The sequence below is a fragment of the Cobetia sp. 5-11-6-3 genome, from assembly GCF_013374055.1.
Lineage (GTDB): Bacteria > Pseudomonadota > Gammaproteobacteria > Pseudomonadales > Halomonadaceae > Cobetia > Cobetia marina.
This window is the reverse complement of record NZ_BLWJ01000003.1, coordinates 115,343-229,314: the sequence shown is the minus strand read 5'-3', so window position 1 is coordinate 229,314 and position 113,972 is coordinate 115,343. Positions and strand designations below refer to the sequence as shown.

99 protein-coding genes and 5 tRNA genes (1 of these 104 cut by a window edge) are annotated in these 113,972 nt (G+C 63.1%); 64 read left to right on the top strand and 40 right to left on the bottom strand.

What is annotated here, in order from left to right:
- Positions 1–441 carry the start of a lysophospholipid acyltransferase family protein gene (locus HXS66_RS06870; protein WP_255303137.1) on the bottom strand. It extends 594 nt beyond the left edge of the window, so the window shows 441 of its 1,035 coding nt (coding positions 1–441); it begins with the start codon at positions 439–441; its stop codon lies beyond the left edge, outside the window.
- Positions 442–855: 414 nt separating this feature from the next.
- Here HXS66_RS06870 and HXS66_RS06865 point away from each other — a divergent pair, with 414 nt between their 5' ends.
- Both HXS66_RS06865 and HXS66_RS06860 read left to right on the top strand, forming a co-directional pair.
- A complete protein-coding gene (locus HXS66_RS06865; protein WP_176503145.1) occupies positions 856–1,602 on the top strand; it encodes a class I SAM-dependent methyltransferase in 747 nt (248 codons plus the stop codon).
- Between the two features lie 286 nt (positions 1,603–1,888).
- Positions 1,889–3,319, top strand: a complete 1,431-nt coding sequence (locus tag HXS66_RS06860) for an MFS transporter (protein WP_176503144.1) — start codon at positions 1,889–1,891, stop codon at positions 3,317–3,319.
- Positions 3,320–3,388: 69 nt separating this feature from the next.
- Here HXS66_RS06860 and HXS66_RS06855 read toward each other — a convergent pair whose 3' ends face one another.
- Positions 3,389–4,048, bottom strand: coding sequence for a 2OG-Fe(II) oxygenase (locus HXS66_RS06855; RefSeq protein ID WP_255303136.1), 660 nt, complete (start codon positions 4,046–4,048; stop codon positions 3,389–3,391).
- Between the two features lie 132 nt (positions 4,049–4,180).
- On the bottom strand, positions 4,181–4,810 hold the full coding sequence (locus tag HXS66_RS06850; protein ID WP_176503142.1) for a CoA pyrophosphatase: 630 nt from the start codon (positions 4,808–4,810) through the stop codon (positions 4,181–4,183).
- 140 nt (positions 4,811–4,950) lie between these two features.
- Between HXS66_RS06850 and HXS66_RS06845 the strand changes: the two genes are divergently transcribed.
- Entirely contained in the window at positions 4,951–5,535 is a 585-nt protein-coding gene (locus tag HXS66_RS06845) for an NUDIX hydrolase (RefSeq protein WP_084208042.1), read from the top strand.
- Positions 5,536–5,607: 72 nt separating this feature from the next.
- Here the strand turns inward: HXS66_RS06845 and HXS66_RS06840 are convergent, their stop codons facing one another.
- Positions 5,608–5,919: an NGG1p interacting factor NIF3 gene (locus tag HXS66_RS06840; RefSeq protein WP_077375094.1), complete on the bottom strand. Its 312-nt coding sequence runs from the start codon at positions 5,917–5,919 to the stop codon at positions 5,608–5,610.
- 160 nt (positions 5,920–6,079) lie between these two features.
- Between HXS66_RS06840 and ftsB the strand changes: the two genes are divergently transcribed.
- From ftsB to HXS66_RS06770, 14 genes are all read left to right on the top strand, one after another.
- The gene (ftsB, locus tag HXS66_RS06835; protein ID WP_077375092.1) at positions 6,080–6,454 is read left to right on the top strand and encodes a cell division protein FtsB; all 375 of its coding nucleotides are present in this window, start codon (positions 6,080–6,082) and stop codon (positions 6,452–6,454) included.
- A complete protein-coding gene (gene ispD, locus HXS66_RS06830; RefSeq protein WP_176503141.1) occupies positions 6,451–7,233 on the top strand; it encodes a 2-C-methyl-D-erythritol 4-phosphate cytidylyltransferase in 783 nt (260 codons plus the stop codon). Before ftsB ends, ispD begins: the two co-directional genes overlap by 4 nt.
- Positions 7,234–7,306: 73 nt before the next feature.
- Positions 7,307–7,813 carry a 2-C-methyl-D-erythritol 2,4-cyclodiphosphate synthase gene (ispF, locus tag HXS66_RS06825; protein ID WP_169477230.1) on the top strand — a complete coding sequence of 169 codons (507 nt, stop codon included), beginning with the start codon at positions 7,307–7,309 and terminating at the stop codon, positions 7,811–7,813.
- Positions 7,806–8,981: a tRNA pseudouridine(13) synthase TruD gene (gene truD / locus HXS66_RS06820; RefSeq protein WP_308457330.1), complete on the top strand. Its 1,176-nt coding sequence runs from the start codon at positions 7,806–7,808 to the stop codon at positions 8,979–8,981. Before ispF ends, truD begins: the two co-directional genes overlap by 8 nt.
- 58 nt (positions 8,982–9,039) lie before the next feature.
- Complete coding sequence (gene surE, locus HXS66_RS06815; RefSeq protein ID WP_136938778.1) at positions 9,040–9,786, top strand: 5'/3'-nucleotidase SurE; 747 nt, start codon at positions 9,040–9,042, stop codon at positions 9,784–9,786.
- 194 nt (positions 9,787–9,980) lie between these two features.
- Positions 9,981–10,715, top strand: a complete 735-nt coding sequence (locus HXS66_RS06810) for a protein-L-isoaspartate(D-aspartate) O-methyltransferase (protein WP_136938952.1) — start codon at positions 9,981–9,983, stop codon at positions 10,713–10,715.
- Positions 10,712–11,665, top strand: a complete 954-nt coding sequence (locus HXS66_RS06805) for a DUF368 domain-containing protein (RefSeq protein WP_240499669.1) — start codon at positions 10,712–10,714, stop codon at positions 11,663–11,665. Before HXS66_RS06810 ends, HXS66_RS06805 begins: the two co-directional genes overlap by 4 nt.
- Positions 11,658–12,905 (top strand): peptidoglycan DD-metalloendopeptidase family protein, encoded by a 1,248-nt coding sequence (locus HXS66_RS06800; protein ID WP_255303134.1) that lies wholly within the window; start codon positions 11,658–11,660, stop codon positions 12,903–12,905. The genes HXS66_RS06805 and HXS66_RS06800 overlap by 8 nt, the downstream gene beginning before the upstream one ends.
- Positions 12,906–12,966: 61 nt before the next feature.
- On the top strand, positions 12,967–13,941 hold the full coding sequence (gene rpoS / locus HXS66_RS06795; RefSeq protein WP_176503140.1) for an RNA polymerase sigma factor RpoS: 975 nt from the start codon (positions 12,967–12,969) through the stop codon (positions 13,939–13,941).
- Between the two features lie 434 nt (positions 13,942–14,375).
- Positions 14,376–15,746, top strand: coding sequence for a TolC family outer membrane protein (locus HXS66_RS06790; RefSeq protein ID WP_077375077.1), 1,371 nt, complete (start codon positions 14,376–14,378; stop codon positions 15,744–15,746).
- A gap of 376 nt (positions 15,747–16,122) precedes the next feature.
- On the top strand, positions 16,123–17,256 hold the full coding sequence (alr, locus tag HXS66_RS06785; RefSeq protein ID WP_176503139.1) for an alanine racemase: 1,134 nt from the start codon (positions 16,123–16,125) through the stop codon (positions 17,254–17,256).
- A 60-nt stretch (positions 17,257–17,316) separates the two neighbouring features.
- Complete coding sequence (gene lpxL, locus HXS66_RS06780) at positions 17,317–18,234, top strand: LpxL/LpxP family Kdo(2)-lipid IV(A) lauroyl/palmitoleoyl acyltransferase (RefSeq protein WP_077375072.1); 918 nt, start codon at positions 17,317–17,319, stop codon at positions 18,232–18,234.
- Between the two features lie 8 nt (positions 18,235–18,242).
- On the top strand, positions 18,243–18,626 hold the full coding sequence (locus HXS66_RS06775) for a hypothetical protein (RefSeq protein ID WP_136938776.1): 384 nt from the start codon (positions 18,243–18,245) through the stop codon (positions 18,624–18,626).
- Positions 18,627–19,098: 472 nt separating this feature from the next.
- Positions 19,099–19,260 carry a DUF1328 domain-containing protein gene (locus HXS66_RS06770; protein WP_084208047.1) on the top strand — a complete coding sequence of 54 codons (162 nt, stop codon included), beginning with the start codon at positions 19,099–19,101 and terminating at the stop codon, positions 19,258–19,260.
- A gap of 131 nt (positions 19,261–19,391) precedes the next feature.
- On the opposite strand, the gene HXS66_RS06765 is transcribed toward HXS66_RS06770, so the two are convergent.
- The 5 genes from HXS66_RS06765 to HXS66_RS06745 all read right to left on the bottom strand — a co-directional run bounded on the left by HXS66_RS06765 (position 19,392) and on the right by HXS66_RS06745 (position 25,336).
- On the bottom strand, positions 19,392–20,768 hold the full coding sequence (locus HXS66_RS06765; protein ID WP_127734649.1) for a DUF2254 domain-containing protein: 1,377 nt from the start codon (positions 20,766–20,768) through the stop codon (positions 19,392–19,394).
- 217 nt (positions 20,769–20,985) lie between these two features.
- The gene (ettA, locus tag HXS66_RS06760; protein WP_077375059.1) at positions 20,986–22,647 is read right to left on the bottom strand and encodes an energy-dependent translational throttle protein EttA; all 1,662 of its coding nucleotides are present in this window, start codon (positions 22,645–22,647) and stop codon (positions 20,986–20,988) included.
- 213 nt (positions 22,648–22,860) lie between these two features.
- Entirely contained in the window at positions 22,861–23,106 is a 246-nt protein-coding gene (locus HXS66_RS06755; protein ID WP_077375056.1) for a PA3496 family putative envelope integrity protein, read from the bottom strand.
- A 244-nt stretch (positions 23,107–23,350) separates the two neighbouring features.
- Positions 23,351–23,791, bottom strand: coding sequence for a PAS domain-containing protein (locus tag HXS66_RS06750; RefSeq protein ID WP_077375053.1), 441 nt, complete (start codon positions 23,789–23,791; stop codon positions 23,351–23,353).
- Positions 23,792–24,010: 219 nt separating this feature from the next.
- Complete coding sequence (locus tag HXS66_RS06745; protein WP_176503251.1) at positions 24,011–25,336, bottom strand: MFS transporter; 1,326 nt, start codon at positions 25,334–25,336, stop codon at positions 24,011–24,013.
- Positions 25,337–25,708: 372 nt separating this feature from the next.
- Here HXS66_RS06745 and HXS66_RS06740 point away from each other — a divergent pair, with 372 nt between their 5' ends.
- On the top strand, positions 25,709–26,041 hold the full coding sequence (locus HXS66_RS06740; RefSeq protein ID WP_176503138.1) for a SelT/SelW/SelH family protein: 333 nt from the start codon (positions 25,709–25,711) through the stop codon (positions 26,039–26,041).
- An 18-nt stretch (positions 26,042–26,059) separates the two neighbouring features.
- Here the strand turns inward: HXS66_RS06740 and HXS66_RS06735 are convergent, their stop codons facing one another.
- Positions 26,060–27,079, bottom strand: coding sequence for a zinc transporter ZntB (locus HXS66_RS06735; RefSeq protein ID WP_176503137.1), 1,020 nt, complete (start codon positions 27,077–27,079; stop codon positions 26,060–26,062).
- 139 nt (positions 27,080–27,218) lie between these two features.
- Between HXS66_RS06735 and HXS66_RS06730 the strand changes: the two genes are divergently transcribed.
- Positions 27,219–28,139 (top strand): DMT family transporter, encoded by a 921-nt coding sequence (locus tag HXS66_RS06730; protein WP_176503136.1) that lies wholly within the window; start codon positions 27,219–27,221, stop codon positions 28,137–28,139.
- Positions 28,140–28,175: 36 nt separating this feature from the next.
- Here HXS66_RS06730 and ppk2 read toward each other — a convergent pair whose 3' ends face one another.
- Positions 28,176–29,075, bottom strand: coding sequence for a polyphosphate kinase 2 (gene ppk2 / locus HXS66_RS06725; RefSeq protein ID WP_176493463.1), 900 nt, complete (start codon positions 29,073–29,075; stop codon positions 28,176–28,178).
- 232 nt (positions 29,076–29,307) lie between these two features.
- On the bottom strand, positions 29,308–30,051 hold the full coding sequence (locus HXS66_RS06720; protein ID WP_176503135.1) for an arylesterase: 744 nt from the start codon (positions 30,049–30,051) through the stop codon (positions 29,308–29,310).
- A 92-nt stretch (positions 30,052–30,143) separates the two neighbouring features.
- Here HXS66_RS06720 and HXS66_RS06715 point away from each other — a divergent pair, with 92 nt between their 5' ends.
- From HXS66_RS06715 to HXS66_RS06670, 10 genes are all read left to right on the top strand, one after another.
- Positions 30,144–30,956 (top strand): ABC transporter ATP-binding protein, encoded by an 813-nt coding sequence (locus HXS66_RS06715; protein ID WP_176503134.1) that lies wholly within the window; start codon positions 30,144–30,146, stop codon positions 30,954–30,956.
- 43 nt (positions 30,957–30,999) lie between these two features.
- On the top strand, positions 31,000–33,723 hold the full coding sequence (locus HXS66_RS06710) for an ABC transporter permease (protein WP_176503250.1): 2,724 nt from the start codon (positions 31,000–31,002) through the stop codon (positions 33,721–33,723).
- A gap of 219 nt (positions 33,724–33,942) precedes the next feature.
- A complete protein-coding gene (gene glyA, locus HXS66_RS06705) occupies positions 33,943–35,205 on the top strand; it encodes a serine hydroxymethyltransferase (protein WP_077375029.1) in 1,263 nt (420 codons plus the stop codon).
- Positions 35,206–35,457: 252 nt separating this feature from the next.
- Positions 35,458–35,751 (top strand): DUF6506 family protein, encoded by a 294-nt coding sequence (locus HXS66_RS06700; protein ID WP_084208052.1) that lies wholly within the window; start codon positions 35,458–35,460, stop codon positions 35,749–35,751.
- 221 nt (positions 35,752–35,972) lie between these two features.
- Positions 35,973–36,860 carry a FadR/GntR family transcriptional regulator gene (locus HXS66_RS06695; RefSeq protein ID WP_141392136.1) on the top strand — a complete coding sequence of 296 codons (888 nt, stop codon included), beginning with the start codon at positions 35,973–35,975 and terminating at the stop codon, positions 36,858–36,860.
- Between the two features lie 109 nt (positions 36,861–36,969).
- A complete protein-coding gene (locus HXS66_RS06690; protein WP_176503133.1) occupies positions 36,970–38,034 on the top strand; it encodes a TRAP transporter substrate-binding protein in 1,065 nt (354 codons plus the stop codon).
- A 155-nt stretch (positions 38,035–38,189) separates the two neighbouring features.
- Positions 38,190–38,831, top strand: a complete 642-nt coding sequence (locus HXS66_RS06685; protein ID WP_176503132.1) for a TRAP transporter small permease subunit — start codon at positions 38,190–38,192, stop codon at positions 38,829–38,831.
- Positions 38,831–40,132: a TRAP transporter large permease subunit gene (locus HXS66_RS06680; RefSeq protein ID WP_176503131.1), complete on the top strand. Its 1,302-nt coding sequence runs from the start codon at positions 38,831–38,833 to the stop codon at positions 40,130–40,132. The genes HXS66_RS06685 and HXS66_RS06680 overlap by 1 nt, the downstream gene beginning before the upstream one ends.
- A 303-nt stretch (positions 40,133–40,435) precedes the next feature.
- Complete coding sequence (locus tag HXS66_RS06675; RefSeq protein WP_176503130.1) at positions 40,436–41,332, top strand: mannosyl-3-phosphoglycerate phosphatase; 897 nt, start codon at positions 40,436–40,438, stop codon at positions 41,330–41,332.
- A 41-nt stretch (positions 41,333–41,373) separates the two neighbouring features.
- Complete coding sequence (locus HXS66_RS06670) at positions 41,374–42,585, top strand: glycosyl transferase (RefSeq protein ID WP_077375009.1); 1,212 nt, start codon at positions 41,374–41,376, stop codon at positions 42,583–42,585.
- A 118-nt stretch (positions 42,586–42,703) separates the two neighbouring features.
- On the opposite strand, the gene HXS66_RS06665 is transcribed toward HXS66_RS06670, so the two are convergent.
- Positions 42,704–44,578 (bottom strand): sugar phosphorylase, encoded by a 1,875-nt coding sequence (locus tag HXS66_RS06665; protein WP_254696543.1) that lies wholly within the window; start codon positions 44,576–44,578, stop codon positions 42,704–42,706.
- Between the two features lie 207 nt (positions 44,579–44,785).
- Positions 44,786–45,034 carry a GlsB/YeaQ/YmgE family stress response membrane protein gene (locus tag HXS66_RS06660; RefSeq protein WP_077375006.1) on the bottom strand — a complete coding sequence of 83 codons (249 nt, stop codon included), beginning with the start codon at positions 45,032–45,034 and terminating at the stop codon, positions 44,786–44,788.
- Between the two features lie 306 nt (positions 45,035–45,340).
- On the opposite strand from HXS66_RS06660, the gene nrdR reads away from it, so the two are divergent.
- From nrdR to lon, 9 genes are all read left to right on the top strand, one after another.
- A complete protein-coding gene (gene nrdR, locus HXS66_RS06655; protein ID WP_077375003.1) occupies positions 45,341–45,829 on the top strand; it encodes a transcriptional regulator NrdR in 489 nt (162 codons plus the stop codon).
- Positions 45,830–45,906: 77 nt separating this feature from the next.
- Entirely contained in the window at positions 45,907–47,109 is a 1,203-nt protein-coding gene (gene ribD / locus HXS66_RS06650; RefSeq protein WP_176493460.1) for a bifunctional diaminohydroxyphosphoribosylaminopyrimidine deaminase/5-amino-6-(5-phosphoribosylamino)uracil reductase RibD, read from the top strand.
- A 169-nt stretch (positions 47,110–47,278) separates the two neighbouring features.
- A complete protein-coding gene (gene ribBA / locus HXS66_RS06645; RefSeq protein ID WP_077374998.1) occupies positions 47,279–48,427 on the top strand; it encodes a bifunctional 3,4-dihydroxy-2-butanone-4-phosphate synthase/GTP cyclohydrolase II in 1,149 nt (382 codons plus the stop codon).
- Between the two features lie 111 nt (positions 48,428–48,538).
- Positions 48,539–49,021, top strand: coding sequence for a 6,7-dimethyl-8-ribityllumazine synthase (gene ribE, locus HXS66_RS06640; RefSeq protein WP_043331374.1), 483 nt, complete (start codon positions 48,539–48,541; stop codon positions 49,019–49,021).
- A complete protein-coding gene (gene nusB, locus HXS66_RS06635; RefSeq protein WP_084208057.1) occupies positions 49,018–49,533 on the top strand; it encodes a transcription antitermination factor NusB in 516 nt (171 codons plus the stop codon). Before ribE ends, nusB begins: the two co-directional genes overlap by 4 nt.
- Position 49,534: 1 nt before the next feature.
- Entirely contained in the window at positions 49,535–50,563 is a 1,029-nt protein-coding gene (thiL, locus tag HXS66_RS06630) for a thiamine-phosphate kinase (RefSeq protein ID WP_176503129.1), read from the top strand.
- Positions 50,560–51,033 (top strand): phosphatidylglycerophosphatase A, encoded by a 474-nt coding sequence (locus HXS66_RS06625; RefSeq protein ID WP_077374989.1) that lies wholly within the window; start codon positions 50,560–50,562, stop codon positions 51,031–51,033. Before thiL ends, HXS66_RS06625 begins: the two co-directional genes overlap by 4 nt.
- A 65-nt stretch (positions 51,034–51,098) precedes the next feature.
- Positions 51,099–52,379: a DUF945 family protein gene (locus tag HXS66_RS06620; protein ID WP_077374986.1), complete on the top strand. Its 1,281-nt coding sequence runs from the start codon at positions 51,099–51,101 to the stop codon at positions 52,377–52,379.
- A 264-nt stretch (positions 52,380–52,643) separates the two neighbouring features.
- Complete coding sequence (lon, locus tag HXS66_RS06615) at positions 52,644–55,094, top strand: endopeptidase La (RefSeq protein WP_077374983.1); 2,451 nt, start codon at positions 52,644–52,646, stop codon at positions 55,092–55,094.
- Between the two features lie 118 nt (positions 55,095–55,212).
- Here the strand turns inward: lon and HXS66_RS06610 are convergent, their stop codons facing one another.
- Entirely contained in the window at positions 55,213–55,554 is a 342-nt protein-coding gene (locus HXS66_RS06610; RefSeq protein ID WP_077374980.1) for a YegP family protein, read from the bottom strand.
- Positions 55,555–55,956: 402 nt separating this feature from the next.
- Here HXS66_RS06610 and ilvD point away from each other — a divergent pair, with 402 nt between their 5' ends.
- The gene (gene ilvD / locus HXS66_RS06605; protein WP_136938759.1) at positions 55,957–57,801 is read left to right on the top strand and encodes a dihydroxy-acid dehydratase; all 1,845 of its coding nucleotides are present in this window, start codon (positions 55,957–55,959) and stop codon (positions 57,799–57,801) included.
- Between the two features lie 176 nt (positions 57,802–57,977).
- On the opposite strand, the gene HXS66_RS06600 is transcribed toward ilvD, so the two are convergent.
- Entirely contained in the window at positions 57,978–59,540 is a 1,563-nt protein-coding gene (locus HXS66_RS06600) for a sensor domain-containing diguanylate cyclase (protein WP_176503128.1), read from the bottom strand.
- Positions 59,541–60,189: 649 nt separating this feature from the next.
- Complete coding sequence (locus HXS66_RS06595; RefSeq protein WP_176503127.1) at positions 60,190–61,785, bottom strand: helicase HerA-like domain-containing protein; 1,596 nt, start codon at positions 61,783–61,785, stop codon at positions 60,190–60,192.
- Between the two features lie 637 nt (positions 61,786–62,422).
- Between HXS66_RS06595 and HXS66_RS06590 the strand changes: the two genes are divergently transcribed.
- Positions 62,423–62,782, top strand: a complete 360-nt coding sequence (locus tag HXS66_RS06590; protein WP_065392586.1) for a hypothetical protein — start codon at positions 62,423–62,425, stop codon at positions 62,780–62,782.
- Positions 62,783–62,963: 181 nt separating this feature from the next.
- Here HXS66_RS06590 and nudE read toward each other — a convergent pair whose 3' ends face one another.
- Complete coding sequence (gene nudE / locus HXS66_RS06585) at positions 62,964–63,593, bottom strand: ADP compounds hydrolase NudE (RefSeq protein WP_176503126.1); 630 nt, start codon at positions 63,591–63,593, stop codon at positions 62,964–62,966.
- A gap of 215 nt (positions 63,594–63,808) precedes the next feature.
- On the opposite strand from nudE, the gene HXS66_RS06580 reads away from it, so the two are divergent.
- The 4 genes from HXS66_RS06580 (at position 63,809) to HXS66_RS06565 (ending at position 68,056) form a co-directional block, all read left to right on the top strand.
- Positions 63,809–64,498, top strand: coding sequence for an HAD-IA family hydrolase (locus tag HXS66_RS06580; protein WP_077374965.1), 690 nt, complete (start codon positions 63,809–63,811; stop codon positions 64,496–64,498).
- Positions 64,498–64,890, top strand: a complete 393-nt coding sequence (locus HXS66_RS06575) for an RNA-binding S4 domain-containing protein (protein ID WP_077374962.1) — start codon at positions 64,498–64,500, stop codon at positions 64,888–64,890. Before HXS66_RS06580 ends, HXS66_RS06575 begins: the two co-directional genes overlap by 1 nt.
- A gap of 210 nt (positions 64,891–65,100) precedes the next feature.
- The gene (gene hslO / locus HXS66_RS06570) at positions 65,101–66,027 is read left to right on the top strand and encodes an Hsp33 family molecular chaperone HslO (protein WP_176493583.1); all 927 of its coding nucleotides are present in this window, start codon (positions 65,101–65,103) and stop codon (positions 66,025–66,027) included.
- A 469-nt stretch (positions 66,028–66,496) separates the two neighbouring features.
- Positions 66,497–68,056 (top strand): phosphoenolpyruvate carboxykinase, encoded by a 1,560-nt coding sequence (locus HXS66_RS06565; RefSeq protein WP_084208062.1) that lies wholly within the window; start codon positions 66,497–66,499, stop codon positions 68,054–68,056.
- A gap of 121 nt (positions 68,057–68,177) precedes the next feature.
- On the opposite strand, the gene HXS66_RS17560 is transcribed toward HXS66_RS06565, so the two are convergent.
- A complete protein-coding gene (locus HXS66_RS17560) occupies positions 68,178–69,047 on the bottom strand; it encodes a lytic transglycosylase domain-containing protein (protein ID WP_308478099.1) in 870 nt (289 codons plus the stop codon).
- Positions 69,048–69,212: 165 nt separating this feature from the next.
- On the bottom strand, positions 69,213–70,943 hold the full coding sequence (locus HXS66_RS06555) for a proline--tRNA ligase (RefSeq protein ID WP_077374956.1): 1,731 nt from the start codon (positions 70,941–70,943) through the stop codon (positions 69,213–69,215).
- A gap of 293 nt (positions 70,944–71,236) precedes the next feature.
- Between HXS66_RS06555 and HXS66_RS06550 the strand changes: the two genes are divergently transcribed.
- Positions 71,237–72,667 (top strand): hypothetical protein, encoded by a 1,431-nt coding sequence (locus HXS66_RS06550; RefSeq protein ID WP_176503125.1) that lies wholly within the window; start codon positions 71,237–71,239, stop codon positions 72,665–72,667.
- 39 nt (positions 72,668–72,706) lie between these two features.
- On the opposite strand, the gene HXS66_RS06545 is transcribed toward HXS66_RS06550, so the two are convergent.
- The 8 genes from HXS66_RS06545 to uvrY form a co-directional block, all read right to left on the bottom strand.
- Complete coding sequence (locus HXS66_RS06545) at positions 72,707–73,138, bottom strand: STAS/SEC14 domain-containing protein (protein ID WP_167592971.1); 432 nt, start codon at positions 73,136–73,138, stop codon at positions 72,707–72,709.
- Positions 73,139–73,296: 158 nt separating this feature from the next.
- Positions 73,297–74,127 carry a formate/nitrite transporter family protein gene (locus tag HXS66_RS06540; RefSeq protein WP_170877392.1) on the bottom strand — a complete coding sequence of 277 codons (831 nt, stop codon included), beginning with the start codon at positions 74,125–74,127 and terminating at the stop codon, positions 73,297–73,299.
- 330 nt (positions 74,128–74,457) lie between these two features.
- A tRNA-Leu gene (locus HXS66_RS06535) sits at positions 74,458–74,542 on the bottom strand.
- 375 nt (positions 74,543–74,917) lie between these two features.
- Positions 74,918–74,991 (bottom strand) — tRNA-Cys (locus HXS66_RS06530).
- A 109-nt stretch (positions 74,992–75,100) separates the two neighbouring features.
- Positions 75,101–75,175: transfer RNA gene (locus HXS66_RS06525), tRNA-Gly, on the bottom strand.
- A gap of 237 nt (positions 75,176–75,412) precedes the next feature.
- The gene (gene pgsA, locus HXS66_RS06520) at positions 75,413–75,961 is read right to left on the bottom strand and encodes a CDP-diacylglycerol--glycerol-3-phosphate 3-phosphatidyltransferase (RefSeq protein WP_077374945.1); all 549 of its coding nucleotides are present in this window, start codon (positions 75,959–75,961) and stop codon (positions 75,413–75,415) included.
- A 244-nt stretch (positions 75,962–76,205) separates the two neighbouring features.
- The gene (gene uvrC / locus HXS66_RS06515) at positions 76,206–78,158 is read right to left on the bottom strand and encodes an excinuclease ABC subunit UvrC (RefSeq protein WP_077374942.1); all 1,953 of its coding nucleotides are present in this window, start codon (positions 78,156–78,158) and stop codon (positions 76,206–76,208) included.
- Between the two features lie 401 nt (positions 78,159–78,559).
- Positions 78,560–79,225, bottom strand: a complete 666-nt coding sequence (gene uvrY / locus HXS66_RS06510; RefSeq protein ID WP_077374938.1) for a UvrY/SirA/GacA family response regulator transcription factor — start codon at positions 79,223–79,225, stop codon at positions 78,560–78,562.
- Positions 79,226–79,446: 221 nt separating this feature from the next.
- Between uvrY and HXS66_RS06505 the strand changes: the two genes are divergently transcribed.
- Positions 79,447–79,522: transfer RNA gene (locus HXS66_RS06505), tRNA-Ala, on the top strand.
- Between the two features lie 73 nt (positions 79,523–79,595).
- A tRNA-Ala gene (locus HXS66_RS06500) sits at positions 79,596–79,671 on the top strand.
- Between the two features lie 171 nt (positions 79,672–79,842).
- Here the strand turns inward: HXS66_RS06500 and HXS66_RS06495 are convergent.
- Together HXS66_RS06495 and argF are read right to left on the bottom strand one after the other, a co-directional pair.
- Positions 79,843–80,922 (bottom strand): ABC transporter ATP-binding protein, encoded by a 1,080-nt coding sequence (locus HXS66_RS06495; RefSeq protein WP_157109433.1) that lies wholly within the window; start codon positions 80,920–80,922, stop codon positions 79,843–79,845.
- Positions 80,923–81,071: 149 nt separating this feature from the next.
- Complete coding sequence (gene argF / locus HXS66_RS06490; RefSeq protein ID WP_077374935.1) at positions 81,072–81,989, bottom strand: ornithine carbamoyltransferase; 918 nt, start codon at positions 81,987–81,989, stop codon at positions 81,072–81,074.
- Positions 81,990–82,339: 350 nt separating this feature from the next.
- On the opposite strand from argF, the gene grxD reads away from it, so the two are divergent.
- Positions 82,340–82,672: a Grx4 family monothiol glutaredoxin gene (gene grxD / locus HXS66_RS06485; RefSeq protein WP_077374932.1), complete on the top strand. Its 333-nt coding sequence runs from the start codon at positions 82,340–82,342 to the stop codon at positions 82,670–82,672.
- Positions 82,673–82,814: 142 nt separating this feature from the next.
- Here grxD and rnt read toward each other — a convergent pair whose 3' ends face one another.
- Positions 82,815–83,510 (bottom strand): ribonuclease T, encoded by a 696-nt coding sequence (gene rnt / locus HXS66_RS06480; RefSeq protein WP_077375652.1) that lies wholly within the window; start codon positions 83,508–83,510, stop codon positions 82,815–82,817.
- A 302-nt stretch (positions 83,511–83,812) separates the two neighbouring features.
- Here rnt and HXS66_RS06475 point away from each other — a divergent pair, with 302 nt between their 5' ends.
- From HXS66_RS06475 to HXS66_RS06455, 5 genes are all read left to right on the top strand, one after another.
- Positions 83,813–85,075: an argininosuccinate synthase gene (locus HXS66_RS06475; protein WP_255303132.1), complete on the top strand. Its 1,263-nt coding sequence runs from the start codon at positions 83,813–83,815 to the stop codon at positions 85,073–85,075.
- Between the two features lie 370 nt (positions 85,076–85,445).
- Complete coding sequence (locus HXS66_RS06470) at positions 85,446–85,733, top strand: HlyU family transcriptional regulator (RefSeq protein WP_307722815.1); 288 nt, start codon at positions 85,446–85,448, stop codon at positions 85,731–85,733.
- An 85-nt stretch (positions 85,734–85,818) separates the two neighbouring features.
- The gene (locus HXS66_RS06465; RefSeq protein WP_077374926.1) at positions 85,819–86,523 is read left to right on the top strand and encodes a glutathione S-transferase; all 705 of its coding nucleotides are present in this window, start codon (positions 85,819–85,821) and stop codon (positions 86,521–86,523) included.
- A gap of 247 nt (positions 86,524–86,770) precedes the next feature.
- Positions 86,771–87,958 (top strand): diguanylate cyclase domain-containing protein, encoded by a 1,188-nt coding sequence (locus HXS66_RS06460; RefSeq protein ID WP_176503124.1) that lies wholly within the window; start codon positions 86,771–86,773, stop codon positions 87,956–87,958.
- 270 nt (positions 87,959–88,228) lie between these two features.
- The gene (locus HXS66_RS06455; protein ID WP_176503123.1) at positions 88,229–90,166 is read left to right on the top strand and encodes a dihydroxyacetone kinase subunit DhaK; all 1,938 of its coding nucleotides are present in this window, start codon (positions 88,229–88,231) and stop codon (positions 90,164–90,166) included.
- A 151-nt stretch (positions 90,167–90,317) separates the two neighbouring features.
- Here the strand turns inward: HXS66_RS06455 and HXS66_RS06450 are convergent, their stop codons facing one another.
- Both HXS66_RS06450 and HXS66_RS06445 read right to left on the bottom strand, forming a co-directional pair.
- Complete coding sequence (locus HXS66_RS06450; protein ID WP_176503122.1) at positions 90,318–91,202, bottom strand: DMT family transporter; 885 nt, start codon at positions 91,200–91,202, stop codon at positions 90,318–90,320.
- Positions 91,203–91,316: 114 nt separating this feature from the next.
- The gene (locus HXS66_RS06445) at positions 91,317–92,168 is read right to left on the bottom strand and encodes an IclR family transcriptional regulator (protein ID WP_084208073.1); all 852 of its coding nucleotides are present in this window, start codon (positions 92,166–92,168) and stop codon (positions 91,317–91,319) included.
- Between the two features lie 253 nt (positions 92,169–92,421).
- On the opposite strand from HXS66_RS06445, the gene xsc reads away from it, so the two are divergent.
- From xsc to HXS66_RS06425, 4 genes are all read left to right on the top strand, one after another.
- Positions 92,422–94,242 carry a sulfoacetaldehyde acetyltransferase gene (gene xsc / locus HXS66_RS06440; RefSeq protein WP_176503121.1) on the top strand — a complete coding sequence of 607 codons (1,821 nt, stop codon included), beginning with the start codon at positions 92,422–92,424 and terminating at the stop codon, positions 94,240–94,242.
- A 153-nt stretch (positions 94,243–94,395) separates the two neighbouring features.
- Entirely contained in the window at positions 94,396–95,415 is a 1,020-nt protein-coding gene (gene pta, locus HXS66_RS06435) for a phosphate acetyltransferase (protein WP_176503120.1), read from the top strand.
- 184 nt (positions 95,416–95,599) lie between these two features.
- Entirely contained in the window at positions 95,600–96,418 is an 819-nt protein-coding gene (locus HXS66_RS06430) for a DUF6216 family protein (RefSeq protein WP_176503119.1), read from the top strand.
- A gap of 44 nt (positions 96,419–96,462) precedes the next feature.
- Positions 96,463–97,233, top strand: a complete 771-nt coding sequence (locus HXS66_RS06425) for a restriction endonuclease (RefSeq protein WP_176503118.1) — start codon at positions 96,463–96,465, stop codon at positions 97,231–97,233.
- Positions 97,234–97,489: 256 nt separating this feature from the next.
- Here the strand turns inward: HXS66_RS06425 and HXS66_RS06420 are convergent, their stop codons facing one another.
- Both HXS66_RS06420 and HXS66_RS06415 read right to left on the bottom strand, forming a co-directional pair.
- Positions 97,490–99,238: a cobalt chelatase gene (locus HXS66_RS06420; protein WP_176503117.1), complete on the bottom strand. Its 1,749-nt coding sequence runs from the start codon at positions 99,236–99,238 to the stop codon at positions 97,490–97,492.
- Positions 99,235–100,320 carry an AAA family ATPase gene (locus HXS66_RS06415; RefSeq protein ID WP_255303131.1) on the bottom strand — a complete coding sequence of 362 codons (1,086 nt, stop codon included), beginning with the start codon at positions 100,318–100,320 and terminating at the stop codon, positions 99,235–99,237. Before HXS66_RS06415 ends, HXS66_RS06420 begins: the two co-directional genes overlap by 4 nt.
- A 195-nt stretch (positions 100,321–100,515) precedes the next feature.
- Here HXS66_RS06415 and thiO point away from each other — a divergent pair, with 195 nt between their 5' ends.
- The 3 genes from thiO (at position 100,516) to HXS66_RS06400 (ending at position 103,843) form a co-directional block, all read left to right on the top strand.
- Positions 100,516–101,655: a glycine oxidase ThiO gene (thiO, locus tag HXS66_RS06410; protein ID WP_176503116.1), complete on the top strand. Its 1,140-nt coding sequence runs from the start codon at positions 100,516–100,518 to the stop codon at positions 101,653–101,655.
- A gap of 220 nt (positions 101,656–101,875) precedes the next feature.
- Positions 101,876–102,262, top strand: coding sequence for a nuclear transport factor 2 family protein (locus HXS66_RS06405; RefSeq protein WP_077374898.1), 387 nt, complete (start codon positions 101,876–101,878; stop codon positions 102,260–102,262).
- A gap of 117 nt (positions 102,263–102,379) precedes the next feature.
- On the top strand, positions 102,380–103,843 hold the full coding sequence (locus HXS66_RS06400) for an FAD-binding oxidoreductase (protein WP_084208080.1): 1,464 nt from the start codon (positions 102,380–102,382) through the stop codon (positions 103,841–103,843).
- Between the two features lie 136 nt (positions 103,844–103,979).
- Here the strand turns inward: HXS66_RS06400 and HXS66_RS06395 are convergent, their stop codons facing one another.
- The gene (locus HXS66_RS06395) at positions 103,980–105,482 is read right to left on the bottom strand and encodes a PLP-dependent aminotransferase family protein (RefSeq protein ID WP_136938741.1); all 1,503 of its coding nucleotides are present in this window, start codon (positions 105,480–105,482) and stop codon (positions 103,980–103,982) included.
- Between the two features lie 451 nt (positions 105,483–105,933).
- Between HXS66_RS06395 and HXS66_RS06390 the strand changes: the two genes are divergently transcribed.
- The 4 genes from HXS66_RS06390 (at position 105,934) to HXS66_RS06375 (ending at position 109,548) form a co-directional block, all read left to right on the top strand.
- Positions 105,934–106,998 carry a TRAP transporter substrate-binding protein gene (locus HXS66_RS06390; protein ID WP_255303130.1) on the top strand — a complete coding sequence of 355 codons (1,065 nt, stop codon included), beginning with the start codon at positions 105,934–105,936 and terminating at the stop codon, positions 106,996–106,998.
- A 118-nt stretch (positions 106,999–107,116) separates the two neighbouring features.
- Positions 107,117–107,683, top strand: coding sequence for a TRAP transporter small permease (locus HXS66_RS06385; protein ID WP_176503115.1), 567 nt, complete (start codon positions 107,117–107,119; stop codon positions 107,681–107,683).
- Complete coding sequence (locus HXS66_RS06380; protein WP_205632734.1) at positions 107,680–109,023, top strand: TRAP transporter large permease; 1,344 nt, start codon at positions 107,680–107,682, stop codon at positions 109,021–109,023. Before HXS66_RS06385 ends, HXS66_RS06380 begins: the two co-directional genes overlap by 4 nt.
- Before the next feature lie 48 nt (positions 109,024–109,071).
- A complete protein-coding gene (locus HXS66_RS06375; protein ID WP_077374887.1) occupies positions 109,072–109,548 on the top strand; it encodes a universal stress protein in 477 nt (158 codons plus the stop codon).
- A 258-nt stretch (positions 109,549–109,806) separates the two neighbouring features.
- On the opposite strand, the gene HXS66_RS06370 is transcribed toward HXS66_RS06375, so the two are convergent.
- The 4 genes from HXS66_RS06370 to HXS66_RS06355 form a co-directional block, all read right to left on the bottom strand.
- Positions 109,807–110,565 carry an IclR family transcriptional regulator gene (locus HXS66_RS06370; RefSeq protein WP_084208082.1) on the bottom strand — a complete coding sequence of 253 codons (759 nt, stop codon included), beginning with the start codon at positions 110,563–110,565 and terminating at the stop codon, positions 109,807–109,809.
- A 180-nt stretch (positions 110,566–110,745) separates the two neighbouring features.
- Entirely contained in the window at positions 110,746–112,023 is a 1,278-nt protein-coding gene (locus HXS66_RS06365; RefSeq protein WP_176503114.1) for a TRAP transporter large permease, read from the bottom strand.
- Between the two features lie 10 nt (positions 112,024–112,033).
- Positions 112,034–112,615, bottom strand: a complete 582-nt coding sequence (locus HXS66_RS06360; protein ID WP_077374878.1) for a TRAP transporter small permease — start codon at positions 112,613–112,615, stop codon at positions 112,034–112,036.
- On the bottom strand, positions 112,615–113,841 hold the full coding sequence (locus tag HXS66_RS06355; protein ID WP_170877391.1) for a TRAP transporter substrate-binding protein: 1,227 nt from the start codon (positions 113,839–113,841) through the stop codon (positions 112,615–112,617). The genes HXS66_RS06360 and HXS66_RS06355 overlap by 1 nt, the downstream gene beginning before the upstream one ends.
- Positions 113,842–113,972 lie beyond the last annotated feature (131 nt).

Sequence of the window (113,972 nt, the reverse complement as noted above, 5' to 3'; positions counted from 1 at the left end):
CGAGAGCCAGAAATTGAGCACTTCCCAGTTGCCGAAGTGCGGCGCCAGCACGATCACGCCACGTCCCTCGGCACGGGCTTCGTCGAGCAGATTGCGACCGTGCACCTCGAGAATCGAATCGCGCACCGCGTCTTCATCACCCAGCCATACCTTGCCCAGCTCCAGCATGGTGGCGGTGGAGTGCGCGAGGCTCTCGGTCACGAGGCGTGCGCGTGCCTCACGCGGCTGATGAGGGAAGGCCTGGCCAAGATTTCTGCGCGTGACGCGCCGTTCCCGCGGATTGAGCAGTTGCACGAGACGCGCGACCGGGCGCGCCATCCACCACAGCTGGCGGGTGGTCAGGCCCGAGAGTCGCTGCCATAGCCAGGCGACGGCATTGGCCTTGAGGGGTAAAAGGCGCTGTTCCATGGCCTTTTCAAAACGCTTGAGAGTCTTTTCCATCGTCACACATGAAGTTCCGGTGGTCTGGCGTGAGATACCGCACTGGTCAGAGGGCGAGTCCTGCGCTGCCCGTCGCGCCCCATTGTGCCAGAGGGGCGTACGTCATGCAGGTTCGAGGCATCGGGGGACACGCAGTGACCTTCGTCGTGTGTGGCACGGGGCGTGCGGCCCGTTTGCTCTGCCAGTATCATGCTGGCATCGGCACATCCGGGATCACGTCGCTGGCGTGGTCCTGAGGCGCTCTGTCAGACAGTCAGACCACGGCACTGCCCGAGCGGTTCTTGTGTGCCGTGCTTTCCAGTAGTGCTTTCCAGTAGTGCTTTTCGGTGATGCTTTCCCTGATGCGCTTTCCCTGATGTGCTCGTCCTGTCATGTCTTGTGCCTGTCGTGTCCCTTGCCCTGCGCGGAGCCCTGATGTCATCTTCCCCTATTGCCCCCGAGTCCCCGGCACAGCCATTGCCTGAATCCGACCATCAATGCCCGTTATGCGCGACGCATGGCAGTCAACCTGTGCTGCATCTGGTGCAACGACGCAAGCCATGTCCGCGGACCGGCCAGCGTCCGCCTGCCGACGAGCGTGATTACCTGCGGTGTGGCGAATGCCATCTGCTGTATCTCGCGCCCTCTCAACGACTGGATGCCCGCGCAGAGCAGGACATCTACGACCAGCATCAGAATGACCCGGCAGACCCGCGCTATCGCACCTTCCTGTCCAGGCTGTTCACGCCGATGTGCGAGCGGCTGGCGGCCGGTGCCAGCGGGCTCGATTTCGGTTGTGGGCCGGGGCCAGCCCTGGCACGGATGTTCGAGGAAGTCGGCCACCCGATGGCATTGCATGATCTGTATTACCACCCGAACCCGGCAGCGCTCGCCCGTCAGCATGATTTCATCGTCAGTACCGAGGTGATCGAGCATCTCTACGCGCCCGGCGATGTCTTCCGTCAGTGGCTTGAGTGTCTCAAACCCGGTGGCCTGCTGGGGGTCATGACGCAACCCGCCGCGGATGATCTGGATGCGCTCAAGCGTTGGCACTATCTGCGTGACCCGACCCATGTCTGCCTGTTCAGCCCGACGACCTTCGCCTGGCTGGCGCGGACCCATGGCCTGGCCTTCGAGCAGGTTGCGAGCGATAGCGTCATCTTCCGTGTTCCGGTGTCCTGAAGGGCTCGCGTGGCGGGTGTGGAGGGAGGATGCCCGCTACCGAGGCATGATCCAGCCGCCCCACGCGTGTGCGCCTGACCGGGCTGGCCGCGAGATTCGGGGCGAGACAATGAACGATGTCGCGAAATGACGTGAAGCTGACGCAAAAACACTTGGATTTGGCGCAGACTGTCACTATATTGCCCGCGCCTTGCGAGATTCCTGCAGGGCGCTTCCCTCTCCCGTAGCTCTCCGCACCTTGCGGCATTGGCCGAACGCAGTCCTGCGCCTGGCCGAGGAACTGGTCATGCCCCGTCATCTGTTGTTGATGTCTCTCGCGCCCTTGCTGGGCCTTGCCTTGCTGGGGATCGGCAATGCCATGCTGACTTCGCTGGTCCCCCTGCGGCTGTCTGCCGCCGGTGTCTCGAGCGAGGCGATCGGCCTGATCAGCTCCGCCTACTATCTGGGGCTTGGACTGGGAGCGCTGGTCAACGACCGCCTGCTGCTGCGCATCGGACACATCCGAGCCTACGCCGGCTTCGCCTCGCTGGTGGCGGTCGCGGCACTGGCCATGGGGCTGGGCGATCATCCGGTGGTGTGGTTCCTGCTGCGCATGATGATCGGCTGGTCGCTGGTCGGCGTCTATCTGGTCATCGAGAGCTGGTTGCTGAGTGCCGCCGACCCCGCCGTACGCGGACGCCTGCTGGCGCTTTACATGATCGTGCTTTATGGCGCGGGCGTGCTGGGGCAGCTGCTGCTGGGAGTAACCGCCATGCTGAGTCTCGAGGCGGCCTTCATGCTGGTGGCGATGCTGGCGGCGGCGTCCGTATTGCCGCTGGTGCTGCTGCCGCGCGTATCACCGCTGATCGAGCAATCCGAGCCGTTGAGCCCCTGGCGTCTGATTCGCATCACGCCGACCGGCGTGTTCGGTTGCCTGGCCTCGGGGCTGGTGGTGGCAGTGCTCTACAGCCTGCTGCCCTTGGCATTGGGGGAGGGCGGCGTGCTGGACACCGCGGAGATCGGGCAGCGCATGGCGCTGGTGATTCTCGGCGGCATGCTGCTGCAGTACCCCATCGGGCGCTGGTCTGACAGTCATGATCGTCAGCAGGTATTGATCATCCTGTCGGTGGCCATCATCGGGTTCGCCGCCTTGCTGATGGGGCCGGCACGCGAAGGCATCGCGCAGTTGACGGTGTTGTTCCTGCTCGGCGGCGCGGCCTTCACGCTCTATCCGGTCGCGGTCAGCCATGCGGCAGACCGTGCCCCCGCCGGGGCGCTGGTGCGCATGAGTCAGGGATTGTTGCTGATCAATGCCGTGGGCTCGACTCTGTCACCGCCGGCCGTATCACTGCCGATGGCCGAGATGGGTGCCATGCCCGGCATGGCGCTGAGTCTGGCGGTGATGGGCGGTGGCATGCTGGCCTTCTTCGTCTGGCGACGCGTGATGCGTCCGGCGCCGCAGCCGCTGGCCCCCTTCGAGACCCATGCGCCACAGACGCCCCTGGGAACGGAGCTTGCCGTCGGGCCGGAACTGGTCGAGGCCGCCGAGGAGCACCTGCGGGATGCCGAGGTCAATGACCCGCTGGTCGAGGTGACTCGCGAGCTGGCCGTCGACATGCCGGAGCTGATCACCGAGGCGTCCCTGGATAGTCTCGAGGAGATCGAGACTCATGAGGGTGAAAGCCAGCGCCAGGCGTCCCGCCATGGCGAGGCTTCCGACGGGCGCAACGCAGATTGAGGCCTTGTGTGAGCGGCATGCCTCACGTGCGTCGCAAGGGGGTAGGAGAGGGTAGAGGAGTAGGTCGCACTAGCGGGAGGGGTCGACCAGGTTGCCCTGCGAGGCGTTGCGGCGGAACCAGCCGGTCACGCTGGCGCGCGCCTGTTTCGTCGGCAGCACCTCGTGGGGGATCCGTTCGGAAAGGAAGCACACGAAGGTCCCGGCCTCGGGGGTGACACGCCGGAATTCACGGCTGTCATCTTCGGGGTCGTAGAGCACGATCTCGCCACCGGCGTCCGCCGGCCAGTCGGCATTGAGATAGAGCACGCTGGAAATCAGGCGATTGCCACGCCCGCGGAAGCTGTCCAGGTGCTTGCGATAGAAGCTGCCGACCGGATAGTGGGCAAAATGCGCCTCGTACTCGAACAGCCCCAGATAGAGGGCACGGTTGAGTTCATCCTTGAGGACATTCATCGCCTCCAGGTAGGCACGCTGGGCACGCGAATCGCGATCCAGCCAGCGAATCGCATCCCCGCGGATGTCCGGGCGAAGGTCATGCTCTCGCCCGCGTCCGATTCCCGCAGCCGTCAGTCGCTGATGGCTCTCCAGCGCCCGCAACTCGTCATTGAGATGGCGGATCAGGTGTGCCGGCAGAAAGTCCGGGCGCACGCTGTAGCCATGCTCGACCAGTTCATCGATCAGCAGGTTGAGCGCGGTGGGGTCCAGCAGTGGGGCGGGTGCAGCGGGCATCGGGCGCTCCGGAAAAAGGGCAGAAGGCATCAAGGCGCAGTGTTATAGAGCAGCACGCGCAGGGGCGCAATGCCTTGAGTGAAGGCCTGGCAATCCTCAGCCCGCGAGACATGCGTCAATCACGCCAGAGGCTCATGCCCGTGGTGCATGGGGGCGAGGTGGCAGGTGGCGCAACGGAGCCCCGGGCGGTGGCGGGGAGGACAGGCTGATGGTGTGTCCGAACCCGATGGCCATCATCTCCACCAGCATCATCGCGGAAAGCCCCCACAGCAGCTGCCCGGCCACCTGATAGCCGGGCACGTACCAGGTATCATCGCCCACGCGGATGACGTCGGTGTGGGCGCGTTCATCGCGCAGCAGCATGCTCAGTGGCATCTCGAAGATATGCGCTATCTCGCCGGGGTCGGCGCGCAGCGGCAGGTCGGGAGCGATGCGTCCCACGAAAGGCGTCACGGTCATGCCGTGCAGCGAGATCACATCGCTCAGTTGCCCGTATATCTCCACTTCGCCGGAGGGCAGGGCCACTTCCTCCTCGGCCTCACGCAGCGCCGTGGCCAGCAGACTGATATCCTCCGGCTCCGCCTTGCCACCGGGGAAGGCGACCTGGCCGGCATGCTGACTCAGGTGACTGGCGCGTTGCGTGAGCAGCAGCGTCGGTTCCGGGCGGTCGATCAACGCGATGAGTACCGCAGCGCGTGGCTGGTGGTTGCTCACGATACGGGGGTGATGGGATTGCAGGCGCTGGCGCAGAGCTTCTAGCATGTCGGGTCCTCGTTGACCTTCATCTTGTTGCGTGGGATGTGAGGCGGTCAAGATGTGAGGTGACAGCCGGCCGAGTCAGCGGCACCATTTCCAGAAGCCGAGCCCGGGCATCGGCGTTCAAGAGTTTCACGGGAGAGCGAATGAACTACTGCAGCCATTGTGGTGAGACGGTGCGTCTGGCGGTGCCACAAGGAGATGATCGACTGCGCTACCTGTGTGATAGCTGCGGCACCATCCATTATCAGAACCCACGCATCATCGCCGGTACCCTGCCGATACGCGATGGCAAGGTGCTGCTGTGTCGCCGCGCCATCGAGCCGCGCCTGGGGTACTGGACACTGCCGGCCGGTTTCATGGAGAACGCGGAGACCACCAGTGAGGCCGCTGCCCGCGAGACACGTGAGGAAGCGGGGGCCGAGGTCAACCTCCAGGGCCTCTACACCCTGATTGATCTGCCGCACATCAATCAGGTCTACATGCTGTTTCGCGCCGAATTGACCAGTGATTTCTCCGCGGGTATCGAAAGTCTCGAGGTGGCGCTGTTCGCCGAAGAGGAGATTCCCTGGCAGTCACTGGCCTTCCCGACCATGGAAGTGACGCTGAGGCGCTATTTCGAGGACCGTCGTGCCCGCCAGGGAGAAGGCGAATTCCCGTTGCATCTGGAACAGATCGATCTCGAGACGCGCGAGCGCTTCTTCAAGACGACACATCTACCCAAGCACTGAGCGGGCCGTGGTCAGGCTTCACCCCGGGACCTGCCGTCGCTTGACGGCGTGACCGGGGTGGGCATCGCACCTTCAGAAGCTTTCCAGTCGCCAGCAGTCAATCGGCACTTCCTCGTAGGGGTGCGCCTCGCGCAGTGCGGCCACTGCCGTGCGAATCAGCGCGTCCTCACACACCATCTCGACCTTGACCTCCTCGACACGTTCCAGCGTGCCGCGTTCGCCGATATGCGGATTGGCACCGGCCAGCGGACGAAACTGCCCCGTGCCGCGCGTCTCGAAGCAGCAGGCCTCGTAGTCGCCCATGCGTCCGGCACCCGTGGCGAAAAGCGCTTCCTTGACACCTTCCAGTGCTTCGTGTGGAACGAAGAATGCCAGTTTGTACATGGTGGGCCTCCTTGAGGGACGTGACGGGCGATGAGCGCCAGGGCGCCAATCGCCCCGGGGAATGACGTGCGCTGGCGAGGACGCAGTCAAGCGTGGCAGAGCCTGCGCGGCGTCCCCTGATGATGGCATAATGCCCGCTGCAACGGCCAAGGACACTGCCATGCTCAAATGGATCAATATCTCACTGCTGCTACTGCTGGCTCTGCTCCAGTACCGGCTGTGGTGGGGCGAAAATGGCGTCACCGAATTGTTCGACATCCGTGCCCGCGTGCAGCAGCTCTCCAGGGAAGCGGCGCAGCTGGACAACCGCAATCAACGCCTGGGCGCTGAAGTGGTCGACCTCAAGAATGGTCTGGCGGCCATCGAGGAGCGTGCGCGCAACGATCTCGGCATGGTGCGCAAGGATGAGCAGTTCCTGTGGGTGCCCAACGTCGAGGTACCCAAGCGCCAGGTCTCGTCCGCGGATGAAGTGGCGGAAGGGGCGCTGGAAGGCAAGGGGCTGGAAGAGGGCCTGCCCAAGGTGCTCAACCCATGACTCGCATGAATGATGCCCCGGCGCCGCGGCTCTGGTATCTGGTACCCGCCGCAGGCGTGGGCAGCCGCATGCAGGCTGACCGTCCCAAGCAGTATCTGGAACTGACGCCCGGCGGCAGTGTCCTGGAGGCGACCCTCACCACCCTCAGGCGCGCATTGCCCGAGGCCGGATTGTGTCTGGTGCTGGGCGCGGAGGATGCCTATTTCACGCCGACGATGGTGCCATGGCAGGAGTGGCTGCGCGCCGATGGTGGCAGCGAGCGTGCCGACAGCGTGCTGGCGGGACTCGAGTGTCTGAGCCGAGTGGCGAGTGATGATGACCTCGTGCTGGTACACGATGTGGCGCGTCCCTGTGTCCGCGAGAGCGACATCCAGGCGCTGGTCGAGGCGGCACGCGAGAGTGATGACGGCGCCATCCTGGCCGCTCCCGCCAGTGACACCATGAAGCGGGCCGCTGTACTGAGCCATGGCGTGGAACGTGCCGAGGGCTCAGCGCAGCGCATCGCGCATACCGAATCCCGGACAGGGCTGTGGCATGCCTTCACGCCCCAGGCATTTCCGCTGGGCCTGTTGCGCACGGCGCTGCGTGCCGCCCTCGCGGAGCAGCCCGAGCGCATCACCGATGAGGCATCGGCACTCGAGGCCTGTGGACGATCCCCCGTGCTGGTGCCCGCGGCGCGCGACAATCTCAAGATCACCCATCCGGAAGACCTCGCCATGGCGCGCCTGTTGCTGGCGGCCCGCGAGGATCACGCCGACAGACCCCGGACACCTGCCTGACATGATGGATCATCCCGTGACCCCCGACACTTCGAGTTCCACGACCTCCCCCGCGACCTCCGGGCATGTCCCGATGTCACTGCGCATCGGGCATGGCTTCGATGTCCACCGTTTCGGCGACGGCGATCATCTGATGATCGGCGGCGTGAAGATCCCCTACGAACATGGCTTCGTGGCGCATTCCGATGGCGATGTATTGCTGCATGCGTTGTGCGATGCGCTGCTCGGGGCCTGCGGGATGGGCGACATCGGCAAGCATTTCCCGGATACCGACAGCGAGTGGTCCGGGGCGGACAGTCGCGGCCTGCTGCGCCACGTCGTCGGGCTGATCAATGCCGCTGGTTTCGGGGTCGGCAATGTCGATCTCACCGTGATGGCGCAGGCCCCCAAGATGGCGCCGCACATCCAGGCGATGCGTGAGGTGATCGCCGAGGACCTGCGTGTGCCGGTGGCGGTCGTCAACGTCAAGGCCACCACTACCGAGCGTCTCGGTTTCACCGGTCGCAAGGAAGGCATCGCCGCCGAGGCCGTGGCGGTGCTTGGCAGGCTGCCCGCCGCGGGTGGAGCCGAGCATGTCTGAAGTGAATGCCATGTCTGAGCCGCCCGAGTCCGATGCGCTGTCTGTCGCGGCGCGAACGGCACTGGAAGCCGCCGGCAGCGAGCCATGGGTCAAGGAAGCCGAGCTGATGCAGCGCTGGCCGCATGCCCATGGCGGCCCGCTGGGCGCAGGTGACTTCCGACACACGCCGGAAGACTTTCGCGTCACGGAATTGATGGACTTCGTGCCCGAAGGTCACGGGGAGCACCAGTGGCTCTGGATCGAGAAGCGCGGTCTGACCACTGACGAGCTGTGCCGCGAACTGGCAGGTCTTTGTGACGTGGCACCGCGTGACATCGGCGTGGCGGGACTCAAGGACAAGCAGGCGATTACCCAGCAGTGGGTCTCGGTATGGTTGCCGGGGCGTGAAGCCCCTGAGCATCTGAGTGAGGCATTGGCCGAGAAGGGGGCCCGCGTGCTGGCCAGCGTGCGGCACCCGCGCAAGCTCAAGCGGGGCGTGCATCGCGGCAATCGCTTTGCGCTGCGGGTCAGCGGCGAGGCCGTGGCCCATCCGGATTTCGAGACTCGCTGGCAGACATTGATACGCGATGGGGTGCCCAACTATTTCGGTCCGCAGCGTTTCGGGCACCAGGGGCATAACCTGGGGCGTGCACGCGCCGTACTGATACGTGGCTGGCGCAAGCGTGATGATCGCAGCGGCATGCTGCTGTCCACCGCGCGCAGCTTCCTGTTCAACGAAGTGCTGGCCGCGCGTCTCAAGGCTGGCTGCTGGGCGACGGCGTTGAGCGGTGAGGTGTTCGCGCTCGACGGGACGGGATCGCGCTTCGTCACCGATGGCAGCGAAGCTGTCGAGACGCTGACCCGGCGCCTTGCCGACGGGGATATCCACCCCACGGGCCCGCTGTGGGGCACCGGCCGTGGCGAGTCCCATGCGCAGGTCGCGGCGCTTGAGCAGGTGCTGGCGTCCAGCTGGCCCCAGCTCTGTGACGGCCTCGAGAAGGCTGGCGTGAAGGCCGAGCGTCGGCCACTGCGCCTGATGCCTGCCAATGCTCGCCTGGAGTGGGCCATCACGCCGGCCCAGGCCGATGCCGAGGCGACTGCGGCCAGTGCGTGGCTGCATTTCGATCTTCCGCGCGGCAGCTTCGCCACCGGCCTGTTGCGTGAGCTGATTGCCCACCCGCTGCTGTAGCGGCCTGCCCAGCGTGCGCCACGACATGACACCGCGATGAACATGAACAGGTGAGACGATGCGCAAGATTCTGCTTTCCAATGATGATGGGGTACATGCCCCCGGGCTCAAGGCCCTGCATGATGCGCTGTGTGATCACGCGCGAATTCGCGTGGTGGCACCGGACCGTGATCGTTCGGGTGCCAGCAACTCCCTGACCCTGAGTCGCCCGCTGATGCTGTCCGCGATGGACAACGGTTTCTACAGTGTCGACGGCACCCCTGCCGATTGCGTCTATCTGGGGGTCAACGGTGTCTGGGACGAGAAACCGGATATCGTGATCTCCGGCATCAACCACGGTGCCAACCTGGGAGACGATGTGCTGTATTCCGGCACTGTGGCAGCGGCGATGGAAGGCCGCTCGCTGGGCATGTCGGCGATCGCGATGTCGCTGTGTGGCAAGACCCATTTCGAGACGGCAGGGCGTGTGGCGGCGAGTCTGGTCGGCGCGGCCGAGACGCTGGCCTTGCCGCCGCGTTCGCTGCTCAACGTCAATGTGCCGGATGTTCCCTGGCACGAGATCCGCGGATTTCGCGTCACGCGTCAGGGGCATCGTGGTCCGGCGGGCGCACCGATCGCTGTGCAGGACCCTCGCGGGCGCACCCGGTACTGGATCGCGCTGGCCGGGGACGGAGTCGACGATGGTGAGGACACCGATTTCGCGGCCATCGCGGCCGGCTATGTGTCCATCACGCCGTTGATGACCGACCTGACCTCCCATGCGGCGCGTCAGGATGTGGAGCAGTGGCTGGAAGCACTGAGTTGACCTCGCGCGCCACCGCCTGGCGGTCAGGGGTGTCGGGGATCGATCAGCAAGCCGGCGCAGGCGCGTCGGTCGACAGGATGTAATTCGATGTCATGAAGGACGTGTATCAGAACGGTTTTCCCGCCGCGCAGTCTGAGAGTGGGCAAGCCATGGCGGATTCGTCGGCCACTCGAACCTCATCGCCACCGGTGCCCATGCGCCTGGAGCGCCCGAATGCCGCGCAGTTGAGCGGTATCGGCATGACTTCTCAACGAACGCGTGATCGCATGGTCACGCGACTGGAAGAGGCTGGCATCCAGGACGAGCGGGTACTGGATCTGATGGCGGCGGAACCGCGCCATCTGTTTCTCGATGAGGCGCTTGCGCATCGCGCCTATGAGGATACCGCCCTGCCGCTGGGGCAGGGGCAGACATTGTCGCAGCCCTACATGCATGCCCGCATGACGGAGCTGGCTCTGGCCTCGGCACCGCGCCCGCGCGAGCAGTGTCGGGTGCTGGAGGTCGGCACCGGTTCGGGCTACCAGACCCTGCTGCTGGCGCGGCTGTTCGGTCAGGTGGCCTCGCTGGAGCGCATCGCCTTGTTGCATCTGCGTGCCCGGCAGCGGCTTGAGTGGTTCGGGCTGGACAATGTCCAGCTGCGTCACGCCGATGGCGGGCACGGCTGGCAGACCACGGCGCGTGAGACGGCCGTCCAGGAGTCGGTGACCCTGCCGGGGTTTGATCTGGTGGTGGTGACGGCATGTGCCTCGCACTTGCCGCAGGCATTGCTCCAGCAGCTGGCACCGGAGGGAGTGATGATCGTGCCATTGGCGGAAGACGGCAGTGATCGTCAATGGCTGACACGAGTGCGCCACGTCGGCGACACTCAGGATATTCAGCGGCTCGAGGCTGTGCGCTTCGTGCCGTTGCTCGAGGGAGTGATCAGGTGAAACGAGCATTGAGCGTGTTCTTCAAGGGGGCGGGCATGGGCGCTGCCGATGCCGTGCCCGGCGTCTCGGGAGGCACGATAGCCTTCGTGACGGGCATCTATGAAGAATTGATCGAAACCATCAAGCGCTTCGGACCTTCCGCCATCGGTGTCTGGCGTCAACAGGGCGTCAAGGCGTTGTGGCAGCACTTGAATCTGGCGTTCTTGCTACCGCTTGCCGCCGGCATTCTCGCCAGCCTGATCAGCGTGGCGCACCTCGTCACCTGGCTGATGGAGGCGCAGCCGCTGCTGCTCAATGCCTTCTTCTTCGGTCTGGTGGTGTGTTCCGGTGTGGTCGTGGCGCGGCGCATTACCGGCTTCAGGGTCGGGTATCTGGTGTGGCTGGTGCTGGGGCTGGTACTGGCCAGTCAGCTGCCCAGCCTTCTGCCAGCGGGCACTGATGCGCCCTGGGTCATCGTCGCCGGGGGGGCCATCGCCATCAGTGCCATGTTGCTGCCGGGCGTTTCCGGCAGCTTCCTGCTGTTGACCATGGGCCTCTATGGCACCGTGATGACAGGTATCAAGAGCTTCGATCTGACGCTGATCCTGTTGTTCGGAAGTGGCTGCGCCATCGGACTGTTCACCTTCTCGCGTGTACTGTCATGGTTGTTTCGTCACCATCACACCGCGACACTGATGCTGCTGGTCGGCTTCATCCTCGGCTCGCTGCCGGTGCTGTGGCCCTGGCGCACGATCACCGATTATCGACTGGGGCCCAAGGGGGAGCAGGTACCGCTAGATTATCAATTCATGATGCCGGAGACCTATACCAGCGTGACAGGTGAGCCTGCCCAGTTGTGGGCGGCGCTTGCCCTGATGCTGGCAGGTATCCTGCTGGTCTGGTTCGCGGGTGAGCGCTCAGGACCGGATGATTCTTCCAGTGATTCCCGCAAGGAGCAGGAACATGCCTGACATGATGGACAAGGGATTCAAGCTGGCGCTGGCGGGTCTGGCGCTGGGCGCTCTGACGGCGTGCAGTACCGCCACGACGCGTCCGCAGATCCAGGATCTCAGTGGTGGCACGACACGCATCACTGCAGACAGCTATACGGTCCAGCGCGGTGACACGCTCTATGGCATCGCCTGGCAGAGTGGCCAGGACTTCCGTGACGTGGCGCGCATGAATGGCCTGCGCCCGCCCTACACCTTGCAGCCCGGGCAGACTCTGCGCCTCGACCCTCAGGCACCGTTGCCCGCGAATGCCGGCAACTCCCGTACGGCCGGCACGGCATCGGGGTCGGCATCAGGCACGGGCGTGGTGGCGACCGGGCTTGGCGGCAGCGATGACGCCATCGCCAGCGGCGGCGAGGTGCCGGACTGGCTGGCTCCGGATGAGTCGGCCATTGCTCAGCAGAAGCAGCGTGCTTCCCAGGCGCAGTCCCTGACCACCGGTGGTGGCGGCGTTGCGGCGGCTGCCACGGGCGCGGCCGCTGCTGCGGGCGTCGGCCCGGGGCCCGTGTATCAGGAAGGCAGTGAAGAGGCGCTGGCGGAGTCTGCGCGTGCACAGGCCGCGGACGAAGCCTCCCGAGCCGGTGAGACACTGGAGAGTGCCGGCAGCAATGCCCAGGCCAGGGCGAGTGAGGCCGAGGCTGCTGCTCGCAAGGCGGCGCAGGAGACGGCGGATCGCGAGAAGGCCGAGCAGCTGGCAGCGGCCAAGGCCGAGCGTGACAAGGCGGCGGCAAACGTGAAAAGTGCCTCCGACAAGGTTGAAAAGGGCACCAACGTTGCGGGCGCCACACCCGAGGCGGCACCGGCCAAGAAAACCTATGTGCCGGTAAAAAACGTTGACTGGCAGTGGCCTACGCAAGGCGAGATCATCGGCAAATTCGGTGAGTCCGAGAGTGTGACGGGCGGCATTGATATCGCTGGTCAAAAGGGGCAACCTGTCAAGGCAGCAGGGCCGGGGATTGTGGTCTACGCGGGGAGTGGAGTGCGCGGTTACGGCAACCTCATCATCCTCAAGCACAATGACCGTTATCTGAGTGCCTACGCCCACAACGACAGCCTCCGCGTCTCGGAGAATGATGTTGTCGAGGCCGGACAGGTAATCGCCACTCTGGGAGCCACTGACGCCGAACGTGCGCAGCTGCATTTCGAGATCCGCGAGGATGGGCAGCCGAAGGATCCCTTGAAGTTCCTGCCCAAGCGCTGACGTCCACCGCTGCCACAACAAGAAGTTCCTGGCACCAGACCAGAGACAACGGGGTATCGACATGAGCATGCTGGAAAAGGATATCGATCAGGCCGAGGTGGAGCTGTCCCTCGATGATGTCGACGAAGACGATACGCTTGAGGCTGAAGCGGAAGAGGCGGCATTCGAACGCGCCCTGAACCGTGAAGAGCGCAAGCACTACCAGAGCCTGGATGCAACGCAGATCTACCTCAACGAGATCGGCTTCTCGCCATTGCTCAAACCCGAAGAGGAAGTCTATTTCGGGCGACTGGCGCAGGCGGGAGACCCTGCCGGCCGGCAGCGCATGATCGAATCCAACCTGCGTCTGGTGGTCAAGATCGCACGGCGCTATCTGAATCGCGGATTGTCACTGCTCGACCTGATCGAGGAGGGCAATCTGGGCCTGATACGCGCGGTGGAGAAATTCGACCCCGAGCGCGGTTTCCGCTTCTCGACCTACGCCACCTGGTGGATCCGTCAGACCATCGAGCGCGCGTTGATGAATCAGACGCGCACCATCCGGTTGCCGATTCATGTCGTGAAGGAGCTCAACATCTATCTGCGCGCTGCTCGCCAGTTGACGCAGAAGCTTGATCACGAGGCGACGGCCGAGGAAATCGCCGATTTCCTCGACAAGCCGGTGGAGACGGTCAAGAAGATGCTGGGGCTCAATGAACGAGTGTCCTCGGTGGACTATCCGATGGGCGGCGAGAGCGACAAGCCGTTGATCGAGACGATCGCCGATGAGAATGACACCAGCCCCGAGTCCAGTCTGGTCGATGTCGACGTCAAGGCACATGTCGATGAGTGGCTGGCGGAGCTGACCGACAAGCAGATGGAAGTGGTGGTACGCCGCTTCGGGCTGCGGGGTCACGAAGCCGCCACGCTGGAGGAGGTCGGCGAGGAGATCGGTCTGACGCGTGAGCGAGTGCGTCAGATTCAGGTCGAGGCGCTCAAGAAACTGCGTCGCATGCTCGAGAAACAGGGCCTGTCGCTGGAATCCATCTTCGAATGATTCGCTGACATGTCATCGTCAGGGCTGGCAGCTGTCATCGTCTGGCCCGATATCCGTGACATCCTGCTGGATAGTGGACGCAACACGACATGAAAACGGCCCCCCGCTTGCGGGCGGGCCGTTTTCATATTTTCTGAGCATTGGTTTGGCAGGCTATGGGGTTGGCAGAAAGATGACGGTGCATATGATTCGACACCGGGGCCGTGTTGCATTGTTGCTGGGGTGGAAACGCTGTAAGGCAAATGAAGTTAGCCAACTAACTGGACGCCTTGCAAGGCGACGATTAGACTGAGTCCTTTTTCCACGACCCGCCCCCGAAGGGGCTGATGCCGTCATCAGCCGGCCCGTGAAACGACCTTATCTCCCCTTGCCTTGGTGCCTTTGGCGCATCATGCAGGTCACGACTGACTGTTACCGATCAGGAATACGCATACATGGCCAACATACGCATACTGCCTCTGGTGCTGGCGATGGGTTTCGCGACCCAGGCCCAGGCTGCCGATCTGCTCGACATTACCCGTGATGCGCTGACCCACAATGCCAGCCTGTCGTCCTCTCGCTCTCTGTATCAGAGCGTCGAGGACAACGAGCGGATCGAGCTTTCGGATCTGCTGCCACAGATCTCGGCCACCGGCACCGTGTCACGCACCGATGTCACGGGCAATTCCCAGAGCGGTGTGGAAGGGGATTACACCGACAGCAACATCGTGCTCAACGTGAATCAGCAGCTGTTCGACGCTGCCGACTGGTATGAGCTGGCGACCAGCAAGGACAGTACCGAGCAGCAGAAACTGCTGCTGGATTCCGATCAGCAGCAGCTGTTGTACGATGTGGCTTCCGCATACTTCACCATCCTCAACAACCGGGATGTGCTGGATGCGCGCATCGCGCAGGAGAAGGCCTTTTCCCGTCAGCTGGATCAGGCCAATCAGCAGTTCGAGGTCGGGCTGATCGCGATCACCGATGTCCAGGAGGCCAGAGCGTCCTTTGATGACGCACGCGCCCAGCGGATTGCCGCGGAAGCCGACCTGCAGGTCAGCTTCGAGGCACTTCAGCAATTGACCGGCCAGCAATACGATTCCATCGATGGGCTGGAAGAGGATCTCGCCATCGAAGCGCCGGTGCCCGCCAGTCGTGGCAAGTGGGTCGAGATGGCGTTGGTCAACAATCCCTTGATCGGTGCCGCGCAGAAGGGTGTCGATGTCGCCAAGGGTGACGTCAAGACCTCGCGTGCCGGTCATCTGCCGGAAGTCGGTGCCTTCGCGACCTACTCCTATGATGAAACCGACGTCGCATCCTCCGGGGGATATCAGGAATACAACCAGATCGGTATCCAGGCGTCATTGCCGATCTATACCGGTGGTCGCACATCCGCGCAGGTACGCCAGAGCACGCACCTGCTGGAGCAGAGCCAGTACGACCTGCTGGACCAGCAGCGTTCCACCACCCAGAGCGTGCGTTCGCTCTACAGTCAGGTCCGCAGCGACGTCCTGACGGTCAAGGCGCGCAAGCAGGCCATCGTCTCCAGCCGCAGCGCGCTGGAAGCCACGCGCTCGGGGTATGAAGTCGGTACCCGTAACATCGTCGATGTGCTGGATGCCGAGCAGGCGCTCTATCAGGCCCTGGCGGACTATGCCTCCTCGCGTTACACCTACGTGCTGGATCTGCTAAACCTGCGCCAGGCGGCGGGCATCATCGACGTCAACACCGTGCGCGATCTGAACGAGAGCCTCAAGCGCGATCGTCAGGTATCACTGGTTCTGCAGGACGAAGACGACACCGAGCTGGATGGCCCGGCCCAGTGATCTGATACTGGCCTGACCGGCTTCTCCTGACACCCCCATCGGCCATTGCCGGTGGGGGTGTTCGCGTATCGGGGGGCAGAAATCTCGCCGTGAAGCGTGAATGACAACAGCTGTGATGCTTGTCTGGAGGAATATGCCATTGATTTGATGAAAACCAGAGATAACGTCAAGAAGTTGGCTTGATGTTTGGTGGTTTTCACCGTGACCTTGGCGCGATGATGGAAAATAATTGATGGCTGGAGAACGCCTGCTCCGGTTGGCCGCCTCCTTTTCATGGTGCGTGCCTTGCTCGCTCGTTGGCAGGTCCCAACTTGCTGCGTCACCCGTGCGTGATTCGTCGTGTCTGTCCCTCTTTCTCATTGTCTGGAGTTGCCTCATGTCCCGCCCGTTGCGTGCTGATATTGATCTGGATGCCCTGCGCCACAATTATCAGCTGGCCTGTGAGCTGGCGCCGAATTCCCGCTCGCTCGCCGTGATCAAGGCAGACGCCTATGGCCACGGGGCCGTGGCATGTGCCCGTGCGTTGGCAGATCTGGCACCGGCATTTGCCGTCGCGACCATCGAAGAAGCGCTCGCGCTGCGGGAAGGCGGTATCACGCACCCGGTGGTATTGCTCGAAGGTGTCTTCGAGGCATCGGAATACCAGCTGGCGGCGCAGCATGACTTCTGGTGTGCCATCCACAGTGAATGGCAGCTGGCCGCCCTGGAGGCGGCAACGCTCCCCGGGCCGATATCCTGCTGGATCAAGTTCGATTCCGGCATGCATCGTCTTGGCTTCGATGCCGAGCAGGCCAGGGCGGTCAAGAAACGCCTGGTGGCGAGTGGCAAGGCGCAGGACCTTCACCTGATGACGCATTTCGCTACGGCCGATAGCCTGACGCCCGATTATTTCCAGCATCAGATGGCGGCAGTGGAAGCGCTGGCCGCTGAGCTTGCCCTGCCACTCTGTCTGGCCAACTCCCCGGCGACGCTTGCCTGGCCGCAATCGCATGCCGCCTGGAATCGTCCCGGCATCATGCTGTACGGCGCGGACCCGTTGGAAGGGGCCAATGATGCCAGCCGCCGTCTGAAGCCGGTGATGACCCTGTCTTCCGCCATCATTGCCGTACGCGAGATCGCCATCGGCGAGCCGGTGGGCTATGCCGGACGTTTCGTGGCGACGCGTCCGACACGTATCGGTGTCGTCGCCTGTGGCTATGGGGATGGCTACGATCGCCATGCGGTGGACGGGACACCCGTACTGGTCGATGGCCAGGAGACCGTACTGGCCGGCAAGGTGTCGATGGACATGCTGACGGTGGATATCACCGACCTGCCGGAAGCGGGCGTCGGTTCTCGCGTGGTGCTGTGGGGCGAAGGGTTGGAGGTCAATCGCGTGGCCGCCAGTTGTGACACCATCAGCTATACCCTGCTGACAGGGATCCTGCCGCGTGTTCCCAAGCATTATCACGGTGGTCAGGCACGCGAGGCGGACCCGATGGCCTCTCAGGCAGTGGATACGTGCGCCTGACCTGACGGCAGGGCTCGGGCGGTCTACAATGGCCGCCGTTGCCCGTTGAACGAGAGAGTCATGGCCAAGAAGACCTACCCCGAGAGTTTTGCGCATCCCCGTTACTGGCCGGCCTGGCTGGGAATCGGGGCCATGAAGGCCTCGGCCTTCCTGCCCTGGTGCGCCAAGCTGTGGCTGGGGCGCGGCATCGGTGAGCTGGCATGGCGTTTCGGCAAGCGTCGTCGCCATATCACGGACACCAATCTCAAGCTGTGCTTCCCCGAATGGAGCGAAGCGGAGCGTGCGCGTCAGGTACGCAAGACCTTCCATGCCAACGGCATCGGCATCTTCGAGACCGCCACCGGGTGGTGTCGAGACCCGGAGCACATGCGCGACCGCGTGACCTTCAAGGGTCAGGAGCACATGGAGCGCGCCATGGCGCAGGGCAAGGGCGCGCTCATCGTGGGCATCCATTTCTCGACACTGGATCTCGGTGGCGCACTGCACTCGCTGTTCTTCCCGGCCGATGTCGTCTATCGCCCGCATGACAACCCGCTGTTCGAGCGTTTCATGACGCGCGCGCGCAATGGCATTTTCGGCACCGCCATCGACCGTCATGACCTGCGGGGTGTGGTGCGCCGCATCAAGAGCGGGCATGGCGTGTGGTATTCGCCGGATCAGGATTTCGGTCGGGACGTCAGCGTCTTCGCGCCGTTCTTCGGTATCGATGCCGCCTCCATCAAGCTGACGGCCAAGATCGCCCGCATGACAGGGGCGCCGGTGATGCCCTTGATGTTCCATCGCAATCCGGACAATCGTACCTATACGCTGGAGTATCTCCCGGCACTCGACAACTTCCCGAGTGGCGATGATGTCGCGGATGCCACGCGCATCAATGCCTTCATCGAGGGGGCGATCCGCAAGCATCCCGAGCAGTACCTGTGGTTGCATCGCCGTTTCAAGACTCGTCCAGAGAAATCCGATCCGTCCCTGTATTGAGGTGAACCATGAGCAATGACACGTCTTCTCTCGCCACTCTGGCCGATGTCGAAGCACGCCTGGCGGCCGGCGATACCTTCGTCCTCAATCAGATTGCGCAGTGGTGCCCGGACTGCACCGTGCGTCAGCGTCCGGCGCTGCCGGCCTTCGAGGCGGCCCTGGCGCGAGGTGGTCTGCCGCTGGTGACCCTGTGCGTGCAGGAGACTCGCGGAGTCTATCTGAGTGAGGCACATGCGCAGCTGAGCGAGCGCATCGGTGGGGCGGGCTATCCGCGTACGCTGCTGGTGAAGGAAGGGCGGCCTGCCAGCGTGGACAGTGGCCTGAATCGGGTCGAGGTCATGAGCGAGCCGGAGCTCATCGCCTATGCCGAGGCCATGATCGCGGCGCTGTAAACGTCACTTGAGCCCATGTGTGAGCCGACGAGATCTGCCGTGACGCGACACGCATGGGCATCATCGAAAACGCCCCGCCAGGAATTTCCTGGCGGGGCGTTTTCGATGGAGATCAGGCGGCACCCGACAAGCAGCGCCACTTGTCCGAGCTGCATGCGTGCGGCCAACCGGATGCCGCCTGCCGTGTGCCTGAAAATAGACCTGCGGATGATGAGGGAGGCTTTCAACCCGCGCGGGAAAATCTTTTACCGATTCGAGACATGGCCTTGACTTTACTTGTATTGATTACCATCTTCACATGGACAAGGTGATCAAGCGGTCTGTCGTGACTCCGCCCTCTGGCAATCATGTCAGCTGCCACACCTGATGAGCGAAGGGCGAGCGCGTCGAATGAGACGCCACATGCAGAGGCAGTCGTCGTGCCGCTGCGGTCGTCGCCCACTACCGGTTCTCCATGACATAAGGAATTGCCATGCTCAACTATGCCATCATCTTTCTGATCGTTGCCGTGATTGCCGCCGTACTCGGCTTTGGCGGTATCGCAGGTACTGCGGCCACCATCGCCAAGGTACTGTTCGTCGTCTTCCTGGTGCTGTTCCTGGTGTCGTTCTTCAAGGGGCGTCGCAAGCCCTGATACGGACGGCTTTCATCACGACGCAAACGCCCGCAGACGGTAGCGACCGCTGCGGGCGTTTGCGTGTTCATCAGGCCATCAGGCCTGCAGGTCAGCAAGCCATCAAGTAATCAAGTCATCAGGCCAGCACGTCACCACGGGGTACCTGGCAGCGTCAGACGATGATGCCCGGCCTTGAGGCCCTGCTCGATGAAGCGCCTGTCCACCTCGAACTGTGCCTGGGCAAGGATGGCCTCCACCACCTTGTCGGCATGTTGTTGCAGCAATGCCAGTTGCGCGTCATCGCTGCCCAGCAGTGACAGTGTCTTGAGCAGCGAGAGCAGCGCCAGACAGATCGAGAGGTCATCACGACCATAGTGCAGGATGGGGGAGATGCTGCGGTAGAGCAGACTGTCGAAGCTCTCCATCTCCCAGCTGACCCGTATGTGATCTTCCTCATCCACGCAGCAGTTGCACAGGGGCAGCTGCATGCGCTCACTGAGCAGTTCGGTGAGTTGATGCAGGCACAGGCGTGCGGTGCCCGGATCATTGATGCCGGGGGACAGCGCCTTGATGGCGACTTCCATCAGCTGGGTCAGGCCGTGCTCGTGAAGGTCATCGACGGATTCCCCATCCAGATAGCCCAGTGCCGCGCGCAGCTTCTTGATCAGTCCTGCCTGATGGTGCTCATCGAGCTCATCACCCGCCGAGACGCCTTCGGGCAGGCCCGCAGGCCATTCGATGCGCATCAGCGGCATGCCACTGACGATGAAGGCCCCGAGCGCGAAGTCCAGGTGCACGATCATGTCGTGGTCGATGGCCAGCTGGCGAAGGGCCGCGAAATCGACCTGCTGCACATAGCCGCGTCGCTTTGCTCTCAGCAGCTGGCAGCGTGACGTGTCGCGAGTGATCTGGCGCTCGCCGAAACCGTCGTGGCGATTGCGCTCTCGCAGTCGTTCAAGCGAGACCCGCGTGCGCCCGGACAGGCGGCGAGCCACGGCATTGATCTGCACGGACTGTGATGCCTGATGGATGAAGTAGATGAACATCCCCAGGCAATTGACCATCATCAACACGCCCAGATAGACCGCGATGGAGCGCCATAGCGTTGGCGAATCGCCGGTATTGGGTACCATCAGGTTGATGAGCAGGAACAGCAGACTGCCCAGATAATGTCCCAGCACCAGCTGATGGTGACGCTCGGTCACCAGCCCCAGCAGCAGCTTGTGGGAGAACTGTGCGCCCGCCTGGGTCAGCACGCTCATCACCATGGTGAAACTGAAGACCATCAGCGAAATGAGCCCGCCGACCAGTGCCGCCAGCAGGGTGCGCGGCGTGTCGTGCTCCTTGAAGGTCAGGGCATTCAGCATCTCGCTGGCTGGCAGTTCATGTGGCTCGGGGAGGCCGGAAGGCAGCACCGAGATCAAGCCAAGCAGGATATAGAGCGTCGCCAGCAGGCTTGGCAGATAGGCGATGCTGGTGGTGAAGGTGCGTAACCACATCAGCGGCTGTTGCAGCCAGCGATTCATGGGCAATTCCTGATCCTGTGAGTGGCGCGACGGCGTGTGCGACGGACGGCCGTGAGTGACGGCAAGCATTCGCCCCGTTATCTCCCGTGTTCGGCCTGACTGCAAGTGCCAGAGGCGACGCGGGAGCGCCCTTGTGAGGCTTGCCTCAAACGCAGGACGCCCTTGCGGCGTCAGCGGCAAGGGCGTCCTGGTCAATCCAGCGGTTCAGATCACCGGATCAGGCATCGATACGCTTGTACTTCATGCGCTTGGGCGCATCGTTGCCGACACGCGCATGGTAATCCTCTTCGTACTCGCTGTAGCTGCCCTCGAAGAACACCACGTTGGAGTCCCCTTCGTAGGCGAGGATGTGGGTCGCGATGCGATCCAGGAACCAGCGGTCGTGCGAGATGACCAGTGCACAGCCCGGGAAGGCGAGCAGCGCCTCTTCCAGTGCACGCAGGGTCTCGATGTCCAGGTCGTTGGACGGCTCATCCAGCAGCAGCACGTTGGCGGCCTGCTTGAGCGTCTGCGCCAGCTGCAGACGACCACGCTCACCACCGGACAGATCAGACAGACGCTTCTGCTGATCCGTGCCCTTGAAGTTGAAGCGGCCGACATAGGCGCGCGAGGAGACTTCATGGCCATTGATGTTGAGCATGTCCTGGCCGCCGGAGACGGCTTCCCAGACAGTCTGATTGTCTTCCAGGCCATCACGCAGCTGCTCGACGTAGGCGATCTTGACGGTCTCGCCCAGCACCACTTCGCCGCTGTCCGGGGTTTCCTTGCCGGTCACCAGCTTGAACAGCGTGGACTTGCCCGCACCGTTGCCGCCGACGATACCGACGATGGCACCCTGGGGAATGGTGAAGGACAGGTCGTCGAACAGCAGCTTGTCCTCGAAACGCTTGGTGACGTTGTGCAGCTCGATGACCTTGTCGCCCAGACGCGGTCCCGGCGGAATGTAGATCTCGTTGGTCTCGTTGCGCTTCTGGAAATCACCGGACTGCATTTCCTCGAAGCGGTTGAGACGCGCCTTGCTCTTGGCCTGACGACCCTTGGGATTCTGGCGAACCCACTCGAGCTCCTGCTGGATGGCCTTGTTGCGTGAGGCTTCCTGCTTGGCTTCCTGCTGCAGGCGAGCGTCCTTCTGCTCCAGCCACGAGGAATAGTTGCCTTCGAAGGGAATGCCCTGGCCACGGTCGAGCTCGAGAATCCAGCCCGCGACATTGTCGAGGAAGTAACGGTCGTGGGTGATGGCGACCACGGTGCCGGCGTAATCGTGCAGGAAGCGCTCCAGCCAGGCGACGGACTCGGCGTCCAGGTGGTTGGTCGGCTCATCCAGCAGCAGCATGTCGGGGCTCGAGAGCAGCAGGCGGCAGAGGGCGACACGGCGGCGTTCACCACCGGACAGCACGCCGACATTGGCATCCCACGGCGGCAGGCGCAGCGCTTCGGCGGCCACTTCCAGCTTGCGCTCGAGGTTGTGGGCGTCGGAGGCCTGGATCAGGTCCTCGAGCTTGGCCTGACGCGCGGCGAGGGCGTCGAAGTCGGCGTCCGGCTCGGCGTAGGCGGCATAGACTTCATCCAGCTCCGCCTGGGCATTCTTGATGTGGGCCAGAGATTCCTCGACGCACTCGCGCACGTTCTTGGAATCATCCAGCTCCGGCTCCTGGGGCAGGTAGCCGACATTGAGGCCCGGCATGGGACGCGCTTCGCCGTTGTAGTCCTGATCCACGCCGGCCATGATGCGCAGCAGCGAGGACTTGCCCGAGCCGTTGAGACCGAGCACACCGATCTTGGCACCCGGGAAGAAGGACAGCGAGATGTCCTTGAGAATCTCGCGCTTCGGGGGGACGACCTTGCCCACCCGGTTCATGGTATAGACGTATTGCGCCATGGAATCCCAATTTGGTTGGAGAATGGAATGACGCGCTGATGATAGTGCCCGTGGTCACGCTTGACCAGTCAGGGCCATCGTTGGCGTGACGGCGGCCATTCCATGGCCGGTTCGCTGACGGGGCTGAACCCCCTGGTCTTCACCGAGAAGCGGTGTGGCGAACCTTCCCTGAAGGGGCATCTCGAGGCCAGCCCCGGCCTCATCGCGAGGCGCTCACTCCTCCTCTCCCCAGTCACTGGCGTCCAGCAGGTCATCATCATCCGCTTCATCGTCCCAGCCTTCACGGATGGAGCGTGCCAGCGCACGTTCTTCCAGCAGGGCTTCGAGGCGCTGGCGCGAGTCGCTGCGCTGGGGCCTGGCGGGGGTGGAGCTGGAAGACAGTTCGAAGTCCACGTCGTTGGTGGCTTCCTCCGCCAGGGCGGTAGCATCGATATCGTCGAGGAATTGTTCGCGGGCCATGGGCGGACCTCCCGATCATGAATCAGTCTGCCAGACGCGAGGCGTCAGACACCGCCTGCGGCGACCTGCCGAAGGCTCCTTCGCTATATAGCGCTGGAGAAGTTCGATGACAAGTCCTGTGTGCGTGGAAGCATGCTCTGGTGGGTCGCGGGGAAGTTTTCGTCTGCGCACGAACGCCAACGCCCACCGGGTGGTGGGCGTTGGCGAGTCGTTCATGACCGAAAGGAGGGGAGCGTGTCAGTGGTCACTCGACATCGCTCTTGCGGGCTTCCCGCAGGCGCTCCAGCTCCTCATGCGCGGTCATCAGGCTGGTGACATCCTTCTGGACACCGACGAAGTACTGGAGATTGTCGTGCTCGTCGAAGACCGGAGTCATGGAGAGTTCGTTCCAGAACAGGCTGCCATCCTTGCGATAGTTGCGCAGTATCTCGCGGCACGGGCGCTTGTCGCGCAGCGCGGCACGGATGTTGTCCAGCTGTGGCTGGTCACGGTCGTCATTCTGCAGAAAACGGCAATCGCGGTAGAGAATCTCGTCGGCGCTGTAACCGGTAAGGCGCTCGAAGCCCTGATTCACGTAGATCAGGATGTTCTCGTCACCTTCCTGTTCGGCCACCACGATGCCATCGTCCGAGGCATTCACCACTCTCTCGAGCAGCTCGGGGCTGATCATGTGGGGTCTTTTCATCTGGCACTGATCCTTGCGGCTAAAGAACCCGGCCCTTGTGACCGAGCCCGAGAGTACGGGTATCGGGTGCCTGTCCGTGTGCCCGGACATTCCAGCACCATCATCGGTTTCACTATGGCGGGGAGACGCGGCTTATGCAATCGCAGCCGCTGATGTGTCGGGGGCCAGCGCCTGTCCCGGGCCCCCGTCGCGAGGTTTGGCAGACCGCTCTGTCCGGTATCAGTCGTCTTCCACTTCCGGCAGACGTTGCGCACACAGGGCGGCCGCCGTGGCGACACCGGCCAGAATCAGCAGCAGCCACTCGCTGCCCAGCCATTGGGCCAGACCGCCGATGGCAAGACCCAGCACCAGCATCAGCACGCCGGTGAGGGTGTTGGACAGAGCCACGTAGAGCGCGCGATTGTCAGCGCTGGCGAGATCCACCACGTAAGTCTTGCGTCCCAGGCGGATGCCGGAATGTGCGATCACCAGCAGCCCGTAGACCACGGCATAACTCCAGACGCTGTCGGAAAGCGCTCCGGGCCACCACACCATGCTGCCGGCCAGCGCGCAGCACACGGCGGCACCGGCGCCGGCGTTGCGCATCACGCGCCGACTCGAGGTATCGGCAAGCTTGCCCCAGATGGGGCTGGCGACCATGCCCGCCAGGCCTGACACGACCACCAGTACCCCGAGTCCGCCGAGGCTTTCGCCACTCTGCTGCTGGCCCAGCAGCGCGATGTAGGGGAGGGCCAGGGCACTTGAGAGCAACAGCGCACGCGCCAGATTGAAATTGCGGAAGGCGGCGTCATGGCGCAGCTGGCTGAACCCCTGGCGCACGGTGTCCCAGGCATTGGCACCGCCGCTGGTGGCGCCGCGATCTTCCTTGATCAGCGCCGCGCAGAAAGCATTCAGACTCCAGCCCAGTGCCGCGATCGCCATCAGGGTGGCAAGCACCTGTTGACCGGGCTGCTCGCCCAGCAGCATCAGAACACCCCCCGCGAGCAACGTCATGGCGCCGGCCAGGCTGCCACTCCATCCCATCAGGCGGCCACGGCGCTGCTTGGCGATCGTCTTGCCCAGCACGTCCTTGGTGGCGATGGAGGCCACGCCACGCCCCAGTGACAGCACGACCAGACACCCCAGCACCAGGCCACCGGCCAGGCTGCCGCCCAGGCCACCGGCCAGGCTGCCGCCCAGGCCACTGTCACCGTCGCCTCGAGAGAGCAGCGTGATGATCACCAGGCTGAAGGCCATCAGCGCTTGCAGCACGGACCCCGCGACCCAGACCCATTTGCGCCGCGGGAGCGGGCGGATGAAGCCCGCCACCACCAGTTGCGGCAGCAGGGCGCCGGCTTCACGAATCGGCACCAGCAGCCCCACCATCCACACCGGGGCGCCGATCAATCCCAGCAGCCACGGCAGCACCAGGCGTGCACTTGCCAGCTCGTCGGCCAGCTTGGTCCCCAGCGAGGCCAGCAGATGGCGCCAGACATTGCCGGGCTGCTGATGGCAGGCATCCTCGGAGATATCCTTGCACATGCGCGAGTCTTCATCGCCGGTCATGCGCTCGAAGAAGCGGCTCTGGGCGCCGCTGGTGGTGTCCTTGACCTGGTCCTGCTCCGGGCGTTGTCCCGTGGCGTGCTCCTTCTGGGGGTCAGGCGTCCCTGTCGTCGTGGCCTCCGTCGAGGCATCTGACGAGGGCCTTGAGGCCGAGCGCGAGGAGGGAGACGATGGGGACGAGGACGATGACGGGTCTGACATGCATGGCTCCGAAGGTCGGCGGCTGAATCCTCATTATTCCGTGCCCGTGCGGGGATGCCCAGTGCCAGTTGTCGACGCTCTCATCCCTGCACGCATTTCGGCATTGACCCGAACGCCTCGCTGCAGTGAAGTGGGAACGGCAACTCTTCACTCACGATTGGAACGCTCGCTCTCATGGATCAACCGTCCACGCTCAAGATTCGCATTCACTACTGCACCGGCTGCAACTGGCTGCTGCGCGCGGCCTGGTATGCCCAGGAACTGCTCTCCACCTTCGGGGAAGCGCTGGATGAGGTCGCTCTCGCGCCCAGTCACGGCGGGCACTTCGAGGTGCTCTGCCAGCCTGCGCCTGACGCCGAATGGCAGGTGCTCTGGGAGCGCAAGCGGGATGGCGGCTTCCCGGACAGCCGTGACCTCAAGCAACGCGTGCGTGATGTGCTCGACCCGGAGCGCGATCTCGGCCATATCGACCGCGCCAGCCGCGAACAGGGCACTCCGACATCGTGACGAGTGCCCCGATCCGCGTCACCACCATTTCTTGCGCTTGAGCAGCCACATCTGCATCGCGACCACCCCAAGCGTCATGCCGACGAACAGCGTGAAGCCCCATGGGCTCTCGCTGCCGGGAATCCCGCCGACATTGACGCCCAGCAGTCCGGTGAGGAAGCCCAGCGGCAGGAAGACGGCGGTGATGACGGAGAGCAGGTACATGCGCTGGTTGAGCTGTTCGTTGTGCTCACTCATGCGCTGCTCGTGAAGGATCAGGGCGCGTTCCTGCATGGCCTGAAAGTCCTCCACGTAACGCGACAGCTGGTTGGCGATCTCGCGCAGGTCCAGTCGCGCCTGCTCATCGATCCACAAGGGCCCCTGAGCCAGCTGGGCCAGGCAGTCGCGCTGAGGCCCCATGAAGCGCCGCAGGGTGATCAACGGGCGGCGCAGCCGCGTGATGTCGTCGGGATCGATCTCCACGTCATTGAGCTGATCCTCCTCGAGGATCGCCAGTTGATCGTCAAGGCGGTGGCTGAGCTCGGCGACGCGATCAACCAGCGCATCGCTGATCATCGCCAGCAGCCAGGAGATGTTTTCGGCCCCCTGGCCGGCTTCCAGCTGCTCGCGTACCTGGGTGATCGACTGGAAGGGGCGTCGGCGCAGGGTGATCAGGCGAGTCGGGCTCATCCACAGGCGCAGGGACAGCAGGTCTTCCGGCGCGGCACCCGGGTTGAGATTGATGCCGCGCAGGGTGGTGACGATGCCGCCGCCGAAACGTGCGACGCGTGGGCGTGTGTCCAGCTCGGTGAGGGCCTCGATGCTGGGATCATCCAGCTGCGCGATGCCGGCGAGATAATCATTGACGTCGCCTCGCGTGTAATCGAGGTGCATCCAGATCAAGGCCTCCGGCTCATGCCAGGCCTGGCGCAGCTCATCATCGCTCAAGAGGGTCGCGCTGCCCTTGCCGTCGAGACGGTAGGCGCTGACCAGCGCCGTGGAGGGGGGATCGGGCTGCGGGTTGGCGTGCGGTAGCTGCGAGGAGGGGCTGCTGGTCATCGTAAAGCGTCCTTTGCGTACACGGGCTTGCAGCTGCACGCCACGCGCGCGATGCTCAAGCCTGCGACGCGCATGGCGGGCATGGGCGTCAGGTCGACACCGCCAGGATGGCGGTGTCCGAATTGCGAGGAAGCATGCCATGAGTCAGGACAGGGAGGCCATGCTCTATGGTCTGGGAGCGGTCGGGTTGTGGTCGACCGTGGCAACGGCCTTCAAGCTGGCGCTGGCGCAGATGTCGCCGCTGGAGCTGGTGTGGCTGGCAGCGCTGGTCTCCTGGCTGTTGATCGGCGTGCTGATGTGGCGTCAGGGTCGGCTGCGCGAGGCGCTCGCCAGCGGCTGGAAAGGCGGCTGGCGGACAGCGGCCTGGGCCGGACTGATGAACCCGGTCGGCTATTATCTGGTGCTGTTCGGCGCCTATGCACGTCTGCCGGGGCAGGAGGCCATGGCGCTCAACTATACCTGGGCACTGGCGATGGCCTTTCTTGCCGTGCCGATCCTCGCGCAGCGCCTGACGCGCATCGATGTCGCGGCAGGGCTGATCGCCTACGCCGGGGTGTGGACCATCGCCACCCGCGGGCAGGTGTTCGATGTCGCCTTCGCCGACCCCCTCGGCGTCGGACTGGCGCTGGGCTCGACCCTGCTGTGGGCCCTCTACTGGCTGCTGAACGCGCGGGATGCCCGCGCCCCGCTGGTCGCCCAGTGGCAGAACTTCAGCGTCGCCTTGCCGGTCCTGACCTTGCTGGTGGCCATCGGGCCGGGGTTTGGCAACTTCATCGGGGACAACGCCAATCCTCAGGCGCTGATGGCCGGGCTCTATGTCGGCCTGTGCGAGATGGGCATCGCCTTCGTGCTCTGGCAGCTGGCGGTCCACAAGGTGTCGCGTACCGCCAAGGTCTCCAATCTGATCTTCCTGTCTCCCCCCGTGTCGTTGACGCTGCTGCACTTCATCGTCGGCGAGCCGATCCTGACCTCGACACTCGCGGGGCTGGTGCTGATTCTGGCAGGCCTGGGCCTGCAGCAGCTGCAGAAGGCGCCGGAGACACTGTCACACACGACATGAGCGCGCTCCGCCCGCGCCTGCATCCTCAGGGGCGTACTAGTCCGTGGGCAGGATCAGACGGCCGGCATCCACCACGATCAATGGGTCCGGCGTGCCGATCAGCCGTGTGTCCTTGCCGGGGTAGTCGAGCTGGCTGAGCACATGGCGCAGTGCGCCGATGCGAGCACGACGCTTGTCATCGGAGCGAATCAGCGTCCAGGGGGCGTGGCGACTGTGGGTACGCGCGAACATCGCCTCGGCCGCGGTGGTGTAGTCGTCCCACTTCTCCTGGGCCACGGCGTCCATCGGTGACAGTTTCCAGCGCGTCAGCGGGTCGGCGGCGCGCTTGGCGAAACGATTGGACTGCTCTTCCCGGGAGACCGAGAAATAGAGCTTGACCAGATGCAGGCCATCCTCGACCCACAGGCGCTCCTGCTGTGGCACCTGGATGAGAAAACGCTCGACCTCGTCAGGGCTGGCGAAGCCCATCACCGCCTCGACTCCTGCACGGTTGTACCAGCTGCGATCGAACAGCACGACTTCACCACTGGTGGGAAAGCGCGAGACGTAGCGCTGGAAGTACCACTGTCCCTTCTCCGTCTCGTTGGGCTTGTCCAGTGCCACGATGCGCGCGAAACGCGGGTTGAGGTATTCCATGAAGCGCTTGATGGTGCCGCCCTTGCCGGCGGCGTCACGCCCCTCGAACACGATGGCAAGCCGCTCGCCACTGTCACGCAGCCAATGCTGGACCTTGAGCAGCTCGATCTGCAGGGCCCGCTTCTCGGCCTCGTAGACCTTGCGCTTGAGCCGCTTGTCGTAAGGGTAGGCGTCGCTGGAGACCGGCCCGAGCGTCATGTGAGGAGTCTCGGGGGCCGGCGGGGGCTGCCCGGTTGCCGCATGCGCGGGTGTCGCTGTGGGGGCTGACTTGCCGGGGGCTGCCTTGCGGGACTTGCTCATGGTGGAATCCTCAGTGCTCTGAAGGGCGAAGCGCCCCGGGCGGGGCACGATGGACGAGCGTGATGAAAAGCGTGGCGGCAGGGCATGACAAGAGGGCTTGTCGGGAGGGCTTGTCGGGAGGGCTTGTCGAGAGGGCGTATCGAGAGGACACGCCCTTCGGGAAACCACCGTCACCTTTGATTCTGACCGGGATGCCCCATGTCATGTTCAGGCAAGGTAGACACGTGCAGGGTCACTGTGTGGCAGGTAGCGCGAGCGGCTCGAGCGTCGGCCAGATGTTGTCCAGCAACCTCGGCTGGGCCTTGGCCGTCGGGTGGATACGGTCCTGTTGCATCAGTTTCTGGCCGGCCGGCGCCGTGGCGATGCCCTCGAGAATGAAGGGCACCAACGGCACGGAGTATTCGTCGGCCAGCGCCCGATAGACCTGGCGGAAGGCGTCGGTATAGGCCGGGCCATAGTTGGGCGGGATCTCGATCCCCAGCAGCACGGGCTGGGCGCCGGCATCCTCCACGGCATCGATCATGCTGGCCAGATTGGATTGCATGCGCGCAGGCGGCAGGCCGCGCAGGCCATCATTGCCGCCCAGTTCGATCATCACCAGCGAAGGGTCGTGTCGGTCGAGCAGTGCCGGCAGGCGATTCAGGCCGCCTTCGGTGGTATCGCCGCTGATGCTGGCATTGATGACCTCAGGCGCATCGTTGCCCAGGGTGTCCTCGAGGCGCTCGTCGAGCAACGCGACCCAACCCCGGCTGCTGTCGATGCCGTAGCCGGCCGAGAGGGAGTCGCCGACCACCAGCCAGGGAGCCGGCGCATCTGCCAGCGCCACCTGAGGCGCCAGCACGGCCACGAGGGTCAGTGCCGTACTGGCAAGCGCATTGCGCAGCCGCGTGAGTCCGGCAGTCTTGCGCGTGACGCGCGGTTCGGCGACTCGGGACAGACGTTGCGTTTCACGGCGATTCACCAGCCATCTCTGCATTCCTCATCTCCATCATCTGCACACGTTTCACATCCGTTTCGGGGACTGGCGTTCATGGCCATCCCGTTCACAACCATAAGCGAGCAGACACGATGTCACATAACGCCTCCATTAACGACGCCCCCTTTGCGTCGGATCAAGCGTCAGTCGCGGCACCGTCAGCAGCGAATCCGCAGGCGCCGACGGCAGTCCTCAATGTCACGGGTCTGACCCAGCGTGTCGCCAGCGGTGACGGCCAGTTGACCATTCTTGAAGATCTAGAGCTTGCCGTGGCAGCCGGCGAGAGCGTGGCGATCATCGGGGCCAGTGGTTCCGGAAAATCCACGCTGCTGGGGTTGCTGGCGGGGCTGGACAGTCCGACCCAAGGCGATATTCGCCTGTTCGGCACCTCGCTTGCCGGATTGGATGAAGACGGGCGTGCGGCGCTGCGCGCGGGGCAGGTGGGCTTCGTGTTCCAGAATTTCCAGCTGCTGCCGACCCTGACGGCGTTGGAGAACGTGCTGATGCCGCTGGAGCTGGCGCCCCGGGGCGATATCGAGGCCAGGGCACGTGACTGGCTGGCGCGAGTGGGGCTGGCGGAGCGTCTTGATCACCTGCCGCGTCATCTGTCTGGCGGCGAGCAGCAGCGGGTGGCGATCGCCCGCGCCTTCGTGGCGGGACCGGGGCTGGTGTTCGCCGATGAGCCCACCGGCAATCTGGATACCGCTACCGGTGATCGCATCGCGGAGCTGCTGTTCACCCTCAACCGTGAGCGCGGCACCACGCTGATTCTGGTCACCCATGATCTGACCCTGGCCAGGCGCTGTGATCGCTGTCTGACGCTGGAAGCCGGCAAGCTGGTCGAATGGCGGGACGATGCCACGGCACCTGCGGTGGCCAAACCGCAAGGAGGGCAGCATGACTGATGCCAGCATGACATCTGACGCGCGATCGCCGCGCGGGGGCGCCATGCGTCTGCCGCTTGCGTTGCGTGGCCTGCTGCGGGACCTGCGTGCCAGCGATGTGCGGGCGCTGTTTCTGGCGTTGATGCTGGCGGTGGCCGCGACCACCATGATTGGCTTCTTTCTGGATCGTCTGGATCGTGGTCTCACGCGCCAGGCGGGACAGCTGCTGGGGGGAGATCTGGTGCTGGAGTCCAGCAACCCACTGGACCCGCGTTTCCGGCAGGCCTTCGAGGAGGCCGGGCTCGAGATGTCGCCGCAGCTGGGCATGGTGTCGATGGCCTCGCATGGCGACAGCTTCGTGCTCTCGAGCCTCAAGGCAGTCTCGCCGGGGTATCCGCTGATGGGGCAGATCGAGCTTGCCTCCGATACGCCCGAGACCCGAATCGCGGGGGCGGACGGCAAGCCTGCCGACGGCGGGTCGGCTGACGGCGAGAGAGCCGCCACGCGCCCCGCCATCCCGCCACCCGGGGAGGCCTGGCTGGTGCCACGCCTGGCCACGGCGCTGGGAGTGTCGCCGGGGGATACCCTCACCGTGGGGCGCAAGACCCTGACCCTGAGCGGCCTGATCACTCGTGAGCCGGACCAGCAGGGCGGTTTCTCCGAATTCAGCCCGCGCCTGATGTTCAACATGGCGGATCTCGAGGCGACCGGTCTGATCCAGCCCGGTTCACGCATGGAATATCGCCTGCTGGCCGCTGGCGATCCGGCGGCGGTGCAGCAGGCGCGCGATGCCATCGCGCCGCTGCTGGCGAGTGCCGACAATGCCGAGGTGCGCCTCAAGGACGTGCGCGAGGATCGCCCGCGACTGGGGCGCTCACTGGAGCGTGCCGACAAGTATCTGAGTCTGGCCGGGCTGGTGGCGGTGCTGCTGGCCGGGGTCGCGGTGGCGATGTCGACGCGCCGCTATGTGGAACGCCATCTGGACAGTGCCGCGCTATGGCGCTGCTTCGGGGCTTCCCAGCGTCAGCTGTCACGGTTGTTTGCCGCTCAGCTTGGCTGGCTGGCGCTGCTGGCCAGCACCCTGGGGGCCGTATTGGGGCTGCTGGGGCAGATGGGGCTGGTGGCACTGCTGGAGCGCTTCCTGCCGCTGGAGCTGCCGGCGCCGGGCCCCTTGCCGCTGGCATTGGGGATTCTGACGGCACTGGCGGTGCTGGCCGGCTTCGCCGGTCCGATGCTGCTGCGCCTGCGTCAGGTCAGTGCGCTCAAGGTGCTGCGGCGTGAACTGGCCCCGCTGCCGGCCTCGGCCTGGGTGGTGGTGGCGATGGCCAGTCTGGTGTTCGGCGCCCTGATGTGGCTCTACTCGGGCGATCTCATGCTGGCGGCCGGGTTGCTGGTCGGCGGCATCATCGGGCTGGGACTGTTGCTGGTGGTGGGGCAGCTGCTGCTGTCACTGATGGTCAAGGTGGTGGCGCGTACGCGGGGACAGGGCGGCTGGAGTCGGCCGGTCCGTCTGGCGGGCGGGTTGCTGGCGCGGCGTCGCGGCGCCAGTCTCGGTCAGCTGGTGGCCTTCGCCGTCACCTTCGCGGCCGTGGCACTGATCGCGCTGGTGCGTGGTGATCTGATCAGCCGCTGGCAGGCGCAGATTCCGGCCAATGCCCCCAACCACTTCGCCATCAACATCCAGCCGGGCCAGCAGCAGGCCTTCGGCGAGGAGCTGTCGGCCATCGTGGAGGCGCAAGGGGCGGAGTCGACCCAAGACGGCCTGAGTGAGCTCTATCCGATGGTGCGAGGGCGCATCACCGCCCTGAAAGGCGAATCCTTGCTGGGTCGCTCACAGCAGCGGGCGCTGGAAAATGCCGCTACCCGTGAACGTCAGCCGGACACGGAACAGGCGGCCGGTGGCATGCAGGAAGGCACCGGGGAGGCTGAATCCTCACGCGGCGTGCCCCAGCGTGAGCTCAATCTCACCTGGCATCGTGATCTGCCTGATCACAACCGCGTGACGGCAGGTGACTGGGCGCCGCTCGAGGACTTCGCGGATGCCGAACCCTCGCGGCGTCAGGCCATCGCCGAGGCGCAGGGGGTGCCGGTCTCGATGGAGGAAGACCTGGCGCAGCGCATGGGACTGTCCATCGGCGATAGCCTGTCGTTCACCATCGGCAGCGAGACCCTCAAGGCGCAGGTGGTCAATCTGCGCCATGTGGACTGGGACAGCTTCATGCCCAACTTCTATGTGATCTTCCCGCCCGGGGCGCTCGAGAGCTTCGCCCACAGCTACATGACGGCGTTTCATCTCGAGGAGGAGGGAGCGCTGGCACCGCTGGTGCGCGATTACCCCAGCGTGTCCCTGATCAACATCGACGCGATTCTCACGCGGGTGCAGGAGCTGATCGCCCAGGTCTCGCGGGCCGTCGAGCTGATTCTCGGTCTGGTACTGCTGGCCGGAGCCAGCGTGCTCTACGCGGCCCTGGTGGCCAGCCGCCCCGCACGAGAACACGAAGGTGCGCTCTACAAGGTATTCGGTGCCGGGCAGAGCCTGCTGGCCCGCCTGCAGGCTGCCGAGTTCGTGCTGCTGGGGGCGTTGAGCGGTCTGCTGGGTGCGATGCTGGCGGAAGGCGCGGCGGTCGGGCTCTATTCCGGCTGGCTGGGCCTGCCGGTGGTGCTGCATCCGTGGCTGTGGCTCGGCCTGCCGCTGATCGGCGCTGTGCTGGTCGGCGGGCTGGGCTTCTGGCTGTCGCGGGAAGTGCGCCGCCAGCCGCCCATGGCAGGGCTGCGCGCCCTGCAGTGAGCACGGAAAGGCAGCATCAGCGCAGTGCATGACGCCGCCGCAGGATGGCCTCGAGATCGTCGTGTCGATCGTGAGGCCATCTTGCGTTAACAATGATGCTGATTCATGTGAATCGGACCGCCGGCTGAGGTATCATGCTGGTCCTGATCTTACCCCTAGATGGCGATCCGGCCGCGCCGGAATTCGCTGTCGTCATCACCCTTCAGGCGAGGACACCCGATGTTCACCCGTGACATGCAGATTGCCGGTTTTGATGATGCGCTCCTGAGCGCCATGGACGACGAAGTCGTTCGCCAGGAAGCTCACATCGAGCTGATCGCCTCCGAGAACTACGCCAGCCCCCGCGTCATGCAGGCGCAAGGCTCCCAGCTGACCAACAAGTACGCGGAAGGCTACCCGGGCAAGCGTTACTACGGCGGTTGCGAGTTCGTCGACAAGGTCGAGCAGCTGGCCATCGATCGTGCCTGCGAACTGTTCGGTGCCACCTACGCCAACGTTCAGCCGCACGCCGGTTCCCAGGCCAACAGTGCCGTCTTCCAGGCGCTGGTCTCGCCGGGCGACACCATTCTGGGCATGAGCCTGGACGCGGGTGGTCACCTGACTCACGGTGCACGTCCGAACTTCTCCGGCAAGCACTACAATGCCGTGCAGTACGGTCTGGGCGAAAACGGCCTGATCGACTACGCCGAAGTCGCGCGTCTGGCGCGTGAGCACAAGCCGAAGATGATCATCGCCGGCTTCTCCGCCTACTCCCAGATCATCGACTGGGCCGAGTTCCGCAAGATCGCCGACGAAGTCGGTGCCTATCTGCTGGTCGACATGGCCCACGTGGCCGGTCTGGTCGCCGCCGGTGTCTACCCGAGCCCGCTGCCCCACGCCCATGTCGTCACCACCACCACGCACAAGACCCTGCGCGGTCCGCGTGGCGGCCTGATCCTGTCTGCCGAAGGCAATGCCGACATCGAGAAGAAGCTGAACTCCGCCGTCTTCCCGGGTGGCCAGGGTGGCCCGCTGATGCACGTCATCGCGGCCAAGGCGATCTGCTTCAAGGAAGCGATGGATCCGTCCTTCAAGACCTACCAGCAGCAGGTCGTGAAGAACGCCCAGGCCATGGCATCCGTGTTCCTGGAGCGTGGCTTCGAAGTCGTCTCCGGCGGCACCGAGGATCACCTGTTCCTGCTGTCACTGGTCAAGCAGGGCCTGACCGGCAAGGACGCTGACGCGGCACTGGGCCGTGCCCACATCACCGTCAACAAGAATGCCGTGCCGGGTGACCCGCAGTCGCCGTTCGTCACCTCCGGTCTGCGTATCGGCACCCCGGCCGTCACCACGCGCGGCTTCAAGGAGCAGGAGTGTCTGGATCTGGCGGGCTGGATCTGCGACATCCTCGAGGCGATGGTCGCCGGCGATTCCGCCGCTGCCGAAGCCGAGGTACAGGCCAAGGTCTCCGAGGTCTGTGCACGTCTGCCGGTCTACGCCTGAGTTCCTGACGGATGGCGCTCGCCGACACATGATGTTCGCATCATGAGGGAGCTGGCCATCGGTTCGGAGTGAGGTGCTCGAGAACGCCTGTCGCGAAAGCGGCAGGCGTTTTTTTGTGCCCGGCTCACGTCCAGATAGGACGACATGTCGTTGATCCGTGGTCCACAAGCGCTCAGAAAGATCAGTCCTGATGCTCGCGGGGACACGCTAGGCTTCTTGATGCGTGATCCATCTCGTGGTGAGGAGACTGTCATGGCCGTGAAGACGCACGACGTTATGCACCATGCCTTCCTGATTCTGGTCGAGCACAGTGGCAATACCTCGCTGAGCAGCCAGGGGAGCGGGGAGATGCGACTCTCCGTCGCCACACTGGGCTCGCTCAAGGCGGCCGAGCGCCTGGTCAGTGAGCTGATCGCCCAGGGGGTCAGTCAGATCGAGCTCTCGGCAAGCTTCGGCGCGGCAGGCGAGGCCGCGGTGAGAACGGTGGTGGCCGACAGCGGCGCCGAGCGAACGGTGATGATCGGTCGTGTCCGGTTCGCGACGTGAGCGAAGATGGCGCGAAGTCTGGTGAAGTTGAATAATCCTTGCGCAACATGGAGTTGCGTAAAGGTGTGACCAAAGTCGGGTCTCACCCTTGGTCTAAGGTGTCTTGTTGGCATGTCTGACATGGGCTATTCCTTGACGGACAAGAGCGCACCGCGACCCATCCTGCGAGGGAGGTGAGCGAGCCACAATTGACGCGCCACGCCATCAAGGAACGTTCGATCATGCCCACGCCACCCAGGAGTGCTGCAGGCGGCCACCCGCGCGCCAGCACGTCATCCCCAACGTCAGCGACCGCCAGTGAATCGTCGACCACCGCCCGTGTCGATGTGGCGGAATGGCTGGCGCAGGCCATCTTCGAGAATCGTTATCCGCCGGGCAGTCTGATCCCTCGTGAGCTGGATCTCTGCGATCAGCACGCCCAGAGCCGTGCCACCGTACGCACCGCGATCCAGAGTCTGGTCAATGCCGGCATCCTGACCCGCACCACCGGGCAGGGCACGCGCGTCAATCCGCTCAGCGAGTGGCATCTGCTCGACCCACGCGTCACCGGCTGGATGACACGCTATGCGATGCCGCATCCGCAGCTGGCACGGGATATCTACGCCTTCCGCATTTCCATCGAACCCTTCGTTGCCGCACTGGCGGCCACCGAGGCCACCGCCCAGGACCTGTCCGCCATCGAGCAGGCCTACGACGGCATGGCGGCGGCGGTGCATGGCGGCAGCGCCATGGAAGAATTCGATCGTGCCGACATCGCCTTCCATGACGCCATCTTCGCCGCGACCCACAACGTCATCTGGGCACAGCTCGGCCATGTGCTCAAGCCCTCGATCAGCCTGCTGGTGGCGACCTCCAACCACAACGCCTCGGAGCTGGGCGACAGTCTCGGTCGCCATCGTGCGGTGATGGAGGCGATTCGTCTGCGCCAGCCGGAGGCGGCCCATGCCGCGACCCTGCATGTGCTGGACCGCACCGGGCGCGATCTCGGGCTCGCCATGCCCGAGGTGGCCGATGGGCCGCACGGTGTCGGGCGTGCCCAGGAGCCGCTGGAGCTGCTGCGTCGTTTCGGTCAGCTGCCCAGTCTCTCCGCCCCCCTGTCAAGAGAGTGACCCGCGCCCTGGGCGTCGCCACGCCGGGAAGTGTCTGCACGTCTTCCCTACGCCAAAGAACGTCATAACAAGTCATAACACGTCATAACAACACGCCAGGAGTTCCACCATGCCGCATTCCACCACGTCCCACCGTCCGTCCCTCGCCTCCGGGCGTTTCGCGCTCAAGGCGCTTGCCCTTTCCACGGCGCTGGCCGCCAGTGCGATGGCCGCGCCCAGCTGGGCGGCCGAGTACGAATGGACCTTCCAGACCTCGGAAACGGCCGGTGAGCCGCAGTTCGAGGTCAAGAAGGCCTGGGCCGAGAACATCAAGACCATGTCGGATGGGCGCATCGCCATCGAGATCCTGCCGGTCAATGCCGTGGTACAGGCCAACCAGACGCTGGACGCCGTCAGCGCCGGCATCCTGCAGGGCCACCTGACGGACCCGTCCTACTTCTCGGGCCAGAATCCGGCCTTCGGCATGCTGGGCAACCTGGTGGGTGCCTGGGGGGATCCACTGGAATATCTCGAGTACATGCAGCACGGCGGTGGTGAGGCGCTCTACAACGAGCTGGTCGAGCCCTACGGCGTGCATCTGATCGGCGCAGGCGCCACCGGGCTTGAGTCCTTCGTCTCCAAGAAGCCGGTGCGTACCGTCGATGATCTCAAGGGCCTCAAGGTGCGTGCGCCGGAAGGCATGGTCTACAACATCTTCCAGAAGGCCGGTGCAGCCCCCGTCAACCTGCCGGGCTCCGAGGTCTACACCGGTCTCGAGAAGGGCGTGATCGACGCGGCGGATTACACCGTGTTCGCCACCAATGATGACCAGGGCCTGCACAGCTTCGCCAAGTACCCGTCCTATCCGGGCTTCCACTCGCTGCCGATGGTGGCGGTGTCGATGAACAAGGACATCTGGGACGGCCTGCCGGTGGATCTCAAGGCGATCATGGAGACAGCGACTGACTCGATGGCCTACGACATGGTCTTCACCCTCAAGGCACGTGACCTCAAGGCGGTGAGCGCGGCGCGAGCCAATCCGGATATCGAGGTGATCGACATGGCACCGGAAGAGCGCGCCAAGTTCCGTCGCATCGCCCAGCAGGAATGGAAGGTATGGGCCGAGAAGAACGAGCTGACCGGCAAGGTCTACGAGTCCGTGGTCACCTTCCTCACCGACCGCAACCTGATGTAAGCGTCCACTCGCTGTCATCGGCCGCGTGACAAGAGTCGCCGGGACGAGACGTCGACAGGATCAAGACGATCAGGAAAGACGCGGGAGATGATGATCGGCGTGCTCACTGGGCGCGCCGATCCTCCTTGAGCAAGCCAGTTAGCAAGGAATTCGATATGGCAGAACATGATGTGGCGTCGCCGGGCCTGCCGGAGGCGTCGGATGACAACGACCCGAATCTGGGCACGCGCACGCCACTGGACCGACTGGTCGGCAAGGGCACGCGCGCCGCGGCGTGGCTGGTATTGCTGGCGATGGCGATCAGCGTGTTCGAGGTGGTGATGCGCTATGGCCTCGACTCGCCGACCTCCTGGGTCCACGAGACGGTGATCTTTCTGGTCGCGACCAGCTTCGCGCTGGGCGGGCCGGCGGCGCTGGCCAACAACCGCCATATTCGCGTGCGTGTGCTCTACGACCTGGTCGGCACGCGCTTTCGCTACGTGCTGGACTGCTTCAATGACGTGATGACGCTCGTGTTCTGCATGGCGATGAGTTACGCAGGCTGGGTGATGTTCTGGCGCGCCTCGCACAGCCCGCTGGGCGAATGGCAGCTGGAGCGCTCCGGTACCTCGTGGAATCCGCCGTTTCCGGCGCTGACCAAGGGCGTGATCCTGTTCGCACTGGCGGTGATGACCCTGCAGGCGCTGTGGCATCTCTACCAGACCTTCTTCTCTCCCCGTCTGCCCGAAGGGGAAAGTGACGCCGCTGCCCACCCGGCACAAGAGACGCGTACCACGTCAGACAAGGAGCAGCGCTGATGGATATCGCAACGGCTACGATGCTGCTGGTCGGCGGCATCTTCGCGCTGCTGGTCACGGGCCTGCCGCTGGCCTTCGTCACCGGGCTGGTGGCATTGGCCTACACCTTCGGCTGGTTCGGCCCGATGGCGCTGCCGCTGGTCACCAGTCGTGTCTATGGCTTCGTCACCGAGTATTCGCTGGTGGCGGTGCCGATGTTCGTGTTGATGGCCTCGCTGCTGGATCGCTCCGGCATCGCCAAGGACCTGTTCAATGCCATGCGCGTGATGGCCGGACGCCTGCCCGGCGGTGTGGCGATCCAGACCATCGTGGTGGCGTTCTTCCTGGCGGCGATGTCCGGCATCATCGGCGGCGAGATCGTGCTGCTGGGGATTCTGGCGCTGCCGCAGATGCTCCGGCTCGGCTATGACAAGCACATCGCCATCGGCGTGGTGTGTGCCGGGGGCTCGCTGGGCACCATGATGCCGCCCTCCATCGTGCTGATCATCTATGGCCTGATCGCCAACCAGTCGATTGCCGATCTGTTCACCGCGGCGATCACCCCGGCCATCGTGCTGATGGCATGCTATATCCTCTATGTGCTGATCCGCTGTCTGCGCAATCCCGCGCTGGGGCCGGTGATGCCCGAGGAGGAGCGGCGTGCCAGCTTCCAGAGCAAGCGTGAGCTGCTCAAGGCCGTCGGCGTGCCGGCGATCATCGCGGGACTGGTGCTGGGTTCCATCTATGGTGGGGTGGCCTCGGTGACGGAGGCAGCGGCGATGGGCAGCTTCGGCGTGCTGGTGGCGGTGATGCTGCGGGGTGAATTCTCCATCACCCTGATGCAGCGTGCGCTGTCCCAGACCATGAACACCTGCGGCATGATCATCTGGATCGGTATCGGGGCGGCGGCGCTGGTCGGGGTCTACAACCTGATGGGCGGCAACCGCTTCGTGTCGAGCATGATTCTCGGCCTCGATATCCCGCCGCTGGCGATCATCATGGTGATGATGGCGATCCTGCTGCTGCTGGGGCTGTTCCTCGACTGGATCGGCATCGCGATGCTGACCCTGCCGATCTTCGTGCCGATCATCATCCAACTTGGCTATGACCCGGTATGGTTCGGCGTGCTGTTCGCGGTCAACATGCAGGTGTCCTTCCTGTCGCCTCCCTTCGGGCCTGCCGCCTTCTATCTGAAAGGCGTGGCACCGGAAGGCATCAGTCTCAAGGATATCTTCGTCTCGCTGCTGCCGTTCATCGCCATCCAGCTGTGCGTGCTGGCGATGTTGCTGCTGTGGCCGCAACTGTCACTGTGGCTGGTCTAGTCTCAACAGATGTTGCTGATGGCCGAAGACTCGACGCCCTCGCAGATGCGAGGGCGTCGTCGTTCGTGACGACAGACATGCGCTGCAATGTGGCGACGCGACATGCATCAGGGGATTTGTGCTCATTGTTGGTGCAAGCAAGCCGGCAGTGAATCAGAGTTGAGAGATGAGAGGCCAGACTGTCATTGCGACTGCACCATCTTGGCACATTCCCTGCAATGCTCTTGGCAGGCTTGCCTGGCGCAACGAGACCGCACCGCGGGGATGCCTGGCACGCTGCAGCACTTCATGAGGAGAGTTCACATGTCAGAGACTCAAGCACCGCTGTTGTTGCTGACCGACCTGGATGGCTCGCTGCTGGACCATCACGATTACTCGCCGGGTCCGGCGCGCAGCTGGCTGACCCGCCTGCGTGCTCGCGGCGCCTGGGTCGTGCCCAATACCTCCAAGACCGCGGCTGAACTCACGCCCTTGATGCGCTCGCTGGGGCTGGCGGGTCAGCCCTGGATCGCCGAGAACGGAGGCGTCGTGGCGCTGCCGGCCTCCTGGCTCAGTGCCTATCCACTGGAGGAGGCCAGTGCCCCGGATGCGCACGGCCTGTGCCGTATCGCGGTGGCCATGCCGCGCCGCGCGATTCTCGAGGTGCTGGAGGGATTGAGGGAGGAGTTCGCCTTTGAAGGCTTTGCCGCGATGTCGGTGGCAAGAATCAGCGAGCTGACGGGGCTGGGGGAGGCGGATGCGGCGCTGGCGGGGGAGCGTGATGCCAGTGAACCGCTGGTATGGCAGGACGCGCCGGAGCGCCTCGAGGAATTCCGCACGCGCCTGGCCAGCCATGGCCTCAAGCTGACGCGGGGCGGGCGTTTCCATCATGTGACGGGCGACACTGACAAGGGGGTGGCGGCGCGCTATCTGATCGCGCGCTACCGGCTCTGTGAGCGGGTGCGTCCCTGGACACTGGGCTTCGGTGATGGCGCCAATGACCTGCCATTGCTGGCCGCGGTCGACAACGCTGTCCTGATCCCCGGCGTCGGTGATACCTCACAGCGCGATCGGGAGCTTGCCGAGTATCCGCTACTGGCGGATGAACGCCGCTGTTTTCGCGCCAATCACCCCGGGCCGCAGGGATGGGTCGAGGGATTGCGTCACTGGCTGGCCAATGGCCAGCCGGAAGAATGGACATCCAGAGGCCTGCGCGCCTGACGCCTGCCTGATGCGTGTCTTCGGTATGACAAGGAGCTGACATGAGCGATTTTTACCAGAATGGCATCATCACCAACTTCCATAACCTGACCGACCGTCCGGTGGAGGACCTTGAAGCGGATCTGATGCGCTTCTCCCGCAAGCGGCCGATGAGCCTGATTCTGCCCTCGCTGTATTCCGAGCTGGAAGGCCCCGCGCTCAAGCACATCGTCGATGAGCTGGCGCAGGTGCCGTATCTCAGCGAGATCGTGATCGGGCTGGATCGTGCCGACCGCGACCAGTTCGAGCATGCCAAGGAGTTCTTCTCTCACCTGCCACAGCATCACCGTATCCTGTGGAACGACGGGCCGCGCCTGCGTGCACTGGATGAAGAGCTGACCGAGCATGGTCTGGCACCGATGGAGGCCGGCAAGGGGCGCAACGTCTGGTATTGCTCCGGTTACGTGCAGTCATCAGGCATCGCCGAGGCGGTGGCACTGCATGACTGCGATATCGTCACCTATGATCGCGGCCTGCTGGCGCGCCTGATCTACCCGGTCGCCCATCCGCAGTTCAACTACGAATTCTGCAAGGGCTACTATTCGCGCATCGCCCAGGGCAAGCTCAATGGTCGCGTGGCACGTCTGATGGTCACGCCGTTGATCCGTGCGCTCAAGAAGGTCTATGGCCCGCTGCCGTATCTGGATTATCTCGACAGCTATCGTTATCCGCTGTCCGGTGAGTTCTCGATGCGCACCGACGTGCTGGCGGACATTCGCATCCCCAGCGACTGGGGGCTGGAGATCGGCGTGCTGTCCGAGGTGCATCGCAACTATTCCACCAAGCGTCTGTGCCAGGTGGACATCGCCGATGCCTATGATCACAAGCATCAGCCGCTGTCCGAGGAAGATGCGCTGGGCGGCCTCAATCGCATGAGTCTGGATATCGCCAAGGCCATGTATCGCAAGCTGGCGACGCTGGGGGTCGAGATCCATGGCGAGACTTTCCGCACCATCAAGGCGACCTACTATCGTATCGCGCTGGATCTGATCGAGACCTATTACAACGACGCCGTCATGAATGGCCTGACGGTGGATCGTCACAGCGAGGAAGCGGCAGTGGAGCTGTTCGCCGCCAACATCATGGATGCCGGCAGCGCCTTCCTCGACAACCCGCGTGACAAGCCCTTCATTCCGAGCTGGAACCGGGTGCAGTCCGCGGTGCCGGACCTGCTCGAGCGCATGCATGAAGCGGTGGAGCTGGACAACCAGTAACGACACCTTTCACCAACCGCTTTCATGGGTCACGCATGTTGCGGCAGACACGGGAAGGTAAAACGACAACGGGGCTGCCACTGGCAGCCCCGTTGTCGTTGGCGTGCACGTCGTCAGGTCAGACGACCTCGATGGCCGGTGGGCGCACCGACTGCTCCATCAGCCAGGCGGCCTGATAGGGGCGGCGCGCCATGGCGGGGTCGAAGGCCTTGTCATGACACAGGTGGTCGGTCAACGCGAGGCCCTGCCAGCTTTCCGGCAAGGGCAGCACACGCGGCTGGTCGGTGACATTGAGGGCGAACAGCAGGCGGCGTCCCTCGTGGGTGACGCGCTCGAAGACGAAGAAGTCCGGCCCCAGGTCGAACACCTGCTGATGGGCATCGGGGTGGAAGCACGGCTCCTCGCGGCGCAGCGTCATGCGACGCTTCAAGGCATGGAAGACCTCATGGGTCGCGGTGTTGGGGCTGGACAGCAGGGCTTCCAGTTCATCGCGCTGCCACTTGCGGCGGTTGATGGCGCGCAGATGCCCGTCGCGTTCGACCCCTTCCTGGTGATTGGGGGTGGCGGTCAGTGAATGAAGATAGAGGCCGGGAATGCCCTGCAGGCTCAGCATCAGAGTCTGACTGGCGATGAAGCGCTCGATCTGCCACGGGTCCCGTCCACGCCGCGTGCCCTTGAGGGCATCGAAATAGCTGATGTTCAGCTCATAGGGAGTGTCGGCGCGTCCCGGGTTGGCGCGCATGCTGACGTAGCCACCGAAGTCGTGCACCAGTCGCACGAGGGTATCGCGCTCATGGTCCGGCAGCAGGCCTTCCAGCGCACGCACGCCGATGCCATCGTGGCTGGCCGTGAAGTTGAAGTAGCTGCATCCCGCCGGCAGAGAGGGCAGGCTGGCGGCCCACTCGGTCAGTGCACTGGCATCCCCGGAGGTCAGGGTATGCAGAGTCAGCGGCGGCAGCGTGAACTGATAGATCATGTGGGCTTCATCGGCCTGGGCGCTGCCCTCGAGGGAGGTCAGGTCCTGCTCGGAAAGGCGGTCGAGGCCGAAATACGACATGTTCTCGGCGTGGGGCACGTTGGTTTCCGTGATCAGCAGGCTGCCGGGGGCCAGATGATCCACGATGGCGCGCAGCAGGCGGACCACGGCATGCGTCTCCGGCAGATGCACGCAGGAGGTGCCCAGACGCTTCCACAGGAAGGCCACGGCATCGAGGCGGATCATGCGCGCGCCCTGCTCGAGGTAATAGAGCAGGATACCGATGAACTCCAGCAGGACGTCGGGATTGGCGAAGTTGAGGTCGATCTGGTCATCCGAGAAGGTTGCCCACAGATGACGCAGGCCACGACGGGTATGCACCGGCGTGAGCAGGGCCGAGGGGCGTGGTCGCACCACGCTGGAGACGTCCGTTTCCGGGTCCATCTCGATGAAGTAATCGCGGCCGGGTTGCACGCCGGCCAGATAATCGGCGAACCACAGCGATTCCCGCGAGCAGTGGTTGATGACGAGGTCCGCCATCAGGTCACGTTGCTCGCTCAGACGCTGGATGTCCTGCCAGTCGCCGAGGGCCGGATTGACCTCACGGTAGTGGATGACGCTGAAGCCGTCGTCGCTGCTCCAGGGGAAGAAGGGCAGGACGTGCACCCCGGAGAGGCAGTCACCCAGACGGCTCGCGAGGAAGTCATTCAGGGTGGCCAGCGGGGCCTCGCCTTCCTGTTGCACGCTGTCGCCGTAGGTGATCAGCCACTGATCACGTTCGCTCCACAGCGGTTCGCCCTCGGGCACCCGGGGGGCAAGGCGCGAACGATGCAGCTCCATCAGTGTCTCGAGACGCCGCAGCACCTCATCCTTGCGCTCGGGATAGATCACCGCCAGCAGCGTCTCGGCGTGGCGGGCGAAGGCATCGTTCGAGAGCGGGTGTGACAGGGAGCGTGGGCCCGGTCGAGCGGCGTGTGAGGAAGAGGTGGAAGGATCGGGAGGTGGCATGTCGGGCATGAGCGGTCCTCGAAGTCATCAGTGCATGTGACTTGACCATGCAAGACGACGGCCAGCCCACTGGTGCAGGCTGGCCGTCGTCGAGTCATGGCGGGTGAAACCGGCGGGGAAAGCCATGTGATCAGCTCCTGTCAGGCCATGGAGCCGATCAGGCCCACCCGCACTGCTAGCGAAGTGCTCGCGAAGTGCCTGCGAGCGGGTCGCGGGCTACCTGCGAACGACTCGATACAGGATCAGCAGGATGATGGCACCGAGCACGGCGATGACGAAGCTTGCCAGATTGAAGCCGGTGACATCTCCGAAGCCGAGCTGCGTGCCGATCCATCCCCCTACCACGGCACCCAGGATGCCGATGATGCTGGTGACGATGATGCCACCGGGGTCCTTGCCGGGCATGATGACCTTGGCGATGATGCCGGCGATCAGTCCGAAGATGATCCAGGCGATGATTCCCATGTCGCGTCTCCTTGCGTCATTAGTAAGCACTTGGTCGTGAAGATCATTCACTCATGTGGCGAGCATCCTTGTGGGAGTTTCTCGCCGGCCTCGGTTCTCGGGAGTCTATGCGGATTCCTCTTCCGCTCCTCAAGGCTAACGCAGATAGGATCTGACTGACATAGGCTCCCGTGTACGAGTCTTAACGGTTACAATGGCGCCCATTCCAAGTCTTTCGGCTGTGCTGCCGTGGCCCGACGCTGCTCGGCAGTACCGGAAGCCGAAGTACGCAACGCCGCCACCTCGCACTCAAGCAGGCTCCCAACAATGCACTGTCCCTTCTGTGGAACTCATGAAACCAAGGTCACGGATTCCCGGCTGGTGGTCGAGGGTGACCAGGTGCGTCGTCGTCGCCAGTGCGCGGCCTGCGGCGAGCGTTTCACGACCTACGAGACGGCAGAGCTGGTCATGCCGCGAGTGGTCAAGGGTGACGGTTCCCGTGAGAGCTTCGATGAGCACAAGCTGCGGGCAGGCATGTTGCGCGCGCTGGAGAAGCGTCCTGTCTCCTCGGAGCTGATCGAGGCGGCTGTCGAGCGTATCCGTCAGCGTCTGCGCGCCACGGGGGAGCGTGAGATCGAGGCGCGCCGGATCGGTGACGAAGTGATGCAGCAGCTCAAGCGGCTGGATCAGGTCGCCTATATCCGCTTTGCCTCCGTCTATCGCCGGTTTCAGGATCTGGACGAATTCCGTGCCGAGATCGACCGCCTCGCCCAGGAGCCCAGTTTCCTGCCCGGCGAGGAAGACAGCCGCTCCTGATCCGCGCATCGCCCGACCGTCCTGCGGTCCGACTGTCGGGGCGGTCCATGTTGTCGTCACACGCCGATAGGTATTGCATGTCCCTCACCTCTCATGACACCGCAGTCGGCCAGGAGCCTGGTCGCGATATTCGCCACATGGCGCATGCCTTGCGCCTTGCGCGCCTGGGAAGCTACACCACCCATCCCAATCCACGGGTCGGGTGCGTGCTGGTCGACCCTGTCACTGACGAGGTGATCGCCACCGGCTTTCATGTGCGCGCCGGGGAAGGGCATGCCGAGGTCAACGCCTTGGCCGCCGCCGGTGAGCAAGCCTTGGGCTGCGTGGCCTACGTGACGCTGGAGCCCTGCTCGCACACCGGGCGAACCGGACCATGCTCACGCGCCTTGATCGCGGCGGGCATCTCGCGGGTGGTGATCGCCATGCGGGACCCGAATCCGCAGGTGGCCGGGCGTGGCATCGCCATGCTTCAGGGCGCTGGCATCGCCGTGACGGTGGGCGTGCTGGAGCAGGAGGCGCGTGCGCTCAATCCCGGCTTTCTGTCGCGCATGGAGCGCGGGCGCCCCTTCGTGCGTCTCAAGCAGGCCATGAGTCTGGACGGTCGCACCGCTATGGCCTCCGGTGAATCCCAGTGGATCACCGGCCCGGAAGCGCGCAGCGCCGTTCAGCGTCTGCGCGCACGCTCCAGCGTGGTGATGAGCGGTATCGAGTCGGTCATCTTCGATGATTCGCGCCTCAACGTGCGCGCCGAGCAGCTGGGGCTGGAGTCGCATCCGCTGGGGCTCGAAGCGCTGGTGGCGCGTCAGCCGTTGCGCGTGGTGGTGGATACGCATCTGCGCCTGCCACTGGCGGCGCGAATCCTTGAACAGGACGGCAGAACCCTGGTGGTCTGTGTCGCGGATGAGACAGCGGCTCAGGCAGAACGGCGCAGACTGTTGGAAGCGGCCGGCGCCGAGGTGCTGGCGCTGCCGGCGGGCCCGGAGGGACGTGTGGATCTCGAGGCGCTGTTGCGCCATCTGGCCGAGCACGAGCAGGCCAATGAGGTCCTGCTGGAGACCGGTGCGGTGCTTGCCGGTGCCATGCTCAGTGCCGGACTGGTGGATGAGATGCAGCTGTTCATGGCGCCGACGCTGCTGGGCGGGGAGGCGCGTCCGTTGCTGGCCCTGCCCGGACTCGAGCACATGGCGCAGCAGCGGCGGGTCGAGATCCGTGAGATTCGTGCCGTGGGGCGCGACTGGCGCATCACGGCAGTGCCCGACAACGGCGAGCCTGTCGGCTGAACTGACTGAGAGAAATTGCCTGCCAGCGCAAGGACTTGCCGCTGTCTGGCGACAGTGGCGTCGCGGGGCGCTGGCGCAAAACCGGGTGGCGGGGTACCCTGACGCCCGACTTTTTGATAACACGCGTGGGCCGGGCAACCGTCGGCGCGGTCCGAAATGTGGAGCAAGCATGGCGCTATCAGGCATCGCAGCACTCGTCGAGGATATCCGGCAGGGCAAGATGGTCATCCTCATGGATGACGAGGATCGTGAGAACGAAGGCGACATCATCATCGCCGCGGAAGCCGTGACAGCCGAGCACATCAACTTCATGGCGCGTCATGCGCGTGGCTTGATCTGCATGCCGATGTCGCGTGAGCATTGCGAGCAGCTCCAGCTGCCCTTGATGGTGCAGGCCAACGGTTCCGGCTTCGGTACCAAGTTCACGCTCTCCATCGAAGCCACCGAAGGCGTCACCACCGGTATCTCCGCTGCTGATCGCGCACGTACCGTGCAGGCGGCTGCCGCCCGCAACGCCCGTCCGCAGGATATCGTCCAGCCGGGGCATATCTTCCCGCTGATGGCGGAACCGGGTGGCGTGCTGCGTCGTGCCGGCCACACCGAGGCGGCCTGTGATCTGGCCTCCATGGCGGGCTTTGGCGCGACCGGCGTGATCTGTGAGGTCATGAACGACGACGGCAGCATGGCGCGTCGTGAGGAGCTCGAGCGCTTTGCCGCCGAGCATGATCTCAAGGTCGGCACCATCGCGGACCTGATCGAATACCGCATCCACAACGAACAGACCGTGGAAGTGCTGGACAGCGAGCAGGTCGAGACGGCCTTCGGCGAGCTGACGCTGCACTGCTTCAGCGATCGCATCCAGGGCCGTCACCATCTGGCGCTGGTCAAGGGCACGCCGACGCCTGACGCCTTGACCACCGTGCGTGTGCATGTGGAGGACCCGATGCGTGACCTCCTGACCCTGCGTCAGCCGGGCAGCAGCAGCTGGGCGCTCCATGATGCACTGTCACAGGTCGCTGCCGCTGATGCGGGCGTGCTGGTGCTGCTGGATACCGGCAGTGATTCACAGGATTACAAGGAACGTCTCGATGTCTTCCTCGGACGACGTCGTACGCCGCGCACCAACGAATCCGATGGTGCGGGCAACTATCTGACTACCGGTACCGGTGCCCAGATCCTGAGGGATCTCGGCGTCGGCCGGATGCGTCTGCTCAGCTCGCCGTGGAAGTTCTCTGCGCTGTCCGGTTTCGGCCTCGAAGTGGTCGAGCTGATCGGCAGTGATGACGCGGCCAGTGGCACAGACACCGTGGGTGCATAAGGCCCCGGCACTACCCAAATGGCGGGAGTGGTGACCAGTCGCGGTCGTCGCTCCCGGTATGATTGATATCTCCGCCCCGGTTCGCCGGGGCGCTAGCATTGTGGACTGACCATGCAACCGATTGCTCAACTCGAAGGCACCTTCACCAATGTCGATGGCCGTTACGTCATCGTCGTCGGGCGTTTCAACCACCACGTCGTCGATAGCCTGGTGGAAGGCGCGGTCGATTCCCTCGTACGCCACGGCGTCGATGAGGAAAACATCGACCTGATCCACGTGCCGGGCGCCTGGGAAATCCCGCTGGCCGTCAAGGCCGTGCTGGCCAAGGTCAAGCCGCACGCCGTCATCACGCTGGGCGCGGTGATTCGTGGTGGCACGCCGCACTTTGAATATGTCGCCGGTGAATGCAACTCCGCCCTGTCTCGTCTGCAGCTCGAGTTCGACACGCCGGTGGCCAATGGCGTGCTGACGGTCAACTCCATCGAGCAGGCCATCGAGCGTGCGGGCACCAAGGCCGGCAACAAGGGCACTGAAGCCGCGATGGCTGCCATGGAAATGGTCTCGCTGCTCAAGGCCATGGGAGGTGATGCATGAGCGAACGTCAGCAACGTTCCGAGCGTGAGCCGTCCAAGCAGCAGCAGGCACGCCGTGCCGCGCGCGAGCTGGCGGTCCAGGGCATCTACCAGTGGCAGATGACCGGCAAGAGCATGACCACCATCGAAGCCGAGTTTCGCGGTCAGCAGGTCGATGACGATGTCGAGCTGCACGAGAACTGGGTCGAGGTGATGCGCATCGCTGACCAGGCGCTGTTCCATGAGCTGCTGCACAACGTGCCGCGTTTCCAGAAAGAGCTGGATGCCAGCATCAGCCCGCTGCTGGATCGTCGTCTTCAGGATCTCGACGAGATCGAGCTGGCCATCCTGCGTCTGGGCGCCTACGAGCTCTCCAAGCGCATGGAAGTGCCGTACCGTGTCGCCATCAACGAAGGGGTCGAGCTGGCCAAGACCTTCGGTGCCACCGATGGTCACAAGTACGTCAACGGGATCCTCGACAAGCTGGCAGTCAAGCTGCGCAGCGCCGAGGTGACCCAGGCCCGCCTGCGCTGACATGCCGGGCGAATTCGAGTTGATCGCCCGCTACTTCCAGCGCGATCTGTCCGGGGCACCGGGCGTACTGCTGGGGCCGGGTGACGACTGTGCGCTCCTCGCCGCCGGTGATGGCATGCAGCTGGCGATCAGTGTCGATACCTCCGTGGCGGGCGTTCACTTCCCGCCGGATGCTCCGGCGTCCTCGATCGGGCATCGCGCCCTGGCGGTCAATCTTTCCGATCTGGCCGCCATGGGGGCGACGCCGCGCTGGGCGTTGCTGGCCTTGACGCTGCCGGAGGTCGACGAGGACTGGCTGCATGGCTTCGCCGCCGGCTTCCATGCGCTGGCCGAACGTCATGGCATCGCCCTGGTCGGGGGCGATGTCACACGCGGCCCGCTCTCCATCACGATCACCGTGCATGGCGAGCTGCCGCTGATGCTGGAGGATGCAGGCCATCCGGATAGCGTATCCCGTCCCATCCTGCGACGTGATGGTGCCCGTGAAGGCGACCTGGTGGTCATCACGGGCGCACCGGGAATGGCGCATGCCGGTCTGAAGGCATGGCAGTCCGGCACGCGGGATGTGCTGGACCCGTGTCTGGCCGCCTATCTGCGTCCGGAGCCGCGTGTGGAGGCGGGCCTCGCACTGCGCCAGCTGGCCAGTGCGGGCCTGGATGTCTCCGATGGCGTGATGGGTGACCTGGCACACATCTGTCGTGCCAGTCAGCTGTCGGCGGCGCTGGAGCTTGGCGAACTGCCGCTGGCGCCGGAGCTGATGGCGGCGCTGGGCGAGCAGGGCGCGCGCGAGGCGGTCCTCAATGGCGGTGATGATTACGAGTTGCTGCTGACGATGCCGGAAGAGCATCTCGAGAGCGCCATCAACGCGCTGCGCCCCCTGAATCTGTCCTTGAGCGTCATCGGGCGCATGCAGGCAGTGGAGGGAAGCGAGCCGCGTGTCATCCTCGAGCAGGAAGGGGTCGAGCAGGCCGCCGCGGGACGCAGCTGGCAGCACTTCCCGCCGGCGGATGCCACGGAGGTGAGCTCATGAATCGTGCTCCTGCCAGTGTCTGGCGTCGTCCCGTCCATTTCCTGGCCTTCGGGCTCGGCAGTGGCACGGCGCCCTTTGCGCCCGGCACCTTCGGCACCCTGGCCGCCATTCCGTTCTATTGGATGATGGCGGGACTGGGGCTCTGGCCCTACATCGCCATCGTGGTGGCCGCCTCCGTTCTCGGGATCTGGATCTGTGATCGCACCTCGAAGGATCTGGGCGTCCACGATCATTCCGGCATCGTCTGGGATGAATTCGTCGGCTACTGGATCACCATGGTCGCCGTGCCGTTTTCATGGCAGGCTGCCCTCTGGGGGTTCGTGGTCTTCCGGGTCTTCGACATTCTCAAGCCATGGCCGATCCGCTGGGCTGACCGTCGCGTGGCGGGGGGATTCGGCATCATGCTCGATGACATCTTCGCCGGCATCTTCGCCTGGTCGACCATGCATCTATGGCTGTGGCTGCATTGAACAGGAAGCGAGGCACTGCGTGGTGGGTGTGACGCTTCAACAATGATAAACAAGGGATAACAACGATGGGCAAGGGACTCGTAACTGCGGCGGCTGTCGTCGTCATCGGTGCTGCCGGCTATGTCGGTGGCGTGGCGTATTCCAGTCAGCGTTTCGAAGACGAGATGGCGCGAATGGTGGCGGAGCTCGACAGCAGCGCCGACATCAAGGCCAGCCGCGATGACGTGCAGAGCGGCTGGTTCGACTCGAGCGGTCGACTCAAGATGGAGCTTGCCACGGGGGAGCAGCAAGGGCCCGTGCGTGTCGTGCTGCCTTATGAAGCCGGTCATGGCCTGCTCTCCACCAGCATGAAGGGCAACATCAAGCTGCAGTACGGTACACCGGCCCGCGATGTGCTTTCCGAGGTCATCGGGGATGGAAAGGCCATCGCCTTCGATGGCAGCGTCGACAATTTCAGCGGTGCCAGTGATACCACGGTGACACTGCCTGTCTTTGAATGGCAGGACCCGGAAAGCGGCACGCGCTTCGACTTCAAGGGCGGCGAGCTGACGGCGTCACATGATGGCGGTGATACTCCCGAGATCACCGTCGACGGCGAGGTCTCTCCCTTCGAGATCACCAATGGTGACGAGAAGATCAGCGTCGGTACCCTGAGCCTGAACGGTCTTTATCGTGGTGCGGACAACGACTTCCGCCAGGATGACAAGATCGAGCTGGATACGCTGACCATCGACAATGGCATGGGGCAGCCGCCGGTGGTGGCGACCGATATCAGCTATTCCGGCGAGACGCGGCTAGACCCGACCGAGCTTCGCTATCTGATGAAGCTGGCCGTGCAGGACGTGAGTGCCGGTGATCAGCAGATGGCCAGCGGCAGTCTGGCGCTGTCGATCGACCGTCTTCAGGGCGCGGCGGTCTATGATTTCATCACTCAGCTGCAGGGCCTGCTGGAAGAGGCCGGCAAGCCGTTTGAAGAGCTGACGGAAGATCAGCAGGTCGCCATGCTCGAGAAGGTCGAGGCGCCGCTGTTCACCATGCTGAGCACGTCTCCTCGTCTGACGCTGGAGTCCCTCAAGGCGCGCAGCGAAGTCTTCGGTGTCGACATGCAGGGTGAGGGGCAGCTGATTCTCGATGGGGCCGGCATGACCGATCTGAGCATCGCCGAACTGCAGACCATCGAAGGGCAGCGTGCCTTCCTGGATCGCATGAGTGGACGTTTCGAATTCCGCAATGTGCCGCCGATGCTGGCGATGATGGCGGGCATCCCGCCGGACTCCGCTGACAAGAACCTGGTGCTGACCATCGATGGGGATGCGCTGCTCGTCAATGGCAAGCCGATCTATTGAGCCAGCCTGACTGAGCGACCTGTCTTTCACAGGTGACTGAGCCACCTTCGGATCTGACCGTACCCTTCTGTCTGCCATCGTGCTGGACAGCTGACAAGGCCCGCCTTCTGGCGGGCCTTGTCGTATCCGTCGGCAGGTGGTGAACCGGTGCCGATAGACAGGCATCCCGTCAGACAAGTGCCCGACAGTACTTGATAAAGTGCACGACAGACCACATTGGTGAAGATGATCGCCTCAACCGAGGCCCGGTTTCACGAGGGTTGCATGTCACGTCACGAAGATACCTCCGATCACGATAACGTTCTGTCCGGTTTTGAAGATGCCAGTCAGGAAGAGCCTGAGCATTCCCCGGGGGCTGGTGGGCTGGTACCCAGTGGTGATCAGCTGCCTGAGCGCCTTTACCTGCTGCCGATCCACAATCGTCCCTTCTTTCCGGCTCAGGTCCAGCCGCTGGTCATCAACAAGCAGCGCTGGGCAGAGACCATGGAGCGGGTCGGCAACACGCCACACCACGCGGTGGGGCTGGCCTTCGTCGGTGATGTCGAAGTCGACGAGATGGGGGCTGAGCATTTTCCCGAGATCGGTTCGGCAGTGCGTGTCCACAAGCCCGAAGATGGCCAGGATCAGGTCCAGTTCATCGCTCAAGGGTTGCGCCGCTTCCGGATCACCCGCTGGTTGTCACGCAAGCCGCCCTATCTGGTCGAGGTGACCTATCCGCGCGAGCCGGTGGATGCCGAGAGCGACGAGGCGCGTGCCTACGCGATGGCGATGATCAATGGCATCAAGGAGCTGTTGCCGATCAATCCGCTTTACGGCGAAGAGCTCAAGCAGTACCTCAATCGCTTCAGCCCGCATGAACCCGGCCCGCTGACCGACTTTGCCGCTGCCATCACCTCGGCCAAGGGGCCGGAGTTGCAGGAGGTGCTGGAATCGTTGCCGGTGATGGAGCGCATGCAGAAGGTACTGCCGCTGCTGCGCAAGGAGATCGAGGTCGCCCAGCTGCAGACCGAGATCTCCCAGCAGGTCAACGCGCAGATGGAAAAGCATCAGCGTGAATTCTTCCTGCGTGAGCAGCTCAAGGTCATCCAGCGTGAACTGGGCATCTCCAAGGATGATCGCGAGAATGATGTGGATACCTTCCGCGGACGCCTCGATGAGCTCAAGGTTCCCGAACGGGTGCAATCGCGCATCGACGACGAACTCGACAAGCTCTCGGTGCTGGAGACCGGCTCGCCGGAGTACGGCACCACGCGCAACTATCTGGACTGGCTGACCTCGCTTCCCTGGGGCATCACCTCCACCGACCAGCTGGATCTCGCCCATGCGCGCAAGGTGCTCAATCGCGACCATGACGGGCTGGATGACGTGAAATCACGCATCATCGAGTTCCTGGCCGAAGGTACCTTCAAGGGCGATGTCGGTGGCTCGATCCTGCTGCTGGTGGGCCCGCCCGGCGTGGGAAAGACCTCGATCGGGCGCTCCATCGCCCAGGCACTGGGGCGCGAGTTCTATCGCTTCTCGGTCGGCGGCATGCGCGATGAATCGGAGATCAAGGGGCATCGCCGTACCTATGTGGGCGCCATGCCCGGCAAGCTGGTACAGGCACTCAAGGAGGTCAAGGTCGAGAACCCGGTGATCATGCTGGATGAGATCGACAAGCTGGGGCAGTCCTTTCAGGGCGATCCGGCCTCGGCGCTGCTCGAGGTGCTGGACCCGGAGCAGAACGTCGACTTCCTCGATCACTACCTCGACGTGCGCCTCGATCTGTCCAAGGTGCTGTTCGTGTGTACCGCCAACACGCTGGATAGCATCCCGGGGCCGCTGCTGGACCGCATGGAGCAGATACGCCTCTCCGGTTACATCGCCGAAGAGAAGATGGCGATCGCCAAGCATCACCTGTGGCCGAAGCTGCTGACACGCGACAACATTCCCAAGAAGCGCATCAATCTGAGTGACGCCGCGCTGCGTCAGGTGATCGAGGGCTATGCTCGCGAGGCGGGCGTGCGTCAGCTGGAGAAGCAGCTGCACCGCATCGTGCGCAAGGCGGCGGTCAAGCTGCTCGAGGAGGACCTGCCGACGGTCAAGGTCTCGGTCAAGAATCTCGAGGAATTCCTGGGGGCGCCGATCTTCCGTCGCGAGAAGGTCCTGGCCGGCGAAGGCGTGGTGACCGGGCTTGCTTGGACCAGCATGGGCGGCGCGACCCTGCCCATCGAGGCCACACGTGTGCACGGCCTGACGCGTGGCTTGAAGCTGACCGGCAAGCTTGGGGAAGTGATGCAGGAATCGGCCAATATCGCCTATTCCTATACCCTGGCGAATCTTGAGGCCTACGATGCCGAGGCTGACTTCTTCAATGAGTCCTTCATTCACCTGCACGTGCCGGAAGGGGCGACGCCCAAGGATGGCCCGAGCGCTGGCGTGACCATGACCACGGCGTTGATGTCGTTGGCCAGGCATCAGGCGCCGCGCAAGGGACTGGCGATGACCGGTGAGCTGACATTGACCGGGCAGGTGCTGCCGGTGGGCGGTATCCGTGAGAAGGTCATTGCCGCACGCCGCAGTGACATCTTCGAACTGATCCTGCCACAGGCCAATCAGCGGGATTATGATGAGCTGCCCGACTATCTGAAGGAGGGCATGATCGTCCACTTCGCGGCCCGCTACGCGGATGTGGCACGAGTGGTCTTTGACAGCGACAACGCGCAGCGCCACTGACAACGCACGGCGGGGATGGATAGCGACATCCGACGAAAAGCAGAAGCCCCGCCAATCGGCGGGGCTTCTGCTTTTCCGTGGGGCGTCGTGTGCATGCAGACGTCACGCTCGCGGGCATTCAGGCGGTATCGAGCTGTTCCAGTACGGCGGCTTCCGGTGCATTGCGTCCGACACTGGCAATGCCGTTGTCGCGCCCGGATTCCGATTTGTACATCTGGCTGCGGCCGATCTGCTGGCTGTTGGCGGCCAGCAGCGTGAAATAGAAGCGACCATCCTTGGCGACTTCCTTCGTGAAGCGTTTTTCCTCGGCGGCGTTCTTGCGCACGGATTCCACGCCGTTCAGGCAGCCGCGCTTGTCGGCATAGCCTTGGCTCTGGAGGATCTTTTCACCGTTGCCGGCCTTGAGCGCAAAATAGAACTTGCTGTCCTTGCCGCGGGTGATGACGAATTTTCCGGCCATGGGTGACTCCTGTTCCTTGAGGGATGTCTGACACTGCCTGATATGTCATCTTCCAGTGTAAACAGCGCCTCTCGGGGGAAACCCACGCTAGGAGTTGCGGCATTCAACGTTCGGGAGCCATCGCGGCGTCTTTCACGCTGCCGCCGCGTACATGCGATGCTATCTGGTAGGCAAGCAGGGGCGGGACATGACAGAATTAAGCTCAGGCAGATAGCGGTGGCTCACATGCCCCGCATCTCCACTGGACACCAGGTCTGCGTCTTTTCACAAGCGAAGCGCAGCCTGATCAAAACAGAAGCCACTCCCGTGCGAAGGATCACCCGGACAAGCCCCGCGCTAGGGGATGTTCTCCGTCGATCGTTCTGCACAGGAGAGTGGCCAAGCATCATTGACGAGGACACCATGCCAGAGTATCGCTCCCGTACGACCACCGCAGGTCGTAACATGGCCGGCGCCCGCGCCCTGTGGCGCGCCACCGGCATGAAAGATGGTGACTTCCAGAAGCCGATCATCGCCGTTGCCAACTCCTTCACCCAGTTCGTGCCCGGCCACGTCCACCTCAAGGACATGGGGCAGCTGGTAGCGCGCGAAATCGAGAAGGCTGGCGGTGTCGCCAAGGAATTCAACACCATCGCGGTGGACGATGGCATCGCGATGGGGCACGACGGCATGCTGTATTCGCTGCCGTCGCGTGACCTGATCGCCGACAGCGTCGAATACATGGTCAATGCCCACTGTGCGGATGCGCTGGTGTGCATCTCCAACTGTGACAAGATCACCCCCGGGATGCTGATGGCCGCCATGCGCCTCAACATTCCGGTCATCTTCGTCTCCGGTGGCCCGATGGAAGCCGGCAAGACCAAGCTGCTGGACCACGGTCTCGACCTGGTCGATGCGATGGTCATCGCGGCCGATGACAGCGTCGACGACGAGACGGTCGCCGAGATCGAGCGCAGCGCCTGCCCGACCTGTGGCAGCTGCTCGGGCATGTTCACGGCCAACTCCATGAACTGCCTGATGGAAGCGCTGGGTCTGGCGTTGCCGGGCAACGGTACGGTGCTGGCGACTCACTCCGATCGTCGTCGCCTGTTCGAGAACGCCGGGCATCGTATCGTCGAGCTGGCACGCCGTTACTACGAAGGCAACGAAGAGCACCTGTTGCCGCGTGCCATCGGTTCACGGGCGGCGTTTGCCAACGCGATGACGCTGGATATCGCCATGGGGGGCTCGACCAACACCATCCTGCACCTGCTGGCCGCCGCTCAGGAGGCCGGTGTCGACTTCACCATGTCCGACATCGACAAGCTGTCCCACAGCGTGCCGCAGATGTGCAAGGTGGCGCCGAACACCCAGAAGTATCACATCGAGGATGTGCACCGTGCCGGTGGCATCATGGGGATTCTGGGCGAGCTGGACCGCGCCGGCGTGCTGGATACCTCGGTGCCGACCGTCTATGGCGACTCGTTGTCTGCGGCGCTGGAAGAGTGGGACATCATGCGCTCGCCCACCGATGAGGTGATCGAGTTCTATCGTGCCGGTCCGGGCGGGATCCCGACCCAGACCGCCTTCTCCCAGAGCGCGCGCTGGCCAAGCCTGGATGGTGATCGCGCCCAGGGCTGTATCCGCGATTACGATCACTGCTTCTCCACTCAGGGCGGCCTGGCCGTGCTCTACGGCAACATCGCACTGGATGGTTGCGTGGTGAAGACGGCGGGCGTCGATGACTCCATCCTCGTCTTCGAAGGCCGTGCCTATGTCTGCGAATCTCAGGATCAGGCGGTGGAAGACATCCTGGCCGACAAGGTCAAGGAAGGCGATGTCGTGATCATCCGCTACGAAGGGCCGAAGGGCGGTCCGGGCATGCAGGAAATGCTCTACCCGACGTCCTACCTGAAGTCCAAGGGACTGGGCAAGGCGTGCGCGCTGCTCACCGACGGTCGTTTCTCCGGCGGTACCTCTGGCCTGTCCATCGGCCATGCGTCTCCGGAAGCGGCGGCGGGTGGCGCCATCGGCCTGGTCGAGCACGGTGACACCATCCTGATCGACATCCCCAATCGCACCATCAATGTCCAGCTGAGCGATAGCGAGCTACATGCGCGTCGTGAAGCGATGGATGCGCGCGGCAAGGATGCCTGGAAGCCGAGCATCCAGCGCAATCGTCGTGTCTCCGCCGCGCTCAAGGCCTATGCCTTGCTGGCGACCTCGGCTGACAAGGGCGCCGTGCGTGATCTGAGCAAGCTGGATTGATCCCGTCCGCCAGTGCCGCCGTGAAGGTGCTGGCGGTCAGTGCCTGTTGAAGACCGGCAGCACTGATCACCAGGCAGGACGCCAATGACATGCAAACGGCCACCCCGAGGGGTGGCCGTTTGCATGTCTGGCATTCGAAGTGGTTGCCGTGCATTTCAGCCGCTCCGGGCCCTGAGTCAGTCAGTACCGGCAGGCTTTGGCGGCAGGGTGGTCAGCGTACCGGCGTCAAGCGGCATGACCGGGTCTGGATCGAGAAACCGTACCCGGTTGCATCCCTGGCGCTGGGCTTTCTTGAGCGCCTGCTGGGCACGGTCCATCAACTCGAGTCGATTGGCCAGTCTCATGGTGTCGGGGGCCGGATGATAGCCGGTCAGGCCGACACTGCAGGTGATCGGCCGATCCAGCCCTGACAGTTCGGCGGCGGCATGGCGGACGCGTTCGGCAAGGATGATCGCGCCGCTGGCATCGGTGCTGGTGAGGATCGCCATCAAGGAGTTGTCCTCACGCATGCACAGGAGATCGCTCTTGCGGCTGGCGTTGCGCAGGATGGATGCCACCTGCTGCAGAGGGCGTTCTCCCGCCACGTGGCCATATTCGCGCGTGTAATCCTCAAGGTCATCCACGCTGAGGATCAGGATGCACAATGGCTGGCCATGGCGTGCACTGCGCGCGATCTCGTTGTCCAGCTGTTGCTCGATCAATTCGAACGGCATCAGCTTGTCGAGTGTCGAGCCGGGGAGTCGGCCAGCGGCAGGCGAGCGAGTTTCCAGTTGGTGGCGCAGCTTGGTCAGGCTCGCTTCATGAGCACGGCGCTCGCTGATGTCTTCATGCTGGGAGAGAATGATCCCGGCGCGACTGTCGATCACCTTCAGCTCCAGCATCACGTCGATCATCTGGCCATGACGCCCGAGATAACGGTGTGGCTGCCGATATTCGCTGATGTCGCCCGTCCGCATGGCGCTCAATGCCTCGCGGCACGTCAGCATGTCCTGTGGGTGCGAGATGTCTTCCAGGGCACTGCATGTCAGTTCCTTTGGCTCCATGCCCAGCAGTCGGGAAAAGGCCGGATTCATGCGGGTCCAGTGGCCATGAAAGTCCATCAGGGCCATGGGCAGGCTGCAATGGGAGAACAGTCCTTCCATTTTCTGGTAGGCGAGACGCAGGTTGTCGAGCTCACTGCGTGTGCGCTCTTTCGCGCGCTGGACATCCAGCAGCTGGCCCAGTGCCGTGGCAAGCGTCTCCACCAGGGCTCGCTCACTGGCGGTGAAGTCCTGTTGGCGCGGTGTTTCATCGCCGAAGCACAGCGTGCCGGTCAGGCGACCTTCAGACCAGAGTGGCGCTGCCACATAGCTTTCAAAGGGCATGCAGGAATAGGCAGCGTGGGCGCGAGTGTCTTCTTCAGCGCTGATGTGGCGATGAGCCACGCAGGCAGCCTGCGCGATGACGCTGGAACACCAGGTCTCTTCCAGTGGGCATTCGCCTCCGACTTCTCGCCCAGCAGGGGGATTGACCGCCGCCATGATCTCATAGCGACTGGATTCTGCATGTCCGAGGATGGCGGTGGTCATGCCAAGCAGACGGCAACCGGCATCCAGATGGGCTTCCACGTGGCGTTCGTGGGAGGGCTCAGGTGTCAGGCTGAGCGCCAGCAGTGCCTGCAGGTGCTCTGGCAGCAGGGAATCATGGGGTCCGGCGTTGCCCGAAGGCAAGGGCACGGCAGAGAATGAGCTTGGCATCATGCGATATCCTTATCTGACATGCTGCAGGAGAGGGAGGCTTTCCATACCACACCTCAATATACGACTTGCCGTGAGACGTGACAGGCGAGGAAATCGATTGTCTCAACCTTTCGCAAACGCAGCGGGCAGTCTTTACAGGCTGACAAGGGCAGAGCCCCTCAGCGAGGGTCTCGATGAGGGGCTCCGAAATGAGGGCTCCTTGCCTTCGCCATGGATTGGCGTGTCTTCGCAAGGACGTTGATGGCGGTCTGCTGGTACTGCTCACGAGTCGTGGGCGGGAATCAGGCCGCCTCGGCCAGCGGTGGTGCCGGCTGCTGCTGAGCTTCCAGGTCTTCCAGTGCCAGTTCGATACTGAACCAGTTGCTGTCAAGCCAGTGATCGATCACTTCTTCGTTCATGCACATCGTGAAGCCTCCCCGAGAGTGTTGGCGAGCCATTGAGTGTATGGGTGTGCTGCCGGTAAGCAGCACTCTCCAGTATGGCTGGTTCCGGGAAGACGCGAGTGAAGATCGTGTGATGCCTTGATGTCAGTCAAAGACAGGCAAACCTGCAGGACATTGACCATGTATGCCTACCCATGCCGAAGCGTGGGCAGCCCTTCGTGGCAGCTGGAAGGGCGAGGCGGTCATTGTCTTGCCCGGTCAGCGCGTCAACGACGTGTGAATGAGCGAAGGAGGCTGCGAATCAGGGAGCGTCCCAGCTGCGACCCCAGCGCGCGCATCACCGATTTCAGCAAGGTTTCCATGACGCCCTGGCGCTTGCGACCACCTCCGGTGTCCCGAGAGGGCCTGGCGGCAGCGGGCGGCCGGGTGGCTTGCGCCCCTTCAGACCGGGCTTCTTCAGAATCAACGTCTTCCGATGGACGCTGGCTTGGGTCACGGTCTGCCTCCCCGGGCCTGGTCTTGTCAGGCTCACGGGGGTTCGTGGCATGTGAGGCTTGCGCCTGGGCGGCAAGTCGCGCCTCCAGTCGCTCATGGGCGGACTCACGATCCACGCGCTCGTCGTAGCGCCCGGCCAGGGAGGAATCGGCCAGCAGCGTGGCACGCTCCGCGTCGCTCAATGGACCGATGCGTCCTCGCGGCGGGGCGATCAGCGTGCGTTCCACCTGCGTCGGTGTGCCGTTGGCATCGAGTACCGAGACCAGAGCTTCGCCTACGCCCAGTTCCGTGATCACCTGCGCCGTATCGAGTTCCGGATTGGGGCGGAAGGTGTCGGCGGCCGTCTTGACGGCCTTCTGGTCACGCGGTGTGAAGGCGCGCAGCGCATGCTGGATGCGATTGCCCAGCTGACCGAGCACCTCATCGGGGATGTCGGCGGGTGACTGGGTCACGAAATAGACACCGACGCCCTTGGAGCGAATCAGGCGGACCGTCTGCTCCAGACGCGTCAGCAGTGCCTTGGGGGCTGAATCGAACAACAGGTGCGCTTCATCGAAGAAGAACACCAGTACTGGCCGGTCGGCATCCCCGCGCTCGGGAAGCTCGCGGAACAGGGTGGACAGAAACCACAGCAGGAAGGTGGTGTAGAGACGAGGGCTCTGCATCAGCTCGCGACCGTCGAGCAGATTGATATAGCCACGGGCCTGCTCTGCATGCCCGCGCGTCGCCAGCATGTCGTGGATATCCAGTGCCGGTTCGGCAAAGAAGCGTTCGCCGCCCTGCGTGGCCAGGACGTGGACCCGACGCAGCATCGCCCCCAGGCTCTGGGGACTGACGCTGCCGTAACGTGCCTCGAAGCTGTCACGCTCGCGCTCGATGTGCTTCAGCAGGCTGATCAGGTCCTTGAGGTCGACCAGCTCCAGACCCTCACGCTCGGCGTGATCGAAGGCCAGATGCATCAGGCCGCCTTGGGTCTCGTTGAGCTCCAGCAGACTAGCCATCAGCTCGGGCCCCATCGATGCCACGCTTGCGCGAACCGCGTGACCGCTCTTGCCATGGAGGTCCCATAGTCTGACGGGGGCGGCGTGCGGCTGCCAATCATCGATCCCCAGGCTGTTCAAGCGCTCATCGATGCGAGGATGGGGAGTGCCGGCGGCAGCGATGCCGGAAAGATCGCCCTTGATGTCGGCAGTGAACACCGGCACCCCCATGCGCGAGAATTCCTCGGCCAGTACCTGCAGGGTGACGGTCTTGCCGGTGCCCGTCGCGCCCGCCACCAGCCCATGGCGATTGGCCAATGCTGCGTCCAGCGTGATGTGGCCTGCCGAACCTTGTCCCGCGCGGCCCCCTATCAGCACATCTGGCATGTGATTCTCCTGTCGTGGTCAGCATGTCGGTGGCGGTGCCCGTAGAGAGGATGATGCTGTGCACTGCGAGTGGCCGCGAGGAAGTGTCCTTGCTTCTCAAACAGAGTTACAAAATGTTTCGTTGAGTAAAATACTGCAAGCGAATCTTGGGCATCCGATCGCACTGGATGGCTGCATCGTCGGGCTGGAGCCTGCTGCCGTGCTGTCCTGGAGCGGGGTAGGCGCTAATTAAACGCGACGCGATGATTCACTCTTGTACAAGTAATTCTCTGGCAGATCATTTTTCTTTCCTTCCTGTGCTTGAAACTCAGCCCAAGTAGTTCCATATCTTTAGGCATCAGACGCTGTGTGATGGAACACGCTCGATCAGATCAATGTCATCACTCGCCAACTCGTCACGCTTTCACGGTACAACTCTAGTGACGGTTTTCGAGTGATCACGAGCTCTGACGATGTCACGACAGGATGTCTTGGCAACCCTTATCCGCAAGACGCAGGTGAATCGCTCGCCCGTCGTCTTGCCTGGCCCGGATGACAGAGGATCACTTCGATCCCGATGCATGCCGCGGCTCAACGGCAACGGTCGAGTGAATCATCTGCTCGCCTTTTGCATCAGACCGCTACTGGAGGATGGATCATGAACAAGCTGACTGCTGCACTCATCGCAACTGCCTTTGCACTGCCGACCGCCGCTGCCTATGCCGATCACCACGAATCCAGCAATACCGGTTCCGCCAATACCGGTGCTCACTCCACCAAGGTAGAGGGTGGCACAGCCGCTGGCCATGAAGGTGGCATGGTGCAAGACGATGCCGAACGCAATACCGAAAGTGGTTCTGCCAACACCAAGAAGGATTCCATGATGGTGGAAGGCGGGACCGCACAGTCTGAATCCGCCAAGCACGGCAAGGTGATGGACGAAGGCGAGGACCACATGGGTGTGAGCCCGGAGTCCGGCTCGGCCAACACTGCCGATGGCAGCATGAAGACCGAGTGAACGTCTTCTGATCCCGAGGATGACTCGGGTACGGCATGATCTCGTGGTGTGTCCGGGCAGGTCGCCAGCACGATCCGTCCACTGACATCACGGGTGAAACGACAAGCCCCCGCCATTGGCGGGGGCTTGTCGTTGTCTGAAGAACAGCGCGAGAGGGCAGGGCCAGGGCACGCCCGACGCCTTACCACCAGTCGGGGCTATGGAGCGCCTCGCCGGCCAGCAGGCGCTCCCTGGCCATGAAGAGGGCGGCGATGGCCCGCGCCTCGTGGAAGTCCTCGCGTGCCAGCAATGCCGGCAGCTCGTCGAGGCGATGGCGCTCGACGACCAGAGGTTCCGGCTCATCCCCCGGCAGACGCTTCTCGTACAGGTCACGCGCCAGCATGACGTTCATGCGGTGATCCATGTAGTTGGGTGCCAGGCTCAGTTCGGCCAGCGGCTCGATGTCGTGAGCGCCGAAACCGCACTCCTCCATCAGTTCACGGTTGGCGGCGGTCACCGGGTCTTCGCCGGGGTCGATCAGCCCCTTGGGCAGGGTCAGCACGTACTGCTCCGGCCCGGCGGCATATTCACGGATCAGCAGTACGTGATCCGGGTCTGGCATGGCGACGATCATCACCGCACCATGGCCACCACTCTTGAGACGCTCGAAGCTGCGCGTCGCGCCATTCGAGAAGGTCAGTTCCAGCGCCTCGACGGTAAACAGCCGCGAGCGAGCCACCTCGCGTCGCGAGTCGATACGGGGGGGGGGCAGCGCGTCTCCATCGGCGTAGTGCCCGATGGTCGAGTGATCGGGGCGTGGCGCATCATCCATCGGAAGTCCTCAAGGCAGAGATCAAGAAGCGGGCGCCGGGCAGGCGGTCATGCCCGAGCCTCAAGCTGTCGCGCCCATCGTGGCAGGCTGTGCCGGGCAGGGCAATTGTCGTGAGCTTGCCGGCATCGCTGATGTCCCGTGTGGGCACATGCGCAGCGCAGGACCATGCTTTACACTATACAACCCCAAATTCCCCGCCGGCTGACAGACTACCGATGATTGACTGGACCACGATCGACACCGTGCTGCTCGACATGGATGGCACCTTGCTGGACCTGCATTTCGACAGCCACTTCTGGCTGGAGCACCTGCCACGCCGCTACTGTGAGCTGCATCGTCTCGATAGCGCGCTGCAGGCGGACCTCAAGGCGCGCATCATCAGCGAATCCGGCACGCTCAACTGGTACAGCCTCGATTACTGGAGCCGCGAGCTGAAGCTGGATGTTGTCGCGCTCAAGCGTGAGGTGCAGCATCTGATCGGGTATCGCCACGAGGCAGAGGACTTTCTCGCCTGGCTACGGGATCAACCGCAGCGCGTGGTACTGGCGACCAACGCGGACCGTCACGGGATCGAGCTCAAGTTCGGTCTGACCGGCATGGGCGATTACTTCGATGCCGTCGTCTCCTCGGCGGATCTCGGACACGCCAAGGAGGAGCAGGCCTTCTGGCATCGGCTCAACGAGATCGAGCCCTTCGAGCCGGCACGTACCCTGTTCATCGATGACAATCCCCAGGTGCTGGAGAGTGCGCGCACCTATGGTATCGCGCATCTGCTGGGCGTGCGTCAGCCGGACTCGAAGCGCGAAGCGCGTGACTTCGAGCACGTGCACGGACTGGACGGCTTTGCCGTGCTGACGGCGGGTGGCGGCCTTCATCTGGAACACGAGGAGCGCAAGGAGTCTTGATGAGTGACCAGGTACGCATCGACAAGTGGCTGTGGGCGGCGCGATTCTTCAAGACGCGCGGCATGGCCAAGAAAGCCATTGAAGGTGGCAAGATCCAGTACAACGGCAGCAAGGTGAAGACGTCCAAGACCGTCGAGGTCGGCGCCTTGATCGAAGTGCCGCAAGGTTGGGATCGGCTGGTGGTCGAAGTGCTGGCACTCAGCGACCAGCGCCGTGGCGCCCCCCAGGCGCAGGCACTCTATCAGGAGACGCAGGAGTCGCGTGCGCGCCGCGAACGGGAGGCCGAGGTGCGTCGCCTTGGCAATCAGGGCATGAGCCCGCCCGTGGGGCGTCCCGACAAGAAGCAGCGGCGCAGCATCCACCGCTTCCAGCGCCAGGATTCCGAAAGCTGACGACACAGGCTCTCGCCACCCTTGCGGGGGGAATGCCTGTGGACGTCACGTTGATACTTACCCAATTCATGACGCACGGCCCGGCCTTCGGTGCCGAAGCCGAGGCAGGCCTGCGTCGTCGCCGAGGTTCATCGCTGCCACCAGCTCGTGGTCCACGAGCTGGTGGCAGCGATGGCTCGGTTCGAGGAGCCCCCAATGAGTGATCACGACATGCAAGACCCTGACAAGCAAGCCGGCGACGCCCACGAAGAGACGGCGCCGAATTTCGATCAGATCCAGCGATTCCTGTTCGACGCCACCAATGTGCGCGGCGAGATCGTCACCCTGGACAAGGCCTATGCCGAAGTCCTTGATCGTCATGCCTATCCCCAGGCCATCTCGCGCCAGCTGGGCGAGATGCTGGCAGCGGTGGCGCTGCTGACCGAGACCATCAAGCTGGATGGCACCATGACACTGGAAGTGCGTGGCACGGGGATCGTGCGTCAGCTGATGGCCGAGTCCAATCCCGGCGGTGAGCTGCGTGCCATTGCCCGTCTCAGTGACGAGGACGTGCTGCCGACCGATGAAGCCACGCTCCAGGCTCTGGTGGGGCAGGGGCAGATCGTCATCACGCTGGACCCGCGTGACGGCAAGCGTTACCAGGGGATCGTGGCGATCGATCAGGACAGCCTCGCCGGCTGCCTGGAAAGCTACTTCAGTCAGTCCGAGCAGCTGCCGACGCGTCTGTGGTTGATGGCCGATGCACAGCGTGCCGGTGGCGTGATGCTCCAGCAGCTGCCTGACGACGATGCCAACAAGGACCCCGATGCCTGGGAGCGAGTCGTCCATCTCGCCGACACCCTCAAGGCCGAAGAACTGCTGGTGCTTGATCAGCAGGACGTGCTGCACCGTCTCTATCACGAAGAGACCGTGCGCATCTTCGAACCCAAGGCGCTGCGTTTCGGTTGTACCTGTTCTCGTGAGCGTCTCGGCGCGGCACTGCACAGCATCGCCGCGGACGAATTGCGCCAGATCGTCGCTGAACATGGTGAGCTGGCCACGCAATGCCACTTCTGCCATACCCGGTATTCCTTCAATGCCGCGGAAGTTGAAGCCATCATCGAAGACCCGGCTGCAGGCAGCCCGATCGTCCACTGAGTCCAGCAATCGCGCTGGCGCCAGCGCGGCCTGTTGGCCTGCCTTGCGTCAGCTCGGGCAGTGTTGGCCGAAGTCTCGGGCGGAGACTGTCGATGCGCAGCAGCTGTCGATGGGCAGGCGCTGTCGACGATGGGCAGGAGGGGCAGGAGTGCAGGAGGGACGCCCATCATGGGGCCAGCGGCAGGGGGGGGGCAGCCGAGCGATGTGAAATTGTCGGACATTTCGCGTCTCGAGTGTCAGTCAATGCGCTGTCGGGCGTTGCAGCAATCAGCGTTTCCGCCCGAGTCCCTTTTTGCCATAATGCCTTGCCAGTACGGGGCTGGACGCTCCGTTGCGGCAACATGGCCTCTAGGCCATGGTCGATTCCGGCAGCATCGTTCGATACCCCAAAATAAGCCTGCGGCATGTACCGCCGGCATCTGGCAAGAGCCATCAAGAGAGAGGGCGGCCCTGAGCCGCGGAGACGCGAATGAGCAAGCATCAAGACAGTGCGGTGACCACTCACACCAATCTCAGCAGCGCAGAGCTGATCGAGCTGGCAGTGGCTCGCGGCGAAGGACGTCTGGCCGACAACGGCGCGCTGGTCGTGGAGACGGGGGCTCGCAGTGGTCGCTCCCCGAACGACCGCTTCATCGTCGATGAGCCGTCCACCTCGGACGCCATTGACTGGGGAAGCGTCAACCGCCCGTTCAGCCCTGAGCGTTTCGATGCGCTGTGGGACCGGGTCGAGGACTACCTCGGTGCGCAGACAAGCTTCGTGTCCGAACTGCACGTCGGCGCCGATCTCGAGCATTACCTGCCGATTCGTGTCACCACGGAAACGGCGTGGCACAACCTGTTCGCGCGTACCATGTTCGTGCGTCCGGACAGCTTCAATGCCAAGGACAAGAGCGAGTGGACCATCCTCAACGCGCCGCACTTCGTGTGTGAGCCCGAGCGCGATGGCACCAACTCCGATGGCGTGGTGCTGATCAACTTCGCACGTCGTCGCGTTCTGCTGGCTGGCATGCGCTATGCCGGCGAGATGAAGAAGGCCATGTTCTCGGTGCAGAACTTCCTGCTGCCGGAAAAGGACGTGCTGCCGATGCATTGCTCCGCCAATGTCGGTGATGACGGCGAGACCACGCTGTTCTTCGGTCTTTCCGGCACCGGCAAGACCACTCTGTCCGCCGATCCGGCGCGCCATCTGATCGGCGATGACGAGCACGGCTGGGGCGAAGGCACCGTCTTCAACATCGAAGGGGGCTGCTACGCCAAGTGCATCGACCTCTCCGAGAAGAACGAGCCGGTCATCTGGAATGCCATCAAGTTCGGCGCCGTGCTGGAAAACGTGGTGCTGGATGATCGTCGCGGTGCGGATTACGGCGACGACACTCTCAGCCAGAACTCGCGTGCGGCCTACCCGCTGGAGCACATCGAGAAGCGCGTGCCGGAAAATCGTGCCGGTGAGCCGAATGCCATCGTCTTCCTGACCTGCGACATGTCCGGTGTGCTGCCCCCGGTGTCCGTGCTCAGCAAGCAGGCGGCCGCCTATCACTTCCTGTCCGGCTACACCGCCAAGGTCGGCTCCACCGAGATGGGCTCCACCGCCGGCCTCGAGGCGACCTTCTCCACCTGCTTCGGCGCGCCGTTCTTCCCGCGCCCGGCGCGTGAGTACGCGGATCTGCTGATCAAGCGCATCGAGGCGTTCGGCTCGCGCGTCTATCTGGTCAACACCGGCTGGACCGGTGGTGCCTACGGAGAGGGTGGCTCACGCTTCTCCATCCCGACCACCCGCAGCATCATCAGCGCGATCCAGAACGGCGCACTCGCCGATATCGAGACGCGTCACATCGACGTGCTCAACCTGGATGTGCCGGTGCGTGTGCCGGGCGTCGATTCCAGCCTGCTCGACCCGCGCGAGACCTGGGAAGACCGCGCTGCCTATGACAGCAAGGCGCGTGACCTGTCCGCCAAGTTCGTCGAGAACTTCAAGAAGTTCGCCGGTGTGGATGAGGCGATCATCGCGGCGGGCCCGGCGCTGGTCTGATCGGCCGCCGTTCTCGCGATACGCCAGATGAAAACGCCTCGCTCGGGTGACCGAGCGAGGCGTTTTCATGTCCGGACAGCGATGACACCGCTTTCGGATCACGGCTGCGACATGGCGTGGCTCAGGGGCTGCCACCGGCGGCCAGAGAGCGACTGGCAGGCGCATCCAGCGCCTCTTCGTCTGACAGCGGGTTGCCGGTGGTATTGGCGCTCAGGATGGCCTTCGTCGCCAAGGCGTCCTGTGGTGCCACCCTGCGCTCGTCGTGGGCCGTATCAGGAAGCTCGGGCATGTTCTCTCCGGGCATTTCATTGTCCGGCAGGCGCTCGGCGACGAAGGGAGCGGGAGCCTGATACCACCAGCGGGTGGTCCAGGCGCGCATCACCCGCTCCGGGTACCAGGTCTTGCCGAGACTGCCATTGTAGCGGGCCAGAGCATCGGTGATGTCGCCCTTCTCACGCTTGAGGTAGTGGGCGAGGATGGTGGCGCCGTAGCGCAGGCTGGTGTCCTGGTCGAGCAGGTTGTCGCCCGGCTCGCCGATCTCGCGCTTCCAGAATGGCATCACCTGCATCAGCCCTCGCGCGCCGGCATGGGATACCGCCGTCGGCTTGAAGGCGCTTTCCACCTGGATCACGGCCAGAATCAGCTCCGGTGCCAGCCCCGTGCGGGTGGCTTCGCGGCGGATCTTGCGCAGCAGGTCGATCCGGGCGGCGCGATCGGGCATGTAGCGCTCCAGACGCTGCTGCATGCTCAGCACCCAGTGCAGGGCATCGATGGGGTCGTCGAAGGCTTCAGGCTCTGCCAGCGCTTCTCTCAGGCTTTCACGCAGTGCCGGAGAGAGGCCGTGCTCGGGGATGGCGGCCGCAGCATGGAGGGGCGCGCTCTGCAGCATGGCTACCATGCTGCCCACCACGAGACAGGCTGCTCCCGCCAGGTGGCGGAGCAGGCGTTGATGGTGTGGAGTACGAGCGCCTTCGGGGCGTGGTGTGGTCATGCGCAGTCCCTGCGTATCGGTCATGCCGGCATTATGCCGTGTTCGCGGCGTTGACGTTAATGACCCAGTCAATCAGCCGCCTGAAACGACGACAGCCCGCCCCCCGAGAGGGAGGCGGGCTGTCGTGCTTCGCGTCAAGGAAGCACCCTGGGCGGCGCCTGAGGCTTACTTGCCGCTGCGCTCGGCCAGGAAGTCCATCAGGTTGTCGACGGGGACCATGGTCGCGTCCGCGTCCGTGCGGCCCTTGTACTCATACTCGCCGTTGTCGAGACCGCGATCACCGATCACCAGACGATGCGGAATGCCCAGCAGTTCGCCATCGGCGAACTTGTTGCCCGGACGCAGGTCACGATCATCCAGCAGGACATCGTAGCCTGCGGCGGTCAGCGCCTGATAGACGCGCTCGGAGGTCTCGCTGACGCGCACGGACTTGTGGGCATTCATCGGCACGATGGCGATCTGGAAGGGCGCGATGGCTTCCGGCAGCACGATGCCGCCCTTGTCGTTGCCCTGTTCGATGGCCGCGGCCACCACGCGGGTCACGCCGATGCCGTAGCAGCCCATCCACAGCGGCTTGGCCTTGCCGTTCTCGTCGAGCACGGTGGCGTTCATGGCATCGGAGTACTTGGTGCCCAGCTGGAAGATATGACCCACCTCGATACCGCGCGCGATGTCGATCACGCCGTGACCGTCCGGTGACGGGTCACCCGCGACGACATTGCGGATATCGGCGACTTCCGGCAGCGGCAGGTCGCGCTCCCAGTTGAGGCCGAAGTGGTGCTTGCCTTCGATGTTGGCACCGGCACCGAAGTCGCTCATCAGAGCGACGCTGCGATCGATGATGATCGGCATCTCGAGTCCCACCGGACCCAGCGAGCCGAAGCCGGCGCCGACGGCGGCGCGCACTTCCTCGTCGCTGGCCATGGTCAGCGGCTCGGCGACCTGTGGCAGGTGTTCGGCCTTGATCTCGTTGAGCTCGTGATCACCGCGTACCATCAGCGCGACCAGCCCTCCCTCGACACCTTCGGCCGCCTTGACGATCAGCGTCTTGACGGTCTTCTCGATGGCCAGGCCATGCTGCTCGACGAGGGCGGCGATGGTCTTGGCATTCGGCGTATCGACCAGCTGCATGTCCTGAGTCGGTGCGGCGCGTTGCGGCGTCTCGCCCAGCGGTGCGGGCAGAGCCTCGCACTTCTCGATGTTGGCAGCGAAGTCGGAGCCGGTAGAGAAGGCGATGGCGTCTTCTCCGGAATCGGCCAGCACGTGGAATTCGTGGGAGCCGGTACCACCGATGGAGCCGTTGTCGGCGATGACGGGGCGGAAGTCGAGACCCAGGCGCGTGAAGATGCGCACATAGGTGTCGTACATCACCTGATAGGTGTCCTTGAGCGAGTCTTCGCTCAGGTGGAAGGAATAGGCATCCTTCATGATGAACTCACGGGAGCGCATCACACCGAAGCGCGGACGAATCTCGTCACGGAACTTGGTCTGGATCTGATAGAAGTTGGCCGGCAGCTGCTTGTAGCTGTTCAGCTCGCGACGCGCGAGGTCAGTGATGACTTCCTCGTGGGTCGGGCCGACGCAGTAGTCGCGCTGATGACGATCAACGACACGCAGCAGCTCCGGGCCGTACTGTTCCCAGCGACCGGATTCCTGCCAGAGCTCGGCAGGTTGCACGGCGGGCATCAGCACTTCCTGGCCGCCGGCGCGGTCCATCTCTTCACGGACGATGCGCTCGACCTTGCGCATGGTGCGCAGACCCAGCGGCATCCAGGTGTAGAGCCCGGAGGTCAGGCGACGAATGAAGCCGGCACGCAGCATCAGCTGGTGGCTTATGACTTCAGCATCGGACGGGGTTTCCTTGAGAGTGGAAATCAGCAGTTGACTGGCACGCATGGGCTCAGCGATCCCTCGACTTGTCGCTTTGATCGGTACGCTTCGCAATCGCGAAGCAAGAACAGGCAGGACTTCGGCACGCCAACGGCGGGCGTATCAGCGAAGCAGACTGGGGGCATTGTACTGCCGCGAGGCTTTGTGGGGCAAAGTGCTGCGACAGACTGGAAAAAAGTGCGCCGGCCTGCCGATACTGGTGCAGGGCGCAGGGCGTCCTGTGTCAGAGGCATGAGGGCACTGCAGGACGAAGACTGCCTCGTCAGGTGACGGGGAGGGTCGCACAAGGAGAGGTGGACATGGCGTCACAGGATCATCACGCAGGATGCGCGCCCGTCAGACGACACCCGCGGTGGCGGACCGCTCTGGTGCTGATGGTGCTGGTGTCATGTCTGGGGCTATCCCTGTGGCTGGTGAGCCACCATCTGCCGATTCCCTTCGTCGATGAGGGAGTCCATTTCGCGCAGATCCGCCAGTTTCTGGAGGGCGACTGGCATCAGCATCCCAAGCTGACCACGCTGACGCTCTATCACGCCAGCATGGCGCTGGTACTGATGACGCTCCAGACGCTCGGGGACTGGCTGAATCTGCCGCTGGCGACAGCCACCATGACGGGGCGCTGGCCACAGATGCCGTCGGTGGACTGGGTGCGCGGTCTTTCGCTGGTGGGCTTCAGCGTCATGGCGTTCCTCCTCTGGCGGGCATTGCCGCAGGGCTACCGGCGTCTCGCTCCTTCGCTGGAGGCGCACGACGCTCGTCACCAGGCCAGCCGTCAGTGCTGGCAGTGGCTGTGGCTGCCGATCATCTTTCCCTATCTGGCGCTGGTGTATACCGACCCCTGGATCATCGCGCTGGTCGCGTTGCAGCTCGTCGCACTGGTGCGAGAACAGCGTCTGCTGCTGCTGGTATTGATCATGGCGGGATTGGGGTTGCGTCAGGACAGCATCGTGCTGCTGGGGTTGTGGGGCGGCCTGCTGCTGTGTCTGACCCATCACAAGGCCGTGAGCGGGGCGCGGATGGCAGGACTGGCGACTCCCTTGCGCGCGCCGCTCTCTCGGCTCTCCACCTGGTGGGCACTGTTCATCAACTGGTGGTGGGTGCTCGGGCTACCGGTGGTCGCCTTTCTCGGCTTCCTTCTCTGGAATGGCGGCATCGCCATGGGAGACACCACGCGCCATCAGGCCGGTTGGCACACCGGCAATCTCGGCTATTACCTGGCGGTGATCGGCATGGTGTTCCTGCCGCTGTGGCTTTCGGACCTGCCGCGTCAATGGCAGGGGATGAAGCGTGCATGTTCGCGGGAAGGATGGCGGCGAGAAATGCCGTTGTTGCTGCTGGCGGTCGGCCTGTGGCTGGTGCTGGCAATGAGCTTCGAGCTGACCCATGACTACAACTTCCAGCGCTGGACGATTCGCAATGTCTGGCTGATGTGGTGGAACGAGCACCCGGTCGCGCGCTGGATCACCCTGCTGATGTCCACCAGCGTGGCCTTCTGGTGGCTGAGAGCACCGTTGAGACTGGGGCATGGTGGGCTGCTGCTGGTGATGCTCGCGCTGATGATCTGCACGCGGGAATTGATCGAGACGCGCTACATGCTGCCGTTGATCACCGTGTACCAGCTGCTGCGTGTGCCTGAGCGTCCCGCCGTGGAGCGCGCGATGACGCTGTGGGCCATGGCGATGGGAGTGATGTTGCTGGCGGGACTGGTGCTGACCCGCACCTTGCCCTGAAAGCCGCAGGGCGAGGGAGCAGGTGCGGACTGGAGGCTGTCAGGCCTCGTCGTGCTGATGGCGGGCTTCTGCCGAGGCGTGCGGATCGGTGCTCGGAGTGCTGCCACGGGGTGACTCGGCCACCCAGGCATAGGCGGCTTCTCGCTCGGCAGGCGAGAAGTGGCGGACTTCGATGGAGCGCACCAGATGCTTGCTGAATTCGGTGACGTGACGCAACCACTCGGCCTTGCTGATGATGGCCTCGCGTTCGAAGTCGCCAAGATGACGCAGGGCGTAGCCGATATCGTTGAGCAGCGCTGCCGGCGTGATCAGCCCGAAGCGCTCGATTTCCACCAGCAACGAGATGCGCTCATGGCGCGCGAGGCGCTCATCACATTCGCGGATCACGGGAGCGAGCGACGCCTGATCGATGCTGCCTTCCAGCCGCAGGGCGACGACGTGATCAGCGGGACTCTTGAGCAATGTCAGCATGTTGGGCTCCTGCACGTGAGCGTGGTGGGGGAGTGGGTCACACAGCCACTCTGACAGCGTTGTGACACATTTCAGTGTAGTCGCATGTAGCCATCGCAGCAGGCGCATCTGTGCGCCAGCATCATGGGGAGAGTGCCATGACGGCGTACCCCGGCCTGTCACTCACACCGTTTCGGACGCAGTCCGTACCACAATGGCAGCGCGACCAGCAGGCTGCCGCCCAGCAGGTTGCCGATGCCTGCCGGCAGGATGTTCCAGCGCATGGCGTCCCACCAGCCGGGGCCTTCTCCCGTCGGCATGATCATCGAGAAATAGGCCATGTTGGCCGGGCTGTGCTGGAAGTTGCCTGCCACGAACAGACTGACGGCCAGCACGATGGGCACGAACTTGTCGATGATGGTCCTGCCCATCACGGCGAGAAATGCCGCCATCCCGACCATCCAGTTGCCCAGCATTCCCGACAGCACCAGCGAGAACCAGCCTTCGGCACCTCCTGTCTGTTGATAGTGCATCTTCTTCGCCACCAGTTCGGCCAGCAGCTGATAGTGCTGGGGGGAGTAGACCTGTGCCACCGAGATCACCCAGCCTGTCAGCATCGTGCCGAGCAGATTGCCTATCCAGGCCAGTACCCAGAACTTCAGGCCGCGCCGCAGCATGTCACTGCGGGAGCAGTTGAGCGCACTGACCGGCAGGATGACATTGGCCTCGGTAAAGAGGGCGGCACCGGTCAGGATGACGAGGAAGAATCCGACCGAGAACCCGACCCCCTGAAGCAGCAGCTGCAAGCCATGTGTCTCGACCCCGGTCGACAGCAGGATGGAAAACAGCGCCCCCATGGTGATGAAGGCGCCGCCCAGCATGGCCAGTACCAGAATGCGGGGGGCTGACAGGGTATGGATGTGTTCGCAGGCTTCTCGACAGATTTCCTGTGCCACATCACGGGAAGCGATGAACTGGGCGGCAGGGCGGTGGGACGAATCGTCGGACATGGGGAGTTCCTTCGGCCATTTCATGAGGCGGCAATGAGGTGGGCGGCAATGAGGTGGGCGGCAATGAGGTGATGCGGCAATGAGATGATGCACACTCACGCGGGCTCAGAGGAAATAGACCTTGGGGAGCAGAGAAGCCAATTCAATCGCACAGGGCACCTGGCGGTGAGTATCGAGGAGGTAATGGCAGCTCAGCAGGGGGTGGCATCTGGCGAGGTTTCTGGACGACAGGCATGAAAAAGCGCCGCCCGGACATGATGAACATGACATGGCGACGCTCTTGAATGCTGCTTGAGTCTGTCCTGCTTGGCGTGGTGCTGCCTGAAGCGATGGTACGGCCAGCCGGACTCGAACCGGCACGCCCGAAGGCAGGAGATTTTAAGTCTCCGGTGTCTACCGATTCCACCATGGCCGCGCAGACTGGCGCATAACTTAGCATATTTCAGAACAAGGTCAACTTTAATGCGTGACATACGAGGGTTAACTGATTGTTCTGCAATCCCTTTGCCTCATCACTGAGGGCAGCGATGCACATGACGCGCGTTCGGGTATCCGGGCGGACAGGCGCAATGAATCCTCTGCGCAAGACGTGTGCGACAGGGGCTCAGGCAAGGATGAGGGATGAAAAGACCAGCGGGAAATGATGCAGGTACTGAAGGCGAAAATCAGAGAAGACCGACAGGGAGTGTCAGTGATTCAACAGATGAATAAAGTAGAAAAGCAAGACGACCAGGAGGGAAGGTGTCTTGTCCACTTCAGTGCAGGACAGGGGATGTCAGGCGTTCTGAAATGGAGGCTGGAGTCGGAATCGAACCGGCGTACACGGAGTTGCAGTCCGCTGCATGACCACTCTGCCATCCAGCCTCAATGATCGAGATGTCAGTCGAAACTGATGTCTGATCCGAGGTTTCTCTGCGCGTTGCGCAAGAGAATTGAGTCAATGTCGAAGTGCCGTCAAGGCCACCTGTTTCATTGGAGCGGGAAACGAGATTCGAACTCGCGACCCCAACCTTGGCAAGGTTGTGCTCTACCACTGAGCTATTCCCGCTGAACTCGAGGTCGAATTATACGGATAATTCCCATGCTGTCAAACAGTTAATGAAAAAATGTCTCGCAGACCTGGTGGTCGGAAACGACGACGCCCACCTGCCGAAAGGGCGGGTGGGCGTCTCGAGAACTGGCCTCTGCCAGTCGGGCAACTTGCTGGGCCTATGTCGTACTGAACATCCGTCATGCTGAACATTTGTCGTGCTGAGCATTCGTCATGCTGAACATGTGCCACGTGTCAGACGGAACGTATCAGTTCCGGCCATGCCGCACGCAGGTAACTGATCATCGACCACAACGTCAAGGCAGCGGAGATATACAGCAGGCCGAGGCCGGCATCGCCCCCGAGACTGCCTGGGGAGAAGTACAGCAGCATGAACAGTGCGAGCATCTGGGCAGCGGTCTTCAGCTTGCCGACCCATGAGACTGCCACGCTGCCGCGCTTGCCGATCTCGGCCATCCATTCGCGCAGTGCGGAGATGACGATCTCGCGACCGATGATGATCAAGCTGGGAATCGTCATCCACAGGCTATCGTAGCGTTCGATCAACAGTCCCAATGCCACGGCGACCATCAGCTTGTCAGCCACCGGGTCCAGGAAGGCGCCGAAGGGCGTCGTCTGATTCCAGCGTCGCGCGAGATAGCCATCGAACCAGTCGGTCACTGCCGCCAGGGCGAACAGCAGGGCGGTGACGGGCAGGCTCCAGTCATATGGCAGATAGAAGCACACCACCAGCAGCGGAATGAACAGGATGCGGATCAGAGTCAGGATATTGGGAATGCTCATCGTGACGGCACGAGTCCTTGCATGAAGCGTCGGGTGGCTGGGCGAAATCAAGGGCGACGCCCCGAAAGGGCAGATCGCTCCGCTAGCGCCGCACAAGTCGTCTATTCTAGCCTGCCGGTGAGGTATTCAGCCATGCCAAACCGCAGGATATTCAAGCCGACTTCCGTTACCCCTGCCTGTGCGGCAGGTTGAGGGTGACAGAGGTCGGCGTGGGGTGTCGATGCATCCCCTGCTGCATGATCGGTCAGCCGTGCAGTGCCTGATGGATCACCTCGGCAAGGGATTCGCTGATGCCGGGCACCCGCGCCAGTTCCGGCTTGGAGGCCTGCTTGACCCCCTGGAGTCCCCCGAAGAACTTGAGCAGTTCCCGGCGGCGCTTGGGCCCGACCCCCGCGATGCCCTCGAGGCTCGAGGTGCGGCGCGCCTTGTCACGCTTGGCGCGGTGGCCGGCAATCGCGAAGCGGTGCGATTCATCACGGATATGCTGGATCAAGTGCAGCGCCGGTGAATGGCTGTCGAGATCCAGGGTGTCATGCACCGTCTCGATGAACAGCGTCTCCAGGCCGGCCTTGCGCGTGGTGCCCTTGGCGACCCCGAGCAGGATGATGTCGGTCACGCCGAGCGACACGAAGACCTCACGCGCCATGTTGAGCTGACCCTTGCCGCCATCGACCAGCAGGATGTCAGGGCGCTTGCCTTCTCCCTCCTGCAGACGCTTGAAACGTCGCGTCAGCGCCTGCTGCATGGCGGCGTAGTCATCACCGGCCGTCACCCCCTCGATGTTGAAGCGTCGATAATCCGACTTGATGGGGCCCTCGTGATCGAACACCACGCAGCTGGCCACGGTCGCCTCACCGTGGCTGTGGGAGATGTCGAAGCACTCCAGGCGTTTGGGCACTTCCGCAAGCCCCAGAGCATCGCGCAATGACAGAAAGCGATTGGAGAGCTGCTGGCGGCTGGCCAGCTGAGTGGCCAGATACTGCTCGGCGTTGGTCTGTGCCAGCGTGAGCCACTGGGCGCGATGGCCACGTACCTGGTGTGCCACGCGAACGCGGCGACCGGCTTTCTCGCTCAGTGCACCTTCCACCAGCGGCGCATCCTCGAGTGCCAGTGAGGTGAGCACCTCATCGGGCATCTCGCGATCCTGACCCAGGTAGTACTGACTGACGAAGCCGGTCAACAGCTCGCTGCTGGTGAGGTCCAGTCCGTTGCCCGGCGAGAAATGACGCGCTCCGAGCATGCGCCCCTGGCGGACTGACAGCACGCTGATGCACAGTCCACCCGGGCGCTCGGCGAGTGCCAGAATGTCGGCATTGCCGGTGCCGGTATCGACATATTGCTTCTCCTGCATCCGACGCAGCTGGGCGACCTGATCGCGCAGGCGTGCCGCCTCCTCGAATTCCAGGCGCATGGCGGCATCTTCCATCGCCCGACTCAGCTCATCGGTGACCTGATCGCTCTGGCCGTTCAGGCACATCACCGCGTGTTCCATGTCGCGACGATAATCCTGCTTGCTGATGTAATCGACGCACGGCGCAGTGCAGCGGTTGATCTGATATTGCAGGCACGGACGCTCACGATGCGCGAATACCGAATCCTCGCAATTGCGCAGCCGGAAGATCTTCTGCATCAATGTCAGCGATTCCCGCACTGCCACGCTGCTGGGATAGGGGCCGAAATACCGGCCATCGTTGCGCTTGTGGCGCACGCGCTTGAACTCCAGCGCCGGATAGTCGTGATGCTGGCTGATGAAGACGTAAGGGTAGGACTTGTCGTCGCGCAGCAGGATGTTGTACGGCGGGCGCAGCTCCTTGATCAGGGTCTGCTCAAGCAGCAGCGCTTCCGTTTCGCTGCGGGTGATGGTGACCTGGACATCCGCGATGCGCCCGACCAGTGCCTGGGTCTTGGCATTCAGGCCGGTATTGCGGAAATAGCTGGAGAGGCGTGCCTTCAAGCGCTTTGCCTTGCCGACATAGAGCACCTCGCCGGCGGTATCCAGCATGCGATAGATACCGGGCGCATCACTGACATGCTTGAGGAAGTGGCGCGGATCGAAGTCATTCGCCTCGGCCGCCGGGGCGGAGGCATCGCTGGTGATCAGACGACTGGACACCCGAGCGGCGTCACTGCGCTCGCGGTTCGCGTTGGACTCGTTGGCGGATTCCGGTGGCGTGGAATCGGGATGCTGCTTGGCCATGGGGTTCCTCGTTCGGAGATGTCGCCAGTCTATCAAACAAGCCGAAGGCCCGATCAAGGGAGCTGCATGTCCATCTTCAGGTGCCGTGGCTGTCTTCAGGGGCAATGCGCATCGGCAGGCAAACAGATCAGATTGGGGCGGGTGTCCCGCGCAGCAAGGGGGCAGGAGACGCGGCGGGGTGGGATGCCCGGCGATGTCGGGCGCCGCCATGCCCATCGAGAGATGCCAGGCGAGCGATGCCCGTGGAGAGATGCCAGTGGAGAGATGCCAGTGGAGAGAAGGAAAGGCCAGCAAGACGATCGGGAAAAAGCCCACGGCCCGACGATGCCTCCCCTGGGGGATGGTGTCATCGGGCCGTGGGCTTTCCCGTCAGCGAATCACTTCGCTGTCGCCTGCGTGGCTCAATCCGACAGCGGCCGAGCCTCGAGAGCATAGTCGTCGAGCAATTGATGGCGCATGGCCAGATGCGTCATCTCGACGTCACTGGTCACGCCCAGCTTCTCGAAGATGCGATAGCGATAGGTATTGACGGTCTTGGGGCTCAGGTGAAGGCGGTCGGAGATCTCGTTGACGCGATGACAGTTGACGATCATCAGCGCCACCTGCATCTCGCGGGTCGAGAGCTGCTCGAAGGGATTGCTGCACCCGGTGTCCATACCCGAGAACACCAGGCGTTGCGCGATCTCCGGGGTCAGGTAGCGTTCGCCACCGGCGACTCGGCGAATGGCGCGAATCATTTCATCAAAGGGCGTGCCCTTGGAGATGAAACCGAAGGCCCCTGCTTCCAGCAGGCGTTTGGCGAAGGATTCCTCGAGATAGGCGGTCAGGACGATCACGCGAACTTCCGGCAGGCTGCGAACGATCTTGCGCGTGGCTTCAAGTCCATCGACGCCGGGCATGCGAATGTCCATCAGCACGATATCCGGACTGTGCTCACGGCAGAGTTTGATCGCGGTTTCGCCATCCGAGGCTTCTGCAATCACCTTGAGCCCATCCTCTAGCTCAATGGTACGGACGATGCTGGTACGCACCAGGTGGTGGTCATCAGCGACAAGAACCTTGATCAAGGCGGCTCCAGTAAAGATGTCATCAGGCGTGTTAGTTAGTATGGCTTTCAATGTACCCATTGGCCATGGGCTTGTCGATGCCACTGTCATCCCGTGCGTCGCATGCAAGATGACCACCCTTCATCAGCGTGCTTCGTGACGGTGAACGCGGGAAATCGCTGCAAAAATAAGGGGTTGACGGCTTGTCATGTGGTCTGTAGTATTCGCTGCATCGTGAGCACGGGGCCTTAGCTCAGCTGGGAGAGCGCAACACTGGCAGTGTTGAGGTCAGCGGTTCGATCCCGCTAGGCTCCACCATGTCACGAGATGCCAGCATACCGGCATGCAGGGTCAACTCTGCGAAGTATGGCGCGCAACTTGAGCGCGCAGTGGGGCCTTAGCTCAGCTGGGAGAGCGCAACACTGGCAGTGTTGAGGTCAGCGGTTCGATCCCGCTAGGCTCCACCAGAATATTGAAAAAGCGGCCATCCTTCGGGGTGGCCGCTTTTTTTTGGTTCATTGCCTCTTGCCCTTCACAGGGCCACCCCCGCCGTCGGCCGCCTGCGGTAACGCAGGCATCAGCAGCGCTCGCCCGAGCCATTCGCCGTGTCAGTGCCACGGCGATTGGCGGTCAAGCATTCACATTCCCGCGTCGCTGTCTTCCAGTCGTTCGAACAGGATCAGGTGATCGGCCTGAATGCGCAGACTGACGTCTTCCCCCGGGTGATAGTCATGGTGGCTGTTGAAGGCCGCCTCCACCTCACGACCTGACGGCAAGGCCAGGCGATACAGGGTGCTGGTACCGGCGAAGGTCGCGCTGAGCACGCGCGCCTTGAGATCACTGGTTTCCGCCTCTCCTTCAGCCAGTACTAGATCATCCGGACGCAGCAGCACGTCCACCGGTGTCCCGGCGTCATACGGATAGGCACGGTTGCCGCGGATCACCCCGAGTTCGGTGGAGACGCTTTCGTTGTCCGCCAGCGTGCCGGGGATGAAGTAGCCCTGACCGATGAAGTTGGCGACGAAGCGCGTGGCCGGCTCGTGATACAGATTGAACGGCGTATCCCATTGCTGCAGGTGCCCGGCATGGATGACGCCGATCTGGTCCGCCATCGCGAAGGCTTCATTCTGATCATGGGTGACCAGTACCGCGCTGATGCCGAGGTGCTTGAGAATCCGGCGCACCTCCTGGCTCAGCTGACGGCGCAGCTCCACGTCCAGATTCGAGAACGGCTCGTCGAGCAGCAGGATGCGTGGCTCCGGCGCCAGCGCGCGTGCCAGGGCCACGCGCTGCTGCTGTCCGCCCGAGAGTTCATGCGGAAAACGCTCGCCCAGATGCCCCAGACCGACCAGCGTCAGCAGTTCCGCCACCTTGGCATTGCGCTCGGCCTTCGGCATGCGGCGTACGCCGAACCCCACGTTGTCCGCCACGCTCAGGTGCGGGAACAGGGCGTAATCCTGAAAGACCATGCCGACGTGCCGCTCTTCCGGCGCCGTCAGCTGGGTGGCGCTGGAGAGCACTTCTCCCTCGAGGCGAATCTCACCGACCGCCACCGGTTCAAAGCCGGCGATCGCGCGCAGCAGGGTCGTCTTGCCGCAGCCGGACGGGCCGAGCAGGCAGGCGATATCCCCCTTGTTGAGAGAGAAATTGATGTCACGGGTCACCACGGTGGTGTCGTAGCGACATTCCAGAGAATCAATCTGCAGGAGCGGTTGCATGATGGCGGGTCGGTCCAGAAAACGAGAAGGGCAGCGAGTGGAACAGCCGGCGAGGGCATCAGGGGCGGGCGCTGAGCTCACGCGCCCGCCTGTCTGTGCATACGATGTCGCCGCCGGCATGGATGCAGGCGGCGACAGGCAGGGCTGATTCAGTCCTGACGACCCAGCATCAGGAATTCGAGCAATGCCTTCTGGGCGTGCAGACGGTTGCCGGCTTCCTGCCAGACGACGGCGCGCGGGTCATCCAGCAGCCCCATGCTGATCTCTTCGCCGCGGTGTGCCGGCAGGCAGTGCAGGAAGATGACGTCATCGGCGGCCTTGTCGAGCATGGCTTCATCGACCTGGTAGCCGGCGAAGTCGGCTTCGCGCTTGAGCTGCTCCTCTTCCTGGCCCATGGAGGCCCAGACATCGGTGGTCACCAGATCCGCGCCCTGGACGGCTTCCTGCGGGTCGCGGTGGATGCTGACGCGCTGACCGGCTGCCGCGACGATCTCACTGTCCGGCTCGTAGCCTTCCGGGCAGCAGATGCGCAGGATGAAGTCGAACTGGCGTGCGGCGTTGATCCAGGAATGGCACATGTTGTTGCCATCGCCGATCCAGACCGCTGTCTTGCCCTTCACGGAGCCACGGCACTCGGTCCAGGTCATCACGTCAGCCAGCAGCTGGCACGGATGGTAGTCATCGGTGAGTGCATTGATGACCGGCACGCTGGAGGCATCGGCGAAGGCTTCGATATCGGAGTGCGCGAAGGTGCGGATCATCACGCCATCCACCATCTCGGAGAGCACGCGCGCGGTGTCACCGATCGGCTCGCCACGGCCCAGCTGGGTATCGCGCGGCGACAGGAACAGGGCATGGCCGCCGAACTGGGCCATCGCCGTCTCGAAGGACACACGGGTGCGCGTGGAGGACTTCTCGAAGATCATCGCCAGGGTACGGTTGGCGAACGGCGTGTAGACCGGACCTTCCTTCTTCAAGCCATCCTTGATGGTGATGGCGCGCTGAATCAGGTAATCGAGTTCTTCCGGAGAAAGGTCAAGCAGAGTCAGAAAGTGCCGGGTGGCCATCGAGCGGGCTCCTGTCAGGGTCTCGGGCAGCACCATCGAAAAGGGCGCCATGCGTCGGAGGGAAGGAAGTCGCCGACGATCACGGCGCCCGATTGGCGCTGCCTGTCAAAAGAGCCATCCTAGCCAGCTGAGCGGGCGGGCGCAACGCCGAGGCGTCTCGCGAGGCATCGAGAGCCCTTGCCTCGCCCCGCGCGTGCGCCGGTCAGCCTGCCGACAGCGACATCGCCGGCCTGCCCTGCAGACACCAATCTCGCCCTGGGGCAATATCGGGGGCTGAATTCGTGGCTCACCCTCAGTAGAATGAGGGAATGACACTCACGGGCCTTGCGCCCACCGTCCGAGGATTGCACATGAGCACCACCATCGAATCGATCGAGAAGCAGATTGGCGAGAACCCCATCCTGCTGTACATGAAGGGCACGCCGCAGCTGCCGCAGTGCGGTTTCTCCGCCCAGACCGTCCAGGCCGTGATGGCGTGCGGTGAGCGTTTCGCCTTCGTCAACATCCTGGACAACCCGGACATCCGTGCGGAGCTGCCGAAGTACGCCAACTGGCCGACCTTCCCGCAGCTGTGGATCAACGGCGAGCTGGTCGGCGGCTGCGACATCGTGGTCGAGATGTACCAGAACGGCGAGCTGGAGCCGATGATCAAGCAGGCCGCTCAGGAAGCGGCTGCCGAGTGATCGGTCTCCCCGGGTCAGACATGTTCTGATCTGAGCGGAGCCTGTCAGACAAAACGCCCCCGCAGCCAGGCTGCGGGGGCGTTTTCGTGTGGCGATTTCACAGGAGTGTCTGGCGCGGCCGGGCCGGGCAAGCCCCTGGCTGTCAGGTGGCAGGCGTCTCGAGCGAGGCGGGCACCTCGTCGTTCATGCCCTGTTCCTTCATCGCCAGATCCCAGCCGCCCAGGTCCTTGAAGCGATTGACCATCGCGCAGAACAGCTCCGCGGTGCGCTCGGTGTCATAGCGCGCCGAGTGGGCGGAGGCGTTGTCGAACTCGATACCGGCGGCGCGGCAGGCGCGGGCCAGTACCGTCTGGCCGTAGACTAGGCCCGCAAGCGAGGCGGTATCGAAGCACGAGAACGGGTGGAACGGATTGCGCTTGATACCGCAACGCTCCACCGCCGCGTTCAGGAAGCCCTGATCGAAGGCCGCGTTGTGACCGACCAGCACCGCACGCGTGCAGCCGTGTGCCTTGATGGCCTTGCGTATCGGGCTGAAGATTTCGCCCAGTGCCTGATTCTCGGCCACGGCCACCTGCTTGCGTACCGGGTTGTCCAGATCGATCCCGGTGAAGTCCAGTGCCGACTGCTCGATATTGGCCCCTTCAAAGGGCGCCACGTGAAAGGCGTAGGTGGCATCCGGCACCATGTTGCCGTCGTCATCCATGGTCAGCGTGACGGCAGCGATCTCGAGCAGTGCATCTCCGGCGGCATTGAATCCACCTGTCTCGAGGTCCACCACCACTGGCAGGAAGCCACGGAAGCGTTGTGCCATCAGCGTGCGCTCGCTCGCCTGGGTCATCAAGATCTCCAATCCCGTCATTGCGTCTCGTGCTGCGCCGTGCGTCTCGCCGGCGCTCAAGGAGAGCAATTGTAGCAGGGCGATACGGACACGTCGCGGCGCAGGCGTCAGGGCGGCCCCGGCAGGGGGACGCCAGGTCCCGTTCTGCCCATGACAGCGCCTGTCAGCAGTATCGGTGAGGTGCCAGCCTCGCTATAATCGGCCCCACATCGTGATTCGAGTGGCAACGGGCGGCCACCTGCTGGGCAGGCCTTCCTCGCGACCGTACGATCCATCCCCACCTGCGTCCCCGTCCTCGGGCGGTGGCATCGCGGGAATTACAAGCATCAACTCAGGAGTCAAGCATGTCCGACGTGCAAAAGGTCGTTCTCGCCTACTCCGGCGGCCTGGACACTTCAGTCATCGTCAAGTGGCTGCAGGAAACCTACAACTGTGAAGTCGTGACCTTCACCGCTGACCTCGGTCAGGGCGAGGAAGTCGAGCCGGCGCGTGCCAAGGCGGAAGCCCTCGGCGTGAAGGAGATCTACATCGAGGATCTGCGCGAGACCTTCGTCCGCGATTACGTCTTCCCGATGTTCCGTGCCAACGCCATCTACGAAGGCGAGTACCTGCTGGGCACCTCCATCGCACGTCCGCTGATCGCGCGTCGCCTGGTCGAGATCGCCAACGAGACCGGCGCTGACGCCATCTCCCACGGTGCGACCGGCAAGGGCAACGACCAGGTGCGTTTCGAGCTGGGCGCCTACGCGCTGAAGCCGGGCATCCAGGTCATCGCGCCGTGGCGTGAGTGGGACCTGAACTCCCGCGAGAAGTTGATGGAATACTGCGAGCAGCACGGTATCGAAGTCGACTACGCCAAGAACAAGAAGAAGTCGCCGTACTCCATGGACGCGAACCTTCTGCACATCTCCTATGAAGGTGGCGTGCTGGAAGACCCGTGGACCGAGTGCGAAGAAGAGATGTGGCGCTGGAGCGTCAGCCCGGAGCAGGCGCCGAACGAGGCGACCTACATCGACCTGACCTACACCAAGGGCGACATCACTGCCATCGATGGCAAGGAAATGGCCGCTCACGAAGTGCTCGAGTACCTGAACAAGGTCGGCGGCGCCAACGGCATCGGCCGTCTCGACATCGTCGAGAACCGTTATGTCGGCATGAAGTCCCGTGGCTGCTACGAAACACCGGGCGGCACCATCATGATGCGTGCTCACCGTGCCATCGAATCCATCACCCTGGACCGCGAAGCGGCTCACCTGAAGGACGAGATGATGCCCAAGTACGCTGAGCTTGTGTACAACGGCTACTGGTGGAGCCCGGAGCGTCGCATGCTGCAGGCGGCCATCGATGAGTCCCAGAAGGTCGTCAACGGCGTCGTGCGTCTCAAGCTCTACAAGGGCAACGTCATCGTCGTGGGTCGTCAGTCCGAGGATTCACTGTTCGACGCCTCCATCGCGACCTTCGAGGACGATGCAGGCGCCTACGACCAGAAGGACGCTGCCGGCTTCATCAAGCTGAACTCCCTGCGCCTGCGTATCGCGGCCAGCAAGGGACGTGGCATCGAGTAAGGCATCACCGGATGCGCATGCTGAGAGATCGCCTGCCCATCTGACCCGATGACGATGTCTGTCGGGTCATCAAGACGCCGGCCCTGGTGGCAGTCCCCGGACTGCTGACGGGGCCGGCGTTCTGCCATCTGTGCCATGCAAGTCGTGCCATGCAAGTTGCGATATGCAAGCCGCGCCATGCAAGCGGCCAGCGCGACGCCCGTACGCGTGCCCCGGATGGCATGCGGCTTAGTGTCTGGTGGGAAGGTCGCATTTCCCCCGGCACGGGGGCGTGGCATGCTGAGGGTCTCATCATAAACTCTCATTTCTTTCACTTTTTCCAGGTGAATGCCGGTGACACTAGAGGCCGGCCACCGAAGGATCCTTCAACATGCTGGGAATGCTCAAGAAACTGTTTTCCGCAGGCGAGCCTGCGCCGGTCAAGGAACCGGAGGCCGTCGAATACAATGGTTACCTCATCGTCGCCATGCCACAGAAGCACGAAGGGCAGTACCGGGTCTCCGGCGTGATTCGCAAGCCACTGGAAGGAGGCGAGACGCTGGAGCATCGCTTCGAGCGCTCCGACACCGTGCCGGGAGAAGACGGCGCCGTGGAGCTGACCGTGCTCAAGGCGAAACGCACCATCGATGATCTGGGCGACACGATCTTCGAACGCTGAGCCGACGTGATGGGTACCCAGCGGGTATCCTCGTCGAACTCGGCATCGAAGCCTGCGTTCAGGAAGCACGATTCAGGGAGACGACATGATCACGGTGCACCATCTGGAAAACTCACGCTCGCAGCGCATTCTGTGGCTGTTGGAAGAGCTGAATCTGGAATACCGCCTGGAAATCCATGCCCGTGACGCCGGAAGCATGCGTGCGCCCCGGGCACTCAAGGACATCCACCCGCTGGGCAAGGCGCCGGTGATCACCGACACCACGCTGTCCGGTGACACGGGAGCACCTGTCGTGGTCGCGGAGTCCGGCGCCATCATCGAATACCTCATCGATGTCTATGGCTCGCAGGGCAGTGGGGAGAGTGCCCACCTCAGGCCAGCCCCCGGAACTCAGGCCGAGCGCGACTACCGTTTCTGGCTGCACTTCGCCGAAGGCTCCGCCATGTTGCCGCTGATGCTCAGGCTGGTGTTCTCGCGTCTCGACAAGCCACCGGTGCCGTGGTTGATCCGTCCGATCGCCCGCCTGCTGGCCAAGGGAGTCAATGACAAGTTCATCAGCCCGGAAATCAAGGCGCACCTCACCTACATGGATACCTGTCTCGAACGTCGCCCCTGGCTTGCCGGTGACGCCCTGACCGGTGCCGATATCCAGATGAGCTTCCCGATCCAGGCGCTCGATACGCGTCAGGGGCTCAAGAATCATCCGAACATCCAGGACTGGCTGGCGCGCATCCGGGCGCGCGCCGCCTTCCAGCGCGCCGTGGACAAGGGTGGCGAACTGGCCCTCTGATCCCCGAGCGACCGGGGCGACACGTCGCCCCTGCACCCCCTGCGCAGACAGGGCATGTGAACAGGGCGTGTGGACCGGGCGTGTGAACAGGGCATGCAGACCGGCATGCAGGCAGCAAAGGCCGAGGTGGTGCGACATCGGGATGTCGCCTGGGCCATCACGCGGGGGATCGGGAATGTGATTCCCCCGCGAGGCTATCCGGGTGGGTGACGGGTAGCGGGACAGGGAGTCAACCGGGGACGAGGGAATGACACGCAAGAGTCTACGTGAGCAGTCGCTTGAGGCCACGATCCAGCAGATGGAGCGCGACAAGGCACGTCTGGAGCGCCGTGTCGCGAGTCTGGAGGAGAAGTTGTCGTCGACCCTCGACGGCACGGGTCTGCGTCTCTGGCAGCTGGAAGTCCCCACCGGCAAGCTCACCATCTTCAACTATCGCTGGGGCCGCATGCTGGGCTATCAGCCCGGCGAGTTGAACGCTCACTTCGATGTCTGGCGAGATCACCTCCACCCGGAAGACCGCGACGAGGTGCTCGCCAATCTCGAGGACCATCTCGCCGGGCGCACCGAAGTCTATCAGGTGGTGCATCGCATGCTGGCCCGAGACGGCAGCATCACCTGGGTCGCGGACAGGGGGCGAGTCGTCGAACGTGACGCGAACGGCAAGGCGCTGCGGCTGCTGGGCACCCATACCGACATCAGCCACGAGAAGGATTACGAGACTCGTCTCAATGCCCTGGCCAGCACCGATGCACTGACGGGACTTTCCAATCGCCAGGCCATCAATGGCTGGTTCAAGCGCCAGCTGGCGGACGACAGTGCGCTGCTGTTCATCGACGTGGATGGCTTCAAGCAGGTCAATGATGCGCTGGGACATCGTGCTGGCGATGAAGTGCTGGTATTGCTCGCCCACGGTCTCAATGAAGAGCTGCATCATCTGGGCGTCCATCACCACCTGGCCGCGCGCTTCGGTGGGGATGAGTTCCTGTTCCAGCTGCCGCGCATGACACCGGCGCGTATCGAGATGATCGTGCGGCGCTGGCTGGCACGCTTCGGCCAGCCCCTCGAGATCAGCACGGGACAGGCCAGCATCGGTCTGAGCATCGGGGTCTGCTTCGGCCGAGACGCCAACGGCAACTTCGCGACCGCACTGGAATATGCCGATCAGGCGATGTATCGCGTCAAGCGCAGCGGCAAGCACGGCTACCATCTGCATGCCCCCTTGCGGCATGGCGAGGCGCCCCGCATCAGCGCTTTGCAGGACTCTTCCTCCAGAGCGCGTCACGCCGCTGGCACCTCCCCGCGTCTGCCTCCCGAGATTCCCGTCGCCTCGCCGCTGGACACCCTGGCCCAGGCCTCCGCCGCGACACGCGCAGACAGCGCCACCCCCCTCACACCTGCGCGTGACCCCGCCCCCCGCCCGGTCATCGACGAGTGACAGCGCGGATGGCAGGCTGACGCCGCATTGCCATGTGCTTGTGCTATCACTGCCTCTCAGAACTTCTGACATCTCGGAGCTTCTGTCATCTCGGAGCTTCTGACATCTCGGAGCTTCTGTCAGCTCGGTATCGTCCTGTCATCTCTGTCTGCCTCGGGACTGATCGTCATGTCGGATGGCAATCCCGCATGGGCAATGGTTGACTGACACTGGCAGAGAGATGACAGGCGTCATGTCACCAGCAGGGCGAGGGTCCTCAAGGAGTGAAGGATGAGTCACAACGAGACAGGCCGACAGTGCGTCAATCAGTTCTTCCATCAGTCGGGCGATATCATCGGCGCGGCGCTTTCCGGCAGTGCCCAGTTGCAGCACCCCGATGGCAGCGGCCTGCGTCTGTCCGCGCCGGACAGCGGCATGCGCCTGGTGGTGCGCGATGACTGGCAGCGCGATCAGGTCGCGCTGATTTCCGGCGGCGGTTCCGGGCATGAGCCCGCGCATGCCGGCTTCGTCGGGGCCGGCATGCTCACCGCGGCGGTATGTGGCGAGCTGTTCGCCTCACCGACGGTGGAGGCGGTGCTCGCGGCGCTCAGAGAGGTGACCGGTGACGCGGGGACCCTGTTGATCGTCAAGAACTACACCGGAGACCGCCTCAATTTCGGTCTGGCGGCCGAACGGGCACGTCAGGAAGGACTCAAGGTCGAGATGGTCATCGTTGCCGATGATGTGGCGCTGCCTGACAACCCACAGCCGCGCGGGCTGGCTGGCACCTTGCTGGTCCACAAGATCGCCGGGGCACTGGCGGCAGGCGGCGCGGATCTCGAGGAGGTCACCGCCGTGGCGCGCCGGGTGGCGGACAGCTGCTCGACCCTGGGCATGGCACTCGATGTCGGGCGTCATCCCGGCAAGCCGCGTGAGCCACGCGCGCCGGAGCTGGGACTCGGCATTCATGGCGAGCCGGGCGCCACCACGCTGGAGTTCGGCAGCCACGCCGGAGACTGCGACGTGCATGCCCTGATGGATCAGGTAGTGGCGGCGCTGATACAGGGGCACTCGCGCAAGGAGGCCGGTGGTGACCTGCCCGCCACCGGCCATCTGCTGATGATCAATGATCTGGGTGGTTGCTCGGCATTGGAGCGCGCGGTCCTGCTCGACGAGGCGCTGGCGCATCCGTCGCTCAAGGCGCTGGGCATTCACGCCGTGGTGGGGCCGCAGCCGCTGATGACCTCACTGGACATGCACGGCTTCTCGCTGACGCTGTTGCCGCTGGACGGCTTGCTGGAAGAGGCACTGGACGCCCGCTGTGCGCCGCGTGCCTGGCCCGGTGTTCAGCGGGTGGTGCCGCTGGCGCATTTCACGCCTCGTCAGGAGGGGGGACGCGCTGTTCAAGACGCCTCCACGCTTGCCGAGCGCGCCCGAGCCAAGGCCGATTGCCAGGCGCGTGCTGCCCGGGAAGGCCGGGCGAGGGTAGCGCTGCCGGGCGACCCTCAGGTCGAGCAGCGGCTGCGTGCTGTGCTGGAAGTCCTGCTGGCCAGTGAGGTGGATCTCGATCGTCTCGATGCCATCAGCGGGGACGGGGATACCGGCACCACCTTTGCCGGCGGTGCCCGTGCCGTGCTGGAAGCGCTGGAGGACTGTGAGCTGGCCTGTGGTGACAGTGGTGAGCTGATGACCTCCATCGGCAAGCAGCTGGCCTACGGCATGGGCGGTTCCAGTGGCGTGCTGCTCTCGACCCTGTTCACCGCGGCGGCGACGCGGTGGAAGACGCAAGCCAGCGAGGCAGACGCCCGTGCACCTGCCTCGCTGGGGCAGCGCTGGCATGAGGCGCTCGATCACGGCGTGGGGCGGATGCAGCATTACGGCGGCGCCGTGCGCGGGGACCGCAGCCTGCTGGATGCGCTGCTGCCGGCGTTGGACGCACTGCAGGCGTCGGTGCAGGGTGAGCAACAGGCGTCGGTGCAGGGTGAGCAACAGGCGTCGGTGCAGGGTGAGCAGCAGGCGTCGATGCAGAGCGAGCGCATCGACTGGGCCGCGATGGCACGCGCTGCCCGCCAGGGAGCGGATGCCACCGCGGAGATGACCAAGGCACGCGCCGGACGCTCCGCTTACGTGCCTTCCTCCCATCTGGTCGGCCACAACGACCCGGGCGCGGAAGCCGTGGCGCGTGTCTTTGAAGCGCTGGCGGACGCCGCCGAGGAAGCGGCGGGCTGATTCGATTGACCGGCTGAGCCGGTTGACCCGAATGACTAGTGTCTGAGCTCTCCAGCCCTAAAAAGCTCTAAAACCAAAGCCCCATAAACCAAAAGGCCCGCCCATGAACCTCACGTTCAGGGGCGGGCCTTTTGGCATTGCGCGGCAGCCGTCAGGCGACTTTCTGGCGAGTCGGCAGGCGAATCAGACGGGTGGCGATGGCGGTGCCCAGCAGGGTGATGCCCATGCCGGTGAGGATGCGCGCATCAATCACTTCATCGAGCAGCATGTTGCCCCACAGCAGGGCGCTGACCGGTACCAGGAAGGTGACGGAAGTGGTCGCGGTGGCGCCGGCGCTGGCCAGCAGGCGGAAGAAGATCAGGAAGGCGAGGCTGGTGCTGAGTACCGCCAGCGCGATGGCGCTGCCCCAGGCCTCCAGGCTGACGCTGGCCGTCGGCCACATCCACAGGCCCGGAATCAGCAACAGCAGGGACGACATCAGCGAGCTGCCCGCGGCCAGCACCGGTGAGGGCAGGTGGCTCAGGCGCTGGCGCGAGAAATTGGAGGCGAAGCCGTAGCAGAAGGTCGCCCCCAGGGCGGCGAGGATGAACCAGCCATCGCCGCCGAGCTGGAAATCGAGGCGGTCACTCGACAGCACATAGACCCCGCTGAAGGCCACGGCCAGTCCTAGATACTGTTGCTTCTGGATCGGCGTGGCGAACAGCGCCATGCCCAGCAGCGCGGTGAACAGCGGCGTGGTGGCGTTGATCAGCGAGGTGAAGCCGGCCTCCAGCTGGGTGGTGGCCAGCGCCAGCAGGCAGAAGGGCAGTGCCTGACTGGTCAGGCCCAGCACCGCAAGCGAGCCCTTGTGTTCCCACAGCATCTTCAGGCGGCCCGCGCCCAGCAGCAGCGGGGCCAGCACCAGCGCGCCGATGCCCATGCGCAGCAGAATCAATGTGGTCGGGCCGAATTCCGGCGCGGCCACGCGCATGAAGATGAAAGACATGCCCCACAGGGTGGACAGCAGAACAAGACGCAGGGCATCGCTGGGGGACATGGTGATCTCGACGTGGCGTGTGGAAGGCAGTCCGCTAGGCTAGCCCCTCACGCGTATCACGGGAAGCACGACCTTGTGTCTGTCGCTGTCCAGCTTCAGCCCAGCCCGCTGGCCTCAGGAGGACGGAATCGCCCCACGCTGGATGGCGGCGATGTCCCGGGCGGCGCGTTCCAGTGCCGGCAGATGCTTGAGCATGTCCTCGCGCGACTGACGCATCACCGGCGCCTGGATCGCCACGCCGATGTTGGACGGCCCGTCCGGGTTGGGTGCCAGCACCGCGATGCACACCAGCCCGGGCAGGAATTCCTCATCATCCAGTGCATAGCCTTGCCGGCGGACCTGCTCGATCTCGGCCTCGACGGAGTCGATGTCGGTCAGGGTATTGCGCGTCATCGCGTTCAGCGGTGTGCCCTTGAGCAGGCGGCGGCGCTGGGCGGGCGGCATCTGGGCCAGAAACAGCTTGCCGCTGGCAGAGCAATGCACCGGCACCCGTGAACCGGGATGCAGATAGAAGCGCAGCGGCGCCTGGGTCTCGACGCGATCCAGATACAGCACCTCGCTGCCCGACAGCGCGGTGATGTTGCAGCTTTCCCCCACCTCTTCCATCAGCCGGCTGAGCACGCCGTGGCGCGCGCCCTGCACGGTATCGTTGAGCAGCAGATTTTCCGCCAGACGGCGCAGCCGACTGCCCTTGCTGTAATGGCGGTTGTCCGCCTCGCGCTGCAGCATGCCGCTGCCTTCCAGCTGCTGGAGCATGCGATGCAGCGTCGGCTTGGGCAGGCCGGTCTCTTCCACCAGTCCCTGCAACGTGAAGAACTGATCCTTGGCGGCGATCACTTCCAGCAGCGCCAGCAGACGCTGGGCGGGCGTATCGCCTTCTATCTTGCTGCCTTCCTTGCCGGTGTCCCTGTCAGCGTCCTTGCTGGCACGCGGCAGGCTTGCCTGGGGCTGGGTGGCACTGTTCATGGGCTGTTCCCTCCTTCAATCCGTGCGCTGGGCAGTGTGGCGCCGAAACGCTCGGCCCGTCAGTGCCTTGCGTTGCTGTGCCTACTTTAACAGTACTCCATAGGACGGAAGAAGTTTCTAAAAAAGACACGTTTTCTATCATTTTATGAAATCTAGCTTGACGGGCGCCATGGTGAGGGCTAATTTTGATCACATGTTTCGGTAATCGGAACTAAATGTACCAATAAACATAAAATTGATAGTTGGAGACGCCATGAGCACTCAAGACAGCGCAGACAACCGCAAGGTCGTGCAGGGCAAGCAGAAGATGACCCCCTCCGAGGCTTTCGTGGAAACCATGGTCGCCAATGGCGTCACCGACATGTTCGGCATCATGGGTTCCGCCTTCATGGATGCGATGGACATCTTCGCCCCGGCCGGCATCCGTCTGATCCCGGTGGTGCATGAGCAGGGCGCCGCTCACATGGCCGACGGCTATGCGCGTGTCTCCGGTCGTCATGGCATGGTCATCGGCCAGAACGGCCCGGGCATCTCCAACTGCGTCACCGGCATCGCGGCCGCTTACTGGGCGCACAGCCCGGTGGTCATCGTCACCCCGGAAGCCGGCACCACCGGCATCGGCCTGGGCGGCTTCCAGGAATGCAAGCAGCTGCCGATGTTCCAGGAATTCACCAAGTACCAGGGCCACGTCACCCACCCGTCGCGCATGGCGGAATACACCGGCCGCTGCTTCGATCGCGCCATGTCCGAGATGGGCCCGACCCAGCTCAACATTCCGCGTGACTACTTCTACGGCGAGATCGAGTGCGAGATTCCCAAGCCGGCACGCGTGGACCGTGGCCCGGGTGGCAGCAAGAGCCTGGATGAGGCAGCCGAGCTGCTGGCCAGCGCCAGATTCCCGGTCATCGTCTCCGGTGGCGGTGTGGTGATGGCGGATGGCGTCGAGGAGTGCAAGGCACTGGCAGAGCGTCTCGGCGCGCCGGTGGTCAACAGCTACCAGCACAACGATTCCTTCCCGGCCAGCCACCCGCTGTGGTGTGGTCCGCTCGGGTATCAGGGCTCCAAGGCGGGCATGAAGCTGATCGCGCAGGCCGATGTCGTCATCGCGCTGGGCACGCGTCTCGGGCCGTTCGGTACCCTGCCGCAGCACGGCATGGACTACTGGCCGAAGGACGCGAAGATCATCCAGATCGACGCCGACCACAAGATGCTGGGCCTGGTGAAGAAGATCTCCGTCGGCATCTGCGGTGACGCGCGTGAAGCGGCCATCGCCCTGACCGAGCGCCTGTCCGGTCGCAATCTCGAGTGCGATGCCACCAAGGATTCGCGCCTCAGCACCATCCGCGAAGAGAAGGCCGCCTGGGAAGCCGAGCTTGACGAGTGGACCCACGAGAAGGACGCCTTCAGCCTCGACGCCATCGACGAGGCCAAGGACGAGAAGCCGTTCTCCGGCGGCGAATACCTGCACCCGCGTCAGGTCCTGCGCGAGCTGGAAAAGGCCATGCCGGAAGATGTCATGGTCTCCACCGATATCGGCAACATCAATTCCGTGGCCCACAGCTACCTGCGCTTCGACAAGCCGCGCAGCTTCTTCGCCCCGATGAGCTTCGGCAACTGCGGCTACGCTCTGCCGACCATCATGGGGGCCAAGACCGCCGCGCCGGAACGTCCGGCCATCGCCTACGCCGGTGACGGCGCCTGGGGCATGAGCCTGATGGAAATCATGACCGCCGTGCGTCACGACATTCCGGTCACCGCCGTCGTCTTCCACAACCGCCAGTGGGGCGCCGAGAAGAAGAACCAGGTCGAGTTCTACAACCGTCGCTTCGTCGCCGGTGAGCTGGACAACCAGAGCTTCGCCGAGATCGCGCGCTCCATGGGGGCCGAAGGCATCACCGTCGACCGTCTGGAAGACGTGGGCCCGGCGCTCAAGAAGGCCATCGACATGCAGATGAACGACGGCAAGACCTGCGTCATCGAGGTGATGTGTACCCGCGAACTGGGCGACCCGTTCCGCCGCGACGCCCTCAAGAAGCCGGTGCGTCTGCTCGAGAAGTATCAGGATTACGTGTAACGCCCGGTCCTTGCGCGCCTGAGTGGACAGGCGCGCAAGCGAACATGGCGCAACACGCAAGCTAGACGGAACCTCTCCCTTGCCCCGGCCATTTCTGATGTCCGGGGCTTTTTGGATGTGTCGGCTGCCTGCAGGGGCAGCGAGGAGACAGACATGAAGGCACTCAACAACATTCTGGCGCGGGCCAAGGCTGACCCGCGGCGTATCGTGCTCTGTGAAGGGCAGGACATGCGGGTGGTGCAGGCGGCGGTGAGCGCGGCGGAGCAGGGCCTGGCGCAGGTGATGCTGGTGGGCGACCCGACCGTCATCGCCGCCACTGCCAGAGAAGCCGGGCTCGAGGATGGCTCGCTGGGAAGCTGTGAGCTGATCGACCCCGCCACCTCCGAGCACACCGCCAAGCTTGCCGAGGCGCTGCACGCGCATCGCGCGGCCAAGGGCATGACGGCGGAGCAGGCCGCCGAGAAGATTCGTGATCCGCTGACGTTTGCCAACATGCTGGTGCGCGAAGGTCTGGCGGATGGCTCGGTGGCGGGGGCGGTGAATACCACCGCCGATGTGGTGCGCAGCGCCATCCAGTTACTGGGCCTGGCGCCGGGCAGCAAGCTGGTCTCCAGCTTCTTTCTGATGATGCTGTGCAAGCCGTTCCACAACCTGAAGGGCGGCATGATCTTCTCGGACTGTGGGCTGGTGATCGACCCCGACGCGGAAGAGCTGTCGCAGATCGCGCTGGCCGCCGCCGACAGCGCCCAGGCACTGCTCGGGGAAAACCCACGGGTGGCGATGCTGTCGTTCTCCACCAATGGCAGCGCGCATCACGCCTCGGTGGACAAGGTGGTTCAGGCCGCGCATCTCGTGCGGGAGCAACGTCCGGAGATCGCCATCGATGAAGACGTGCAGCTCGACGCCGCTATCGTGGCGGAAATCGCCGAGCGCAAGCTGCCCACTTCGCGCGTCAAAGGCACCTCCAATGTGCTGGTGTTCCCCAATCTGGAAGCCGGCAATATCGGCTACAAGCTCGCCGAACGCATCGGCGGCGCCGAAGCCATCGGCCCGCTGCTCCAGGGCCTCGCCAAACCCGCCAACGACCTCTCGCGCGGCTGCTCCACCGCCGACATCCTCAATGTCATTGCGGTCACTGTTGTCCAGGCACAGCAACGTACCCTGCAAGACTGATCCCTAGCTTATTTTCTAAATTAAAATCAGCACTTAATAGGTCGGGTAGGCGAATTCTACCCGTTCTATTTTGTATGATACTGTTTTCAGTATTTTTTACTGTCACATTTCCCTTTTTTTGATTTTATTCTAGAATGTTTCATGTTTATAGTTTTTCTAATATTTCTGGTGAGGAGAGGTTAAGGTGGAAACGATTTACTCTAATTTATGGGAGCTGCCCAGTTTTAGTGCTGCATTATTGTTTTTAATGATCTGTTCAGTCGTATATTTTCATACGAGGTCTGGGTCATCTTATGGACTGTTAAGTCGTTTTTATACATTGATTACAGGAGGAAATGCCTTTTATGACGCCTCTCTACAAAACTTTTGGAAAACTAGGCAGGATGTCGAAAGATTTAATGCTCTGTTTAATATTGGTGCAAAATCTATTGATGATGCTAAAAGGTTTAAAGCTTGGATTGAAGCGCATAATTTAGAAATAAATAGAGTTAGTAGTACAAGTGGATATTTTGATTTCCAAAATATGAGAATAAGAAAGGTGAAGCCTACTAAGTTGATATTGAGTTTTAGTGCTGTTTTATTTTTTCTTGCTTTCTCTTGTTTGTCTTTTGGTATTGGTGTTACAGATTATGCAATAGTTAGGTTTACAGATGATCAAAAATGGTTCGGGTTAAATAAAAATGAAGCAAAGAGTATAAGAGTTAACCCATTTTTTTTCAATGCTTCTGAATGGCTAATAAGTGAAAAAGTTTGTAAGCTTGATGATTATATGCACTCGCAACAGGTCATAAACTCTAAACTAAATAGATATGAAGTTGATTTTGTATGTAGGTCTTTTACTAATGGCGCTGAAATAAAAAGGATAAATTCAATTAAAGATGATCAAAGTAAATTTATATTTTTGTCAATGATATCGTCTGTGCTTTTCTTGTGTTTTATCAATAAGCTTTTTAGGTTGATCAAGGTGAAAGAAGCAAGGAACTACGTGATGAAAAATACATGAAATACAATATTTTATATAATAATAGAAGCTAAAAAGGTATTAGTATGATCGATAGAGAAGAATTTACTGATTGGCATGATCTACAAGATTCTGTTTGTAGGCTATTACAAGACGTCGGACTTATAGCTAACACTGAGGTTAACATTGGAACACCGAGAGGCTCCGTTGAGGTCGATGTTTATGCTATAGATATGGATAGTCTTGATAACATTAGCTATGTGATCGAATGTAAAAATTGGAACACCAAAATACCTCAAGCTATTGTGCATTCTTTTACTACTGTTATGCACGAAACAGGAGCTAATATAGGGTACTTGATTACTAAGAGAGGCCTGCAGTCTGGGGCTGAGAGCTATATCAAAAATACGAATATACATGGCTTGACGTATGAGGAATTTCAGAGAAGGTATTTTTCTGCTTGGTGGGATAGATATTTTTGTCCTACGGTTGGTGATGCTGCATATCGAGTTCACTTGTATACTGAGCCACAAAATACTAGATGCTGGCATGCGTATGAAACCTTATCATTAAAGGAGAAAATTAAATTTCAAAAACTGCGAGGAAAATATTCAGCGATAATAAGTTTTCTTATGATGTTTTCGATGAAAAGAGATTTTTTTATTAATGATTATCCAAGTTTATTGGAAGTGCCTAAGTCATTATCGGAACAAAAAGAAAAGATGAACTTAATTGTTTCACCCTATATGGATATGAATTGCAGTAACTTTCGCGACTTGCATGCGAAGTTGCTTGAATTTATTACTGGTACTGAGAATGAATTTAATACAATTTTTGGAGGTTACATGTGTGATTAATATTAGGCTAACATTACATTTCAATCATATTCCCTGATGTCGAAATCCTAGCGCCATGTGATACACGATTTCATCGGCGAGGACGTTGTCGCGGGGGGCGTTTCGAGGTTAATGACCCACTGTGCAGGGTAGTCGGCGGAGAGAACCAGCCCGAGGCCGAGAATGGCCTGGCGGCGAGAGCGGGTCTGTTGGGCAATCACCCGCTAATGCGGATGATTGCGGAATAACGAGTCATTGGTGATGCTTCATTGCACTCTCACATTCCCTGATGCCGACACGCCAGCGCCATGTGATAGACGATTTCATCGGCGAGGGCGTTGTCGAGGGTGCGTTCGAGGTCGATGATCAGCTGGTTGGGGTAGTAGGCGCTGAGGTCCAGCCCGACGCCGAGGCCGAGGATGGCCTGGCGGCCGGAGCGGGTCTGTTGCGCGACCACCTGCTTGAGGTGGCTGTCGAGGTATTGCTCGTCATTGGCCATGTTGGTGGCGCTGTCACAGGGGCTGCCATCGGAGATGACAACCAGCAGACGGCGCGCACCTTCGTCGGCAGGGGCGTTGTCGGAGAGACGTGAGCAGGCCCATTGCACGGCTTCGCCATCCACGCCTTCGCGGTAGAGATCGGCCTTGAGCAGGGCGCCGAAGTGGCGGCGCGCACGTCGCCACGCCAGTGAGGCGGGCTTGAAGATCAGATACTGCACTTCATTCAGGCGGCCCGGACGTGCAGGCTTGCCGGCGCGTCGCCAGTCCTTGAGGGCGCGGCCACCATTCCAGGCGCCAGTGGTGAAGCCGAGCACCTCGGTGGGCACACCGGCCATGTCCAGCGCGCGGGTGAGTATCTCGATCAGCATCGCCACCGCTTCGCCATGCACCTTCATTGAACCAGAGCAGTCGATCAAAAAACTGACCTGCGCACTGGCCTCGGGCACCCAGCGTTCGCGCTGGAAGACCCGCCGCTCGGCCGGTGAGGAAATCACCTGACTCAGCCGCCGCCCATCGATGATTCCTTCCTCCTCCCCGAAGTGCCATCCCTCACGCTGTGGCGAGCTGAAATGGCGCGCCAGCTGACGTGCCAGGCGCCGCACGTTGATCTTCTGCTCCGCCAGACGCGTATCCAGCGCCTGACGATACTCATCGAGCAGGGCCGCGCGCATGCGCTTGGCCGGTTCCAGCTCGCGGTCATAGGCCGTGGTGAACACCTGATAGGGCAGCAATTCCTCCGGCGCACCACGCCGATGACTCGGCAGCTGCGATGCCACCTGCTCCTCGAGCAGACTCGCTTCCTCATCCTCGTTTTCCAGAAACAGCGCGAAGCGCTGACTGGCCTCTGACTCGTCATCCTCCTCGCCGGCCTGCTCCTCCAGTGATTCGGCCAGTTCCTGCTCCAGCCACAGGCTGATGTTCAGCGCGTGCTGCTGATAGGCCGCCTGATCGAAACGCGTGCGTCTCAGCCCCGCCATGTCTGCGCCCAGCGCCTGGTAGAAGGAGGCGCGCGTCGTCTCGATGTAATCCTCCGTCTCGTGGATCACCGCACAAGCCATCAGGCGCGACCAGCACGACTGGATGACGCTGTAGATCAGGATGCCGCTGCTCGTCTCGGTCAGGCCCGCGTGATAGAAGGCCAGGCACCAGTCGGTGAAGCGCCGCGCCAGATTCTCCTTCACGCCGGGCATGTCAGGATCGACCAGCGCCTCGACGCGCAGCTGCTCCAGCAGGTCATAGATCAGGCGGGTTTCCGGCAACGCCGGACGCGCCGCCAGATGCAGCGCCTCGTCGGTGTGGAGCAGGCGCAGCGCGATGGCATCGCTGACCGCGCGATAGTTGTCGAGCGTGCAGTCATCCTCCTCAAGGCGCAGGTGCGGCGTGCGCAGTGGCAGCGTCTGAGCATGCCGACTCAGGCGCCGCCCTCGATAGGCCCAGCCGGCCTGACCGCTGAGTGCCCCGAGACTCGCCGCCGCAAGCTCCTCGAGATACTGCTGACGACGGCGTACCTGCTGGGCCGCACTCATGCCCGGGCTCCCTTGTCGCTGTCCTGTTCATTCATCAGATCGCTCTCCATCAGTGCCGCGGATTCCTCAAGCTCCCTGGCGAAACAGCGCTGATAGAACTCGGCGACCAGCGGGCGCTCATGCTCATCGCACTTGTTGAGGTAGGAGAGGCGGAAGGCCAGCGCCGGATTGCGGAAGATCTCGCAGTTCTCCGCCCAGGTGATCACGGTTCGCGGCGACATCAGGCTCGACAGATCACCATTGGCGAAGCCCTTGCGGGTGAGGTCCGCCACCGCGACCATCGCGCGAATCAGCGCCTGGCCACGCTCGTTGTCCTTGGCCGGCACGCGGGCCAGCACGATCTTCATTTCCTCATCACGCGGCAGGTAATCCAGCTTGGCGACGATGTTCCAGCGGTCGATCTGCGCATGGTTGAGCAGCTGGGTGCCGTGATAGAGCCCATCCTGATTGCCAAGCCCCACGGTATTGGCGGTGGCGAACAGCCGGAACTGCGGGTGCGGGCGAATCACGCGGTTCTGATCCAGCAGCGTGAAGTGGCCGTCGCGCTCCAGAATGCGCTGGATGACGAACATCACGTCCGGGCGGCCGGCATCGTACTCATCGAAGATCAGCGCGATGGGGCGAGTGAGCGACCAGGGCACGATGCCTTCCTGGAATTCGGTGACCTGCACGCCGTCGCGAATCACGATGGCGTCCTTGCCGACCAGATCCAGCCGGCTGACATGGCCATCGAGATTGACGCGCAGGCACGGCCAGTTGAGGCGCGCGGCGATCTGCTCGATATGGGTCGATTTGCCGGTGCCATGCAGGCCCTGAACCATCACGCGACGGTTGTTGGTGAAGCCGGCGAGGATGGCGAGGGTGACATCGGGATTGAAGCGATAGGCCGTATCGATTTCCGGCACGTGGGCGTCGCGCTCCAGAAAGACCGGCACCTTGAGATCACTGTCGATGCCGAACAGCTCGCGCACGCCGCGCAGCTCAGTGGGCTGCAACTGGCCGGCGGGCAGGGGCTGCTCGGCATTGGCCTGGTCATTGCGCGGGTCGGCGCTGGCATGATGCATCGTGGTGGCGTCGCTCACGGGGTGTCTCCCTCGTCATTCTTGTCGGTGGCTGCCAGGCAGACCTGTATCGGGGAGGTCGGCAAACCTGTCGCGGAGACGCAGGAAAACCGGGCAGCGGCAATGGCTTGAATATAGCTTTGTTTCTAAAAATAATGCAAATCGTATCGAAATATGAGATTTGTGATTGTTCATTCCCCCGCAGGAGCAAGGCAGATGAGCGATACCCTGATCATTGGTGGCGGCGTGATGGGCATGATGATGGCGTGGCAGCTGGCCGAGGCCGGCCAGACGGTCACGCTGCTGGAGCGCGGCCAGTGCGGGCGCGAGGCGTCGTGGGCGGGGGGCGGCATCGTCTCGCCGCTGTATCCGTGGCGCTACTCGAGTGCCATCTCGTCGCTGTCACGCTGGTCAGAAGGCGAATACCCCAGGCTTGCCGAGGCGCTCAAGGAGGCCACCGGTATTGACCCCGAATACCGCCAGAAGGGCTTGATCTACCTGCGGGTGGAGGATGAGGCACTGGCGCTGGACTGGGCACGCACCCAGCACAAGCCGTTGGAGGTGATCGGGCGGGAGGCGCTCTACGCGCGCGAGCCGCATCTGGCGGCGGGCCATCAGCAGGCGCTGTGGATGCCGACGCTGGGCAGTATCCGCAATCCGCGCCTCGGACAGGCGCTGCGCGCACGTCTGCTGGCGCATGTGCGTGTCGAGGTGCGCGAAGGCTGCGAGGTGCAGGAGCTGATGATCGGCGCGGATCACCGCGTCACGGGCGCACGGCTGGTTGATGAGACCGTCAGCGCAGACAACGTCGTGGTGTGTGGCGGCGCCTGGAGCGGCAGGCTGCTGGCCGCGGCCGGTGTGCTGCTGCCGGTGCGCCCGGTGAAGGGCCAGATGATGGTGTTCAATCCGGTGGCGGCGGGGCTTTGCCGCGTGGAAGATCCGCTGCTGTCGCGGGTGGTGCTGTGCGATGGCCGCTACGTGATTCCGCGCGCCGATGGGCGGATTCTGATCGGCTCGACCCTGGAGCATCAGGACTTCGACAAGTCCACCACCTTAGAGGCACGCGAGTCACTGCATGCCAGCGCTGCGAGCATTCTGCCAGCACTCGGCGAGCTTGAACCGGAGCATCACTGGGCGGGCCTGCGCCCGGGCACGCCGGATGGCACGCCCTTCATCGGCGCGGTGCCGGGGCTTGCAGGGCTTTATGTGAATGCGGGCCACTACCGTAACGGCCTGGTGCTGGCGCCGGCTGCCACGCGTCTGCTCAGTGACATTCTGCTGGGCCGCGAGAGCTTCATGTCGGCTCAGGCCTTCACGCCGCCGGGAGTCGAGATCGCCACCGCTCTGGCGAGTTGACCCCGCTGTCTCGCGCGGACTTGCGGAGGGGGATGGGTCCAGTTGGCATCAGGCACGCCGCAATGGCGCCAACTGGCCCAATCGCTGGCCGCCAACTGGTGCTAAAGGGCAGTGATGGCAGGGGCGTAGTCTCGGGGCATGGCGCAGCGATCGCTGATGCCCTTGCTCAAACGACACGCTCGACCAACAAGCCCAACAACAAGACTGCGGAGCCCGACCCATGACCCACCAAGCCACCATCGAACTGCTGAGTGCCTTCTGCGATGCCCTCAACCGTCACGACATCGACGACTGCCTGTCGATGATGACCGATGACTGCGAATTCCTCGCCATCGCCGGGCCGGAACTCGAAGGCAAGACCTTCGCCGGTCAGGACGCAGTGCGCGCGGGCCTCTCCGCTGCCTGGCAGAACGCGCCGGATGCCCAGTGGATCGACGCGGAAATCTTCGCCGATGGCGAGCGTGGCTTCGTCATCAGCACCTACACCGGCACCACCGCCGATGGCGCGCGCAGCGAAGCGCGCATGATCGATGCCTTCACGCTGCGTGACGGCAAGATCGCGATAAAGAACGCCTTCCGCAAGAATCGTCCGCCCGTCAATGTCTGAGCGCCAGCGGCGCATCGATCAGGGAAGCGGTTTCTGAAGCTGTCTTTGCCCCGGGGCAGCACGTCATGGCGTCAGGTCATGGCATGCGCGCCCTGCGGGTGAGAGGAGGTGTTCGAGATGGAAACTATCGTGCAGCACGGCGCCCGGCCAGATGAGGTGGGCAGCGAGTCAGAGCAGCGCCCGGCCACTCAGGCTTCTCAGCCGTATGACCCGGCCTATGACCCGCTGGTGAGCGCCACCCCCGGCGAAGGGCGCGACTACGCGCCGACCTACTGGGTCGCCACCGCCGGTGAGCCGCCGCAGGATGATGGCCCGGTGATGGGTGATATCGACGCCGATGTGGTGATCGTCGGCTCCGGCTTCACCGGACTCACCGCCGCCATCGTGCTGGCCGAGAAGTACGGCATCAAGGCCACCGTGCTGGAGGCCAATCGGGTCAGCTGGGGCTGCTCGACCCGCAATGGCGGCCAGGCGCAGTGCGCCACCGGACGCCTCAAGCGCTCGCAGTGGATCGAGCGTTACGGGCTTGAGGCCGCCCATGGCCTGCATCGCGAGTGCGTCGAGGGCATGGAGAATTTCAAGGAGCTGATCAAGGACATCGACTGCGATCCGCAGCCGGGCGGTCACCTGTACATCGCCCACCGCGAGCGCATGATGCCGGGGCTGGAGAAGGAGGCGCGCCTGTTGCGCGAGACCTTCCACTACGATGCCCGCATCATCGATGGTGCCACGGTGCGCAACGAGTGGGTCGGGGATGAAGAGGCCTGCGGCGCGATGCACGAGCCGGAAGGTATCGGCGTGCACCCGGGAAAGTTGGCCTTCGGCTATCTGCGCAAGGCGCGACGTCTGGGGGTGAAGGTACACCCGGCAAGCCCGGTGGAGAGCTGGGAGACCCGCGATGGCGTGCACTATCTGAGAACGCCGGGTGGCGTGGTCAAGGCGCGCTCGGTGGGCATGGCTACCGGCGGTTACACCTCCGGCAAGCTGCATCCGGAGCTCGACAAGCGCCTGATGCCGGTGTTGTCCAACTCGCTGGTGACGCGCCCGCTGACGGCGCAGGAAATCGAGGCGACACGCTTTCATACCCACCAGGTGCTGACCGACACTCGCGTGCTGCGCCATTACTACCGTCTGCTGCCGGACAACCGCTTGCAGATCGGCAGCCGCAGTGCCGTGTCAGGCCGTGACGCGCCCAAGGCGCAATACGAGCAGCTGCTGATCGCCGACATGCATCGCAAGTTCCCGGCGCTGACCGGCATCGAGGTCGATTACTCCTGGTGGGGCTGGGTGGATGTCAGTCACGACATGATGCCGCGTATCCACCAGCCGGACCCCAAGCAGAGCGTCTATTACGCCATGGGCTATGGCGGCAACGGCGTGATGTACTCCGCCCAGGCGGGCAAGCGTCTCGCCCAGTGGATCGCCAGGGACGCGGCGGATCTGGTGCTGCCGATCTTCCAGTCACGCCTGCCGTATCCCAATGTGCTCAACAAGGTCGAATCGCCGCTGTTCGCGCCGTTCCGTCGCACCGGCCAGCGTTGCCTGTATCGCTGGTATGCGATGAAGGACGAGGCGCAGTAGCCCTGCAATTGACATGGTCTGCAAGCGCGATTGCCTGAAGGACAAGAGACTCCCTGATTGCCACGTCTTGTTGGTCAGTCAGGGAGTCTATTTTTTAGCTATAGGGTAATCATTCGCCATTAGTGCCTGTCGAGAATCAGGCGCTCATGTCAGTGACTCTTTCGGGTGCCTGCATCGCCAGTGGCACCAGCTCGGCCAGTTTCATGATGCCGGCTTCGATACGCGATTCCGGAATCGCCGAGAAGCCGAGGCGGAAGTAGTGGCGATGACGGTCGCGATCGCAGAAGAAGTGCAGATCGCCCACCTCGATCAGAATGCTCTGCTGGCGGGCGAGGGCGGCCAGTCGATGGGCATCCAGGCTGGCCGGCCCGTGCATCCAGAAGCAGGAACCGCCATAGGTGGAGGGCGTGCTCATCATCGGCAGGTGACGCAGGATGGCGTCGCGCATCACCAGGAAGCGGCGCTGCATCACCTGATGCATCTGGTTGAGCAGGCTGTCGTGATAGCCCCGCGCGATGAAAAGACCCACCGCGCGCTGATTGTTGGTCGGCGGATGGCGCAGCATCAGGCGGCGCAGCGCACGCGCCTCACGAATCAGCGTGGGGTGCGCGACCATGTAGCCCAGGCGCAGGCCGGGGGCGAGGGTCTTGGAGAGGCTGCCGACATAGATGACCCGCTTGTGGCGATCGAGACTCTTGAGCGCTGGCGTCGGGTTGTCGGCGTAGTTGCTCTCGCTCTCGTAGTCGTCCTCGATGATCAGGAAATTGCCCGTCTCGGCCATGTCCAGCAGCTGGCGGCGGCGCTCCAGCGGCAAGGTCACGCCGGTGGGCGACTGGTGACTGGGCGAGACGAACACCAGCCGGCAGTCCTTGAGCGATTCCACCGGCTGCAGGCCCTTGCCGTCGATGGGCAGCAGCTGGATGTCGTCCGTGAAGGTACGCGCGATGTTGTACATGTCGACGTAGCCCGGGTTTTCCATCGCGAACCGCTGGCCCTGCTTGAGCAGCAGCATGCAGCTGATCCACAGCGCCTGCTGCGCCCCCACCGTGATCAGGATCTCCTCCGGGCTTGCCCAGACCCCCCGGCGTGGCAACAGCCGCTGGTGAATCTGCTCGACCAGCAACGGGTCATCATGATTGATGTGGTCCACCGACCAGCTGCGAATCGACGGCACGCTCATCGAGTCCCGGCTGCATTCCCGCCAGTGCTGGGTGGGGAAGAATTCCGGGTCCAGCTGGCCATACAGGAAGGGGTAGTCGTACTGGTGCCAGTCGCCGGGTTTCTCGATGGCACGTTGCACGGAGGGCTTGATGGCCAGGCGCTCATCCCAGTCGAGGCTGTCGGCGTCGATGTCATTGAGGCGTACCGGCGTGTCGGCGCGGCCCTTGAGAATGTCGGGGTTGATGAAATAGCCGCTGCGCTGGCGCGCGATCAGGAAGCCGTCATCCAGCAGCTGGTCATAGGCCAGCATCACGGTATTGCGCGCGACATTCAGCTCGCGGGCCAGCTTGCGGCTGGAGGGCAGTGCCTCATCGCGGGGCAGATGGCCCTCGAGAATGGCTTGCGAGATCTGCTCGCGTATCTGGAACTGCAGACTTTCCTTGCGCGAGGCATCGAGGTGAAACAGCGGGTGGCTCATGCATCTTCTCTGTTGTTGTCGCGGGGATCTTCGTGGAAGTCCCCGTTTTTCATGCATTTTTCATACCTGCCTGTCCCGTCATGTCCAGGGCGAGCGGTGAGCTTGATCGCCTCGTCATGCGTCGGGAATGCCCTCATTGAGGCAGACGGCGCGGGGCAGGGCAAGCGCCTGGCGAGACTGGCCCCATCGATGGGAGTGGACTGGTTCTATGGAGGTCTGGCGCAGGGGAAGAAAGTGAAGTGGCAAGCACAGTGACAGCACGATGCGACTTCCCACTCCCTCTCTTGAGGGCTGCAGATGAGTGTGTGATGGACCTCGTGAATGACAGACCGACACTGCTGGAGGTGGGAGGCAGAGAGGGCGTCATTGACGAGTGCCGGTGCAGTGCCACGCTCGCGGTCACACGCAGCCGTCAGGAGCCCGCAACAACAATAACGACGGGACAGACAAGATGATCGACTCGACACAGACCCAATCAGCAGACCTCCGCGACTTCTCTGGCGCCAGCGCGCTCAAGGCGTCATTGGCCGTCGCGGTGACGGCCGCGAGTCTGGCCATGGCCGGGGGCGCCAATGCCGCGACCTGGAAGATGGCCCTGGGGGACGCCGCCGGTGGCACCCAGTACGAGCTGGGCAAGACCTTCGCAAGCCTGGTGGAAGAGAAGTCCGGCGGTGACATCAAGGTTGACCTCTTCCCCAACGGCCAGCTGGGCAGCGAGCAGGACACCGTCAACAACGCCAGCATGGGCCTGGTGGATCTGTCGGTGGTGGCGATCAACAACCTGACGCCCTTCTCGCCGACCGTCGGCGTGCTGACCCTGCCGTATGTCATCCACGGCCCTGACGATGCCAAGGCGCTGACCCACGGCAAGATCGGCGATGAGCTGCGTGACAATACCCTGCGCGATTCCGGTATCCGCATTCTGGGCTGGGCCTATTCCGGCTGCCGTCGTCTGACCAATTCCAAGCAGGCCGTCGCCTCACCCGAGGACCTGGCCGGCATGGTCATCCGCGTGCCCAAGAACGAGATCATGATCTCCTCCTACCAGTCCTGGGGCGTCAATCCCAACCCGCTGGCGTGGTCCGAGACCTTCACCGCCCTGCAACAGGGTGTCGTCGATGGCCAGGACAATCCCTACATCACCATCGATGCCATGAAGTTCTATGAAGTGCAGAACCACGTCACCGACAGCTGTTACGTGTTCTCGATGGAACCGTTGATCATGGGCGAAGGCACCTTCCAGAGCTTGAGCGAAGAGCAGCAGACGCTGGTGCTGGCGGCGGGTGAAGAGGCGACGTCCCACAGCTACGACTACCTGCTGGCCACCGAGGATTCCATCAAGAAATCACTGGTGGAAGAGCACGGCATGACCATCACCCAGCCCGCCAATGACGAAAAGGAATGGATCGCCAAGGCGTCCAGCATCTGGCCGGACTTCTACGACAGCATCGGTGGGCGCGACAAGCTGGTGGAAGTGCTCGAGACACTCGGGCGTGATCCGTCCACCGCTCCCTGATGACGCGCTGAGCTGCTGAGGCTTTCAACGGCCCGTCCGCCACTCCCCTGTCTGTCGTCCTGCGAAGGGCGCCAGGCAGGGGGTGGCGAACGCCATCGATGTCAGGAGACGTATCTGCATGCGGATATTTCTGAAGTGTCTGGACAATCTCGAGAATTATCTCTGCCAGTGCCTGCTGGTGGTGTTCGTCATCATTCTCTTCGCGCAGATCATGCTGCGTAACCTTTTCAGCTACTCGATTCCCTGGGGAGACGAGCTGGCGACCTATGCCTTCGTGTGGTTTGCCTATCTCGGGGCGGTCTATGCCACCCGCATGTCGGCGCACAACCGCGTGACCTTCCAGTTCCGTTTTCTGCCGCGCTGGGTGGAAACCGCCTGTGGCGTGCTCACCGATATCATCTGGATCGCCTTCAATGCGGTGTTCATCTATTACAGCTACGACTTCGTGTTCAACAAGATGAACCTGTTCTGGAAGTCGCAGACGATGGGCGTGCCGATGAAGTACTTCTATCTGATTCTGCCGCTGGCCTTTACCGCCATGACGGTGCGCATTCTCCAGACCAACTATCTCAAGTTCGTGCGCAAGGAAGACATCGTGGACCCGGATTCCCAGGCAATGCAGGAGCTGAAGCAGACAGGACCATCCGTCAATGATGACGACAAGCGCGGGAGCGGGACACCATGATCGATTCCACCATCATCTATATCCTGTTTGGCGTCTTCTTCCTGCTGCTGGTGCTTGGCGCACCGATCACCGTCTCGCTGGGGGTCGCGGCACTGGCGACCTACCTGAGCATCGGCGAGAACCCGATGGCCTTCGTGCAGATCGCCTTTACCTCGGTGGGCGCCTTCCCGCTGATGGCATTGCCGGCCTTCATTCTGGCCGGGGCGCTGATGGAGGCCGCCGGCATCTCGCGGCGTCTTGTCGATATCGCCGAGGCCTTTGCCGGCCCGGTGACCGGGGGACTTGCCGCCGCCACGGTGTTTGCCTGCATGTTCTTCGGTGCGATTTCCGGCTCCGGACCTGCCACCACGGCGGCGGTCGGCATGCTGATGATTCCGGCGATGGCCAAGCGCGGCTATGACCGGGGATATGCCTCGGCGGTCACGGCGTCTTCCGGTGGACTGGGCGTGGTGATTCCACCCTCGATCCCGATGGTGATCTTCGGGATTTCCGGCATGGGGCTGCAGCCACCTCCCGAAGCGGTGGCGCTGCATGGCGATTTCCAGACACTCTCCATCCCGAAGCTGTTCATCGCGGGTGTCATGCCCGGCGTGGTGATCGCCGGCTTCCTGCTGATGATCAACTACGTGATCTCGAAGAAACGCGGCTATCGCGGGCTGACCAACAGCTGGTCGTGGACACATATCCGCGCCACCTTGAGGAAGGGGATCTGGTCGATGCTGGCGCCCTTCATCATCCTCGGCGGCATCTACAGCGGCCTGTTCACGCCGACCGAATCCGCCATCGTCGCCATCGTCTACACCCTGATCGTCGGCATCTTCCTGCACAAGGAACTCAAGTGGAAGCCGACGCTGCGCACTCTGGAAACCACCACCTGGATCACCGGTCGCGTGCTGCTGATCCTGTTCACGGCGACGGTGTTCGGGCGGCTGCTGGTCGAGCAACGCGTGCCGGCCCATATCGCCGAGGGCATGCTGGCGATGACCGACAACCTCTATCTCATCTGGGCGATGATCATCGTCTTCCTGCTGTTCGTCGGCATGTTCATGGAGACGCTGGCCGCGATCATGATTCTCACCCCGGTGCTGCTGCCGATCATGTACATGCTGGGGATGGACCCGGTGCACGTGGGCATCGTGGTGGTCTGTGCGCTGGCCATCGGCTTCCAGACGCCACCGCTGGGGGAGAACCTATTCGTGGCCTCGGGGATAGGCGGGGCCTCCATCGAGGAGATTTCGCTCAAGGCATTGCCCTTTGCAGCAGGGTCGGTGGCGGCCATCTTCCTGATCGCCTATGTGCCTGAGATCTCGCTGTGGCTACCCAGGGTGATGGGTTACTGAAAGGCCATCGGCACCTGATGCCTCTCATCAACGGCAAGGAGAGTGGATATGCCGGCAGTCAGACGAATCCTGTGTTGTGTGGGCCTGCGCGGAGACTGTGAGCGGGTACTGGCGCGCTCGGTATGGTTGGCGGGCGCGACGGGCGCCGAGCTGCATGTGCTGCATGCGGTGAAGGCGCTGTCGGATGACGTGATGAACACCCTCAAGGTCAACATCCGTCACAAGCCGACGCTGGAGGGCCTGATGCAGCAACGGCTCGATCAGGCGAGGGAGAACCTGGAAAAGATGATGGAGGACTTCTGGAGCACCCATGACGACGGCGATCCACGTCCGATGATCGCCGGGTTGAATGTGGTGGAGGGCTATCCGGCCTCGGAGATCATTCGCTACGCCACGCGCCATGACTGCGACATGATCATCATGGCCACCAACAAGCGCGGCTTCGTGGCCTCCTACGCGGGCAAGGTCACCAAGGGGGTGATCAAGCGCGCCAGCATTCCGGTGGTGGTGGTACCGACGCCCTGAGCCCAGGGGGAGAGACGCCCCGAAAGAGACGCCTCGAAAGAGACGCCTTGGAAACAGGCGGAGGCAGCAAGACGGCATATGAAACAGCTCGCCCCCACAGGACAGCAGACTGTCTGCGGGGGCGAGCTGTTTGAGTGTCATGCAACTCGAGCGATGCCAGTCGAGCGATGCCAGTCGAGTGATCTCTTTCGGGCTATGCCAGTCGGGCGATGTCTTTCGGGCGATGTCTTTCGGGCGATGCAGCGGGGAAGCCGCGGGCTAGAGCGTACCTTCCAGTTCAGTGGCGATCTGGCGCATCAGCGGTGCCCATTCCAGCAAGGACTCGATGGAGTGGCGCAGGCGCGGCGCATGGATCGCCAGGGTGGCCTGGATCTGGCCGACCTCATCGAAGACCGGCACGGCAATCGCCACCATGCCCTGGATGAACTCCTCGTCGTCGGTGCTCAGCTGATTGCGCACCACGGTGTCGAGTGCCTCTTCCAGCGTGGCCCGCGAGGTCAGCGTGCAGGGCGTATGGGCCTCGAGCGCGAGACTCTGCAGCAGCGCGCGGCGACGGTGCAGCGGCATCAGTGCCAGAAACAGCTTGCCGCTCGCGGTGCAGTGCAAGGGCAGGTGCGAGCCGGGGGCCAGCTGGATACGCACCGGCCAGTTGGTTTCCACGCGGTCGTAGTACATCACCTCGTGGCCATCCAGCAGGGTCAGGTTGCAGGTCTCGCCGACCTTCCCGGCCAGTTTCTCCAGCAGCACGCGGCGTGGCGCCTTGAGGCCCTCATTGGCCAGTGCACCCAGCGACATGCGCCGGAAACGCTGGCCGGGCAACAGGTGACGGCCATCCAGATCCCGGCTGATCAGCTGCTGTTCTTCCAGCTGCTTGAGCAGACGGTGCACGGTGGGCTTGGGTATCTCGAAGCGCTTCTCGAGATCCGCGGCGCTGATGGGGTGCTGAGCGGTGACGACCTCTTCCAGCAGGCCCAGCGCGCGAAAGAGCGTCGAATTCGTGGGAGTGTCCTTGCTCATCTAGTGTCCTCATCCTGCCTGTCGGTGCATGTCGCGGAAGGTCTCAAGGAATATGTCGGCCGTCAGGTGCAGGTTGGCTGGGCGTCAGTGCATCGATTCATCACGTCACCCGGGAAGGGGGTATCCGCAGCGGCAATGAGACGAAGACAGCCCCTCGCGGGGCTGTCGATGAGGCTAGTGTTACAGGTTTACCAGGAACAGGGAAAGAGACGGAATCAGACAGATGGCCAGCCAGCAGGCCATCAGGGCGATGAAGTAGGGAATCACGTACTTCACCAGTCTGACGTAGGAGATGCCGGTGATGCTGCTGGCGACATACAGATTGAGCCCGAAGGGGGGCGTGACGAAGCCGATGGCCGCACCGACCAGGAAGATGACCGAGAAGTGGATCGGGTCCACGCCGGCCTGCTGGGCGATGGGGGCGAGAATCGGCGCCAGGATGATGGTCACCGGCAGGCTTTCCAGAATCATGCCGGCCAGCAGGATGATCAGCATGCAGGTGCCAAGCGTCAGATAGTAGTTGTCGATACCGCTTAGCATGTCGCTGAGCGCCTGACCGGCCCCCAGTACCGACAGCAGCTGCTGCATGACGACGGAAATGGCGATCAGCGGTGCCAGCATGCCGGCGATCTGGCCTGAGCGCAGCATGATGGTGGGCAGCTTCTTCAGGCTGATTTCCCGTGTGATCAGCAGTCCCGCGATCATGGTGAAGCCCACGGTGATGGCGGCGGCTTCCGTCGGCGAGAACTTGCCCGAGTAGATGCCGTAGACCACCACGCCGATGGTTGCGAAGCCCAGATAGGCCTTGCGTGCCAGCCTCGCGCTGACGCCCGCCTTGAAGGGTTGCAGCTGGCCCCAGCCATTTCGGCGGGCCACCAGATAGCAGGCGACCATCATCGCGATGACCATCAGGGCGCCCGGCACCATGCCGGCGATGAACAGGTCGCTGATCGACAGATTCATCATGAAGCCGTAGACGATGAAGATGATGCTGGGCGGAATGATGATGCCCACGGTGCCGCCGGAGGCGGCCGTGGCGGCCGCGAAGCGTTCGTCATAGCCGTTCTTGACCATCTCGGGCTGCATGATCGAGCCGATGGTGGCGGTGGTGCCGGCGTTGGAGCCGGAAATCGCCGCGAACAGACCACAGGCGCCGAGGGTCGACATGCCCATGCCGCCGCGCATCCAGCTCAGGGTCGAGTAGGCGAAGTCGGAGAGTCGCTTGGCGATCCCCGCCGCGTTGATCAGGTCCCCCGTGAGGATGAACAGCGGCAGCGCCAGCAGGCCGAAGAAGCTCAGGCCCTGGAAGAGGGTGACCCCGACATTGGCCAGCGTGAAGTCGATCACCAGACTGGTGCCGACCACCCACAGGCCGATGACGAGGAAGATGGGCACCCCCAGCAGGAAGAAGGCCGTCACGCCCGCCGTGATCAGGGAGATCCAGATGCTGTCAGTCATGATGACCTCCTCAGTCCATGATGGACGGTTGCAGGTTGAAGGACTCGCCGCGGCGATAGCGCGCCCAGTCGGCGTAGAGATTCTGCAGCACGCGATAGATGATCATCACCCACGCCAGCGGCGTGGCGAGGTAGAACCACCACTGCATGACGTTGTCGGTGCCCGGCACGATGGCGTAGTTGTCATAGGCCAGCGTCACCTGGGTGGTGGTGAAGTAGATCACCATCAGTCCGAAGCCGATCCACAGCACGGCATCCAGAATCAGACAGGCGAACTGGCCACCGCGCGGCAGCTTCATGCGGATCTCGTTGAGGCTCAGGTGAGTGCGCTTCTTGACGTTGAGCGAGGCGCCGAACCAGGTCAGCCACAGGAACAGCAGCACCGGAATGCTGGTGCTCCAGGGGGCCTGCAGGCCGAAGAAGAAGCGCCGGATGACTTCGACGAAGATGATGCCGGCCATGCCGGAATAGGCGATCAGGATGACGACCTGTTCCAGATGGGCATCCAGCCACAGGAAGGGACGCGCCCAGGGCGCGGCCTTCTTGATGGCGGGGTGCTTGGTCGGTTGGCTGAAGATGGTGGTATCGCCCATTACCCCCTCCACCAGCGCTGCGGCTTGACGTTGACGGCGGCAGTGTCGCGGGAGATCTCACGCGCGACGGCATGGATTTCCTGATAGATGTCGAGACCGCCGGACCACTTGTTGAGGCGCTCACGCCATTGCTCCCACGGCTCGGGATTGAATTCCGGCGAGCACATCTGTTCGGCACGTGAGCGTTCGGCATCCGACAGCGGTGCCACGCGCACGTTGTTCTCGGCGAAGACGGTGCCGGGGGCGGGGTGCTCGGTGGCCCCGACGATCTCGAAGCGCCCGGCCTCGTTCATGCCCTGGGTGAAGATCTGCGCGCAGTAGGCGGACTCCATCACCTGGTCCTGCAGTTCTGCGCCGAGGCTGTCGAACTTGGGCAGGCTCATGCCGGTGTGCTCGGTGCCGGCGAAGAAGCGCAGGTCGACGGCCTGGGAGACCACCGGGGCCATGCCGGCGTAGGCCACGGCGCTCATCCAGGTCTCGGCGCCATCCAGCAGGCCCTGACGCAGGCCATCGAGGGTCTCTTCCCAGGCGACCGGCACCGGATTCAGGCCCAGCTGCTCCATGGCGATCCGGCCCATCTGGGTGCCGGTGACGCGGTTCTTGGTGCCCTTGAGCTGGTCGATGCTGGTGACCAGCGGTTTGTCCTGCCACTTGAGGCCGAGCATGATGCCGCGCAGGTCACAGTGGGTGAACAAAAACTGCAGGTTGTGGCGCTGGCGCAGGGGTTCACGCAGCAGCTGCTCGCTCTTCCTGTGATAGAAGAAGTGGAACATCGAGGCGACGGTGGGGAACAGATAGGCGAAGTCGAGCACGTTCAGGTAGGGCGCGCTGCCCGAGGAATTCTGGGTGGAGGCCGAGTAGATGTCGACGATGCCCTGCTGGGTCTTGGCCACGCAGTCCAGCTGGTTGCAGACCTCGTTGCTGCCCATGAATTCGACGCGGATGGCGCCGTTGGTGCGTTCTTCCAGATCCCGCGCGAAGAACAGCTGGCCGGACTTCTGGATATCGAGATTGCGCTCGTTGAAGCCCGAGGCACCGAAGCGCAGCTGGAACTTGGGCGCTGTCTTGTAGCGTTTCTGCTGCTCCTGATCGGCGGCACGCGCCAGCGTGGACGCGGTAAGACCTGCGCCGAGGCCGGTGGCGGCCAGCAGGGTCGAGGTCAGACCGAAGCGGCCCGAGATGTCGAGAAAGTCACGGCGTGACAACTTGCTGAGTGGCGTTGGCATGGTAGTGCTCCCGGTGTTGTGTTTGCTTTTGTGGTGGGATGCAGTCTGGGCTGAACGCAGTGGGAATCTGGTGTTCCCTGGCGTCATGACACCTGTTGGCGTCTTTTTCTTGTGGTGTCTTTTCACACGTG

Excerpts from the sequence above, each read along its gene's own strand:
- HXS66_RS06420 (WP_176503117.1), bottom strand. The coding sequence starts at position 99,238 with ATGAGTGCGGCCCAGCAGGTACGCCGTCGTCAGCAGTATCTCGAGGAG.
- HXS66_RS06580 (WP_077374965.1), top strand. The coding sequence starts at position 63,809 with ATGATTGACTGGACCACGATCGACACCGTGCTGCTCGACATGGATGGC.
- HXS66_RS06720 (WP_176503135.1), bottom strand. The coding sequence starts at position 30,051 with ATGCAGAGATGGCTGGTGAATCGCCGTGAAACGCAACGTCTGTCCCGA.
- HXS66_RS06735 (WP_176503137.1), bottom strand. The coding sequence starts at position 27,079 with ATGACCAGCAGCCCCTCCTCGCAGCTACCGCACGCCAACCCGCAGCCC.
- HXS66_RS06375 (WP_077374887.1), top strand. The coding sequence starts at position 109,072 with ATGCCGGCAGTCAGACGAATCCTGTGTTGTGTGGGCCTGCGCGGAGAC.
- ettA (WP_077375059.1), bottom strand. The coding sequence starts at position 22,647 with ATGGCGCAATACGTCTATACCATGAACCGGGTGGGCAAGGTCGTCCCC.
- hslO (WP_176493583.1), top strand. The coding sequence starts at position 65,101 with ATGCAAGACCCTGACAAGCAAGCCGGCGACGCCCACGAAGAGACGGCG.
- HXS66_RS06690 (WP_176503133.1), top strand. The coding sequence starts at position 36,970 with ATGCCGCATTCCACCACGTCCCACCGTCCGTCCCTCGCCTCCGGGCGT.
- thiL (WP_176503129.1), top strand. The coding sequence starts at position 49,535 with ATGCCGGGCGAATTCGAGTTGATCGCCCGCTACTTCCAGCGCGATCTG.
- surE (WP_136938778.1), top strand. The coding sequence starts at position 9,040 with ATGCGCAAGATTCTGCTTTCCAATGATGATGGGGTACATGCCCCCGGG.
- nusB (WP_084208057.1), top strand. The coding sequence starts at position 49,018 with ATGAGCGAACGTCAGCAACGTTCCGAGCGTGAGCCGTCCAAGCAGCAG.
- HXS66_RS06380 (WP_205632734.1), top strand. The coding sequence starts at position 107,680 with ATGATCGATTCCACCATCATCTATATCCTGTTTGGCGTCTTCTTCCTG.
- HXS66_RS06465 (WP_077374926.1), top strand. The coding sequence starts at position 85,819 with ATGATCACGGTGCACCATCTGGAAAACTCACGCTCGCAGCGCATTCTG.
- HXS66_RS06365 (WP_176503114.1), bottom strand. The coding sequence starts at position 112,023 with ATGACTGACAGCATCTGGATCTCCCTGATCACGGCGGGCGTGACGGCC.
- HXS66_RS06810 (WP_136938952.1), top strand. The coding sequence starts at position 9,981 with ATGCGCCTGGAGCGCCCGAATGCCGCGCAGTTGAGCGGTATCGGCATG.
- HXS66_RS06590 (WP_065392586.1), top strand. The coding sequence starts at position 62,423 with ATGAACAAGCTGACTGCTGCACTCATCGCAACTGCCTTTGCACTGCCG.
- HXS66_RS06460 (WP_176503124.1), top strand. The coding sequence starts at position 86,771 with ATGACACGCAAGAGTCTACGTGAGCAGTCGCTTGAGGCCACGATCCAG.
- HXS66_RS06700 (WP_084208052.1), top strand. The coding sequence starts at position 35,458 with ATGGCCGTGAAGACGCACGACGTTATGCACCATGCCTTCCTGATTCTG.
- HXS66_RS06745 (WP_176503251.1), bottom strand. The coding sequence starts at position 25,336 with ATGACCGGCGATGAAGACTCGCGCATGTGCAAGGATATCTCCGAGGAT.
- HXS66_RS06610 (WP_077374980.1), bottom strand. The coding sequence starts at position 55,554 with ATGGCCGGAAAATTCGTCATCACCCGCGGCAAGGACAGCAAGTTCTAT.
- nrdR (WP_077375003.1), top strand. The coding sequence starts at position 45,341 with ATGCACTGTCCCTTCTGTGGAACTCATGAAACCAAGGTCACGGATTCC.
- alr (WP_176503139.1), top strand. The coding sequence starts at position 16,123 with ATGTCCCGCCCGTTGCGTGCTGATATTGATCTGGATGCCCTGCGCCAC.
- pgsA (WP_077374945.1), bottom strand. The coding sequence starts at position 75,961 with ATGAGCATTCCCAATATCCTGACTCTGATCCGCATCCTGTTCATTCCG.
- HXS66_RS06625 (WP_077374989.1), top strand. The coding sequence starts at position 50,560 with ATGAATCGTGCTCCTGCCAGTGTCTGGCGTCGTCCCGTCCATTTCCTG.
- HXS66_RS06395 (WP_136938741.1), bottom strand. The coding sequence starts at position 105,482 with ATGAGCCACCCGCTGTTTCACCTCGATGCCTCGCGCAAGGAAAGTCTG.
- HXS66_RS06680 (WP_176503131.1), top strand. The coding sequence starts at position 38,831 with ATGGATATCGCAACGGCTACGATGCTGCTGGTCGGCGGCATCTTCGCG.
- ilvD (WP_136938759.1), top strand. The coding sequence starts at position 55,957 with ATGCCAGAGTATCGCTCCCGTACGACCACCGCAGGTCGTAACATGGCC.
- HXS66_RS06765 (WP_127734649.1), bottom strand. The coding sequence starts at position 20,768 with ATGAATCGCTGGCTGCAACAGCCGCTGATGTGGTTACGCACCTTCACC.
- HXS66_RS06360 (WP_077374878.1), bottom strand. The coding sequence starts at position 112,615 with ATGGGCGATACCACCATCTTCAGCCAACCGACCAAGCACCCCGCCATC.
- HXS66_RS06675 (WP_176503130.1), top strand. The coding sequence starts at position 40,436 with ATGTCAGAGACTCAAGCACCGCTGTTGTTGCTGACCGACCTGGATGGC.
- HXS66_RS06455 (WP_176503123.1), top strand. The coding sequence starts at position 88,229 with ATGAGTCACAACGAGACAGGCCGACAGTGCGTCAATCAGTTCTTCCAT.
- HXS66_RS06695 (WP_141392136.1), top strand. The coding sequence starts at position 35,973 with ATGCCCACGCCACCCAGGAGTGCTGCAGGCGGCCACCCGCGCGCCAGC.
- ispF (WP_169477230.1), top strand. The coding sequence starts at position 7,307 with ATGTCACTGCGCATCGGGCATGGCTTCGATGTCCACCGTTTCGGCGAC.
- ftsB (WP_077375092.1), top strand. The coding sequence starts at position 6,080 with ATGCTCAAATGGATCAATATCTCACTGCTGCTACTGCTGGCTCTGCTC.
- uvrC (WP_077374942.1), bottom strand. The coding sequence starts at position 78,158 with ATGGCCAAGCAGCATCCCGATTCCACGCCACCGGAATCCGCCAACGAG.
- HXS66_RS06665 (WP_254696543.1), bottom strand. The coding sequence starts at position 44,578 with ATGCCCGACATGCCACCTCCCGATCCTTCCACCTCTTCCTCACACGCC.
- HXS66_RS06495 (WP_157109433.1), bottom strand. The coding sequence starts at position 80,922 with ATGCAACCGCTCCTGCAGATTGATTCTCTGGAATGTCGCTACGACACC.
- argF (WP_077374935.1), bottom strand. The coding sequence starts at position 81,989 with ATGGCCACCCGGCACTTTCTGACTCTGCTTGACCTTTCTCCGGAAGAA.
- HXS66_RS06865 (WP_176503145.1), top strand. The coding sequence starts at position 856 with ATGTCATCTTCCCCTATTGCCCCCGAGTCCCCGGCACAGCCATTGCCT.
- HXS66_RS06595 (WP_176503127.1), bottom strand. The coding sequence starts at position 61,785 with ATGCCAGATGTGCTGATAGGGGGCCGCGCGGGACAAGGTTCGGCAGGC.
- HXS66_RS06565 (WP_084208062.1), top strand. The coding sequence starts at position 66,497 with ATGAGCAAGCATCAAGACAGTGCGGTGACCACTCACACCAATCTCAGC.
- HXS66_RS06555 (WP_077374956.1), bottom strand. The coding sequence starts at position 70,943 with ATGCGTGCCAGTCAACTGCTGATTTCCACTCTCAAGGAAACCCCGTCC.
- HXS66_RS06670 (WP_077375009.1), top strand. The coding sequence starts at position 41,374 with ATGAGCGATTTTTACCAGAATGGCATCATCACCAACTTCCATAACCTG.
- truD (WP_308457330.1), top strand. The coding sequence starts at position 7,806 with ATGTCTGAAGTGAATGCCATGTCTGAGCCGCCCGAGTCCGATGCGCTG.
- HXS66_RS17560 (WP_308478099.1), bottom strand. The coding sequence starts at position 69,047 with ATGACCACACCACGCCCCGAAGGCGCTCGTACTCCACACCATCAACGC.
- pta (WP_176503120.1), top strand. The coding sequence starts at position 94,396 with ATGAAGGCACTCAACAACATTCTGGCGCGGGCCAAGGCTGACCCGCGG.
- HXS66_RS06540 (WP_170877392.1), bottom strand. The coding sequence starts at position 74,127 with ATGTCCGACGATTCGTCCCACCGCCCTGCCGCCCAGTTCATCGCTTCC.
- HXS66_RS06845 (WP_084208042.1), top strand. The coding sequence starts at position 4,951 with ATGAACTACTGCAGCCATTGTGGTGAGACGGTGCGTCTGGCGGTGCCA.
- HXS66_RS06840 (WP_077375094.1), bottom strand. The coding sequence starts at position 5,919 with ATGTACAAACTGGCATTCTTCGTTCCACACGAAGCACTGGAAGGTGTC.
- HXS66_RS06755 (WP_077375056.1), bottom strand. The coding sequence starts at position 23,106 with ATGGCCCGCGAACAATTCCTCGACGATATCGATGCTACCGCCCTGGCG.
- ppk2 (WP_176493463.1), bottom strand. The coding sequence starts at position 29,075 with ATGAGCAAGTCCCGCAAGGCAGCCCCCGGCAAGTCAGCCCCCACAGCG.
- HXS66_RS06660 (WP_077375006.1), bottom strand. The coding sequence starts at position 45,034 with ATGGGAATCATCGCCTGGATCATCTTCGGACTGATCGCCGGCATCATC.
- HXS66_RS06740 (WP_176503138.1), top strand. The coding sequence starts at position 25,709 with ATGGATCAACCGTCCACGCTCAAGATTCGCATTCACTACTGCACCGGC.
- HXS66_RS06575 (WP_077374962.1), top strand. The coding sequence starts at position 64,498 with ATGAGTGACCAGGTACGCATCGACAAGTGGCTGTGGGCGGCGCGATTC.
- HXS66_RS06770 (WP_084208047.1), top strand. The coding sequence starts at position 19,099 with ATGCTCAACTATGCCATCATCTTTCTGATCGTTGCCGTGATTGCCGCC.
- HXS66_RS06355 (WP_170877391.1), bottom strand. The coding sequence starts at position 113,841 with ATGCCAACGCCACTCAGCAAGTTGTCACGCCGTGACTTTCTCGACATC.
- HXS66_RS06790 (WP_077375077.1), top strand. The coding sequence starts at position 14,376 with ATGGCCAACATACGCATACTGCCTCTGGTGCTGGCGATGGGTTTCGCG.
- ispD (WP_176503141.1), top strand. The coding sequence starts at position 6,451 with ATGACTCGCATGAATGATGCCCCGGCGCCGCGGCTCTGGTATCTGGTA.
- xsc (WP_176503121.1), top strand. The coding sequence starts at position 92,422 with ATGAGCACTCAAGACAGCGCAGACAACCGCAAGGTCGTGCAGGGCAAG.
- rnt (WP_077375652.1), bottom strand. The coding sequence starts at position 83,510 with ATGACCCAGGCGAGCGAGCGCACGCTGATGGCACAACGCTTCCGTGGC.
- HXS66_RS06850 (WP_176503142.1), bottom strand. The coding sequence starts at position 4,810 with ATGCTAGAAGCTCTGCGCCAGCGCCTGCAATCCCATCACCCCCGTATC.
- ribE (WP_043331374.1), top strand. The coding sequence starts at position 48,539 with ATGCAACCGATTGCTCAACTCGAAGGCACCTTCACCAATGTCGATGGC.
- HXS66_RS06715 (WP_176503134.1), top strand. The coding sequence starts at position 30,144 with ATGTCACATAACGCCTCCATTAACGACGCCCCCTTTGCGTCGGATCAA.
- HXS66_RS06685 (WP_176503132.1), top strand. The coding sequence starts at position 38,190 with ATGGCAGAACATGATGTGGCGTCGCCGGGCCTGCCGGAGGCGTCGGAT.
- HXS66_RS06750 (WP_077375053.1), bottom strand. The coding sequence starts at position 23,791 with ATGAAAAGACCCCACATGATCAGCCCCGAGCTGCTCGAGAGAGTGGTG.
- HXS66_RS06470 (WP_307722815.1), top strand. The coding sequence starts at position 85,446 with ATGCTGGGAATGCTCAAGAAACTGTTTTCCGCAGGCGAGCCTGCGCCG.
- thiO (WP_176503116.1), top strand. The coding sequence starts at position 100,516 with ATGAGCGATACCCTGATCATTGGTGGCGGCGTGATGGGCATGATGATG.
- HXS66_RS06860 (WP_176503144.1), top strand. The coding sequence starts at position 1,889 with ATGCCCCGTCATCTGTTGTTGATGTCTCTCGCGCCCTTGCTGGGCCTT.
- HXS66_RS06425 (WP_176503118.1), top strand. The coding sequence starts at position 96,463 with ATGATCGATAGAGAAGAATTTACTGATTGGCATGATCTACAAGATTCT.
- HXS66_RS06710 (WP_176503250.1), top strand. The coding sequence starts at position 31,000 with ATGCGTCTGCCGCTTGCGTTGCGTGGCCTGCTGCGGGACCTGCGTGCC.
- lon (WP_077374983.1), top strand. The coding sequence starts at position 52,644 with ATGTCACGTCACGAAGATACCTCCGATCACGATAACGTTCTGTCCGGT.
- HXS66_RS06545 (WP_167592971.1), bottom strand. The coding sequence starts at position 73,138 with ATGCTGACATTGCTCAAGAGTCCCGCTGATCACGTCGTCGCCCTGCGG.
- HXS66_RS06445 (WP_084208073.1), bottom strand. The coding sequence starts at position 92,168 with ATGAACAGTGCCACCCAGCCCCAGGCAAGCCTGCCGCGTGCCAGCAAG.
- HXS66_RS06620 (WP_077374986.1), top strand. The coding sequence starts at position 51,099 with ATGGGCAAGGGACTCGTAACTGCGGCGGCTGTCGTCGTCATCGGTGCT.
- HXS66_RS06405 (WP_077374898.1), top strand. The coding sequence starts at position 101,876 with ATGACCCACCAAGCCACCATCGAACTGCTGAGTGCCTTCTGCGATGCC.
- HXS66_RS06730 (WP_176503136.1), top strand. The coding sequence starts at position 27,219 with ATGAGTCAGGACAGGGAGGCCATGCTCTATGGTCTGGGAGCGGTCGGG.
- HXS66_RS06390 (WP_255303130.1), top strand. The coding sequence starts at position 105,934 with ATGATCGACTCGACACAGACCCAATCAGCAGACCTCCGCGACTTCTCT.
- glyA (WP_077375029.1), top strand. The coding sequence starts at position 33,943 with ATGTTCACCCGTGACATGCAGATTGCCGGTTTTGATGATGCGCTCCTG.
- HXS66_RS06800 (WP_255303134.1), top strand. The coding sequence starts at position 11,658 with ATGCCTGACATGATGGACAAGGGATTCAAGCTGGCGCTGGCGGGTCTG.
- ribBA (WP_077374998.1), top strand. The coding sequence starts at position 47,279 with ATGGCGCTATCAGGCATCGCAGCACTCGTCGAGGATATCCGGCAGGGC.
- HXS66_RS06775 (WP_136938776.1), top strand. The coding sequence starts at position 18,243 with ATGAGCAATGACACGTCTTCTCTCGCCACTCTGGCCGATGTCGAAGCA.
- grxD (WP_077374932.1), top strand. The coding sequence starts at position 82,340 with ATGAGCACCACCATCGAATCGATCGAGAAGCAGATTGGCGAGAACCCC.
- nudE (WP_176503126.1), bottom strand. The coding sequence starts at position 63,593 with ATGGATGATGCGCCACGCCCCGATCACTCGACCATCGGGCACTACGCC.
- ribD (WP_176493460.1), top strand. The coding sequence starts at position 45,907 with ATGTCCCTCACCTCTCATGACACCGCAGTCGGCCAGGAGCCTGGTCGC.
- lpxL (WP_077375072.1), top strand. The coding sequence starts at position 17,317 with ATGGCCAAGAAGACCTACCCCGAGAGTTTTGCGCATCCCCGTTACTGG.
- HXS66_RS06400 (WP_084208080.1), top strand. The coding sequence starts at position 102,380 with ATGGAAACTATCGTGCAGCACGGCGCCCGGCCAGATGAGGTGGGCAGC.
- HXS66_RS06385 (WP_176503115.1), top strand. The coding sequence starts at position 107,117 with ATGCGGATATTTCTGAAGTGTCTGGACAATCTCGAGAATTATCTCTGC.
- HXS66_RS06550 (WP_176503125.1), top strand. The coding sequence starts at position 71,237 with ATGGCGTCACAGGATCATCACGCAGGATGCGCGCCCGTCAGACGACAC.
- HXS66_RS06600 (WP_176503128.1), bottom strand. The coding sequence starts at position 59,540 with ATGATGCCAAGCTCATTCTCTGCCGTGCCCTTGCCTTCGGGCAACGCC.
- rpoS (WP_176503140.1), top strand. The coding sequence starts at position 12,967 with ATGAGCATGCTGGAAAAGGATATCGATCAGGCCGAGGTGGAGCTGTCC.
- HXS66_RS06855 (WP_255303136.1), bottom strand. The coding sequence starts at position 4,048 with ATGCCCGCTGCACCCGCCCCACTGCTGGACCCCACCGCGCTCAACCTG.
- HXS66_RS06370 (WP_084208082.1), bottom strand. The coding sequence starts at position 110,565 with ATGAGCAAGGACACTCCCACGAATTCGACGCTCTTTCGCGCGCTGGGC.
- HXS66_RS06450 (WP_176503122.1), bottom strand. The coding sequence starts at position 91,202 with ATGTCCCCCAGCGATGCCCTGCGTCTTGTTCTGCTGTCCACCCTGTGG.